Source organism: Paenibacillus sp. 32352, from assembly GCF_002042965.1.
GTDB lineage: Bacteria > Bacillota > Bacilli > Paenibacillales > NBRC-103111 > Paenibacillus_S > Paenibacillus_S vulneris.
In genome coordinates this window covers 115,343-230,685 of the sequence record NZ_MZNT01000008.1, presented here as the reverse complement: position 1 = coordinate 230,685, position 115,343 = coordinate 115,343, and the positions used below count along the sequence as shown (strand labels likewise).

The 115,343-nt window shown below is 50.6% G+C and carries 104 protein-coding genes and 1 pseudogene (2 of these 105 running past the window's edge); 23 read left to right on the top strand and 82 right to left on the bottom strand.

The genetic code is table 11. From position 1 onward, the window contains the following. The 3 genes from B1728_RS19835 to B1728_RS19825 form a co-directional block, all read left to right on the top strand. Positions 1 to 257: the 3' end of a futalosine hydrolase gene (locus B1728_RS19835; protein WP_079912129.1), read on the top strand. Its footprint begins 457 nt before the window's first position; 257 of the gene's 714 nt are visible here — the last part of the coding sequence; the start codon falls outside the window, past its left edge; its stop codon occupies positions 255 to 257. Then, positions 257 to 1,099: a 1,4-dihydroxy-6-naphtoate synthase gene (locus B1728_RS19830; RefSeq protein ID WP_079912128.1), complete on the top strand. Its 843-nt coding sequence runs from the start codon at positions 257 to 259 to the stop codon at positions 1,097 to 1,099. Before B1728_RS19835 ends, B1728_RS19830 begins: the two co-directional genes overlap by 1 nt. A 222-nt stretch (positions 1,100 to 1,321) precedes the next feature. Continuing rightward, positions 1,322 to 1,528, top strand: coding sequence for an anti-repressor SinI family protein (locus B1728_RS19825; RefSeq protein WP_079912127.1), 207 nt, complete (start codon positions 1,322 to 1,324; stop codon positions 1,526 to 1,528). Positions 1,529 to 2,010: 482 nt separating this feature from the next. Here the strand turns inward: B1728_RS19825 and B1728_RS19820 are convergent, their stop codons facing one another. Then, positions 2,011 to 2,361 (bottom strand): helix-turn-helix domain-containing protein, encoded by a 351-nt coding sequence (locus B1728_RS19820; protein WP_079912126.1) that lies wholly within the window; start codon positions 2,359 to 2,361, stop codon positions 2,011 to 2,013. Positions 2,362 to 2,795: 434 nt separating this feature from the next. Here B1728_RS19820 and B1728_RS36345 point away from each other — a divergent pair, with 434 nt between their 5' ends. Then, positions 2,796 to 2,966 carry a hypothetical protein gene (locus B1728_RS36345; protein ID WP_179136100.1) on the top strand — a complete coding sequence of 57 codons (171 nt, stop codon included), beginning with the start codon at positions 2,796 to 2,798 and terminating at the stop codon, positions 2,964 to 2,966. Here B1728_RS36345 and B1728_RS19815 read toward each other — a convergent pair. The 32 genes and pseudogenes from B1728_RS19815 to B1728_RS19670 all read right to left on the bottom strand — a co-directional run bounded on the left by B1728_RS19815 (position 2,963) and on the right by B1728_RS19670 (position 36,673). Continuing rightward, the gene (locus B1728_RS19815; protein ID WP_079912125.1) at positions 2,963 to 4,153 is read right to left on the bottom strand and encodes an aminotransferase class I/II-fold pyridoxal phosphate-dependent enzyme; all 1,191 of its coding nucleotides are present in this window, start codon (positions 4,151 to 4,153) and stop codon (positions 2,963 to 2,965) included. The genes B1728_RS36345 and B1728_RS19815 overlap by 4 nt on opposite strands. Next, the gene (locus B1728_RS19810; protein ID WP_079912124.1) at positions 4,146 to 4,823 is read right to left on the bottom strand and encodes an acetyltransferase; all 678 of its coding nucleotides are present in this window, start codon (positions 4,821 to 4,823) and stop codon (positions 4,146 to 4,148) included. Before B1728_RS19810 ends, B1728_RS19815 begins: the two co-directional genes overlap by 8 nt. A gap of 17 nt (positions 4,824 to 4,840) precedes the next feature. Further along, positions 4,841 to 5,437, bottom strand: a complete 597-nt coding sequence (locus B1728_RS19805; protein ID WP_079912123.1) for a sugar transferase — start codon at positions 5,435 to 5,437, stop codon at positions 4,841 to 4,843. 169 nt (positions 5,438 to 5,606) lie between these two features. After that, a complete protein-coding gene (locus B1728_RS36340; protein ID WP_179136099.1) occupies positions 5,607 to 5,753 on the bottom strand; it encodes a YwzD family small protein in 147 nt (48 codons plus the stop codon). Between the two features lie 100 nt (positions 5,754 to 5,853). After that, positions 5,854 to 6,870, bottom strand: a pseudogene (galE, locus tag B1728_RS19800) (UDP-glucose 4-epimerase GalE); the annotation flags it as partial. Positions 6,871 to 6,883: 13 nt separating this feature from the next. Next, positions 6,884 to 7,951: an EpsG family protein gene (locus tag B1728_RS19795; protein ID WP_079912121.1), complete on the bottom strand. Its 1,068-nt coding sequence runs from the start codon at positions 7,949 to 7,951 to the stop codon at positions 6,884 to 6,886. Between the two features lie 22 nt (positions 7,952 to 7,973). Beyond that, complete coding sequence (locus tag B1728_RS19790) at positions 7,974 to 8,858, bottom strand: glycosyltransferase family 2 protein (protein ID WP_079912277.1); 885 nt, start codon at positions 8,856 to 8,858, stop codon at positions 7,974 to 7,976. Positions 8,859 to 8,863: 5 nt separating this feature from the next. Next, complete coding sequence (locus tag B1728_RS19785) at positions 8,864 to 9,976, bottom strand: glycosyltransferase family 1 protein (protein ID WP_079912120.1); 1,113 nt, start codon at positions 9,974 to 9,976, stop codon at positions 8,864 to 8,866. Then, positions 9,961 to 11,115, bottom strand: a complete 1,155-nt coding sequence (locus B1728_RS19780) for a glycosyltransferase family 4 protein (protein ID WP_079912119.1) — start codon at positions 11,113 to 11,115, stop codon at positions 9,961 to 9,963. The genes B1728_RS19785 and B1728_RS19780 overlap by 16 nt, the downstream gene beginning before the upstream one ends. A 9-nt stretch (positions 11,116 to 11,124) precedes the next feature. Beyond that, complete coding sequence (gene galU, locus B1728_RS19775) at positions 11,125 to 12,000, bottom strand: UTP--glucose-1-phosphate uridylyltransferase GalU (RefSeq protein ID WP_079912118.1); 876 nt, start codon at positions 11,998 to 12,000, stop codon at positions 11,125 to 11,127. Positions 12,001 to 12,018: 18 nt separating this feature from the next. Next, complete coding sequence (locus tag B1728_RS19770; protein WP_079912117.1) at positions 12,019 to 13,851, bottom strand: polysaccharide biosynthesis protein; 1,833 nt, start codon at positions 13,849 to 13,851, stop codon at positions 12,019 to 12,021. 460 nt (positions 13,852 to 14,311) lie between these two features. Next, a complete protein-coding gene (locus tag B1728_RS19765; RefSeq protein ID WP_079912116.1) occupies positions 14,312 to 15,871 on the bottom strand; it encodes a lipopolysaccharide biosynthesis protein in 1,560 nt (519 codons plus the stop codon). A gap of 27 nt (positions 15,872 to 15,898) precedes the next feature. Further along, positions 15,899 to 16,420 carry an acyltransferase gene (locus B1728_RS19760; protein WP_225948355.1) on the bottom strand — a complete coding sequence of 174 codons (522 nt, stop codon included), beginning with the start codon at positions 16,418 to 16,420 and terminating at the stop codon, positions 15,899 to 15,901. A gap of 49 nt (positions 16,421 to 16,469) precedes the next feature. After that, positions 16,470 to 17,030 carry an acyltransferase gene (locus B1728_RS19755; protein WP_079912114.1) on the bottom strand — a complete coding sequence of 187 codons (561 nt, stop codon included), beginning with the start codon at positions 17,028 to 17,030 and terminating at the stop codon, positions 16,470 to 16,472. Between the two features lie 4 nt (positions 17,031 to 17,034). Then, positions 17,035 to 18,222: a glycoside hydrolase family 88 protein gene (locus B1728_RS19750; protein WP_079912113.1), complete on the bottom strand. Its 1,188-nt coding sequence runs from the start codon at positions 18,220 to 18,222 to the stop codon at positions 17,035 to 17,037. Between the two features lie 18 nt (positions 18,223 to 18,240). Further along, the gene (locus tag B1728_RS19745; protein ID WP_079912112.1) at positions 18,241 to 19,422 is read right to left on the bottom strand and encodes a glycosyltransferase; all 1,182 of its coding nucleotides are present in this window, start codon (positions 19,420 to 19,422) and stop codon (positions 18,241 to 18,243) included. Between the two features lie 17 nt (positions 19,423 to 19,439). Next, entirely contained in the window at positions 19,440 to 20,630 is a 1,191-nt protein-coding gene (locus B1728_RS19740; protein WP_079912111.1) for a glycosyltransferase, read from the bottom strand. A 16-nt stretch (positions 20,631 to 20,646) separates the two neighbouring features. After that, complete coding sequence (locus tag B1728_RS19735; RefSeq protein WP_079912110.1) at positions 20,647 to 21,807, bottom strand: polysaccharide pyruvyl transferase family protein; 1,161 nt, start codon at positions 21,805 to 21,807, stop codon at positions 20,647 to 20,649. A 38-nt stretch (positions 21,808 to 21,845) separates the two neighbouring features. Beyond that, positions 21,846 to 22,880: a glycosyltransferase gene (locus B1728_RS19730; protein ID WP_079912109.1), complete on the bottom strand. Its 1,035-nt coding sequence runs from the start codon at positions 22,878 to 22,880 to the stop codon at positions 21,846 to 21,848. Positions 22,881 to 22,927: 47 nt separating this feature from the next. Further along, the gene (locus tag B1728_RS19725; RefSeq protein ID WP_079912108.1) at positions 22,928 to 24,121 is read right to left on the bottom strand and encodes a glycosyltransferase; all 1,194 of its coding nucleotides are present in this window, start codon (positions 24,119 to 24,121) and stop codon (positions 22,928 to 22,930) included. A gap of 9 nt (positions 24,122 to 24,130) precedes the next feature. Then, positions 24,131 to 24,880 carry a glycosyltransferase family 32 protein gene (locus B1728_RS19720; RefSeq protein ID WP_483310988.1) on the bottom strand — a complete coding sequence of 250 codons (750 nt, stop codon included), beginning with the start codon at positions 24,878 to 24,880 and terminating at the stop codon, positions 24,131 to 24,133. Between the two features lie 154 nt (positions 24,881 to 25,034). Continuing rightward, complete coding sequence (locus B1728_RS19715) at positions 25,035 to 26,849, bottom strand: ABC transporter ATP-binding protein (RefSeq protein WP_079912107.1); 1,815 nt, start codon at positions 26,847 to 26,849, stop codon at positions 25,035 to 25,037. 11 nt (positions 26,850 to 26,860) lie between these two features. Beyond that, positions 26,861 to 28,051 carry a nucleotidyltransferase domain-containing protein gene (locus B1728_RS19710; RefSeq protein ID WP_079912106.1) on the bottom strand — a complete coding sequence of 397 codons (1,191 nt, stop codon included), beginning with the start codon at positions 28,049 to 28,051 and terminating at the stop codon, positions 26,861 to 26,863. 11 nt (positions 28,052 to 28,062) lie between these two features. Beyond that, entirely contained in the window at positions 28,063 to 28,527 is a 465-nt protein-coding gene (locus tag B1728_RS19705) for a lasso peptide biosynthesis B2 protein (protein WP_377739904.1), read from the bottom strand. Further along, a complete protein-coding gene (locus tag B1728_RS19700) occupies positions 28,518 to 28,814 on the bottom strand; it encodes a lasso peptide biosynthesis PqqD family chaperone (protein ID WP_079912105.1) in 297 nt (98 codons plus the stop codon). Before B1728_RS19700 ends, B1728_RS19705 begins: the two co-directional genes overlap by 10 nt. 5 nt (positions 28,815 to 28,819) lie before the next feature. After that, positions 28,820 to 29,752, bottom strand: coding sequence for a phosphoenolpyruvate carboxykinase (ATP) (locus B1728_RS19695; RefSeq protein ID WP_079912104.1), 933 nt, complete (start codon positions 29,750 to 29,752; stop codon positions 28,820 to 28,822). A gap of 112 nt (positions 29,753 to 29,864) precedes the next feature. After that, entirely contained in the window at positions 29,865 to 30,020 is a 156-nt protein-coding gene (locus tag B1728_RS35825; protein WP_144027929.1) for a paeninodin family lasso peptide, read from the bottom strand. A 15-nt stretch (positions 30,021 to 30,035) separates the two neighbouring features. Then, positions 30,036 to 31,976, bottom strand: coding sequence for a lasso peptide isopeptide bond-forming cyclase (locus tag B1728_RS19690; RefSeq protein ID WP_079912103.1), 1,941 nt, complete (start codon positions 31,974 to 31,976; stop codon positions 30,036 to 30,038). A 195-nt stretch (positions 31,977 to 32,171) separates the two neighbouring features. Next, positions 32,172 to 33,884: a hypothetical protein gene (locus tag B1728_RS19685; protein ID WP_144027928.1), complete on the bottom strand. Its 1,713-nt coding sequence runs from the start codon at positions 33,882 to 33,884 to the stop codon at positions 32,172 to 32,174. A gap of 26 nt (positions 33,885 to 33,910) precedes the next feature. Then, positions 33,911 to 35,191: an efflux RND transporter periplasmic adaptor subunit gene (locus B1728_RS19680; protein WP_179136098.1), complete on the bottom strand. Its 1,281-nt coding sequence runs from the start codon at positions 35,189 to 35,191 to the stop codon at positions 33,911 to 33,913. A gap of 65 nt (positions 35,192 to 35,256) precedes the next feature. Further along, a complete protein-coding gene (locus tag B1728_RS19675) occupies positions 35,257 to 35,931 on the bottom strand; it encodes a CpsD/CapB family tyrosine-protein kinase (RefSeq protein WP_079912100.1) in 675 nt (224 codons plus the stop codon). After that, positions 35,912 to 36,673: a YveK family protein gene (locus B1728_RS19670; RefSeq protein WP_179136097.1), complete on the bottom strand. Its 762-nt coding sequence runs from the start codon at positions 36,671 to 36,673 to the stop codon at positions 35,912 to 35,914. The genes B1728_RS19675 and B1728_RS19670 overlap by 20 nt, the downstream gene beginning before the upstream one ends. Positions 36,674 to 36,992: 319 nt before the next feature. Between B1728_RS19670 and B1728_RS19665 the strand changes: the two genes are divergently transcribed. Beyond that, complete coding sequence (locus B1728_RS19665) at positions 36,993 to 37,847, top strand: fibronectin type III domain-containing protein (RefSeq protein WP_079912098.1); 855 nt, start codon at positions 36,993 to 36,995, stop codon at positions 37,845 to 37,847. Between the two features lie 55 nt (positions 37,848 to 37,902). Next, complete coding sequence (locus tag B1728_RS19660) at positions 37,903 to 40,656, top strand: right-handed parallel beta-helix repeat-containing protein (protein ID WP_079912097.1); 2,754 nt, start codon at positions 37,903 to 37,905, stop codon at positions 40,654 to 40,656. Between the two features lie 68 nt (positions 40,657 to 40,724). Here the strand turns inward: B1728_RS19660 and B1728_RS19655 are convergent, their stop codons facing one another. Next, the gene (locus B1728_RS19655) at positions 40,725 to 41,087 is read right to left on the bottom strand and encodes a VOC family protein (protein ID WP_079912096.1); all 363 of its coding nucleotides are present in this window, start codon (positions 41,085 to 41,087) and stop codon (positions 40,725 to 40,727) included. A gap of 224 nt (positions 41,088 to 41,311) precedes the next feature. On the opposite strand from B1728_RS19655, the gene B1728_RS19650 reads away from it, so the two are divergent. After that, positions 41,312 to 41,614, top strand: coding sequence for a hypothetical protein (locus tag B1728_RS19650; protein ID WP_079912095.1), 303 nt, complete (start codon positions 41,312 to 41,314; stop codon positions 41,612 to 41,614). Positions 41,615 to 41,769: 155 nt separating this feature from the next. Here the strand turns inward: B1728_RS19650 and B1728_RS19645 are convergent, their stop codons facing one another. The 6 genes from B1728_RS19645 to adh all read right to left on the bottom strand — a co-directional run bounded on the left by B1728_RS19645 (position 41,770) and on the right by adh (position 54,723). Beyond that, positions 41,770 to 47,433, bottom strand: coding sequence for a bacterial Ig-like domain-containing protein (locus tag B1728_RS19645; protein WP_079912094.1), 5,664 nt, complete (start codon positions 47,431 to 47,433; stop codon positions 41,770 to 41,772). Positions 47,434 to 47,773: 340 nt separating this feature from the next. Then, the gene (locus tag B1728_RS19640; RefSeq protein WP_079912093.1) at positions 47,774 to 49,279 is read right to left on the bottom strand and encodes a DUF2357 domain-containing protein; all 1,506 of its coding nucleotides are present in this window, start codon (positions 49,277 to 49,279) and stop codon (positions 47,774 to 47,776) included. Continuing rightward, entirely contained in the window at positions 49,254 to 51,506 is a 2,253-nt protein-coding gene (locus B1728_RS19635) for an McrB family protein (protein WP_079912092.1), read from the bottom strand. The genes B1728_RS19640 and B1728_RS19635 overlap by 26 nt, the downstream gene beginning before the upstream one ends. 122 nt (positions 51,507 to 51,628) lie before the next feature. Continuing rightward, positions 51,629 to 52,585 carry a 3'-5' exoribonuclease YhaM family protein gene (locus B1728_RS19630; protein WP_079912091.1) on the bottom strand — a complete coding sequence of 319 codons (957 nt, stop codon included), beginning with the start codon at positions 52,583 to 52,585 and terminating at the stop codon, positions 51,629 to 51,631. 240 nt (positions 52,586 to 52,825) lie between these two features. Further along, positions 52,826 to 53,191, bottom strand: coding sequence for a DUF779 domain-containing protein (locus tag B1728_RS19625; RefSeq protein ID WP_079912090.1), 366 nt, complete (start codon positions 53,189 to 53,191; stop codon positions 52,826 to 52,828). An 11-nt stretch (positions 53,192 to 53,202) separates the two neighbouring features. Further along, entirely contained in the window at positions 53,203 to 54,723 is a 1,521-nt protein-coding gene (gene adh / locus B1728_RS19620) for an aldehyde dehydrogenase (protein ID WP_079912089.1), read from the bottom strand. A gap of 232 nt (positions 54,724 to 54,955) precedes the next feature. Between adh and B1728_RS19615 the strand changes: the two genes are divergently transcribed. Next, the gene (locus B1728_RS19615; protein WP_306293539.1) at positions 54,956 to 56,716 is read left to right on the top strand and encodes a sigma-54-dependent Fis family transcriptional regulator; all 1,761 of its coding nucleotides are present in this window, start codon (positions 54,956 to 54,958) and stop codon (positions 56,714 to 56,716) included. A gap of 126 nt (positions 56,717 to 56,842) precedes the next feature. On the opposite strand, the gene B1728_RS19610 is transcribed toward B1728_RS19615, so the two are convergent. From B1728_RS19610 to B1728_RS19585, 6 genes are all read right to left on the bottom strand, one after another. Next, positions 56,843 to 57,130: a hypothetical protein gene (locus B1728_RS19610; protein ID WP_079912088.1), complete on the bottom strand. Its 288-nt coding sequence runs from the start codon at positions 57,128 to 57,130 to the stop codon at positions 56,843 to 56,845. 200 nt (positions 57,131 to 57,330) lie between these two features. Continuing rightward, positions 57,331 to 57,537 (bottom strand): hypothetical protein, encoded by a 207-nt coding sequence (locus tag B1728_RS19605; RefSeq protein WP_079912087.1) that lies wholly within the window; start codon positions 57,535 to 57,537, stop codon positions 57,331 to 57,333. A 332-nt stretch (positions 57,538 to 57,869) separates the two neighbouring features. Further along, positions 57,870 to 58,844 (bottom strand): helix-turn-helix transcriptional regulator, encoded by a 975-nt coding sequence (locus tag B1728_RS19600; RefSeq protein WP_079912086.1) that lies wholly within the window; start codon positions 58,842 to 58,844, stop codon positions 57,870 to 57,872. Beyond that, positions 58,841 to 59,245, bottom strand: coding sequence for a DUF6508 domain-containing protein (locus B1728_RS19595; protein WP_079912085.1), 405 nt, complete (start codon positions 59,243 to 59,245; stop codon positions 58,841 to 58,843). The genes B1728_RS19600 and B1728_RS19595 overlap by 4 nt, the downstream gene beginning before the upstream one ends. 52 nt (positions 59,246 to 59,297) lie before the next feature. After that, positions 59,298 to 60,734 (bottom strand): stalk domain-containing protein, encoded by a 1,437-nt coding sequence (locus tag B1728_RS19590; RefSeq protein ID WP_079912084.1) that lies wholly within the window; start codon positions 60,732 to 60,734, stop codon positions 59,298 to 59,300. A 117-nt stretch (positions 60,735 to 60,851) separates the two neighbouring features. Then, entirely contained in the window at positions 60,852 to 61,229 is a 378-nt protein-coding gene (locus B1728_RS19585) for a winged helix-turn-helix transcriptional regulator (protein ID WP_079912083.1), read from the bottom strand. 248 nt (positions 61,230 to 61,477) lie between these two features. Here B1728_RS19585 and B1728_RS19580 point away from each other — a divergent pair, with 248 nt between their 5' ends. Both B1728_RS19580 and B1728_RS19575 read left to right on the top strand, forming a co-directional pair. Then, a complete protein-coding gene (locus tag B1728_RS19580) occupies positions 61,478 to 62,020 on the top strand; it encodes an NAD(P)H-dependent oxidoreductase (protein WP_079912082.1) in 543 nt (180 codons plus the stop codon). A 101-nt stretch (positions 62,021 to 62,121) separates the two neighbouring features. Further along, on the top strand, positions 62,122 to 62,427 hold the full coding sequence (locus B1728_RS19575; protein WP_079912081.1) for a hypothetical protein: 306 nt from the start codon (positions 62,122 to 62,124) through the stop codon (positions 62,425 to 62,427). Positions 62,428 to 62,491: 64 nt separating this feature from the next. On the opposite strand, the gene B1728_RS19570 is transcribed toward B1728_RS19575, so the two are convergent. The 17 genes from B1728_RS19570 to B1728_RS19490 form a co-directional block, all read right to left on the bottom strand. After that, positions 62,492 to 63,898, bottom strand: coding sequence for a PAS domain-containing sensor histidine kinase (locus B1728_RS19570; RefSeq protein ID WP_079912080.1), 1,407 nt, complete (start codon positions 63,896 to 63,898; stop codon positions 62,492 to 62,494). A 119-nt stretch (positions 63,899 to 64,017) separates the two neighbouring features. Further along, positions 64,018 to 64,716, bottom strand: coding sequence for a Na-translocating system protein MpsC family protein (locus B1728_RS19565; RefSeq protein WP_079912079.1), 699 nt, complete (start codon positions 64,714 to 64,716; stop codon positions 64,018 to 64,020). Between the two features lie 139 nt (positions 64,717 to 64,855). Further along, the gene (locus B1728_RS19560) at positions 64,856 to 65,560 is read right to left on the bottom strand and encodes a Na-translocating system protein MpsC family protein (protein WP_079912078.1); all 705 of its coding nucleotides are present in this window, start codon (positions 65,558 to 65,560) and stop codon (positions 64,856 to 64,858) included. A gap of 289 nt (positions 65,561 to 65,849) precedes the next feature. After that, positions 65,850 to 66,542: a CD3324 family protein gene (locus tag B1728_RS37250; RefSeq protein ID WP_306293538.1), complete on the bottom strand. Its 693-nt coding sequence runs from the start codon at positions 66,540 to 66,542 to the stop codon at positions 65,850 to 65,852. An 11-nt stretch (positions 66,543 to 66,553) separates the two neighbouring features. After that, positions 66,554 to 67,258: a hypothetical protein gene (locus B1728_RS19550; RefSeq protein ID WP_079912077.1), complete on the bottom strand. Its 705-nt coding sequence runs from the start codon at positions 67,256 to 67,258 to the stop codon at positions 66,554 to 66,556. A 183-nt stretch (positions 67,259 to 67,441) separates the two neighbouring features. Further along, positions 67,442 to 68,374 (bottom strand): C40 family peptidase, encoded by a 933-nt coding sequence (locus tag B1728_RS19545; protein ID WP_256865426.1) that lies wholly within the window; start codon positions 68,372 to 68,374, stop codon positions 67,442 to 67,444. Then, entirely contained in the window at positions 68,371 to 69,474 is a 1,104-nt protein-coding gene (locus B1728_RS19540) for a dipeptide epimerase (RefSeq protein WP_079912076.1), read from the bottom strand. Before B1728_RS19540 ends, B1728_RS19545 begins: the two co-directional genes overlap by 4 nt. Positions 69,475 to 69,487: 13 nt before the next feature. Further along, a complete protein-coding gene (locus B1728_RS19535) occupies positions 69,488 to 70,417 on the bottom strand; it encodes a S66 peptidase family protein (RefSeq protein ID WP_079912075.1) in 930 nt (309 codons plus the stop codon). Between the two features lie 197 nt (positions 70,418 to 70,614). Continuing rightward, the gene (locus B1728_RS19530; RefSeq protein ID WP_079912074.1) at positions 70,615 to 72,249 is read right to left on the bottom strand and encodes a peptide ABC transporter substrate-binding protein; all 1,635 of its coding nucleotides are present in this window, start codon (positions 72,247 to 72,249) and stop codon (positions 70,615 to 70,617) included. A 57-nt stretch (positions 72,250 to 72,306) separates the two neighbouring features. Beyond that, on the bottom strand, positions 72,307 to 73,344 hold the full coding sequence (locus B1728_RS19525) for an ABC transporter ATP-binding protein (protein WP_079912073.1): 1,038 nt from the start codon (positions 73,342 to 73,344) through the stop codon (positions 72,307 to 72,309). 5 nt (positions 73,345 to 73,349) lie between these two features. Further along, the gene (locus tag B1728_RS19520) at positions 73,350 to 74,267 is read right to left on the bottom strand and encodes an ABC transporter permease (protein ID WP_079912072.1); all 918 of its coding nucleotides are present in this window, start codon (positions 74,265 to 74,267) and stop codon (positions 73,350 to 73,352) included. Positions 74,268 to 74,269: 2 nt separating this feature from the next. Next, positions 74,270 to 75,202 (bottom strand): ABC transporter permease, encoded by a 933-nt coding sequence (locus B1728_RS19515; RefSeq protein WP_079912071.1) that lies wholly within the window; start codon positions 75,200 to 75,202, stop codon positions 74,270 to 74,272. Positions 75,203 to 75,217: 15 nt separating this feature from the next. Continuing rightward, positions 75,218 to 76,042: a M55 family metallopeptidase gene (locus B1728_RS19510; protein ID WP_079912070.1), complete on the bottom strand. Its 825-nt coding sequence runs from the start codon at positions 76,040 to 76,042 to the stop codon at positions 75,218 to 75,220. Between the two features lie 123 nt (positions 76,043 to 76,165). Then, a complete protein-coding gene (locus B1728_RS19505; protein ID WP_079912069.1) occupies positions 76,166 to 76,522 on the bottom strand; it encodes a DUF3870 domain-containing protein in 357 nt (118 codons plus the stop codon). Between the two features lie 172 nt (positions 76,523 to 76,694). Then, complete coding sequence (locus B1728_RS19500; RefSeq protein WP_079912068.1) at positions 76,695 to 77,849, bottom strand: serine hydrolase domain-containing protein; 1,155 nt, start codon at positions 77,847 to 77,849, stop codon at positions 76,695 to 76,697. Positions 77,850 to 78,318: 469 nt separating this feature from the next. Beyond that, positions 78,319 to 80,904 carry a metallophosphoesterase gene (locus B1728_RS19495; protein WP_079912067.1) on the bottom strand — a complete coding sequence of 862 codons (2,586 nt, stop codon included), beginning with the start codon at positions 80,902 to 80,904 and terminating at the stop codon, positions 78,319 to 78,321. A gap of 3 nt (positions 80,905 to 80,907) precedes the next feature. Then, a complete protein-coding gene (locus tag B1728_RS19490) occupies positions 80,908 to 82,173 on the bottom strand; it encodes a class I SAM-dependent methyltransferase (RefSeq protein ID WP_079912066.1) in 1,266 nt (421 codons plus the stop codon). A gap of 205 nt (positions 82,174 to 82,378) precedes the next feature. Between B1728_RS19490 and B1728_RS19485 the strand changes: the two genes are divergently transcribed. After that, positions 82,379 to 82,666 (top strand): hypothetical protein, encoded by a 288-nt coding sequence (locus B1728_RS19485; protein ID WP_079912065.1) that lies wholly within the window; start codon positions 82,379 to 82,381, stop codon positions 82,664 to 82,666. 84 nt (positions 82,667 to 82,750) lie between these two features. On the opposite strand, the gene B1728_RS19480 is transcribed toward B1728_RS19485, so the two are convergent. After that, positions 82,751 to 83,866, bottom strand: coding sequence for a slipin family protein (locus B1728_RS19480; protein ID WP_079912064.1), 1,116 nt, complete (start codon positions 83,864 to 83,866; stop codon positions 82,751 to 82,753). 618 nt (positions 83,867 to 84,484) lie between these two features. On the opposite strand from B1728_RS19480, the gene B1728_RS19475 reads away from it, so the two are divergent. From B1728_RS19475 to B1728_RS19455, 5 genes are read left to right on the top strand one after another with little or no spacing between them, the layout of a single operon-like run. Next, on the top strand, positions 84,485 to 86,008 hold the full coding sequence (locus B1728_RS19475; protein ID WP_079912063.1) for an AAA family ATPase: 1,524 nt from the start codon (positions 84,485 to 84,487) through the stop codon (positions 86,006 to 86,008). Between the two features lie 20 nt (positions 86,009 to 86,028). Then, positions 86,029 to 86,409, top strand: coding sequence for a DUF1257 domain-containing protein (locus B1728_RS19470; protein ID WP_179136095.1), 381 nt, complete (start codon positions 86,029 to 86,031; stop codon positions 86,407 to 86,409). A gap of 7 nt (positions 86,410 to 86,416) precedes the next feature. Continuing rightward, positions 86,417 to 86,608, top strand: coding sequence for a DUF2997 domain-containing protein (locus tag B1728_RS19465; RefSeq protein WP_079912061.1), 192 nt, complete (start codon positions 86,417 to 86,419; stop codon positions 86,606 to 86,608). A 3-nt stretch (positions 86,609 to 86,611) separates the two neighbouring features. After that, positions 86,612 to 87,196, top strand: coding sequence for a 4Fe-4S single cluster domain-containing protein (locus B1728_RS19460; protein WP_079912060.1), 585 nt, complete (start codon positions 86,612 to 86,614; stop codon positions 87,194 to 87,196). Then, a complete protein-coding gene (locus B1728_RS19455) occupies positions 87,193 to 88,524 on the top strand; it encodes an ankyrin repeat domain-containing protein (RefSeq protein ID WP_079912059.1) in 1,332 nt (443 codons plus the stop codon). The genes B1728_RS19460 and B1728_RS19455 overlap by 4 nt, the downstream gene beginning before the upstream one ends. Before the next feature lie 101 nt (positions 88,525 to 88,625). Here B1728_RS19455 and B1728_RS19450 read toward each other — a convergent pair whose 3' ends face one another. From B1728_RS19450 to B1728_RS19415, 8 genes are all read right to left on the bottom strand, one after another. Then, positions 88,626 to 89,801: a hypothetical protein gene (locus B1728_RS19450; protein ID WP_079912058.1), complete on the bottom strand. Its 1,176-nt coding sequence runs from the start codon at positions 89,799 to 89,801 to the stop codon at positions 88,626 to 88,628. A 34-nt stretch (positions 89,802 to 89,835) separates the two neighbouring features. Further along, a complete protein-coding gene (locus B1728_RS19445) occupies positions 89,836 to 90,699 on the bottom strand; it encodes a hypothetical protein (RefSeq protein WP_079912057.1) in 864 nt (287 codons plus the stop codon). Between the two features lie 65 nt (positions 90,700 to 90,764). Then, positions 90,765 to 91,631, bottom strand: coding sequence for an SDR family oxidoreductase (locus tag B1728_RS19440; protein ID WP_079912272.1), 867 nt, complete (start codon positions 91,629 to 91,631; stop codon positions 90,765 to 90,767). Next, positions 91,612 to 92,994, bottom strand: a complete 1,383-nt coding sequence (locus tag B1728_RS19435) for a F390 synthetase-related protein (protein ID WP_144027942.1) — start codon at positions 92,992 to 92,994, stop codon at positions 91,612 to 91,614. The genes B1728_RS19440 and B1728_RS19435 overlap by 20 nt, the downstream gene beginning before the upstream one ends. Next, positions 92,994 to 93,869: an MBL fold metallo-hydrolase gene (locus B1728_RS19430; protein ID WP_079912056.1), complete on the bottom strand. Its 876-nt coding sequence runs from the start codon at positions 93,867 to 93,869 to the stop codon at positions 92,994 to 92,996. Before B1728_RS19430 ends, B1728_RS19435 begins: the two co-directional genes overlap by 1 nt. Next, the gene (locus B1728_RS19425) at positions 93,838 to 94,830 is read right to left on the bottom strand and encodes an NAD-dependent epimerase/dehydratase family protein (RefSeq protein WP_079912055.1); all 993 of its coding nucleotides are present in this window, start codon (positions 94,828 to 94,830) and stop codon (positions 93,838 to 93,840) included. Before B1728_RS19425 ends, B1728_RS19430 begins: the two co-directional genes overlap by 32 nt. Next, positions 94,827 to 96,107 (bottom strand): ATP-grasp domain-containing protein, encoded by a 1,281-nt coding sequence (locus tag B1728_RS19420; RefSeq protein WP_079912054.1) that lies wholly within the window; start codon positions 96,105 to 96,107, stop codon positions 94,827 to 94,829. Before B1728_RS19420 ends, B1728_RS19425 begins: the two co-directional genes overlap by 4 nt. Beyond that, entirely contained in the window at positions 96,097 to 97,089 is a 993-nt protein-coding gene (locus tag B1728_RS19415; protein ID WP_079912053.1) for a beta-ketoacyl-ACP synthase III, read from the bottom strand. Before B1728_RS19415 ends, B1728_RS19420 begins: the two co-directional genes overlap by 11 nt. 380 nt (positions 97,090 to 97,469) lie before the next feature. Here B1728_RS19415 and B1728_RS19410 point away from each other — a divergent pair, with 380 nt between their 5' ends. From B1728_RS19410 to B1728_RS19400, 3 genes are all read left to right on the top strand, one after another. Next, the gene (locus B1728_RS19410) at positions 97,470 to 98,720 is read left to right on the top strand and encodes a stalk domain-containing protein (protein WP_179136094.1); all 1,251 of its coding nucleotides are present in this window, start codon (positions 97,470 to 97,472) and stop codon (positions 98,718 to 98,720) included. A 156-nt stretch (positions 98,721 to 98,876) separates the two neighbouring features. Next, the gene (locus tag B1728_RS19405) at positions 98,877 to 99,485 is read left to right on the top strand and encodes a hypothetical protein (RefSeq protein ID WP_144027926.1); all 609 of its coding nucleotides are present in this window, start codon (positions 98,877 to 98,879) and stop codon (positions 99,483 to 99,485) included. 24 nt (positions 99,486 to 99,509) lie between these two features. Continuing rightward, entirely contained in the window at positions 99,510 to 99,926 is a 417-nt protein-coding gene (locus tag B1728_RS19400; protein WP_079912050.1) for a hypothetical protein, read from the top strand. Positions 99,927 to 99,955: 29 nt separating this feature from the next. Here the strand turns inward: B1728_RS19400 and B1728_RS19395 are convergent, their stop codons facing one another. Genes B1728_RS19395 through B1728_RS19375 form a run of 5 tightly spaced genes read right to left on the bottom strand, consistent with a single transcriptional unit; the run spans position 99,956 to position 105,028 of the window. Then, entirely contained in the window at positions 99,956 to 100,198 is a 243-nt protein-coding gene (locus B1728_RS19395) for a hypothetical protein (RefSeq protein WP_079912049.1), read from the bottom strand. Continuing rightward, on the bottom strand, positions 100,174 to 101,997 hold the full coding sequence (locus tag B1728_RS19390) for a glycosyl hydrolase family 28-related protein (protein WP_079912048.1): 1,824 nt from the start codon (positions 101,995 to 101,997) through the stop codon (positions 100,174 to 100,176). Before B1728_RS19390 ends, B1728_RS19395 begins: the two co-directional genes overlap by 25 nt. Before the next feature lie 43 nt (positions 101,998 to 102,040). Further along, positions 102,041 to 102,850 (bottom strand): HAD family hydrolase, encoded by an 810-nt coding sequence (locus B1728_RS19385; RefSeq protein ID WP_079912047.1) that lies wholly within the window; start codon positions 102,848 to 102,850, stop codon positions 102,041 to 102,043. Beyond that, positions 102,847 to 103,728 carry a sugar phosphate isomerase/epimerase family protein gene (locus tag B1728_RS19380; protein ID WP_079912046.1) on the bottom strand — a complete coding sequence of 294 codons (882 nt, stop codon included), beginning with the start codon at positions 103,726 to 103,728 and terminating at the stop codon, positions 102,847 to 102,849. The genes B1728_RS19385 and B1728_RS19380 overlap by 4 nt, the downstream gene beginning before the upstream one ends. 19 nt (positions 103,729 to 103,747) lie before the next feature. Further along, on the bottom strand, positions 103,748 to 105,028 hold the full coding sequence (locus B1728_RS19375; protein ID WP_179136092.1) for an ABC transporter substrate-binding protein: 1,281 nt from the start codon (positions 105,026 to 105,028) through the stop codon (positions 103,748 to 103,750). A gap of 257 nt (positions 105,029 to 105,285) precedes the next feature. On the opposite strand from B1728_RS19375, the gene B1728_RS19370 reads away from it, so the two are divergent. Further along, complete coding sequence (locus B1728_RS19370) at positions 105,286 to 106,131, top strand: AraC family transcriptional regulator (RefSeq protein WP_079912044.1); 846 nt, start codon at positions 105,286 to 105,288, stop codon at positions 106,129 to 106,131. A gap of 15 nt (positions 106,132 to 106,146) precedes the next feature. Here B1728_RS19370 and B1728_RS19365 read toward each other — a convergent pair whose 3' ends face one another. Beyond that, on the bottom strand, positions 106,147 to 106,938 hold the full coding sequence (locus B1728_RS19365) for a putative protein N(5)-glutamine methyltransferase (protein WP_079912043.1): 792 nt from the start codon (positions 106,936 to 106,938) through the stop codon (positions 106,147 to 106,149). 158 nt (positions 106,939 to 107,096) lie between these two features. Next, on the bottom strand, positions 107,097 to 107,615 hold the full coding sequence (locus tag B1728_RS19360) for a hypothetical protein (RefSeq protein WP_079912042.1): 519 nt from the start codon (positions 107,613 to 107,615) through the stop codon (positions 107,097 to 107,099). 346 nt (positions 107,616 to 107,961) lie between these two features. Between B1728_RS19360 and B1728_RS19355 the strand changes: the two genes are divergently transcribed. Then, positions 107,962 to 109,086: a response regulator gene (locus tag B1728_RS19355; RefSeq protein ID WP_079912041.1), complete on the top strand. Its 1,125-nt coding sequence runs from the start codon at positions 107,962 to 107,964 to the stop codon at positions 109,084 to 109,086. 150 nt (positions 109,087 to 109,236) lie between these two features. Continuing rightward, entirely contained in the window at positions 109,237 to 111,855 is a 2,619-nt protein-coding gene (locus B1728_RS19350) for an S-layer homology domain-containing protein (protein WP_179136091.1), read from the top strand. Positions 111,856 to 111,910: 55 nt separating this feature from the next. Here the strand turns inward: B1728_RS19350 and B1728_RS19345 are convergent, their stop codons facing one another. Beyond that, positions 111,911 to 112,840, bottom strand: coding sequence for a LysR family transcriptional regulator (locus tag B1728_RS19345; RefSeq protein WP_144027925.1), 930 nt, complete (start codon positions 112,838 to 112,840; stop codon positions 111,911 to 111,913). 214 nt (positions 112,841 to 113,054) lie between these two features. Here B1728_RS19345 and B1728_RS19340 point away from each other — a divergent pair, with 214 nt between their 5' ends. Further along, positions 113,055 to 114,335: an MFS transporter gene (locus B1728_RS19340; protein ID WP_079912038.1), complete on the top strand. Its 1,281-nt coding sequence runs from the start codon at positions 113,055 to 113,057 to the stop codon at positions 114,333 to 114,335. 156 nt (positions 114,336 to 114,491) lie between these two features. On the opposite strand, the gene B1728_RS19335 is transcribed toward B1728_RS19340, so the two are convergent. Both B1728_RS19335 and B1728_RS19330 read right to left on the bottom strand, forming a co-directional pair. Continuing rightward, positions 114,492 to 114,734 carry a hypothetical protein gene (locus B1728_RS19335; RefSeq protein WP_079912037.1) on the bottom strand — a complete coding sequence of 81 codons (243 nt, stop codon included), beginning with the start codon at positions 114,732 to 114,734 and terminating at the stop codon, positions 114,492 to 114,494. Positions 114,735 to 114,788: 54 nt separating this feature from the next. Continuing rightward, on the bottom strand, positions 114,789 to 115,343 hold the 3' end of the coding sequence (locus B1728_RS19330) for a hypothetical protein (RefSeq protein WP_079912036.1). The gene runs 1,035 nt beyond the window's last position; 555 of the gene's 1,590 nt are visible here — the last part of the coding sequence; the start codon falls outside the window, past its right edge — the gene reads right to left on this strand; the stop codon is at positions 114,789 to 114,791.

Below are 115,343 nucleotides of genomic sequence, written 5' to 3'. Positions count from 1 at the left end.
CTCCTGTGCTTACCTTATCGACCGTTACAGGCACGGCGGAATCGGCTGAAGAGCTGGCTTCGCGTATACCCGGCGCTGCCGCAGAGGGCATGGAGGGCTTCGGCATAGCAGCGGCCGCGCACAAATTCGGAATTCCCGTCCTCGAAATCCGTTCCATTTCCAACGCCGTTGGCCCGCGGGATAAAGCCGCTTGGAGAATCGGAGACGCGCTCCAATCATTGGAAGCAGCAAGTACAGTCTTAATGGAGGTATTATGATGAAAATCGCATTTTCACCGTGTCCTAACGACACCTTTGTATTCCACGCCTGGGTTCACGGGCTGGTCCCCGGTGCGCCTAAGCTGGAGGTTACCTACGCCGACATCGATATTACGAATGGTCTGGCCGCAAGCGGCAGCGGACCGGAAGTACTGAAGGTATCTTACGCTGCCCTGCCCTGGGTCATGTCGGAATACGCTTTGCTCCCATGCGGGGGAGCTCTTGGAAGAGGCTGCGGCCCCTTGGTGCTGACCCGAAATAACGTATCGGCTGCCCAGGACCCGGCCGTATTGTCGGGCAAAAAAGTTGCCGTACCGAGCGAGCGGTCAACCGCTTATCTGCTGTTCCGGCTATGGGCCGCACAAAATGTACCCGGCGGCGTCGGGGAAATCATCGTGATGCCGTTCCACGAAATTATGCCGGCCGTACGTGACGGCCATATTGATGCTGGCCTTGTGATTCATGAAGCAAGATTCACCTACCCATCCTACGGGTTAAGCCTTCTGACCGATTTGGGCAGCTGGTGGGAATCGGACACCAAGCTTCCGATTCCGCTTGGGGCGATCATCGCCCGCCGTTCGCTGGACCTGGCGTCAATCGCTGCATGGACAAGGGCATCCGTCGAATACGCATGGGCGCATCCGGATGTTTCCAAGGAGTATATCTTAAGCCACGCACAGGAGATGGACCCGGACGTAGCTCAAGCCCACATCAATCTGTATGTCAATGAATTCACAGCCAATTTGGGTGAGGACGGTTATGGAGCGGTCTATGCCTTGTTAAGCCGCGCTGCTCAAGAAGGACTGGTTCCCGAGTTCGATCTCGCCTCCCTCCGTTTGTAATTTCGCGGGAGCCCTGATCGTATCGTTATGTTAAACCGCCTGCAGGCGTTGAAGCTGTTGGGATTTTCTTGGCGGCTTGAATGCCTACAGGCGGTTTCTCAATTCCTCTTTGATACGATGTGTATATTTTTTTATGTTTAAGGGATTGATTTCACTGGTAAAACGTGTAATAATACATCCATGGATACAGTTTGTACCAAACGAGCGATGGAGGGGTTACCTGTGAATGGGAGTATTGTAAACCTGATGAATATGGAAGAACTGGATCGAGAGTGGACCGACCTTATCAGGACGGCTCGCAAGCAGGGACTCAGTGCCGAGGCCATTCGGACTTTCTTGAGAAACCCGGGTCACTTCGAGCTATCCTTGCATCCGTCAATGAAAAGCTACGCTCCGGTCGAAGCGCACGAGTACCTCGAAGCCAAATAAGCATATAGCAAAAAAACGAATGTTCACTTCCGATGATCTCGGAATCCTATACATACGGTTGTGGTCATTAAGCCCCGCTTCGGGGCTTTTGCCGTTTTTCATCCCCTTGTCACGGCTGGCCTTGACCAACAGAGCTGCCGGAGCCGGCAATGCCTCCATAGATATCAGGGGATGCTCCCTGAAGCACAGGCGCCCTGCACGGTACCAAGGATAGGTGCTGCTCGTCGAGCGAAGCCGCAAGCACAGTGCCCGGCTATGTGCAGCCGATGCAAGGCCTGCTGATAGTCCGGAATAGCGCAAAACCCGGCATGCCAAAGACTATGCCTGGTGCAGGCGCATTCACTGCATAGGCATTGTACTCTGTCAGGCCGGTCATACGCTGGATAGGCACCCTGGCGTACCCGCCGGTAAACATTTATATGGTGGTGAACTAAAAGATGGCGGTCAATAAGGCAGCTAACCCGATCCACCTGAACCAACCCCTACTGGTTAAACTTGTTTTTTTCGTTGTGCCATTTCATAAATTCAATCACAATTTTGTACTCATGTATGCGTTCTTTTTCGATACCCGAATTTTTCAAGTCACTAATGAAATCAAGCCACTCTTTGTCAGGATGCTGTTTAATCTCCGCGTCCGTCGCTATTTTGAGCAGGGTCTTGAGATCGACCTTTAGTACGGAAGCTATTTTCTCCATGACATGTATAGAAGGATTTTGCTTCAGATTACGTTCAATATTGCTTAAATACGATTTGGAAATACCGGTCCGCTCCGAAAGCTCGGATAAAGTAAAACCCCTTTGTTTTCGTATGGAGGATATATTATTACCGATCATGGTCTCTATCACTCCATAACGCTGCACATAAGCTTTCCTGCTGTTCCCGCATCACACCCTCAATGCTTATCATCCAACATTAACCCCCCGTGTTATGACCTTCCGCTCCATACTCCACATAGTCCTTTTAAACCAGGTAAAATTCTTGCAAGAGCGATGACAGGAGTCCTTGGTTTTACTTCTCGGACGCTCCTCTACCTTCCCCGATGCAGAATCTTTCCTCCACAAACTATCCGTTTTCGGATTAAAGCGCTTACTATTCTTATCCTGATCTGTCTTCATACGTGCTGCCAACCGGCTTGTACCGTCGTTGACTATTCACCTCCCCCAATGACTTCCCTTCAATGAACCTGCAGCCCTCCAACCATTCCCGCCAGAAGCTGAATACATCGGCATGAACCTACATAAATTTTTATAAAAGGGGGTCGTGCGTTATGTATTCGCTGCTAACGGGAACATGGAAGAAGGCACAATATGTTTACCATCAAGTGATGCATGCTTACCATTGCACTCTCTATAAGGATTGTCTCGACATGCAATTGAAAGCGCATTATTACCGGATGGCGAGGCATCATGAACTCAAACTTAAGTCGTCCGGCTGTTAGCTGCTTGCCGCTTTCTCCAATACAGCAGTCCTGGCAGCCGACGCTATAGCCTTCTTGATACATTCGATCACTCTTTGCTGCTCTTCCGCGGTCATTCTGGAACCGGACGGAAGACATAAGCCTGAAGCGAACAGCTGCTCGGAGACACTCTCTTGCTCTCCGTGCCTATAGTACTTACATCCCTCAAACAACGGCTGCATATGGAGCGGCTTCCATACCGGCCGGGCTTCGATGTTCTCTTCCGTCAGCGCCGCCAGCAGCTGGCTGACGGTTACCCCAGCTTCGTCCGGGTCCAGCGTTAATACGGTTAGCCAGCGGTTCGAACGGGTTTGGTCCATCTCCGGCATGAACCGGATACCGGGCAAATGGGACAGCTCCAAATAATATCGCTCGAAGATCGCTCTTCTTGCTTCGACCCGATCGCTCAAAACCTCCAGCTGCGCTCTTCCGATGCCGGCCAGCACATTGCTCATGCGGTAGTTGTAGCCCATCTGGCTATGCTGGTAATGCGCTGCCTGATCTCTTGCTTGCGTAGCCAGGAAACGGGCGTGCTGCAGCGCCTCGATATCGTTAGAAACCAGCATTCCTCCGCCGGAGGTAGTAATAATCTTATTGCCGTTAAAAGAATAGACACCGTACTTACCGAAGGTTCCGCTGGCTCTGCCCTTGTATGTCGAACCGAGCGATTCCGCTGCATCCTCAATGACCGGGATGCTGTAGCGATTGCAGAGCGCGACGATTTCATCCATCTTGGCGCTTTGCCCGTACAAGTTGACGACAATGACTGCTTTGGGCAGGCTGCCTTCCTTCGCCGCATCCTCAAGAGCCCGTTCAAGCGCTTGAGGAGACATGTTCCACGTTTCCGGCTCGGAATCAATAAATACCGGAACGGCCCCCAGATACACAATCGGATTGGCGCTGGCTACGAAGGTGAGACTGGAGCAGAATACCGTGTCTCCTTCCTTGATGCCGATCAATCGCAAGGCCAAATGGATGGCCGCTGTTCCCGAAATGACAGCTGCGGCGTCTCTGACGCCGACATAGGCGGCAAGCTCCTTCTCGAACGCATCGACATGCGGTCCTAATGGAGCGATCCAATTTGTATCGAAAGCATCCTGAATATATTTAATTTCGTTCTCGCTCATATGGGGAGCGGACAAATAAATTCTTGGTTTATCCTTACTCATTGTGGAGGATCACGTCCTTTCTCGGGAATATGTCGCTTATTTCATTGCAGCGTGTTACTCTAGCAGGACTTCCCACCGCCGTACTGAACGCGGGAATGTCACTGATCACCGTCGAACCCGCACCTATAATGGACCATTCGCCTATCCATTTGCCCGGAATTATAGATGCCCCCGCTCCAATCAGTGTCCCTTCCCGTACGGTCACAGCCCCCGTCAACGTGGCACGCGGTGCGATATGCGCATAATCCGATACCCGGCTGTCATGCTCCACTATAGCCCCTGTATTGATAATCGAATGATTGCCGACGACGGCGTCCGCGTTAATTGTGCATTGAGCCATAACAACCGTACCGCGGCCTATCTTCACGCTGGGACTAACCACCGCGGAAGGGTGAATCAGTGAAGCGAAGCGATCCTCCGAAAAATCAAGCGAAGCGGCAATCGTTTTTCTGACCTGATTGCTCCCTATAGCGATAACAAATCTCAATTGGTCGTTTTGGCTCAGCAATTCAGTTGCCGAAGCTACAGGCCCTCTGTACATACCGTCTTCAAAGCATGCAAGCTGCTCGTATTTATCGTCCAGAATCGCCTTCACCTTACCATTATGACTTCGAATGATGTCCATAATGACTTTACTATGTCCACCCTCGCCGATGACGGCAAGCTCCATGCTTCAACACGCCCGTTTCATGAAAATTTGGAACCTGTGAACCGTTCCATCGTGACATGGCTTCCATGGCTGATGCCCTCGGGCTTCAGCACTTTTTTTATAGTCAGCAGCAATATTTTGAGATCGAGAAGGAAGCTTTGATGCTCCACATACCACAGGTCCAACTGAAACTTCTCTTCCCAGGAAATCGCATTGCGTCCATTCACCTGGGCCCATCCGGTTATTCCCGGTCTGACTTCATGTCTGCGGGCCTGTTCTTCCGTATACAATGGCAAATAGTCCATCAGCAGCGGGCGGGGGCCGACCAGACTTATGTCCCCTTTGACCACATTGACCAGCTGCAGCATCTCATCCAGACTGTACTTCCTTAAGAATTGACCGAATGGCGTCAATCTCACCGCATCGGACAACAACTTTCCCTCAGCATCCGTCGCATCCGTCATCGTCCGGAACTTATACAAGTAAAACGGCTTGCCGTGCAGCCCCGGACGCTGCTGCGCGAAGACAACGGGCGAACCCAATTTCCATCTCACCAGAACCGCTACGACTCCAATGACCGGGCTGAATACCAGCAGCAGCGAGATTGAAACCAGCAAGTCAAACGATCGTTTCATCAGTTATCATGCTCCTACCCTTTCAACTGAAATATATGGCTGGATTCGTTCCAGCCTCTATACGATATAATTCCGCTTAACAGCGATGCAGCCAATGCTTGACCATCTATGGCAACCAGCCATTGGCAGTCCTTCAACGGAGCTGATCCATGTGAGGCAATGCCGCAAATCATTTTCCCCTTACGGCGGATAAAATTTGCTCTTTGATTTCCTCGATGAATTCCTTCACACCCAAATGTTCCGCTTCATTGCCCCTATGATAAGCCCTAAGCATAATTTCCTTCATTTGCTGCTGAGTCAGTTCGGAAAGCTTCATATTACAAAACCTCTTTTACCAGATGTGCGGAAGCATCATTCCATGCGCCATGATGAAGCAGCTGCGGATCGCCGTTGGCACCGATCCCGGTCAGAACACCCTCATGTCCGGCGTAGCCGTTGGGATTGTTGATCTGCCAGCGCCATGCATCCCGGCACATGTCCTCCAGGCCCAGCTTGGCGACCCAGCCCAGCTCGCGCTCGGCCTTGCGCGGATCGGCATAGCAGAGTCCGATATCTCCGGGACGCCGTGCCGTAATCCGATAAGGAATGCTCCTGCCGGTCACCTTCTCGAAGGCGGCTACCATCTCCAACACACTGTAACCGCGGCCGGTTCCAAGATTATAGGCGTCTACACCAGTGGTCGCGTTTACTCTATCCAGCGCCTTCAAATGCCCTTGCGCCAGATCCACCGCGTGAATGTAATCTCTGACCCCTGTTCCGTCCGGCGTCGGGTAGTCGTTCCCGTAGACCTGCAGCTCTTTGAGCCTGCCTACCGCCACCTGGGTAATGTACGGCATCAGATTGTTCGGGACCCCGTTCGGGTCCTCCCCGATCCGGCCGCTTTTATGGGCTCCTACCGGATTGAAATAGCGAAGCAGCGCTATGCTCCACTTGGAATCGGAATGGTACAAGTCCCGTAAAATTTCCTCAATCATCAGCTTCGTCCGCCCGTACGGATTCGTGGCGCTAAGCGGCAGCTCCTCGGAGATCGGCACCCGCTCCTGCAATCCGTAGACGGTAGCGGAGGAGCTGAACACCAACCGCTTCACCCCGTAGCTTTCCATCACCTTGCACAGCGCCAGGGTCCCGGTGATGTTATTGTCGTAGTAACGAAGGGGCAGCCGAACCGATTCCCCGACGGCCTTAAGTCCGGCGAAGTGGATGACCGCTTCGATCTCATTTTGCGCAAATATCCGGTCCAGCCTTTCCTGATCCATCAAATCGATTTGATAAAATTTGAAATCCTTGCCGGTAATAGACCTCACCCGTTGGAGTGATTCCATATGGCTGTTCGCCAGGTTATCCACCACGATGATTTCATATCCGGCATTCAATAATTCCACACTAGTATGGCTACCGATGTAGCCGGAACCGCCTGTAATAAGTACAGCCAACTGCTCCGCCCTCCTAAAAACTGATATAATCGCTTCGATACAAAAGATTCAGGACTACGACATTTTCGTAGTAGAAATAAATGAAGTAACAGAGGATGATTGCGTAATAGATGATCCGTTGACTCTCTTTAGTAAACACCTTGACAATCCAGGACATCAGGATGACATTGTACAAGCCGAAATAGATGATAAAGCGGGCGAAGATCCAGTTCTGTGTAGCAATAATCATGAATACGAGGCCCAGCAGCGACATATTGACGACATAATCGCTTTCCGGAAATATTTGTCTCAGCTTCTCCCTTCCCATATAAGCAAGAAGAATAGGAACCCCTTGAACCGCAACCCTGAGAAGGTTGGCGCCTCCTTCATTGAAGTCCTTATAATTGCCGTATTGGGTCTCCTCAATGGCCGAGAAGATGGCATCGGATAATTGGTTGTAGCCAAGCACCATCAGGATGGCCACAGCCAGCATGGTAAAGGTCGTCGTCGTCCAAGCCTTTCTTCTAACGATGAAATAAATCGGTATCAGGATTAGCGCGCTTTGATGAATGGTGGAAGCGAATAAAATGACCAGCATATACTTCAGCCAGCTTCCGTTAAACAAATACTTGGTAGCGGCAAAGATGATCGCGCCGGCCAAAAATTGACGAATCCCATTCATCGATACGACGTACAAGCCCGAAGTGATATAAATATAGATGCTCAGTTCGAACAACCGGGAATACTTATACATCACCATGACAATAAGCGCGTTGGTTATTAAAGCCGTAATAAAAACAAGGGCCTGGGGATTCGACGTATACATTTTTAAAATCATCTGGAAAATCCCGAAGCCGATGTCCTTTTTGGAAATGACGTAATCCCATGTGTAGGGGTCGACGACATACGAATGCATGTAATAGAAGGTATCGCCAATGTTATTACGAAGACCCGAGATCATCACAAAAATGACAATGACGACAAAGGCCATCAGCTTATTCGGCTTTATGTACACCGGCCCTATAGGAGACGGCTTGGCTATTGCTCTCGAAAACAGGGAGACGGCGTAGACGGAAAATAAATTGATCCAAAGTATGGCCATGAGCTGCCTTCCCTTCGTACGGTTAGGAGGTTCTTGTTTTTCTCAATACGTAGCAATAAAGCAGGAAGCCGAACGGAATCGCCGCTAACGTCAGCAGCTTGCAGGGGGTCTCGCTAATAAACCTCCGGTTTCTGGAAAGAAAGCTGCTTGATACATAATGTATCGACTGTTTGAACTTAAAGAGCCTGCCGGCGAAAGGCAGCTTCATCAGCTCTTTGCGGTAAAAAGCGAAGCCCTGCGGGTTCCTGCGGTACTGTCTCAGCATGTTCCTCGAGGACCCGTCCGGCAAATATTCGATGCAGCAGAGCACCTCATTCATAAGCAGCATCTCATACTGCTGGTCCAGCATGTAATATTTGTAGGCAAGCCCTACGTAGTTCTCATTCTTGAACAAAGGGTACGGGTATTGCCTTGTTAATTCGGTCCGGTAGACCAGCTTCTTATCGCCGGTTACCCCGTGCTTGTTGTACAGCTCGAACAGGGAGGAGAGCCTCAGCTGCTCCGGTAACCGGGACCCGACAATCCGGCCGTCGGTATAAGCATCAAGCCCGATGATTCCGCTGACTTTATCGCTGCCGTAACGGTCCCAGAAGGTAATGATCTTCTCTACCGCATCGTCCGGCATATAATCATCCGAATCGATACACACGTTAAGCTCGGTATCAATCAGTTCATAGGCGGTGTTATGCGCCCCGTGCATGCCCTGATTTTCCTGCCAATGATACCGGATTTCGATTTCATTCTCATCTATCCAGCCCTGGACCAAATCCCGGGTCCCATCGCTGGATCCGTCGTCTATGATAAGCCATACAAAATCCTTCGACGTTTGCCGCTTCAAGCTCTCGTAGCAAACGGGAAGACAGTACGCACGGTTATAGGTGGGCGTAAACACCGTCAGTGCCTTCAATCCCATCACCTCGCTATCGAGAAGTAATATTGTTCCGCCCATCGGGCCGTCGTCCGGATATCATATCCGTGCTCCGTTAACGAATGCTGCGGGATCCGGCGGGATACAGGCTTCACCATACGGTCCCCGAGGGCTTGAACCCATGACTCCAACGGCTGGTTAAGGGACACATAGTCCACCAAGGACAACCCCATATCCACTTCCCGGGTAATCACGTCGGAGATGACGCAAGGCAGTCCAGCTCCCTGTGCCTCGACAAGCGTAACCGGCAGCCCTTCGTGCAAGGAGGGAAATACAAAGATATCGAAGCCCTGCAGCAGTCTGGCGATATCGCTCCTTACTCCAAGAAACTTTACTCTCTGCTCCAGCCCCAGCTCTTTTACTTTCTCCTCGATCCCGGTCCTTAACGGACCGTCGCCTGCCAGCACAAGAACCGAATTCGGACGCTCCTGATGGAATCGGGCGAAGATTTCAACCAGAAACGAATGATTCTTCGGTGCGGAGAAGCGGCCTACATGTCCGATAACAAAATCGTCCGCCTGGAGCCGAAGCTCCTCCCTTACTTCCGACCGAACCTCCGTAGAAAAGGCAAAGCGTTCGGACTCTATGCCGTTCTTCAGAATTGCAACCTGCCGGTCCTTATTCGGAAATAACCATGCGGCAGCCTTGCCCGAGCAGGCCAGCAGATGGGTCGCACAAGGGCGAATCAGCTGACCCGAAGCCCATTTATAGGCTCTGGCGGCAATCCCTCCCTCACTCCTTGTGCTATGGCTATGGGCGATGCGTGCCGGAATACCGGCCTTCTTCGCCGACCGGAGAACGAAGCCGCTCATCTTGTCCATGTGAGAATGGACGATTCGGTACTCGGGATGGGAGGCAAAGAATTGATCCAGCGCCTTGATGTACCCGGAGTGGCCTACCTCGGTCAAGTAAGGGATCCGATGCACCCTGCCGCCCAGAGCTTCTATTTCCGGGTCAAAGGCCCCTTCCCTGCAGGTTAGAAAATCGAACTGGACCTTCGTCCGGTCTATATTCCGGTACATATTCATGAGCAGCGTTTCGGCCCCGCCGCGATTCATATTGACGACTACGTGCAAAATTCTTAGGGGATCGCCCACAATATCTCCCCCTTTTCATTCATAAATGAAGTGTAAATCCTGCGTTTCTCATCGAGCACCCTATGGATGGAGTAGCTCGCCACAATCATTTCGCGGCCGGCTGTACCGAGCTTATGCTGCAGCGGCTTGCTCAAGGCCAAAGCCGTCATTCGTTCCGCCATGGCCCTGTAATCGTGCGGATCTACAATCCACCCGTTTACATCGTTATGTACCAGCTCTCTGTGGCCCCTATTATCCGTCGCAATGACGGGGAGTCCGCAGGCCATCGCCTCCATAATATTAACCGGCAGGCCTTCACGGGCACTTGATGCGACGGCAATATCACAGAGGGGGAGAAGCTTATCGATATCCGTCCGATATCCGAGAAAATGCACCTTGTCAGCAATCCCGAGACGAGTCGCCAGCTCCCGGCACGTTTCCTTCAAAGCGCCTTCGCCTGCCAGCAGCAGCCGTGTTCCGGGGGCTTGCTCCTGAATCAAGGCCAGCGCCTGAATAAGATACTGCTGATTCTTGTTCTTATTGAATTCAGCTGCGTAAAACATCAGCGTGTCTTCCGGTTCATACCCCATAGCCCTTCGAGCATCGTGCTTGACGGGTTCGGCCAAAGGCTGGAAACGCTCGGTATTGACCCCCACCCCATGGACGTGATCAATCCGGTTGGCCTTAAACCGATGACTCGTCGCCAATCGGTAATCCTCTTCATTAATGGTGATCAAGCAGTCCGTGTAATGGGATAACCATTTCTCAATCGGGTAATACAGCAGCCAATGAAGCAGCGGCCCCCCCTTGCAAAAGTGAAAGCCGTGTGCCGTATACAGCACCTTCGTTCCCTGCTTGCGCACCCTCCGGGCCGCCAGCCGGGCAAGAACGCCTCCCATTGGGGTGTGACAGTGGATGATATCGTATTGGTGCTCCTCAATAATCGTTCTCAATTGATGAAAGACCTTCCGGTTGCCCGCCTTAAAGGGGGAGCGTTCGAAAGGGATATCGAACTTTTCATCTACATATGGCAGCTCCAGCTGACCGTTGGCAGCGACATGGACCTCCCAGCCCTGTTCCTTGAACCAGCTCATATAAGGCAAATGAAAAGCCTTAAAGTGATAGTCCACCGTGGCGCAAAATAACACTTTTCGGGTCATGTCGGTCACCTATTTAATCAGCTCTTTCTCCAGCACGCGGGACAAATAGTTTAGCAGATCATAGCGCAAATCATCCCGCTGGAGCGCAAATTCAATGGTCGTTTGGATAAAGCCCATTTTTTCCCCTACATCATGCCTTGTTCCGTGGAACTCGTAAGCATAAACCGCTTCCTGCCGGTTCAGCTCCGCAATGCCGTCCGTAAGCTGAATCTCCGATCCGGCTCCCGGTTCCTGACTGCTTAAAATATCGAAGATGCGCGGGCTTAATATATACCGCCCCATAATGGCCAGGTTCGACGGTGCGAATTCCTTCTTCGGCTTCTCGACCAGATGCTTCACTTTATAAAAGCGTTCATCCATCTGATTGCCGTCAACAATGCCGTAACGGGATACCTCGTCATCGGATACATGCTTGACCCCTATGATTGAGGCCCGGTAATGATCGTAGAGCTCCATCATTTGCTTCAGGCAAGGCTTATCCGCACGGACAATATCGTCCCCGAGCAGAACTGCGAACGGTTCGTCGCCAACAAACTTGCGGGCGCACCATATCGCATGCCCCAAGCCTTTCGGCTCCTTCTGGCGAATATAGTGGATGTCGACGTTCGCCGACTTCTGCACTTCGTTCAGCAGGTCGAACTTTTGCTTCTCCAGCAGGTTCTGCTCCAGCTCAAAGGAGCTGTCGAAATGATCCTCAATCGCCCGTTTGCCTTTGCCGGTTACGATAATGATGTCCTCTATGCCGGACTCTATGGCTTCTTCCACAATGTATTGAATCGTCGGTTTATCTACTATCGGCAGCATTTCCTTGGGCATTGCCTTGGTTGCCGGGAGAAACCGGGTGCCGAGGCCAGCCGCCGGAATAATAGCTTTTCTTACCTTCATCCGTTTATCCGCTCCTTCTTAACCTATCGAAATTAATTTCTTGGCAGGTGCCGGCATCACTCTGCCGTTAGCCAGATTCAGCAGCTGCTCCCGGAGCGCAGTTCCCTCCAGCGTCGTATAGCTTGCAATGACCTTCCGTATTTCTTCTATGTACAAATCCGATGTTTTGCCGATATAAATTTTGGGGTAGACCTGCCGCTCCTCGACCTCGTTAGCCTGCAGCAGCTCCTCGAACAGCTTCTCGCCGGGTCTTATTCCTGTAAAGACGATTTCGATGTCGTCGGTGGAATGACCTGAGAGCTTGATCAAATTTCTCGCCAGATCGACGATCTTAACCGGCTCCCCCATATCGAGAACGAAGATTTCGCCTCCCTTGGCCAACGCCCCCGCTTGAATAACCAGACGGGAAGCCTCCGGTATGGTCATAAAGTATCGGATCATATCGGGATGGGTTACCGATACCGGCCCGCCCTTTTCAATCTGCTGCTTAAACCGCGGAATGACGCTGCCACGGCTGCCCAGCACATTGCCGAACCGAACGGCGACGAACTTGGTCTCGCTGCTCATATCCATGTGCTGGATGATCATTTCCGCCAGCCGCTTCGTAGCTCCCATGACGCTGGTAGGATTCACGGCCTTATCCGTTGAAATCATGACAAACGTACCGACACCGAATTTGCTGGCCGCTTTGGCTACGTTTAATGTCCCGATGACGTTGTTTTTGACCGCTTCCTCCGGATTCCGTTCCATTAACGGCACATGTTTATGGGCAGCGGCATGATAGACCACCTGGGGTCGGTATTTGTTCATAATGCTCATCATTTTGACGGCATCCTGAATATCCGCTATTTCCGTCACGAACTTAATGTCTGTGTTGCCGCACAGATCGCGAAGCTCCATCTCGATCGAGTAAATACTGTTCTCTCCATGGCCCAGAAGAATCAATTGGCTTGGATGAAAGCGGGTGATTTGACGGCAAATTTCCGATCCGATCGAACCGCCTGCCCCCGTGACCAGCACCCTCTTCTGGGTAACGTATCCCGAGATGCTGTCGATATCGAGCTCAATCGGTTCCCTGCCGAGCAGATCCTCGACCTGAACATCGCGGAACTGGCTTACCGATAATTTACCGGTTACGATATCCTCAAGCATCGGCAGGATTTGCGTCTTGGCCGACGTCTTCGCACATTCCCTGAAGATGTTGTTAAGCCCCTTTTTGCCAAGGGAAGGGATGGCGATGACAATGTTGTCGATATGAAGCTCTTCCACCGCTTTTTCGATTTGGTCGATGCCCCCGACAACGGGAATGCCCAGAATGTCCAAATGCTGAAGGTTCGGATTGTCGTCGATGAAGGCTACCGGCAAAAGCTCCACGTCGTGATTTTTAACCAGCTGTCTGGCAACCATCACGCCTGCCGATCCAGCCCCGATGATGAGCGTACGCTTCTTGTTCACATCGTTTTTAATATAAATGCCCCGGATCAGCCGCCAGCAAAAACGCGAGCCTCCGATTAATAAGATGTGAACCATCCACGTGACCGCAAGCAGCCGGACATAAATATCCTGCACGATCATCTCCTGGATGAAGGCTGTGGTAATAATTGATAATGTCACCGCCTTGACGATACATACCAATTCCCCGACGCTCGCATACTCCCAGGCTTTTTTATACATTTTATAAATCATGGAAAACACATGATGACTGAGCAGAAGTGTGATAGAACTGACGACCAGCGGAAGCGTAATGACATGAAGGTCGGCTTCCAGCAAAAAACGGCTGAAGAATATAGCCGTCAATACGATGGCCGAATCAACCATAATTAATAACGACAGCCTTTGATGGTATGACAACAACTTCACCCTCCCAATAAAGTACTTAAGTATAAGGTCCTTGAAGAAAGACCTTATATTTAAACCCTCTAATGTCGGATTGGAACGTGCGCCGCGTTCGATAACATCGAGGGATTCCGTCCCGCAAAGAGATTGTTCTTTATAAAGAACATCACTTCAAAAAAAAAGAATTTCTCATGAAATATGACACTGCTAAGTCTTCATGCTGTATATTTTGTCGAAATGATTATAGTTCTTATGAAGCAGGTAAAAAGGAGGAGAATTTTATGAATTGCAATCATTTCGTTCTTGAACAAGAATAATTTTGTTTTTAAATTCTTTATAAAGAACAAGTGAGGCAAAAAAAAGGAGCGAACTTTTTCCACTAAGTTAGTGCTCAGTACCTTCATTCTAGTTCTTTATAAAGAATTTGTCAATACAATTTGCGCCATTTTCCCCAATCTGTCACAGGCATCATTCGCTAGCTTTCGGAGGGCAGACTCGGGCTTGGAGTACGCTTGACCTTCCCTAGAACCTTGCCTAGCAGTTGCCGGACAATACCCAGTACGTATTTCATTTCCTCCGTTTTGTAAAAGAACGCAGCGTACACCATATTGGGCACGATCATGCAAATGATCATCTTGATGATCAGCATCCCTACCGTATCCGCAGCGAACCAATGGCATAACCAGCTCGTAAGCAGGCAGGTCCCCAGCGCTATGGCCGCATAATAAGCGTAAGTCGCGTAGTAGTGGGTTAAAGGCCTTTGAAACACCTTCTTATAAACAAGATACGGCGTCGTCCAGAATGGTACGAGCAGGGCGCTGATTAACGCTCCGATGAATACCCCGGACAATCCGATGGCTTGAACCAGCCATATGGAGATGCCCAAATTGATCGCTGCCTGGCATAGGGGAGCATAGCGGTCCTCGTGGAAAATCCCGGCTGTCGTTTTTACCGTGCTGATCGAGTTTCTCATGCCTCTTTCGTAAAAGGTCACCATGAGTACAATTAGGACCATTTTCTCCATAATAAACTGCTTGCCAATCCACAAGGTGATGAACGGCTCAATAATGACGTACATGAAGATGGCGCAAAATGAATACAGCCAGAAATTCATCAGCATGGTGACTTTATATACGCTGTAGATCTTTTCCTTGCTTTCCTTGGCCACCAGATTGCCGACACTATGGTAGATATTGTTGAATACCTGGTTAATGAACGTGCGGCATATTTCTATCAGCATATTATAGTTGGAGTACAGCCCTACGGCGGCAATGCTGACAAAGGTCGAGATCATAATATTGCTTGTTCCGAAAATGAAATAGGTCCCTACGTTTTGGAGTATGATGGCCTTCACATTCTTGATAATACCGCTCTTCGTGGCGGCATCCAGCTTGGCTGTCACCTTTTCCTTCAGGAAAGGATACATCCGGTTAACGATCACGAACAGGAGCAGTGAATTGATGAGTATGATCAGGCAATCAATAATAAGGTAATAAACGTAATTTTGCGTCCAATACAGAATTCCGATTTTGAGTAAGGTGGATGCGATGGACAGACCCGAGAATATGGCCGTTGTAATGTAGCTTTTTTGGTACACGTTCAATAAATTGGTTTTGTAGGAGAAGAAGTACGGTATGACAGTGTTGGCCAGGAACAAAAGGTAGATGATCTGTATATTTTGAAGGCTGTGGTCTTTGATGAAATAAGGCAGAAACGGCATGATGGCGAGACCAAGCAGCAGAACAACGAAGGCTATTATGGTATATGCCCTTTTGTATAATTTCATGAGCACATTAATTTTCTCATAATCGTTTTCCGCGACAGGCTTGTAAAGACTGTAAATGATGCTCGACCCTATCCCTGCCTCAGCCAGGGAAAGCATGGCCAGCACATTCGTAAACAAGCCGTTCAGCCCTAAATATTCGACGCCGAGAGTTTGGATAAATACGGTTCTTGAGAAGAAGCTCAAGAACGTAATGATGAGCTGATTTCCTATGCCGACCGATATATTAATGATAGAATTATTCACTCTCATAAGGATCTCCGCATTCCTGACTCTAATTTATTCATCATAGCCGAAGTCATGGTCAAGCTCTCTTTTGATTTGCTCAATCTGTTCCTGGGTCTTATACGGCCAATACGTATCATATACCGGCTTAACCTTCAGCAGCTCCCTGTGCTTTTCCAAATAATCGGAGGTTTTGCCGATAACCCTTGCCGGATTGCCCGCTACAATGCTGTTGTCCGGTATGGATTTGGTTACGATGGAGCCCGCCGCCACGATAACATCATTGCCGATGGTAACGTTGCACAGAATGACACTGTTATACCCGATAAAGACCCTGTCTCCGATCTTGACCTTGCCTATCTTGGATTTCCCGAAATAATATTTGGTACTGGCATCATGGGCCAGAATGGTGCTGTTGGTTATCGTTACATCGTCGCCGATCTCAACAAGCCAGCAATGGCCGTAATCGATAACGCTGTTAAAAAAATTAAAATTTTTCCCGTAGGTTAAACCTCTCTCCTTCAGCCGCTGCAGCTCTGTCTTGGGATTCAGCTTATTTTGTATCCTCGCTTTCAACGAAGATAGGATCCTTGCAATCATTGGGCCACCCGCTTACTCTAATAATTTATACGACAAACCCGATCTCCTGAATAAGCTCCTCGTACATCTTGAGCCTATCCTCCGGGGATATGTTCCCGCCTAGCGTGAAGCGTTCCCCATAGGTTTTCCTGCTCTTCATCAGCGCGTTTGTCTTCTCGATATATTCCTCCACGGTCAATAGGACCTTCGCCGGATTGCCCGCGACGACAACCCCCTCGGGCACCGACTTGGTCACGATGCTGCCAGCGGCTACGATGGAATTTTTGCCGACGGTCACACCGGGCATAATCAAGGCTCTGGCGCCTATGAACACATTGTCCTCAATGGTGACGCTGCCCACCTTCGTATATTGGCTGAGCTGCTTGGTGCTGGCGTCGTGGGCGAGCAAATAGGCTTGCGGCGCTATCGTGACATTGTTGCCGATCTTGATCAGCCAGCAGTGGGAATAATCGAAGACGACCCCGGGCTGAATGGAACAGTTATCGCCTATTCTTAAGCCCATCTTGATATAGTCCTCGAGCCACAGCTCCTCCAATATATATTTCCTCGCCCTGGCTCTAATGAAATGAATGCATTTTTTGATCATTGGCTCACCCAACCCTGGAATAAGAATGGGAATTCATCATTCGGATACAAAAGCCCTGCGTGAACGGAAGCACGTTAAACAGCATCGAGTACACTCCGATATCCTTGGTGTCCCCTTGAGAGAAATCGACCGCTCCGTTCCTGCGGGTAGCCTGCATTAAATAACGAACGGCCTTATCGGCGCTATCCTTGCACAGCTCGGAAATCTCTTCAATTTGCGAAGCCTGCAGCATAAACCAGCCCAACGTGGCTGTGGTGGATGAATCGGGCCTGCATTCCTTGCGGGTAACCGTCCAGCTCCAGTTGCCGGAAGACTGCTGAAACGAGCTGGCCGCTCTCGCAAACCGTTTCACGCTCTCCTCCAGCACGGACTTATAGGGGTGCCCCTCCGGAAGCTCCGTCCATGCATCAATAAGCCCGATGGCAAACCATCCTAAGCCTCTTCCCCAGCCATACAGCCCGAGCGGAACTTTATTCTCCACTTGATACGCATGACTCGGAATATAATGGGGATCCAGCATACCATTCTCTTCATAGGCCTGAATCTGCCTGACCGCCAAATCTACGCATTCCTGCTTTCCGTACCGGACCCCGTATGCGACGAGGAAGGGACAAATGAATCCGATCGTATCCACATACCGGTAATTTTGCATAAACTTCCGGTAAGCTACTGTTCCATCCTGCCCTATGTGATCCTGAATCATTTCCCAAACGGCATCGAACGCGGCTTTGTAACGGTCTGTATCCACACCGTCAAGCTTCATGACCGCATAGGCTAATATGGCGGCATCCACCTGCTTGGGCTGCTCCACCCATTGTCCCTGACTGTCAAACTTGGAATTCAGAAACTTCGTCATTTCCTGTCTGACCTGAAGGTCGTCGTTACGCTTCAAATACTCGGCCAAGCCCATAACCAGCGCAGCTTCCTGCCAATGCTGGATCGCGCTCTTCGTGTAATTTCCTCTCAGCATATCAATCGCAACGAATCTCGTATTATCCGTCACCTTGATTTTGGGGGTATGGTTCAGCCAGCGGGTTCCTATCGTTGTTATAGACTTGTTCCATAGCTGCTTATCCTGGTAACGCCCGATATGAATCCGGCTAAGCCAATCCCGGCATATAGGGATCACGTCTATCAAAATGACGATCGCTATGAGACCTAACAACAGTACGCCTATCGTTTGAAACAGCATGAAATCGGTCCTTTCCTGTTACGCGAATAATTCATATAATTTACGAATTTCTGCTTCGGTGCCGAGCTTCTCCTTCGACAGGTTCAGCGACAATCGGCTTCTTAGAACCTCATCGTCGATTAAGGTCCGGATGGCGGCAGCGATGGAGGAAGGGGTCATCTCGGCGATCAAGCCGTTTGCCTTGTGGCGAATCTGATCCTTGGCCGTGCTGAAGTTGGTAACCACGATAGGCTTATTCAATATTTTCGCTTCATCCACCGCAATGGACTTCCCTTCGAACCGGGACGGCTGCACATAAATATCCGCTTCTTTGATGAACGGATACGGGTTCTCCTGCAATCCCATCAGGATAAACACGTCCTGCAGGCCGTTCGCTGCAATCATCTGCTCCAATCTGCCCCGCTCCTCACCCTCGCCGATGATATACCATTTAACCGGGTAGCCTCCCTGCACCAGCTCTTTGCACGCCTCAATAGCCATCTCAAAGCCCTTCTGATGATTCAGCCTCCCTACAGAAACCAGCTTGATATGCTGCTCACTCCAGCCGGACGGCTTCAAGGAGAGCTTATGGATTGCGGATGGAGATACGATATTATGCATCACATGGATCTTGCGCTCATACAGCGGAAATCGCTGCTTCAACACCCTGCCGCACTCATCGGAGACCGTAACCAGATGATCCAGCTTCTCAAAGTACGCCGCATCCAGATCGGGATCCATCCCCAACTTGTCGTAATCGTTGTGGATGAATCCGATTTTTTTATGGGCCCTTACCTTGTCGATGCAAAAATAAATCGGATTTTTTTCCAGATACCCTACAGCAATATCATAGGTCTGATCTATACTCGTCAACGACTTCGATATAAATTTCCACACTCTCTGCTCACATCGAACCCTGTTCTTTTCACTTTTGAAAATCATGCCGGCGAGCCCTCTCCACAGGGCGATATGCCATTGCCCCTTCTGCATGCAATCCATGATCGCAGCTCTAACCGACATATCGAAATATTGAAATTGCGGCGGCTCCTCCAGCAGCCGGACGGCTTGCGGGATTTGGCTCATGAACAATCCGTCATGCTGAAACAAAAATAAATCGACTTCATAGGCTGAATAATCTATCGTTTCCAATAACGAGATCAATGCCTTTTCGGCCCCGCCGCACCGCATATTGTTCATGACAAACAAAACCTTTTTCTTCAAAGCAACGACCACCCGCGTTATAAAATTTCGTACAGCTTCCGAATTTCGCCTTCCGTGCCCAGCTTCTCGGAGGCCAGATTTCCGGCCAGCCTCTGCTGCAAAGCCTTATCCTCCAGCAATTGCTCGATCCCTGCGCCGATCGCCTCCGCCGACATATCTACGATAAAGCCGTTGACTCCATGCCGGATTTGATCCTTCGCGGTTTCAAAGCTTGTTACCACGATAGGCTTATGAAGAATTTTGGCCTCGTCGATCGCTATCGATTTGCCCTCATAGCGGGAGGGCTGAACATAGAGGTCCGCCTTATTCATATAGGGATACGGATTTTCCTTAACACCCAGCAGCTGGAGATGGGAGCCTAGCTGGTACTTCTCAATCAAAGCCTTCAAGCTTTCCCTGTCCTGCCCGTCCCCCAGCACGTACCACCGGATCGGGTGCCCTTTGTCTACCAACAGCCTGCAAGCCTCAATGGCCATATCGATTCCTTTTTCATGGCTCAGCCTCGCCAGCGTCACGATATTCGTATAGCCGGGGTCGAATACGGTGCCGTCCTCGATCTCCTTTTGGGCTAACTGATGGATCGTTCTGGGCGATACAATGTTATAGATTACCTTGATTTTTTGATCTAAGTGGCGGAAATAATCGTGCAGCGATCGGGCGCATTCCTCGGACACCGTAACCAGATGGTCCAATTGGTCGAAGTAGGGATGATCATAATGATGGCTCATGCCCGAATTCGCATAGTTCGTATGGATCCAGCCGATTTTTTTGACGGCCTTAACCTTGTCGACTACAAAGTAGATGGAGGACTTCTCCAGGTATCCTATGGCTGCATCGTATACCTTATCCAGGGTGTCGAGAGCTTTTCTGTGATACTTCCAGGTATACTGCTCGGAATAGGCGTTGTTTTTGATTGCCCGGTTCATCACGGTGAACATCAATCTGGAATAGGCCAAGGTCACCTGACCTTTAGCCAGAAATTCCCGGACTGATTTCTTCAAGCCCTTGGTATAGATGTTGTAGGTATACGGGAAGCTCACAATATTGACTTCTCTCGGCAATAAGTTCATGAATACTCCGGTCTGGCTGAACAGAAACAGGTCTACATTATAGGACTTGTAGTCAATTTGGGATAACAGATTCACCAGACTTTTCTCACCGCCGCCGGCTGTCAGGCTTGGCATCACAAAAAGCAAGTTTTTTTTCATCCTGCCGCCCTCTTTTTTATTGAACTAGCTTATCCAGATACTCGACGGCCTTATAGGACATGTCCTTAATGCGGGGGATCGAAGCCTGAAGCTGCCGCTTAATCGGCTCCTCCTCCTTAACCATCTCGTCGAACTTGGCCTTCAGCATAAAACTGTTCGAGATTTGATCAATGCTCAGCACCAGCTTCTCCTCCCCGAAGATATCCTTCGAAATGCCTTTGGACTTGACGCTGTACCCGAGCACCATCGTTGGAACGTAATTGGAGTAAGCCGCAATAGTGGCATGAGTTCTTGCCCCGATAAAAAATCTCATTCTGGCTATGTAGCCCTTATATTGGATTGCCGTCAGATTACTTGGCAGCAGGAGCACCCGTCCGGTGCTCTTGAATTCTTCTTCATACTGCTGAAGAACCTCGTAATCATTGTTTCCGCCTTCCATAACATGGGGAGTCAACGCAATCGTCATGTCGGTCGTATCCAGAATATGCTGGATAAGCTCCCTGACCGCCGTCCGGGACTCCTTATTTTTCTTCCATACCAGCGGACTGAAGTTCAGCCCTACCGTGTTGCCCTCCTGCCATCCGGCCGGCAGCTCCAGCTCTTCCTTCTCCATAGTAAATGCGGCATCGGCGCACAGCTTGACATTGGTCAGCCCTCGGGCTGCAAGCATGTCATAAGTCAAGGTTTCGCGGGCCAGAATCAGATCGAACAGCCGAAGATCCTGCAGCTTTCTATCGGACATATCCTCTTCGCCTATGGAGCAGCCCCATAGCACAAGCTTCTTGCCGTTGGCTTTGACCCTCCGGTTAATTTCGTACCACCCCGGCTGCTCGCCGTAGCAGTAGTTATCCCCGCCGATCGATAAGCAGACATCCATATATGGAATATGCTTCACAATATTCTGATGAATTTTACCCAGCGCATAGGTTTCATCCTTAAAGAGCTTCATCCTGGCTGCCGAGAGGAACCAATCGTAGGAATACCTTTTGATTCCGCGGGCGGACCCGTCGTAAATGCCGTCCAGCTTCGAAATGATCTTATCGGTCTCCGGTTTCCCGGATGCAAGATATACTTTGGCTCCCTGGATTTTTTCCTTAATGATCTGGGTGGACGAGCGTACGATCGCCTCACATCCTCTGTTTAGACTCCCGTCATGTGCAAACATCATAATTTTCATTGTCCTGGCTCCTCCTATAGTTCCTGGCGGTGTTCCCGCTAAGCTTTGTTCCTTAACCGGCTGTATGTGGCGGCGGCAAATAATCCGAGCGTGAACCTTTTGTTGATCATATCGGCAATAAATTTCTCATAGGTTCCCAACGACGGGTACATCTCGCTATAAAAATAGGGCAAGGCTTCCCTCACGTACGGGTCACTGATCATGTTCCTTACGTACTTGAACCGTTCCCCAAGGCTAATCCCTGTGGAGGATTTAAAGTACACGTAAATATAGGACATAACGCTGTTGATGAGCTTGACGGATCTCAGCTGCTGAATCCTCATCTTATCCATCGTTGTCAAATACATATCCGGAATGTCGAGGGTGTACACCTCCAGCGCCCGCTTGAAATAGTCTTTCTCCAAGATGTTCCGCGTAGCGCTGCCTATGACCTCGCGATAATGGTAGCCGGTGTAATCGATATAGCGAATGCGATCCGCATGCCTGAAAAATTGCATATTAAACAGTCCGTCTTCCCCAAGCGCCACCTTATCGGGAAATTTCACCTGATAGTCCCGGATCTGCTTATGCTTATACAATTTGCTGCAGACCGTGTTCAATTGATCCGATTTGAGAAAATAAGTTAAAACCTCTTGCTCGATATAATCCTTTTTCAAAACGGTACCGTGCGGAAACGGATAGGTTGTAATTACTTTATGGCCTTCAATCTCGCTTTCAAAATTGGAGATCACCACGTCATAATCGCCCTGCACGGCCGTGCTGTAGAGCACCTCGTACATATCCTTATCCACGTAATCGTCGGCATCGACAAAGCCTACGAAGGCTCCGGTCGCTGCCTGAAGCCCTGCATTCCTCGCTGCGCTTACCCCCTGATTCGACTGTTGGATCAGCTTGATTCTAGAGTCCTTCTCCCGGTATTCCTCAATGACCTGCCCGCTTTGGTCCTTGGAGCCGTCATTGACAAAGATGAATTCACATTCCCGAAGCGTCTGATTCAGCAAGGATTCGATGCAAGAAGCCACATACTTCTCCGCGTTATATACCGGCACAATCACACTTACCTTGATACTCATGTCCCCAATCACTCCGCCACTGAAAATCTCTCTACATCCTGCATTTCCTATACAATCAGCCTGTACAGCTTATTCAGCTCATCTGCATTGCCATAATCCCTGCTCCTGGTGTTGGCCGCTAGCCGCTCTCTCAGCTCCTGCTTCTTATACAGCCTCTCAATCCCCTCGGCTATGCCTTCCACATTCAAATCGCATATCATGCCGTCGATTCCGTCCTCAACCTGGCTCTTGGCCGTAGGATAGTTGGTGATCAAGATCGGCTTGCCCAGTATTTGGGCCTCCGTTACCGTGACGGCTTTCCCTTCATACCGGGACGGCTGCACATAGAGGTCAGCTGCCTGCATATACGGATAAGGATTCGTCTTCTTGCCTAACAAAACAAACCGGTTCTGGAGCCCAGATTCAGCAATCAGCTGACGGACCATAGCCTCATCGCCGCCGTAGCCGACAACATACCAGGCGATATCCTCATAGCCTCTGTCCTTAAGAAGCTTCAGGGCTCTAACGGCATTATCGATTCCTTTGGCATGAGACAAACGGGCTACGGAAATGATCGTAAATCGGCTGTCGTTCTTGATCGGATCCGCCGTGTCCTGATTAGCCATCGTTCTTATGAATTCCGGAGACGTAATGTTCTCGATAACAACGACCTTGGATTCTAACGAGGGATATTTCCCAAGAAATGACGTCCTGCAGGCATCCGATACGGCGATAATGCGGTCAAACCGGTTCCACATCCTTAGATCCAGCGATATGTCTGTATCGACATTGGAATAGTCGGTATGAATCCAGGCTATTTTGGTTCGGGCTTCGATTTTGTCCGCAACGAAATAATGAGGCCATAAGTAGCTGATAGCCACATCATAGGTTTTCTCCACCTTTGGTAAAAAAGGCAGTGCATACTTCCACATCAGCTGCATTTGATAATAGCCCGGTTCCGAGATTTTGCGCATTTTTCCCAGCAGCTCCGCATTGACCTTCGATGCGATTCTCGATAATCCGATCCGGTAATGCCGCTCCTTTAACGTTTCGGCGATCGACTTGCGGAACGTCGTGTACTCCGGAACCTCTTCCAGCAGCCGTGCCTTTGGGGACAACAAGCTCATAAAATCCCCCTTGTGGCGGTAGAGCATCAGATCCACGGCATACCGTTCGTAATCGAAATGCTCCAGCATACTGGCCAGGCTTCGCTCCACTCCCCCGACCTCCATGTCGTAGGAAGCAATTAATAGGCTTTTCATCTATACCTCCTAAGTTCTCGAAACCAGCTTTCTCAGTCTTGCGATATTGTCCCCGCCAATCCACTGAGCTGCTATCGTTTTCACTTTGCTCTTCAGCCTTGCTTTGGGAGAGAGCCAGCTTTTATGGAAATGGTGCATGGCGTAGGTATGCTCCGTCATGAACTTCCGGCAGTTGATATAATCGTAGGGAGAAAAATACGTCTGCGGATAGAAGACACCTATGCCCTCCAATTCCTGATATTGGCCGTTTTGCTGCAGCCCAAGCTCCACCAGCATTCGGGTCACGATGGCCACATTGGTCAGATCGTCGAAGGTTCCGTCCTCCCTAATGAAGCTCTTGCTCTCGTAAGATTCCAGAAACCGCTGAATCAGCTTATTGCCTTTGGCTGCGCCGATCGTGCTTGTCGCTATGTAATTCTCCTGCTCGAAGCCCCAGAAAGAGGCATGATGCAGCAGGTCATCAAAGGATTTGAAGACCTCGACGTCCGTATCCATATAGATGCCGCCATAGTGATACAAAGCATGGACCCGGACATAGTCGCTGACAAAAGCGAATTTTCCCGCTTCATAGGCTTGTCGAATATAGGTGTTGCTCTTAATGTCGAAGCTGTCTTCATTCCATTCAAAGATTTCGTATCCCTGCAGATGCAGCTCCCAGCTTTGAATACAGCGTTTTACGATATCGGGCTTCTCTTTGCCCCCAAACCAGCAGTAATGAATGACTCTGGGAATTTGGCGGACTTGGTGGTTCACATTCACTTCGTGTGCCTCCTTATGTCAGAAGAATAATTCTCTATAAAGAACGTCCAGACAAAAAAATGAAGGTGTCACCACCGGTTTAAATCCCGTACAGTACTGATACTGCTTCTTCTTTCATGGTAATTCTTTATAACGAACATGTCAATACAAAATTTTACTTTTGAGAGATCATTGTCGAATCCTGGAGCTGGTTTCCAAGCAAATGAGCGAATACTCTCCCTCTTTCCTTCGCCAGCTGTTGAAAGCCTCCCCGTTGAACGATGGCGCCTTCATCCAATACAAGGACCTGATCCGCATTGCGAATGGTCGACAACCGGTGGGCAATCACGATAATCGTCATCGTCCCCTTCAGACGCTCCAGGGCCTCCTGGATCTTGCCCTCATTCTCCGAATCCAGGGCGCTTGTCGCTTCATCCAATACAAGGATAGACGGCCGTCTCAGTATCGCTCTCGCCAATACGAGCCGCTGGCGTTCTCCGCCCGATAACCGGACTCCCCTGTCCCCGATAAGCGTATCCAAACCATGAGGCAGCCGGTTCACGAATTCTCCTGCGGCAAATTGAAGTGCCTCCCGCATCTCTTCCTCCGTCGAATCCGGATTCATCAGCAGCAGATTCTCCCTGATCGTTCCGTTAAACAAGAAAGGGTCCTGCGGGACATAGCTGATCGACTTTCTCAGGCTCAGCAGATTATCCTTCGTTAGCGGCACGCCGTCGACCAGCACTTCTCCCTGCTCCGGAATCAACAGCCCCATCACAATATCGATCAGGGTGCTCTTCCCGGCACCGGACCGGCCTATGATCGCCGTCATCTGGTTCGAGGCAATACGCAGATTAATATTGCGAAGCGCATAGCCCGTTCCATTCGGGTTATACCTGAAGTGGATATCACGGCATTCGATGCCTTCCTGAACGCGAAGCGGCTTCACCTGGGTATAATCCTGCGTGTCTATGCTGACTTCCCTGCTTTCTCTGCATTCCTTTTGCAGCTCCGTTAAAGAGGTGAACGCAGGAATGGCCGCAGCAATCTGCTCCAGGTTCGATTGAATGCCGGTGAACCTCGGCCATAATCTCGAGAAGATCATGATGATCAGCAGCAGCTGCTCCCCTTGGGTCTGAAACAAAATAGCAGCCCCATAAATAAAAGCGGCGATAATCAGCGTAGAAGCCACCTTGTAAAACAGCTGCGATTTGGAGCCGAGCCTGGCGTGCTCGTATCTCTCCCGGGTGACAGCCTCACTCCAGTTCTGAAGCCAGCGGTAACGCGAAGGCTCGAGCATGTTGCTCTTGATGTCCTTGATGCCGTTAAAATGATCGGTCATTCCTCCTATGTAATTCCGTGCTACGTCGGATGTCTGAGTCCCCAGCATTCGCGATCTCCGGATAAAGGAACGGGAGAACAGCGCCATCATACTGCCGCAGGCCAAAACGAACAGCGTCATTTTTACGGACAGCCACAGCGCAATGCCGATCTGAATCACAGTAAAGATGATGGATGCCATCAGCTGCAAAAAGACGTAAGTTCCATTCGTCACCCGGCCCAGCTCATTCGTCATCGCGTTGATCAGATCCGACTTTCTTTTTCTCATAAAAAAGCTCCAGTTGGCCTGCAGTAAAGCCTGGTACGTCTCCATTCTCAGATGGTTGACAAAGCCGGTATGGATTCGGGTATCCCGAAGACTGAGATTCCGCTGTATGACGGCCTGACCGATAACCAGCAGAAGGTAGGCTCCCAGGATCACTCCGAGAGCAACCGGTTGAGAAAGCTCCTTTAGAGCATCCAGATATCCCAATCCAGGAATGGCGCTGACCTGCAGATTCAGGATGCCGCTTACACTGAGCAAAGGAATCAACAGAAAAATGCCCAGACCGTCCAATAGGCTGATACAGGTCATTCCCAGCAGATTCAAATACAAAATGCTGCCGGCATAGGAATGTAATTTACGGGTGTAATACAGAACATGCTCCATTCCGTTCCTCCTCATGAAAAGGCTAGCCTTTTGGTTTTTCTCCATACCCATAAGAAGGGACGCAGAGGGAAATAAAGAAAATGCAGTGACTTAGGCAGCGTCAAGGTGTTGGCGTCCTCGGGATACGGATAAAAGAAGGTCAGGATAAAGAGCACCTTGCGCGTACTGGACATCAGGGAGAACAAATGCCTCCTGTGGTATTCCGATACCTCGAGGGGCAGCGGCTCCGAATGTAAATTGACCATCTGCCGGATATAGAACAGGGCATCCTGCGCCAACGCTTCGGCGCGCTTCGCCTGCGTCAATGCTCTCAATTCATCCGATAAAGGGGTGTTCAGCAGCTGAGACGTCAACAGCAAGGCTTGCGCACCGATATGCAGATGCCCGTATTGCTGCAGCAGCCGCCGAAGCTTCGGCACATCCAGGTTCTGTGCTGCCATGCGGTCGATATCCATCAGCCAGCGCAGCCGGGACCATCCGTGCCTCGCCCCGTGGGACACCAGAAATAAAAATAAATCCTCTCTCCCCAAATAATAGACAGGATGCCGGGTAACAGCGCTTATCCTTCTTCTCTCCCACAAAGCATCAAAGCCGGGCTCTTTGCCGGGACCCGGGCCCAGCCTCCAATGTACCTCCACCTTAATTCCTTTGTGGCGGTGAAAGAAGGTGACATGGTGATGTCTCCACTTCCAGTCATTCAGCACGGTTTGAATATATTCGTCCTTCACATAGCCGTGTCCGGCCAGCAGCTTCTCCGCCAGCTCCAGCTTGTCGATGGGGACGAGGATATCCAGGTCGCCCGAGGTCCGTAAAGAAATATCTCCATACAGATCCGCCGCAAGCACCGGCCCCTTCAGGACTAGGGTTCGTATTTGTGCATCGGAGAACAGCTTGCATACCGCATCCATTTCCGCGCTTAAATGAAGCATTTGAAACGTGTTCTGCTTATAATCGTTTTTTAAAGCCTGAAGCACCGAAGGAGGAACCGCTTCCTGTGAATCCTTGAGCTTCCTATATAATGCGGGGAATACCCGATGATGGACCGCAAGCTCTAAGAAAGCATCCCAATCGATAGGATCAAGCTCCCCGCTGCTGCCAGAGCGCCTGCTGCCGCATTTTCCTTCTTCCGACTGCAGCATAGAAAGCAAAAGCACCAGTTCCTTGGGAAATTGCGAAAGGTCCAAAGACAACCCAGCTTCCATTTTACTCACCTTCAATTTCCTTTATGACTAATCCGTTTGGCGAACATGCCGACGACCTGGAACCGGGCCATCTCCTCCGCTCCCGTAATATAGAACGGGCCGCTGCGCAGCCAGGCGTGCGCAATCATTTTGCGCTGCTCGTCTCTTGCCGTCCCCAGGTAAAGCGTGCTTTCGATCCCGCGTCTTTCGAGCATTTTTAACGCCGCAATGGCTCTGACCAGACATTTGCTTTCCCAGAACGTATGCCTGCTCATCACGCGAATGATACTGTTCACCTTGATCAGCTCATCAACATCGCTGTCTGTTTCAAGATGTGTCGTTTCCTCCATGGAGGCTCCCAGCGAAGGCGCCACCTTGGCGAAGGGCATCGCCACAAGCACCCGGGCCCAGCCCAAATAGAACAAGGCTTCGGTTGCCAGCAGCATCGTGGCCAAGTCCAGCCGGAGAAATTTTCTAACGTTACCTGCTAAGCCCACTGAATTAGCCCTTCCTCCAGCATGTGCTCCAAAAAGGCCACGACCTGCTGCTCGCACTCGCTTTGGTCAACCTCATACTGCGACATCAGCTCGGCGACAATTTGTTCCCCGGATGCGGCGGCAGCCGTGCCCAAGTAGTTCCAAATTTCACCTCCTACTTCCCCCAAGTTGTAATACTTGCTGTTCGTTATGCTGAGCATCACCTTCTCGCCGCCCATATCGCTAACAATGTTGCCTTTAACTTGGGTAAAGTAATCCTGTAAGCCTACTTTATGATTTTGGACCATCTCGCTTAATCCTCCCTGGACAAAGTATCTAATATCAGGTTTGCTAATTGCGGAGCCGTGAACCGGGTTTCCGGCCTTCTCAATTGGTACATGGAAAGGTGATTGGCTATCGCGGACGTCGTTTGGAAATGCCACTCCATCAGTCCCAAACGGGGGATGAGAAAAGGACGAAACGTATGGCAGAATAAGGTCTGCAGCTTATCCAGCTTCCCTATGGGGGCCAGGCGCAGCTCATTCTCCGTTTTGACCAGCTCAATCACTCCAGCAAGCGGCAGGGGTGACGTGACATAATGAGAAGCGACAGGAACGCAAAATTTGGTTTCCCGCCCATAGATGGATCTGTATTCTCCTGCTGCCATCCCTAAGTGATCCAAGCTATCCTGCCACAGCTTCTGCTGGGGGTAGGACGGGGTCACTACGGGCTGCTTGCCCCCCTCGGACAACGTGACGGCTATCAAATCATCACTGACCAGCGAATACCCTTGGCTTAGGAAGGTAGAGGCTAACGTCGACTTGCCTGCTCCCGATTCTCCGACAATGGCATATACCTTTCCGTTAATCGCTACGGCACTGCCATGGAGCGGAAGTATGCCTCTTTGCATCAACAAAGCACCCATACAGGTTCCAAGAACATACAGGCGGATTAAATCCTCGTCAGCTCCGATAACTGGAGAAACCGTGATAAGACGTCCATCCCGTATGGAATAATAAGCGGTATCCGGCACATAAAAGAATACTTCTCCCTCTTCAACCACATGCATGAAAGGAGACTCATGCAGCTTGTCGGCAAGCTTCCCTTTATCGCCCTTGCGAATCTCAATATCAACTTCCGAGCCATCCACCCTTCGAGTCTCACACGGTAATTCCGGTAGCGGAATTTCGCTTGCAATGCGGAACCCGAAAGCTTCATAGATGACCTCGTGTTTCGTCTGTAACATACCTTCCACTCCATTTGCTGCCGTTTTTGCATTAAAAGCCTTTATACGTGATCTGTATAAAGGCTTTTAACATATGTAATGCCGAAAATGTTAAAACATACTTGAATGCCTATTAGCTGTTGAAACGTTTCCAGGTGCTAGGATTGTTCGGATCAACAGGTTTTCCTGGTACATAAGCTTCGTCAGTGAAATCACCATAAACCGTGGAGGCCATAGTTTGGTTCACGTCAAGCACTTCAAGCACAGGTTTTTGCCATGTTTTTTTCATCTTTCTCACCTCCTCTCAAGTCCATTGTTTAAGAAACCGGTACACAATCAGCCCGCGCATCAAAAACTTCAGCTCGGCATTCGTGGCGTCTTCAGGACGCAAACCGGCTTTCACCTTGTCTATGCCCTTCCTGATCAAAGAGCCGTTCAGAAGCTCCGATATCGCGCTATCCCTGCTCATTTCGTCCAGCTCCCTAATGAGTGAGGAATGATGCGGAAGGATGCGATGAACCCAATCCGCTCCTTGGACTCCCCGCAGGGTCTGGTTCAGCCTTACGTTATCCGGCAGCAAGTTCTTCGTCGCTCTTCGGATCAGCGCCCTGTCCAGGCCGTTCTGCACGTACTGGCCTTCCGGGAGAGAGAGGCAGAACTGAATGACCCGAAGATCATTGGTAGGGTCCCTCTTCCATACCGAGTATTGCAGTGACAGCTTGGTTGCCAGCGTATTGCTTGCATTCCAGTGGAACAGCTCCTCGAAGTGGCTTTTCCTTTGTTCGAATATATTAGGGGAGGCAAACCATCCGGATTGGTCCATGCCATGCTGCTTCAGCTTGTTGAACACGTCGGTTTTGCGGGCAAAGTCCGGATTGATCAGCATGGGGTAGTTGTAAGACTCGGCCGTTGGAAATAAACGGTCCATGACAGGAAAAGCAGTCCGGGCCACGGCAGGCAGCCTGCGCAGGCGGGCCCCTCCCACATTTTTGCTGTAAAGGTGCAGCTCTTGAGCCAGCCGGATCCATTGCAGTCGTTTCAGCAAGACCCCGTAATAATCCATCGCCGATCCCCAGGATATGCTCAAATTGCCTCTGCCGCCGTTTAGCAGCACCCCCACATTCTGTTCCTGCGCCTTCTCGAACATCCCCTTCAACCAGAAGGAATTCTCAAAAAATTTGTACGGCATTTCCATCGAGCTCAGGAAGCTGTCGATTTCCGTATAAGGATCGCTTCCGTCAAAATCGTGGTACGCAGCGTTAATCCCTCCGACATGCTGCACGATGGATTGGATGAAGGGCCGTTCATCCGTCAAAATATAATCCGGCGTGAAATCCTCGAAACTCCCCGGAGGAATGTAGCTGAAGGTATGCAGCGGTTTGCCGCTCTTACGCAGTTCCTGAACGGCGAAGCCGGCAATGGACCCCGAATCCAGGCCCCCGCTTAACTGAGCCCCAACCTGCCGGTTCGTGCGCAGTCTGGATGCGACGGCCTCCCGGAAAACCTCTTGAAAGGCCTCTACATAGTCGTCATCGGACTTCAGCTTTAAGCGCTCTTTCACGGATAAAGTACAGTATCGCTTCAGCGTCACTTGATTCCCTTCGATGGAGATGCTGTGGGCAGGCGGCACTTGGGCGATATCCTTGTAAACCGTAGATGATGCATCTACCACATCGGTCATCCCTATGATGGCCAGGTATTCGGCTAACCACTGCTCATTGAGTGTCTTCCTGGTGTATGGCAAGGATAAGAGGGGTTGGATAAGCGTACAGAAAGCAAAGCGCAGATGATCCTGGTAGTAATACAATGTCCGCCCGCCGGAGAAGTCTCTCGCCCCGAACAGCCGCTGCTTTCCCGCATCCCAGATCATGAAGGCAAAATCACCCGCCAAATACTGCGGCGCCTCTTCTGCCCATTTGGCATAAGCAAGCAGGATCAATTCGCTGTCCGTTATCTCGGCTCTCCTGCCGTGATCAATCTGCAATGCGTTGAATAGCGCGAGACGGTTGTCGATGATGGCATCAGCAGTTATGACCAGCTGCCGCTCCGAATCATAATAGGGCAGCCGCTCCCGAAGGGATTCCGGCGTAATATGCTGCGCATGGCATCCGAGAAATATGTGCCCGCTTGACCAGGTATGGACAGCGTCCGAAGGAAAGTGCTGAAGTCCGGACATCAATGTCCGCCCATCTTCCGCAGGTACCGGTGCCTGCTCGAACTGATAAATTCCTGTTATGGCACTCATGCTTTCCTCTTTCCTCCGTAACGCTTTGTGATAATAATCTTTTTTATTCTTAATAACGAATCACATTTGCTGAAAAAAGTGGTTCCACAAGAAAATGCGGAATGTATGCTGCTTTTGTTATCTATAACGATCAGTTTTTGTTCTTTATTAAGAACAATCTCAGAATAGCATCTTGCGATTATTGTGTCAACAGTTTTATTGCAGCGTTGCAATTAATCGTTCCGCTTGGCCATACGGCGTATCGACGGTCTCATAAATACGAAGGGAATTGGAAAATTCGTAATGAACCGAATCCATGTTCATCGTTTGCGTTCCTGTCCCCACATGATTTTCCCCGTTAAATGAAAGCGTCTTGGAGCCAATCACCTTCCCTTTGTCATCGACAAGCTCAACCTTCATTTTCGGGAAGCTTTGATCGACCACAACCTGCTCCTGAAGATTGACCTCCATATCGATGCTCAGCTTATAGGAATACGGGAAGCTTTCCCGGGCAGCGCCATAGAACACCTCGGCCTTCCAGCTGTTAATCTTTATTTGGAACGGATAGAACGAGAGAGAGGCATCCTCCGACTTTTCCGGCTTCACCATGGTCTTGAAGGTTGCAATCGGAATGCTGTACGGGGCCACGGTTTCACTGTCCAAAATCTCCATGACAAGCTGATCGCCCTTCTCAGTGCTTGGCAGCACAAAAGAATAGTACATGACATAGCTGACATTCGGAGTCAGAGTCTCCACAACGGCATTCTGGCGGGTACCCGTATACTTCGTCCCATCGACTCCCATCAGCTGAGCCTGGAACTTAGGGACAGGCATAGGCCGGTCACTGCGATTGGTCAGCTTGAATTTGGCCACCGCCGCTTTAAAGCCCCCTCCGACGCTTTCATTCATTTGGAGGGATGTCATGGAAACCGAAATTTCAGGCTGAATGACACGATTCAGCGGATCAAACTCAATCGGACTGTTCCATACATAGATCTTGGGCTGATCTACGGCATTGGCTTCAGCTTCATTCTGCGGCAAAGAGAGATTGAACTGGCCTATGGCGTATTCGATTTTGGTTTTGTCATCGGTGGCAAAGCTTTCCGGCGTCAACACTGTCAATCCGGACAGCTCATCCTTCTTCCCGGCAGGAATAGCATAATGGATATACTGCTGCTCCCCTGGACCAAGCATGATCGGATCTTTCTCCAGCCTTACACCGGCGAACACCTTCTTATCGGATTTTCCGTTGATGCGAAAGTCCGGTATCGCTTTTTTCTTATCGCTATGGTTCGTCGCCAGCAGCCCGAGGATCGTTCTAGGCCCTTGAGGTGTATTTTCCTCGCTCAGGTTAACCGGCTTATACTCCAGCGAGGTAGATAGAACCGGGATCGTAAAACTTTCCCCCCAAGGCCGCTTGGCAAGCGAGTCGGAGAAGACGGCAGTGTCTCCTCTCCATTCTATAGAAGAGATAGGGATAGACACGATCGTTTGCTCCGATCTTGGGGACACGAACTCATCTACGTCAACCCAAGAAATCTCGGCCAGCGAGAATGCATCCTCACGGTCAATAACGATCATATAGCTGAGTTCTACCGTTTCCTTCGGCTGAATGGCAATCACATTATCGGCACTGGGACGCAGCGTATAGAGCACGCCGTCCTCCGTTTTGACTCTGACATCATAATCAGGCACCCGGGTTAATCGGCTCCCGTCATTCGTCAGGCGGACAACCGCCCCGATTCGGGTCCCTTCCGCTACCTGCTCATTAAGAATACTTTTCACAGCTGCCTTGACTGATGAATTAAGCGAATATTCCTTCGTTATCGGCAGCCCCTCTTCCGCTATGGCCAAATACGATGCGGAGGGAAGGAGCAAGGAGAATAGGGTAATGACCATTAGTAACGTCTGTTTCCATTTTGTTCTCAATACGGTTCACTCCAATTGTATTTTTGCTATTCTGCGACGGTGTACTGCACCCGTTCCTTATCCTTTAGTTGGCCAGGGTTAGTTACTACGACCAGCTCCCCTTCCTTCACGCCGGAGAGAATCTCCTGAGTCGTGTCGTTGAGCCGGCCCAGCTGAACCGGGCGCTTCTCGACAATATCACCGGATAGGACATAAACGTAAGAATCCTGCCCATCCTTAATTACGCTATACGTGGGAACACCCAGGACGATTTGATCCTTCTCATCCGTCAGCTGAAGCCATACCTTCATCCCCGGCTTTAGAGCCATGTCTTTATTAGGGACATCCAGATTGATCTCATAGGCCTTGGTCTCCGGACTTGCTACCTTGGACAGGAAGCTGATCTTGGCCTTGGATTTCGGCGCTTCTCCCTGCAAGTAGTAGGCCATCTCCGTCTTGCCGTCGGCATATTTCCACTCTGCTTCCGACAGCTGCGCCTTAAGCTTGATCGGGTCCAGCTTCTGAACCAGCCCCAGCTTGGTTCCGGCCGAAATACTCATGCCCACCTCAAAAGGAAGCTCGGTTAATATGCCGCTGACCGGGGATTTCACTTCCAGATAAGTCAGCGACTGCTCGACCTGCAGCTGCGCCATTTGCGCGTTTTTCAGCTGTGTCTCCAGCTCCGAGGTTGCATCGACAGGCTCCAACCGGGCGAGCTTTTCCTTAAGCATCTCCAGATCGGTCCGGCTGTTTCTCAGCTGAACCTCCATCTGATAAACCTGCGTTTTGTTCGCCAGCCCGACCTCGTAGTCATTTTTTGTCTTATTATAATTGCGGGTCAAATCATTCAGCGCCTGCTCCTGCTTCTTGATGGAGTCGTTAAGCTCCCGCTTCTGATTCTCCATCTCTTTTCTTGCTCTCTCCTTCGCCTTGGCGATAGCGTCCTGGATCGTCTGAACGGCGAAGGCCGCCTTCTCTTTCTCGAACTTGGCTTCGGTGGAGTTCAAGCGGACGATGACATCGCCCTCCTGAACGACATCGCCGCGGGCTTTTAAAATAGCCTCAATATCTCCTGCCGCTTTGGCGGTAATGTCGAATTGGACAGAGGACTGCACATCGGCGGCATGAACCATCGGCTCGCCGATTTTTTGCTTGGTGACCTTGGATACCTTGACGCTCTTCAGCCCCTGCGCCTGAACGGCAGCGGCATTTCCATCCGAGCTTATCGGTATCGTCTCCGAGCAGCCCGCAATAATGACAAAGCTCAACGCCAAAATGCAGATCGTTCTTACGTTTCGGCGATGCGGTCCTAACCTTTTTCTTCTCATCGTCGTTCTTACCCTCTCTTCTCGGAACAATGATCTATCTATCGGCACTTCTTTTTTGGATTCCATTAATATAGAAGCAGCTCAGAGTTCTTGGGATGAATTTTATTGAAAACAACCCCCAACAGCCGTGCCTTGGCTAGCTCAAGCTCCTCCTTCACCTTTTTGGCCGCTTGTTTTTTTAGCTTGCCGTGTTCAGCCACCAGCAGCACGCCGTCACACTGGGCAGCCACAATTTTGGCATCGGTTAACGACAATACGGAGGAGCTGTCGATGAAAATCATATCGAACCGGCACTTCATCTCTTCGAGAAGCTGCTTCATGGCTTGGGAGGCCAGCAGCTCCGCAGGATAATTGGGAATGGGCCCGGAAGGAATGACAGAGAGATTGCGGATGGAGGTTTCCATAATGTAATCATCTATGGCATGGATCTCCGGATTCATCAGATAGCCGCTCAAGCCTTTGCTGTTGTCTCCGCCGAATAGGCGGTGAAGCGAAGGATTGCGCAAATCCCCATCTATGAGCAGCACTTTTTTCTCAATCTTGGCGTAAGCGATGGCTGCATTGACGGCTGTCGTCGTCTTCCCTTCTCCTCTTCCTGCCGAGGTCAGTGATACTGTTTGTATCCCTTGGTCCATAACGAATGCTTCCATATTAAATCTTAGGGCGCGATAGGATTCCGAAGCCAGGGAAGCAGGGTTGTTCTCCATAATCAGTTCCGGTTTAGCGGATGGTATTGACATGCTGCATCTCTCCTACTTTCCTTCTTGTCTTTCTTCCCGAGCTGGTCTGAACGTCCGCTCCCTTCATTACGGGGACGAACGCCAAGGTGGATGCTGCAAGCAGTTGGCGTACATCTTCTTCTGTTTTGACCGTGTCGTCCATTGCATCCAGCAACAGCGCAATACCGATAGCCACAACGAGTGAAGCGGCAAAGCTCAGTACAATATATTGATTCGACTTTTTATTAACGGGAACCGGGTAGTCCTGCATCTTGGCTCTATTCAAAATCGTAATGTTATCGACCTTCATAATCTTGGGGATTTCCGATTGAAACACCTCGGAGACTGCGTTGACTATTTTGACGGCTTTCTCATAGGAGGCATTGGTTGTAACGATGGTCATGACCTGCGTATCGTGCAAGCCGGCCACATTGGTCATGGCAATGAGTTGTTCGGCAGTGAGGTTCAGATCGGGATAACGTTGAACGACCTTATCCATGATGGCGGGGGTTTTGATGATTTCCTTATACGTATTGATCAGTCCGATATTCACACCGATCGCCCCAAAGTCTATCTGCTCTCTTCCCATTTGATCCTTTTCGCTGGTCTTGTTAACTATCAGCTTGGTGGAAGCCGTATACATCGGCTGATAATTCAGGTTGCTATAGACGGCCGTGAGTGCGGTACACAGAAGTACAAATAGGGCAATCATCCAGATCCGCCTCTTTATGATCAGAAAATACTCTCTTAAATTGATTTCCATAATTCTCCCCCAGCGAAAAATAGTTGCTTGCCATGGCACCCTAAGTTCCAATGATACTCTTTGTATCATTGCCTATAGTCAATACTTTATGACACTTTTTGTATCGTGTCAACTGCGTATTTTCAGCCATTCGCTCCGTTTTGTATCAAATTTCACAGAATCTAAATAAAAATTTCTTTACATCTTTCGTCAGGCAGACAGGAACCCAGCTTGCACTACTTTTGTTCTCTTTAGAATACGCTCTGAGGCTCTATTCACAATTCACCATTCGAACTATGAAAACATAGTATAAATAAAAGATTATAAAGGGGTGAGTATAGTGGCAGATTCAGACAGCAATCTTAAGGATACGATTGTTTATTATGATGACTGGTCCAGTCTGGAACCCGTCCGTGTCATTAATACAGTACCTCCGGATAATGTATCGAACTTGACAGCCTCTGACGTACAAGCCATGCAAACGACACTATTGTGGACTGCAAGCTCCTCGGATCATATAACCGAATATAGAGTATACAACGGATCGGACTACGTGGGGAGTACAACGTCAACCACCTATACTGTGGCCGGATTAGAGCAGCAAACCTCTTACACTTTCACGGTGAAAGCGGTAGACCGGGAAGGGCTGATAAGCAGCGGCAGCAGCATAACCGTAGCGACCCCCGTTCTGACCTTCGCTCTGGCTATGAATGGGACAACGGATTATGTCCAGACCCCAACCCTTTCATTTGACACGGTCATTATGGATATTTGGGCAGAACCAAAAAGCATGGGGTTTAGCTCCTATCTCGACGCGACCCGGGGAATTCCGCAATCCGCCTTTGGAAGGAACAGCGCGGGGATCGATTACCTGCAAGCGGCCTGGAAATCGGTCTATGTCAATGGCGAGGATAAAACCGCTTCTGCCAACAAAGCCGCCATCGTTCCTTCCCAACAACGAATTACCGTGAAGCTCGTGCTTAAATCCCCCGGCAAGTCGATTTTGGTCATTTTCGCCAACCAGCTTGGGAGCATTCCTATGAAAGGAATCCTATACAGCGTTAAGATCATGTCCGGCAATATCGTAACCGCTTTATATGATTTTACGGAGCCTTTCGCAGGAACCGCAGTTCCTGACAAGAGCGGGAACAATCAGACGGCCCGATTGCAAGGGGGTACTTGGATCAACGGATAATGTCAGCTGTTGCTGCTGATGATAAGGAATCCAAATCCAACGAGGGGGTGCAGTTATGGATGGGAAGTTGAAGAAGTTGAAAAATGCCCAGAATGAATATATGTATCCAATAACCGTTTCAGAAGCCGTCTATGTCGATCCCGATACCAGCTTGAAAACATTGCTTGCGGAGATGGGCTCCAAAATCGGTTCACCCAATTCCTACGTCATAGAATTGGACCGATGGAATATTCACAATGACGGTACCGATGCCGCCGCTACGACACAAGGAATCAACGACGCTTTAATCTGGGCGAAGTCCAGCGGGTATAATCACGTGCTGCTGCCTGCGGGTACGTATAACCTTGTGATTGATACCAATGGGGTTGCCATAAATATGCTTAGCGGTATCCATTTCGAAATGAAAAGCGGCTGTGTACTGCAGCTGGAGGGGAACTCCTCCCCCAACTACCGCATCATTCAGATGCAGCAAATAAGCCATGCCAAGGTAACGGGCGGACAAATTGTCGGAGATAAAGCCATGCACCAATATGAGCTCTCTATCGGCTTTGTCAGAGGAGGGGTCAACGCCGACGGCTCATTGAACGACGATCCTAACTTTATCCGGAGCGAGGTTATCGACCGGTATGCCTATGCCGGGCTGCTCGCCAATTTCAGGCTGTGGTCCATAGCCGGAATCTCCGCCGGCAATTACAGCTTTTATCAATACAAGGATACCGTATCCAAGGACACACTGGTGAATTTCCGCATCAACGGGGAATTCGCTCCGGCCGCCCCTACAGGCAGAGGCTGGTTCGATACAATCGATAAAGTGAACAAAATGATCTTTGTCATCGACATTTCCTCGTCTCCGCTAACCGATGCCCAGATTGCGCAAATTCGCGCAAAGGTCGACAGCTCCTACTATACTCATGAAGGCGGATACGGGGTTGCCGTAGTGAGCTCGAATCATATTGAAATCGGCGGCATCGAGATATCCCATTGTACCGGAGACGGCGTATTTACCGGGATTGGCGTCCGCTACGAGGATCCTTCCCGATATACCCAGGAAGAGATAGGACAGCACATCTATATACACGATTGCCACATTCATCACTGCAGAAGGCAGGGCATATCGTTATGCGGTCCCAATGACGTGTTTGTCGTCAATAATACAATTCATCATATCGGTTATGCAGACGATGGAGTCACCACCGACTTTCGCAACGGGACTGCACCCATGTTCGGCATTGACGTGGAATCGATGGTCGGGGAAAGCAACATTCCCTTCAAAAGCATTTATTTAAACCAGGACGGGCTCGAGACCAATTATCGCATCTATATTTACAATAACTATATTCATCATAATGCCAAAGGACACTTCGTCAACGTCGACGGAACCCATATTACCCTGCAAAATAATACGTTCGAGGGCTACAACATCGGGGGAATCAGCTCCTATCCTACCCAATGGCACATCAAATACCTTAACAATACGTTCATTCAATGCACCTTGGTCGTAAAAGGAAATAACGTGGTCAACGGTGCCGTGTTCCAGAAAGCGAATTTGAATTTGCTGGATGTTCAAGGCGCGATGATTGACAATTGCCAAATCAAAGACGGATTGTTCTATGGCTCAAGCATTTACGGTTATTTGGGAACCCCATCCGCTATTGATACTGCAAATGGAACGTTTACCTACAAAGCTCCTCATGGGATGGGCAACGGGGCCCAGGTCTGCTTCGAGCAATGGTTCGGCAGGGTGCCGGCGGGGATTAGCGTGGATAAAGTATACTATACGGTCAATGTGACAGCGACAAGCTTTCAAGTATCCGAGACAAGGGGCGGAAGTCCGGTCGTACTAACGGACGGCGGTGTGACGGGCTTTAACCTTTCACGCTACAATTACGGCAGATGCTACATTTCCAATATAACGGTCGAAACCGATTGGAGCGATACGACAGGTAACATCGGGTTCATGCCGCTCATCGCCGGGGCTGTCCTTACCAATATTAAAGTAAAAAACGGTTCGGTATCGATTAAAGCACCGGACAACTATGTAGGCAGACCTAATATCGTGACAGGTCTTACCTTGCTGGAAAGCGGCGGTATACTGCAAGCGAGCGACATAAGCAATATGAAAGTGCTGAAGGTAAGATCGAAAGCCATGGGCGGCGACGTGACCTTAGGCTCCTTAACTCCTTATTCCAGAGTCAATATCGACAGCGCGCTGTTTCAAGGGGTTCAAGTCAATCTGGAGGAAGCCTATCTTACCAACGGCACGTTCATTAACAGTATTCTTTATAAGCAGGACCGCACTAACAAATCCGTTATCATGAGCAGTTACATGGAAAATACGTCTCTCTCCTTACACTGGATAACGAATGAAAATTCGATCACCATAACCAAGTGCTTGTTCAATAATGTGTCTATCGATGCGAGTGCCTCCGTAAAATTTATTGACAATTACAATATCAATACCGGCTTGCCTGATAACCGCATGAGCGCACCCCCTTCCGGAGGCAGGTACTTCCTCGGGCAAATCATCTATAACTCCGCGCCTAAGCCCGGCGGATATGTAGGCTGGATTTGCACGACAGAAGGCTATGCGGCCAATCAAGCATGGGCGGCATCGAAAGCCTTTGCACAAGGGGCCCGAATTCAAGCCGGCGGTCACGTATACGAGGCTGTGACGGCAGGCACTTCCGGAACCGTTCCTCCGGTATTCCCGACAGCAACTGGCGGTACTGTCACCGATAATACGCTGATATGGAAGGAAATCGGCCTGCAGGCCGTATTTAACACTTTTGGTCCGATAAGCGCCAATTAACCCTTAGGCTGCCGTTAGTACGGCGCCTTTTTTATTATTTAGTGCAACCAATTAGTTGGTCTATATATTCAAATCGAGCAAGCCATTAGTATATTGCCATCAAGGTCTTTAAAATTAATAACATCTTGATTCTTACTAACTATTTCAACTCCAAGCTCGGTTAGGAATTGTATCGTTGCTTCATTATCAGGTGAAGTTAAACTAAAAATAGGCTCAGATGATGGGTTTACATCATCTATTTTTTTCAAAAAAATATTTGAACAATGGCTGTCACTTAAATCGAAAATATGAATATCTTCTCTAGTTTTTTCAGGCATGGGTAAACCCAGCACTTTACAGTACCATTCAACTGATTTCTTTACATCTGTTACATAAACGAATACAGCAGGAACAATTGGCTTAATAGGTGTTGCTTGAAGATATTCTCCCATAAAGCGCCCCCGTAGATTTGGAATATATTACCTATCCAATAGTAACTCATTACATCCCGGATGTATACATTAACAATCGCTCATTCCTGCCAGTTAGTTCTAGGAAATCAACAACAAGAACTACATCTTAAAAACGGATAGTTCTCAAATCAATCCATTTGATGTATGATTCTTAATAACGAACATTTCTTTACATTTTATTTACAAGAGGAGGGTTGGCAATTATGCGGCATATCCAGAGGCTCCTTTGTATCACACTGCTCACCATCGCCTTCGTACTGCCTACAACCGCTTTCGCTTCAACCGGATCGGAAAATCAGAGCGGCATAACGAATCAGAAGCTTTCCAGCCATTCAAGCTGGGAGCAATTCTTCTCGTCCCTGTTCTCCCACAAAAAAGATAAAGACGATGATTGGAAGCATGCAACGGATAAGGACAAAGACTTCAAGGACTGGTATGACAAGCACAAGGACGATTGTCCTGAAGGCGAATCCGACGATATTTGGAGAAAATGGTTTTGTTATTAGCAGCTGCCCTCCTTCTTGTATGGATGAAATAACCCCACAAAGCAGGGCTTAGTCTTCGAGGCAGGCCCATTCAATTATTGTGCGGGGAGCAAAAAAGGGTTATCCAGTACAAGTCGTCAGACTTGGCAGGATAACCCTTTCCTGTTTGATAAAATTTATTTGTTCATAAATTCCACATATTGAAGAAGACGTTTGAGCATAACGGCCGCTTCCGCGCGCGTTGCTTTATTGCCAGGAGCAAAGGCTTTGTCGGTTACACCGTTGACAATACCCGCATGTACCGCCCCGGCTACGGCCTCCTTAGCCCAGTTGGAAATATCCTTGCTATCGGCGAATGCTGAGAGGTTGCCGATATTCGAATCGCTTGTTTTGCCCATGAGCTTGATCGCGCGTACGATCATGGCCGCCATCTGCTCACGGGTAATGGTAGCGTTCGGCTGGAAGGTGCCGTCTTCAAACCCTTCGACAAGTCCTGCTTTCGATGCCGCTCCCACATACCCTGCATACCATTCCGATTGGACATCGGAGAATTGGGCAGTCGACTCTGTTGGAAGAGCCGCAGCGCGTACGAGCAGCGCCGCGAATTCAGCGCGTGTAATCGAAGCGTCAGGTGCAAAAGACGTATCCGAGATCCCGTTTACGACCCCTTTGGAAGCGAGCAGCTCCGTATCGCTCTTCGCCCAGTGTCCCTGTAAATCTGCAAAGGTTTTGGATGCCTTCACAATAGCATACATGCTGTTGCCGGAGCGTTTTACAGCCGCTTCCGTCGTTCCGTTAACCGTAGTGAATACAGCTGGAACGAAGCTTAATTCGTTGCTGTCCGGACTGTACAATACCGCTGTCAATCCGGAGAATGGAGCCGTTTGGGCAATAGTCATTGTTCTTGTCACATAAGTGCCGCCGAAGTCGGTGACCGTAACGGACTTACCGTTCCCCTCCGCTTTAAGGACGAAATCGATAGGACCGGCCAAGACCGTCATTCCCGATTCTTTTGCTTTAGCTGACATTAGGGCAGCCGTCGTACCCGATACTTTCTCGATCGTCAGGCTGATGGTAACCTGGTCGGACGTAGTGCCAAGCGACTTAGCCAATTCCGCGATGCGGAGCACTTTGACCGGCAGATCATAAACTGCTAGACCGGTTTTGATCGACAGCACCGCATTAGGAGCCGCTTGTGCCCCGGCTGCCAGTACGCTTGCAGGCAATTCCACTTTGACGATGGACTCCGAGCTGGTTACTTCCATCGTAATTCTCTGATCGGCCTTGCCCTTCAACGCCTCAAATGCTTTAGCCAATGCATCTGCTGCAACAGCCCATTTGGCTGTTTTCTTGCCATTCTCGGTCACCACAGCAGCTTCGCCTGTCAATCTGGTGCCGTCCTGTGTCGTGCCGGTGCTGCTGCCGCTGCCGCCCGTTGACGAAGATCCGCTTGAGCCGCTGCTGCCTTTTCCCGGGCTGCTGCTGCCGTACGTTCTCGCACTCGCTTGAGCGGAATAGGAGCTTTCCCCTGCGGCATTTGATGCTGTGACGACGTAGAAGTATTCCGTGAAAGGAAGCAGTCCGTCAATGGAATAAGTTGCGCCGGTTACATTGGAAGCCACTTTCGTATAAGGCCCGTTGTTGATCGTACTTTGGTAGATCGTATAGCTCGATGCTCCCGCTGCCTGCGTCCATTTCAGTGCCACCGCACGATACCCGCCCTCAGCCGTCAAGCCGACGGGTGCTGCCGGTACTTGAGATTGTACCACGGCTGCTGTCGGAGTAGCGCTAGCTACATTCGAATAACCGCTCTCTCCGTTCGCATTGCCGGCCGTTACTTTATAGTAATACGTTGTGCCGTTGACCAGGCCCGTGTTAGTATACACGGCGTCGGTCACATTTGCTGCGATTTTTGCATAAGTTCCGTTTTCTGAGGCGCTACGATAGACATTGTAGTAGGTTGCGCCTGTAACAGTTGCCCACGACAGTGTTACTTGGGTGTCTCCTGCTGCTGCCGCCAAGTCGGCTGGTGCTGCCGGAGCGGTTCCTGGTGTCGGAGCAATAAATGTAAGGAAATCTCCCCAAATAATGCTTCCGTCCGCATTTCTTTGATAAGGCAAGATCGGCTGCAAGCTTACGAAATTCGCATCTGTCAGCTTGACCCCAGACTTGTTCATGGAAACGGACCCGTCGAACATGTAGTTCGTATCCGAGATCAAATTCTGCGGATAGTTATCTTTTGCCCCGCTGTTCACATAGTCCTTTTGATAAGAGATAAACCCGTCAATTTTGAAATCTGTAGGAATGCCTGCGTACGAAGTGAAGTTCAAGTTCGCTCTTGCATTGTTAAACCCGATGTTATTTTCTGCTCTTACGCCCGGGTTGCTGTTGCTTGTAAAACCATAAGCTCCATTTCCAAAAGCGATGCTGTTTCGGATGACATGAGGTACGTAGATTCCTTCGCCTCCGAGCTTAAAGCCGTTTTTATCCCCTTTGCCTACATCGCCATTCGTCAATGTGCCGTTGTTGTAGGCAATACTATCCTCTATGATAACAGCGCCGATGGCTCCGGAGCCGGCTTTCGTATACAGGTCCCATCCGTCATCAATATTGTTATGGGATATGCAGCCTCTGAAAATATTGCCTTCGCCCACCGTTAATTTGGCGGCAAAACCGTCGGCATTGTTCTCGGACGGGTCACGGTTATCGAACGACTCGCTGTTCAAAATCAGGTTGTAGGACGGCCATTGCGCTTTGTCCTCGGAGTCATCCGTACGGCTGATTTGAAGCCCTGTATCCCCGTTCTCATAGAATCGGCTGGCCTCTACTATGTTATGGTTTCCGCCTACCGTGAATCCTTTCGTGTTATCTGCGGACCGGACAAAATCGATGCCTTTTACATGCCAGTAATTCCCGCTCAGCACAACGCCTTCAGACTTCTTGTTAAAGTCGATTACCGGCTTTGCTCCAGGCGCCGCAACAAGGTACTTCATCGCTTGCTCTGTGCCGTCATTATATTTTTTAATTTCAAGCTTCGAGCTGCGCACATAATTGCCGTCGAGCAGGATGATTTTTTGCCCCGCTCTTACATAGGCCACGGCAGTGTCCAAATCCAAAGGATTTTTTTCCAAGCCAGAGCCGATCGGTGATCCGGTTGGAGAAACGTAAATATCTCCGTTAGGCACATAAGATTTTTGAATTACGGTGAAGTTGCTGATGATTTTATCGTAAGATGTCAACACCTGCGTATCATCCGGCAAGAAGGTCAAGCTGAAGTTCGTGCTGCTGTTGGCAGCAAGCGAAGCGCGAATGGCTGTATTTTTACCTGCTTCCACCGGCTGGTCTTGAGCAATCATCGTTTGCCCTTGCTTGACCGTTACCGTGCCGTTTACATTGGATTTCACCAGCAGGTCGTAATTGGTTTCGGCGGTTTTATCCAGCGAAAGCACTTGGAAGCTCGGGGTAATTGGCTTCTTGGGAGCCTCAACCTTAGGAGCATCCGTTGCCGCTTCCGATACGGTTAGTTGAATATTGCGCACTTCAATCGTCGCCAGACGGGCTGTAAAGAAGCCTACATACATTTTGGAATCCTGAACATTCAGAATATCCGGTTCAAAAATAATCGATTCCTGTCCATTATTGATTTTCCCAGTAAAACCGCTATTTGTTTTAGCCAGTGTCAATCGGTAAGGCGTATTGGATGCAGAAGGCTTCACGCTGTTTAGCATGATATTCTGAATCCCCTTGCTGCCTAACCCTTCCTTGGTTTGAACACCCGTTCTTACAAACAGCTGAGTTCCATTTGGCTTGGTCGTTCCTCCGCTGTAGCCTCCGATAGCTGCTATGTTCGAAGCAAACACCCCGGAATCATTGGCCGTACCGATAGCATCCCTCGCCATGATCCCGAACGATTCTTGGCCATCATACGGTTCCTTGGCATATTCCAGAACGGTAATATCCGCGGACAGAACAAAATTATCCTTGGTTGCGTCCAGCTCGGTGTAATAGAACGAGATGCCGTCGTGGTCTCCGGTGACCTTGCCGCTTCCTTGAGGAGCCTCAAGCTTTACGCTGTTATCCGGATTTACGGTTACTTTGTTGGAGGCCGACGTCGATTGACCGAAACGAATCGATTTCCACTGGTATTCGGCTGGTTCCCTTACCGTAACAGGAAACACGATCGGAGCAAGAGCTGCGTCCGCAGGCGTAATGATCACATCGTATGTGCCGACTTGCGTAGTATCTACGGCGGAGCTGTCTACCGTGTAATCGCTTCCGGCCAGAACATCCTTATCCGAGTTATCATACAGCTTGGATACTTCCAATCCGGTAGTATCGAATGACTCATTTAGAACATACGTCGTTTTTGGATATTTGGTAATTCCAATGCCAATTACCTGTTTTTGTTTGACCGTAACCGTGATATTCGCAGACTTTCCCTTATGGGTTATCGTCACCTGCTTAGTGCCCGGTGTGCTCGTATCCAAAGCGCTTACAGAATATTCGCTGCCTAGCAGACGAATGGACGAGTTATCGCTATATTTGGCATAGACCACCAGCCCGTCCAAATCCAGAGCATCGCCTAAATAATAGACTGTTTTTTGAGGCGGCTGCTTCATCTCAAGGCCGGTGAGATCCGCGTCCTTGACGATCACGTCAAACGCGGCAGAGGTCGTCAGCGTTTGCTTCGATGCCACGGAAACCGTTTTGGTACCCGCCGTATCGAACACATAGGTTGCACCGGAGACGGTCGCACCAGGTATCGAAATAACGTATTGATCGCTGCCGATATCCGCTATTTTCCCTGTGTTAAACGTTGCCGTAACCACAAGACCTGCCGGGTCAAAAGCATCCCCCTTGTAGTAGGTCGTTTTGGCAGGAAAATACTTGATATCCAAAGCATCCACAACTAAAGGGGCGATATTGAGGTTCATCGTATACTTTTGCCCGTTAAAATGAACCGTAACCGGATTTACTCCCGCTTTGCTGCTGTCGAAGCCGGAAACGATGTAATCGTTAGCCGTGAGAGCTTCCTCGCTGCTTCCGTACAGCGCTTTCACTTTTAAGCCGGTTAAGTCGAGGCTGTCGCCAACGTAGTAATTCTTTTTCACGGAAGAGTCGTCAACCTTGATTCCGGTTGGGACTCGGGGATCCATTTTTAATTGAATATTGCTAAAAGTAGCAGTAGCGTTTCTTGATGTATAAAAACCAGCATAAGCTATGCTGCCAGTGAACTTGTCTATAATCTGGGTTTGATCTCCACATGTTAGAACGTAGACATTTCCGGATTTTCTAATACTTAGATTATAGGTCTTGCCAGCTGCTGGAGCACTAGCCTTATTAAACTCAAAGCCCGTTTTTACTTGAGAGGTGCCTTGTTTATAAAATCCTTTCATGACTTGGTCGTATGCACCAAGAGCAACGTATTCCCCAGTAAAAGTACTATTGTTAGTATTCGTCTCCATGATATTACTTCTAAGCATAATACCGAATGACACTTGGTTGTCGGCCTTCCACTCGTCGACTTTCACTTGGGCAGACAGCTCATAATTGTCCCCAGCAGAGACATCTTGAAAGTAATAAGCAAGGCCTTCAGATTTAGATTCAATTTTACCGCTGGAAGCCTTTATCGTTACTGCTGTTCCATCTTGGCTTTCAGCAATTTGAAAGTTGTCCGCCGTAGGGGTTCCACCCAGATTCCCAAAGATCCTCCCCTGCCACTGGCTTTCACTTCCAATACTAATCATATCCCCCGCTGCCCCCAAAGCAGGCACAGGCATCAGAGAAAACAATAAAAGCAGTGACATCACCAACGCAAACCATCGTTGTTGTTTTCGCAAAACCGCATTTCCCCCTCATGTTGTATTTGTATGCTTATGCAACGCAGCATCAGCAGTATAAGTAGTGTATGGCAGCCGGTAGGAACACTCAATATGCTTGTTTTAACTTCCTGCGATTTTGAAAATAGTGGAAATCCCTTTGTCCATAAGGATAAAAAAACAACCTCCGGGATAAGAAAGTTGTTTTGGGCTGATGACATGTAAAATATTGTCGAAGTACATAAGAGGTATTTTTCGGGTATCGCCCAGTATCCCCACAGCAGTTTCTCCATTTCAAGAAAAACAAGATGCAGCCGCTGGCTGGTTTCATTTAATTATACAGCGCAAAAAAGCCACCCCTTTATACAAGAGTTGGCATCCATGCATCGTGTAGGATCCGGTCCAAGCAGGCATGGATTTCTCCCTTGGACCCGCCCGGATTCATGGAGTAGGCGCCCATCTTATGCTTCATCCGATACTCGTCCCCAAAGAACCGAACGTTGTCCGTCCCCGACGCCGGAGTGATAATGTACACCTCTTCAACGGCGGGAGCGCCGTCGCATTGTCTCACGATTCCGTCCCGGTATTTGTGCATCTCTCCGAGCGCCATAGACAGATTATGATCCAGCCGGTATTTGGGATCAAAAATATACAAGGATTCATTCAGCTCCAGCACGATATCCGGCTTCATCCCGTGCGTGTAGGTACCGAACTTCTCCGTTTTGCGTGTGAACCACCGCTGATAAGCGATAGACCCGCCCTGGATCAGCTTCACGCGATGCTCCTTTTTCTCCGACAAGGTCAGAACCAGGCCCTCCCGATCCATTGCAAAAAGAGATGATGCATCCATAACGAGCCCTTGTTCCCTCAGTCTGCCGACCAGCTGCATAAATACCCAGATTTCATACAAATGATACGTGTCCTTCAGCGGGATGGAGCTCTTTAAACCAAGCTTGATGTCATCGAAGTGGTTCAGCTCCTGAAACCATTGAAACCAGCCCCGATAGATCGGATGCTTCCGAAACCCTTGGGAGATCGTTATCGTTCCCTTATAAGCGGCAACCTGCTTTAGGAAGCCGGACTGCAGCCAACGGGTTACGATGTCGCGATAACGGTTCGCCTTGGCCGCAATCTTATCCAGGCCAGAATCCGCATATCGCCCTAGCAGGAACAGCAGCTCCCGAAGCTGCCGGCTGACGACGCGATTCTCATACACGTCGCAGGATTCTTCCCTCATTCCTGCCAATATCATAGAGGGCACAGGAAGCTCTGGCGTGGCCCCATGGCCGGGATGCCGCTCCGCCCAAGCGATCATGGCAGGCGTCACATGCTTGACCTTGTCCCGCTGCATCCATTGATCCCTAACCTTCAATACCCTCATCGGGCTAGCCTGAATTTCACGGAATAAGTAAGTCAGCCGATGAAAGGAGCGCTCCACATAATCCCATTGGGGAATGGAGACCGAACGGTCCACTCCACTATATTGGAACGACAGCGCAGCGCCATCATGCTGAAAGCATACCTTGGCCTCCTGCAAAATGTCGGTGATCATCCGCTGGTACTCCGCCTCCGTCAATTTGCGGGAATCGGAGTACAGGTATGAGGAGATCTCACGGACGCCATCCCGGTGGATATGAAACGTTATTTGCCCGGATTGGAAGGGCATGGCGAGTTCCCCCTCCCATCCGTCCTCCGATCTCATCATCGGCTGCGGAATCCCGTTCAAGAGCAAACGAAACGGAGCCGGATTCGCCGTACGCCAGCGGTAGGTCTTGGCTTCTTCAAGCCGTATATCGCCGATTTCGACCCATTCAAGCTGATCGGGGCACCACAAGAACAGGTCATCTCCAGAATTGGGCTGATCCATACCGATCCAGCTCCCCCTTCATCCGCTTGACATGACGAAGCGATTCCGAAGCCTCACCCAGCTTGGCTGTCATCCAATCGATCAGCTGCTGAAGAAGGGGCGCGATCCGCTCATCCCCGCGAATTTTGGGCAGTACCTTCTCGGAAGCCGCACGATCTACGGCCTCCACCGGCTCCATGCGGATTCCCGCTTCCAATTGCGCGTTCACGTACAGCTTGCGGAGCATCTCATTCATCGTCCGGTAGCCAAAATGAAGCTCATAGGGGCGAAGCATGCCGTGAAGCTCCTGCAATAGCTCCCACTCCTGGGAGAGAGCCGCTTTGTATTTGGGATTCGCCTCTTTCCAGAAGCTGTCCAAATCCACATCCGACAGCGTCATGACAAAGGCACGGTCCAGCACCTTGTCCGAAATGCTGTGCGTGGTTTCGTCCACGTTGATCGTCCCGATCAAATACAGATGGTTGGGAATATGCAGCGTCTGCGGAACGTCGGTAATATGCTCCTCCGTATGCAGCTGAATCGGCTGCTTCGATTCGACGGCGCTTAAATAGTCGCTCAAATAATATTCCACACGGGCCAGATTCATCTCGTCAAGAGCGATGAACATCGGCTTGCCCTCATGAATCGCCTGAAGCAGGGCATTCAGGAACGGCGTCCGCACGTACCGCTTCTCCAGTGCACTGTAATAACCGAATAAAGCAGTCGAGTCGGTCCAATCCGGCCTTACAGGGATAACCTTCACATATGGATTAAGATGGTCCCGCGGCTGGCCGTATACCGCATTGGCATAGAGCAAGCAGAGCTGGGTTTTTCCTGTCCCGGAAATGCCGTTCAAGATAACGAAGTGTTTATCTTCGAGGCTGACCAGGTTCAAGTGGAAATCCCGGATGATTGACGGGGCATAGGTCAATTCGCTCTCCCCGATATTCGCCATGATGACGGACAGATCGAAGTTATGCTCGTAGCCGTCCTCTATCTCCTCCGCAAGATTCTCCGCGGCCGGTTCCTCTGCCGGCTGCATTCCCGCCGAATCGGCCCTTGGCAAAGTTATCATTTGAGAGCTGTCGGCGAATAGAAGCGCAGCGGCTACAAGCGTCTTTTTCAATTGCTCGACAGGCTCCTTAAACTGCTCCAAATGACTGTCGTATGTCCCTACATAAAAGGCATTGTCCCTGACCTGAAAGCCATGGGCCGCCAATGCTTCAAAGGCTTTGAGCTGGTACTCCCGGTTAATATCCTTACCGTCCTGCTTATGGTACCTGAAGCTTTTTGTGATATACCATTCGTACACCGTCTCCGTCGATAGCTGACGCAGATTGGTATAAATATGGCCGTAGCTGTTGATGAAAATACCGAGAACCTCATAGGGCTCCCTAAGATATTGATCCAGCATGCCGTCCGCCACAAGCTGCCCCTTCTCATAAACGCCGAACTTTTGACGGCGGTTGTTCGACTTGTAATCGTAAGCCTCCTCGAACTTGATGTCGTACGTTTTCCCGTACAAGGTTAACGGAATATCCTCGTGATGGGCGTTCAGCCGACTCAATACTTTCATGGAGCGTGCATGCTGCTCCGCTTCAGTCCGGATATATTCCCGGAGGGGCTGGAGCTTAGTCCAAGCCGACCATATCGACTCCAGCAGCCCGGCTTCCGTCGTGATATCAGGAAAAGGAATAAAGATGCCGACATGGAACCAAGGCCGTTTCTTATCTTCAGCCGCCTTTTGCAGGTAGGGGATCCATTCGTCTTTAGCAAGAAACGGACCATCCGCCGCCTGAATGCGAATATCGGAATCCAGCTTGTCGAGCAGATCGCGGAAGCTCTTCTCATTGGATTGACTGCGTACCGCTACCCAAAAAGGATAAAAGCTGCTCGGCATAATGATCTTACATTGCTTTTCCAGGCCGTTAAATTCCAGCCGGAGCACGCCGAACTCCGTTTGAAACAAGCTTTTGTCGATCAGCTCGATAAACGCCCTTTTCCCTATATCGCTGTCCTGCTTCTTCGGGGCATATTTCGGATTGCGTGCATCGTGCATGGTCGTCCGCAGCGTCATTTCATAGGTATGTACTTGGTAATCGTGCAGCTCTGGGGCAACTCCCCCATATTCCGCTTTAAAGGCATTCATCAGCTGCAGCAATACGGGCTGCACTTCGTCATGCACACGCTCGCAGCGCTCGGAGGTTTCGGGAATCGCGAGCAGCTCCTCGATTTTTTGGATATTCATGTTGGCCACCACCGTTGTAACATTGTAGTCTGATCGCTTCAATCATCTCATCAGCTGCTTCTATTAAAGCAAAGCCGTCCGTCAGCAGGATGTCATGGAATATATGTTCGCATCCAATTTTTTTACAGCTTCGTCCGGTAAATCGGCTTGTTCTCCAGACCGCGGATCATCGGAGTCCATTCCTCGGTCTCCGGGGTCGCGTCGAGCGCATCCTCCACCATCTGCAGCTTCGCATCCAGCGCGTCGATATGATGCAGCGCTACCGCTTCCGCCGTTTGCGGCTGTACCGGGCTTCCCCACTCGCCAAGATTATGATGCGACAAAACCAGATGCTGCAAGGCCAGCACCCGCTCGGACTGCAGATCGATGCCGCTTAGGATGGCCGCCTCCGTAATCCAGCTTGAGGCCATTGAGATATGGCCGATTAGCTTGCCCGGAATACTGTAATCCGATACGATGCCCAGCTGGGCGATCATTTCCTCCGGCTTGGCGATATCATGCAGAATGATGCCTGCCTTAATGAGATCCGAATTCAAGAAAGGTCTTTGCTTGCATAAGAAATCGCCGATCTCGAGCATGCGCACCATATGATAAGCCAATCCGGCGCAGTAAGCATGGTGATGGGACTTGGCCGCCGGGTAATGCATCAATTTCTCTTCCACCTTGGCAACGCAAAATGCGGTAATCGTCCGAATCTCCTCATCCTCGATCGTGCCGAGAACCTGCTTGACCGTATAAACGAGATCGACAGGACGAATCGGCGCAGAGCGGATAAAGTCGGTTAACGACACCCCGTCACTCTCCGTCGCTTTTCGGATACGAATGATTTTGGCTTGCAGCTTCTCGCGGTAGGTCTGGACGACGCCCTGTACCTTTACAAGCCCCATAGGGAAAAAGGTTTCCTTATCCGTCGGGGTCACATCCCAAAATTTGGCGGGAAGCTGGCCGCTTGCATCACTTAGAACAATATCGAAATAATCTTTGGCAGGCGTCCCGTTGGTCTGCTTGACCTCCAGCTCCTTAAGCAGGTAAAAGCCGACGAATTCATCCTGATTGGTTAATTGTTTTATTAATGTCATTTCAGTTCCTCCACAAATCTATGTCCAGCTGTTCATTGAACGCTCCTGTTGAACACCAAGCGACGGAATTCCGGCAGCTTTCTGCCGGTCCGTCTATGGATATTGGATTTGGCTGCAGAGCGGCCTTCCATATTCTCTATATAATTCGACACGCGCGGACAATTCCCTACACGGCGGCGGCATTCCATGAAAAAAGCCCTCTTTCAACGGTACAAGACCGGAAAAAGGGCTTCGTATTTCCTATAGATTCAAACTGCGGCGCTCGTCTTCCGTAAACACGCGGGATCGGGTCAAAAAACGCCTTCCCTCCGGATTTTCCAAAGAGAACATGCCTCCCCTGCCGGGAACGACATCAATAATAAGCTGGGTGTATCTCCAATATTCATATTGCGCCTTGCTCATGTAGAACGGGGCTCCTCCGATCTCTCCCAGCCATACGTCCTGTTCTCCGATGATGAAATCTCCCTGCGGGTAGCACATAGGCGAGCTGCCGTCACAGCAGCCTCCCGATTGGTGGAACATGACGGGTCCGTGCTTGGCTTTCAGGAGCTCGATCAATTCCAGCGCGGCTTCGGTGGCAAGAACCTTCCTGACGTCCTCCGTCATCACCGCACCTCTTAGAAGAAGCCCAATGCATCCGGGCTGTAGCTGACGAGCAGGTTTTTCGTTTGCTGATAATGCGAGAGCATCATCTTGTGGTTTTCACGGCCGATCCCCGAGGTCTTGTAACCGCCGAAGGCCGCATGCGCAGGATAGGCATGGTAGCAGTTCGTCCATACGCGTCCTGCCTCAATCTGGCGCCCCATCCGATAAGCTACGTTCATATCGCGTGTCCATAGCCCCGCTCCCAAGCCATACAGTGTATCGTTGGCAATGGTCAGCGCTTCCTCCTGATCCTTGAAGGTGGTTACGGAGACGACCGGTCCGAAAATTTCCTCCTGGAAGATCCTCATCTTGTTATGGCCTTTGAGGACGGTCGGCTGGATATAGTAGCCCTCTGCAAGCTCACCCTCCAATGCTGCACGGCCTCCCCCGATCAGACACTCTGCACCTTCCTGCTTGCCGATGCTGATGTAGCTCATAATTTTCTCGACCTGCTCCGTGGAGGCCTGAGCTCCGATCATGGTTTCCGTGTCGAGCGGATTGCCCTGCTTGATGGCGGCAACGCGTTTCAGCGCCCTCTCCATGAAAGCGTCATAGATCGATTCTTGAATTAAAGCGCGGGACGGGCACGTACACACTTCCCCTTGGTTCAAGGCGAACAGTACGAAGCCTTCGATCGCTTTATTGAAGAATGCGTCGTCCTTGGCCATAATGTCTTCGAAGAACAGGTTCGGCGATTTGCCTCCCAGCTCCAATGTAATCGGAATAAGGTTCTGGGAAGCATACTGCATAATGAGACGGCCAGTGGTCGTTTCCCCGGTAAAAGCGATCTTGGCAATGCGGCTGCTGGACGCGAGCGGCTTGCCGGCTTCAAGACCGAAGCCATTGACGATATTGACCACGCCCGGAGGCAGCAAATCCTGAATCAGCTCGGTCAGCACCAGAATGGAGGCAGGAGTCTGCTCAGCCGGCTTCAGCACCACGCAGTTCCCTGCAGCCAATGCAGGAGCCAGCTTCCAGGTCGCCATCAGCAGCGGGAAGTTCCACGGGATAATTTGCCCGACGACCCCCAGCGGCTCATGGAAATGGTATGCCACCATATCGTTGTCGATTTGGCTCAAGGCCCCTTCTTGGGCGCGAATGCACCCGGCAAAATAGCGGAAGTGGTCGACGGCAAGAGGCAGGTCGGCAGCCAATGTCTCGCGAACCGGCTTCCCGTTATCCCAAGTCTCGGCTACCGCCAGCAGTTCCAAATTCGCTTCTATACGATCAGCAATTTTATTAAGGATAAGTGCCCGTTCGGCTGCCGAGGTGCGTCCCCAGCTTTCCTTGGCCGCATGAGCGGCATCCAGCGCCAGTTCGATATCTTCCGCCGTCGAGCGGGGAATTTCGCAGAAGGGACGGTTGTTCACCGGTGAAACGTTTTCAAAATATTGCCCTTGCACAGGCGCAACCCACTCGCCGCCTATAAAGTTTTCGTAACGCTTCTTGAATGTCACCTTCGAATCGTTGTGTCCCGGTTGTGCATAGATCATTGTGAACATCCTCCTTCAATTTGGTTTCACTAATTATATAAGCAAGAATCGTGCCAAACCGTTCAGGCCTGCTGCAGAGGCCTTTCGGAAGAATGCCCGGCCGCTTGTTGTTCTATGCTGGTACAGTCGGGCTGTTTCATTTTGATACAACCTTTTTTCGCAAATAGAAACCGCTGAATCTTTTATGGTATCATGAAGATAGAAGCCCGTACGAACGATGGAGGTGTTCACTTTGTCATCTCTGGAAGTAACCGACCTGTCTCAAATGATGGAGAATTCTTGGAAGCGCTGTCAGAGTTATGGATTGAAGCCGTCCGATCCTGTGTATGACGACATTATAACCGGGAACCGAATAAGGGAGCTCACACGGCAGCATGAGCAGCTAATCCGGCATACGGAGCAGATTTTTGCCAAAATGAATCGTCTTATCAAGCAGTCGGGACAAATGGCACTTCTGATCGACGCCCAAGGGACTATTCTTCACTCTGTCGGCGACCCTGATTTCTCGAACCGCGCAGAGCGGGTACAGCTTCAGGTAGGGGCCAACTGGGAGGAGCGCCGCAAAGGGACGAATGCCATCGGGCTGGCTCTGACGGAGCATAAGGCCGTCCGCGTCCATGCCGGGGAGCACTATTATACGTCCAACCGTTTCCTGACCTGCGCATCGTCCCCCGTCTTCAATTCCTCCGGACAGCTCATCGGAGTCATTAACATCAGCGGTAAAAAAGAAAGCTACCACGACTATACATTGACTTTGGCTTGTATGGCGGCTGATTCCTTGCAAAACAAGCTGATTTGGGAGGAAACCCGCGACGAGCATCTTATTACGCTAAAAGAGCTTGACTACACGGCACAAAACGTACCGATGCCGCTATTGTCCCTCGACCGGGACAACCGGATCGTCCGCGCTAATCAAGCCGCGCTGCGCATTGTCGGCCGCGACGCCTTGGGCAAGGAATTCAAAGGAGCCGCGGGCTTCGCTATTGAAACGATCCACGGGGACCGCCACAAGATATGGCGTTCTGTCGCCATTCAGCGGAAAGCTCCTGGCGAGCCACGATGGTATGAATTCCAGGACATTATCGGGACTTGTCCGAAGCTGCTCCAGACGAAGGAGATCGCCAGGAAGGCCGCCCTTACCGACTATCCGGTGCTCCTGCTGGGTGAAAGCGGGACCGGCAAGGAATTGTTCGCTCAATCCATTCACACGGCCAGCCCTCGCAGCGCCCAGCCCTTCATCGCCGTTAATTGCAGCGCCATCCCGGACAGCCTTATCGAGAGCGAGCTGTTTGGCTACGAGCGCGGAGCCTTTACCGGGGCTAATAGAGAAGGCAGCATAGGAAAGTTCGAAGCCGCCCATAAAGGAACGATTTTTCTGGATGAAATCGGAGATATGTCTCTTCGGGCGCAGGCTGCACTGCTGCGGGTGCTGCAGGAAAGCACCATCACACCGGTCGGCGGCACGAAGAGCAGGCGCGTCGATATCCGGATCGTGGCGGCCACCCACCGCAGCTTGGCTGAAGAAGTGAAGGCGGGACGCTTTCGGGCGGATTTGTATTATCGCCTTAAGGGCATTCAAATCACCCTGCCTTCTCTGCGGGAGCGAAGCGATATCGTGCCACTTGCCGCCCATTTGCTGCACAACCTCGGTCACCCCGCTTCAAGCCTTACCGAGCAGGCTCAGCTTAAGCTTCGGCATTATTCTTGGCCGGGCAATATTCGCGAGCTTAACAGCGCTTTGCTCCAGGCCAGCTTTCTTGCGGAAGGAGCCCCTATCGATGCCTGGCATCTCCAGCTCGGTGAGGATGCAGCCCGCCCGGATGCATCGGGCCGTTCAGATGAAGTCCCGTCCCTGAAGGAAGCGGAGATGGAAGCCATCAAGAGAGCGCTTCGGCAAACGGGCGGCAACTTGAGCAAAGCAGCCTCTCTATTGCAGATCGGACGGACGACCTTGTACAGGAAAATACAGGAGTACGATTTGACTCCCTTTTAAATAAGCATGCCAAACAGCCCGCAGGGCAGGCTTCGTAACGAAGTCGCTTTTGCGGGCTGTTTTATCGTATTTCCGGGAAAGGCTTTCCCTTATGGGCTTGTTTCCCTTTTATCCTGTGCATAAGGTCTACTCGACGATTAGCGCAGCCCACAGGAAGAAAAACGTTAACCCCAACGGACATACAATGCCAATGGCAACGGCTATCCAAAATCCGCGTTCTTTCAGCAAGCCCAGTGCTTTGCTTAGTAGATTCGGTCTGGGGCTCTCCTCGGCATTGTACGCCAAATCCTCCAAACAGGCTTTGAGAAAGCTCTCCGCGAACTCCTCATCCTTCTCCTGCAGCCTGCTCCATAATTCCGAATGCAGCTGCTTGATATCATGCTGCTTGCCGCTTTCTTTTAAAGGAGTTGTCATACCGAACCCATCCCTGTTTGCGAAGCCGCCAGGCCTGACACTGCCCCATCCGCTGAATCATAACGTCGCATTCTCATCCAACCTCCGCCCTTATTTTGGCTATTATGTCATCTAATTGATAGACGCAAGAATGGAAACTATAGTTTCAACGTTTGGGAATTTAATCCAGTTGCAACAAAGCGTAGACCCTCAGGCCGGCTTTATTCATCCTCTTCTTTCTTTCGACCCTCTTTCTCCTTGTGATCCGCCGGCTCCTTTTTCTTCGAATCCTTACTATCCTTCGTATCCTTATTATCCTGCCTGGCAAGCCCAGCCTGCCTCCTATTCTCTTTTTCAAACGGCTCCAGAATTCCCAGCTGTTCTGCAATCCGGCGCACATCTACCGTTATAACCTTACAGATTGTCATTCTGCTCCCCCCTGATAACTCCTTATTTATCTTTTCCACCCTTATACCTTACCTGAGCAGGCGGACAACAGCTTGTCAGAGAATGGATGTTCGTGACTCCGTCTCGCTGATCCGGAATCGCCCTCTGGTTGGACTGCATGGAGCATGACCCAAAGCTTGTGCAGGGTTAAGCGCCATTTGTTGATAATGCATCCAAAAAATCCATCTCCTTCTATGTCATGTGTTTTCCTGAAGGATTTATTACAACAGATGGCGGTTACAACCATATAACCGGCTGAAGCTACAGCAGCTTCTCCGGCGAATCTGCCGAAATCCCCGCATAAAAAAAGGAGTCACGCATGTGACTCCCTACACTCATACAGCTTCTGCCATGCAGCGAGCTGCTCCTTCATCATTTCGCGGTACGATACAGGCTCCAGGATTTCGGCCGCCGGTCCGTATTGATAAATCCAATTGAGGAACTCCCGGTCATCGTTGATCGTCACCTCGAACAGCAGGCTTCCGTCCGGAAGGTCCGTCATTTTAGGCCGGACAAACAGCTCCTCCTCCTTTATGTAACGGGCAATACTGGGGTAGAACTTGGCCTTGAAACGAATTTGCTTGTCTCCGCGCTCGATGGACCATGTATTTTTCAGATACGATTTGACATTAAAGCTGCCCTTGTCAAAAGAGTCGGATAAAACCGACACCTCCTTGAAGCGGCTGATTCGGAACGTACGGATCGCTCCCGCAAGGTGGCAATACCCGATCAAGTAGAAGCGATGGTCCCTCGGAACCAGGTAATACGGATCGATCTTTCTTTCCGATTGAGCATTCCGGCTTTGCGTATGATAGACCGCATGAATCGTTTTTTGGTCCAGCGATGCCTGAAGAATTTTAAATAGAAAGTTGGAGCTGTCCTCCCGGTAAGCCGGGGTCCCCATCTGAATCACTTCGGTAATCTGCTGAATGATCTCGGCATGGTTTGATTTTTGCTTGTTATAGGTCGCCATTACCTTCTCATAAGCGGAATCAAAGCCCGGAGGCAGCAACGGCTTGACTTGATCGATCACCGTAGGAAGCATCGAGAACACCAACGCCTCCTGCTCGGTCCAGTTCATCGGATAGATTGCGAAATTGCCCATGAAGGTATACCCTTTGCCGTAGCCCTCCTGGGTCAGCGGAGTGATCAGATTCAACAGCTGCAGATCTCTGTAGATGGTGCGCTCCGTCGTTTCACATTTGAACGCAAGCTCCTTGGCGGTGATCCCCGGCTTGCCCTGAATGGCTATAATGATGCGAATTAATCGAATTAATCGTTCGGTCATGGCTGTTCTGCTGTAAAGCTCCTTTCATCCTTGTCCAACAAGCTTGATAGTTGCTCCAACAATGCAATAATTACGCCGCGATCTATCATAGAGGCATAGAATCCTCCATTATAACGGTCTGCCCTAACTATTGTGGTAAAGAGCTTTCTGATGACTAACATATCGGCGGTTCGGATCCGTTCTATGTGATCGAAGTAAGAGTTAGCCTCGGCCTGCCAGCTCATCCAATCAAATTGCAGCAGCATTTGGGTTTCACTAATGGTTTTTACGAAATCAAGGACCGTCTGATCGTACAGGAACGGGTCCCATGATCCATTGTCCGATAGGGCGTACTTGCTGCTATTCGACTTAAAGTAGGGCAGGAAATGAAGCAATGCCTTGTATGGTTGATGATCCTGCATCTCGACCTCCGTATCACTCATTTGATTAATCAAGCCGGGGTTCCTGACCTGTCTACTTACCCTCATCGAACGTCACATTTGCTCTGTAAAGCGAAGCATCCCACTGCACCTGCGCACCCAAAGCCTCAGCTACAAAACGAAGCGGCACATACATCCGGCCGTTCACAATCTGCGGTACCGTTTCCAGGGTGACGGCCTGCCCGTTCACCTCTGCCCAGTCATTACCTAGCTTGAGATCGACCTTCACCTTCCCCCGTTCTATATGCAGGCTGGAATCGTCAGAGTTCCACGTATATTCCGCATTCATCCGATTCAGCAGCACGCGAAAAGGTACCATCGTGATGCCGTTCTCGATATAACCGGTCTTATTCTGGGCCAAATGGCCATTCATGCTAAGTTGCACGAGCGGCTTGTCCGCCTGCTGCACAAGCAGTACATTACTGAGCAGCCGTCCCGGCTTGCGCAGTACCTTGCCTTGATAGTAAAGAGCCGAGCTCGCTCCACCGTCCAAATTGATGGCATCCGTCATGCCGGCTTGAACCAAGACGTTCGCCATCTGCTCGATCGTGCTGTACGAGACGGTTCCGAACACCAATTGGCCGTCTTCATCGACCCCTGCAAAGCTCCGAACATTCGCTTGCGACGTTACCAGCGGGTCGTTAAACCGGTCCCGTTCAAAATCAATATCGATTTGGCCGCCCGTCAGCAGCTTCGGCCCGGCTCCTATCGCCATCTGGTATTGCTCCAAAGGCAGCGTTTGCTTCGTGTCTAGATTGGTCACCGTCTGGCTCATGCTGAACTTGTCTCCGGGCTTCACCTGCTTGGAAACCTGCTCCAGGCTGTAGTCCGTGGATAGCAGCAGCACTTTGCCGCCTGATGGGATTCGTACCGCTTCCTCCGAAATGGACGCTATCTTCTGATCCTGTCCGATAACGATTTTAATGCCCGGCTCATCCGCCACATCCCCGTAATCTTTGGTAAACACCCACGCGCTTCGAGCCTGATCTCCATGATACATGTCGACTCCGTTAAGACGGGCTCCCAGTCGGCCTGCCTGGACATTGCTGCCAATAGCCAATCTTTGCACAGAAGCCTCTTTATTCGTCGATACTGTAATGGAGGTTTCCTTATCCCCGCCGTAGAACAGATCGTTGTTGTTCATCACAATGCCATATGGCGTCCGGTACTCTATATCCTCCGTAAAAGCATCAAAAAAAGTTCCGTTAATGCCCGCTACCGCGTCATTGTCCGACATGATGTCCGCAAAATCCTGTACAGTCCCGACCTCATGATTGGCGGCCGCCGCCTTTACCTGTATTGTGGGATCCTTAAGGTCGATCCGGATTAGATCCAAGGTATAGCTGCTGCCGTTGTAGCTGATTTTTCTCTGCTCATGATGTATGCCCTGCTCTTCTGCATGAACTATCCCTGCCCCGCTAGCGAATAAGAGCGCAAAGCCTAACGTCATTTGGGCTAACCCTTTTTTCATGTCTGTTCCTCCACCGAAGCTTTGTACACTTTATCTTGTTTATCCACTTTTTAGTACATTCGCTATCGGTCGTGAAAATCCTGTAGAAATTTGTAAAATTGTGCAATTCCTTCGTTCTTAATCCGTATAACGTTTAGTCTCTTCTTGGGTGTCATTGGCAGCGTTCATAAATTCGATATGATGAAACCCCCATCCGCACATGTCGGTCAAAATAGAACTTAGTGTTCTTCCATGGTCGGACAGCGAATACTCGACCTTCGGGGGGATCGTCTGAAACACTTGCCGAACGATGAGCCCGTCTTTCTCCAATTCACGGAGCTGATTGGTAAGCATCCCTTGTGTAACCTCGGGGAGTAAACGTCTCAATTCACCGAATCGTCTAGTTCCTTCCTTCATCAAAATAAATAAGATCAGCGGCTTCCATTTTCCACCTATAGCATGCAAAGTGGTCACTATTCCCTGTGTTCGATACGATTGATATGTATCCGCGTCCATGAGCTCAACTCCTTGTTGCACTAATTCCGAATCTCTTCCCCTGACTTTACCAGAGTATCCCGAATTCTATAAGTACTATTTTTTTGCGTACGTAGTACGGTGAACCGTACTATCCCCTAGCGATCAACACGTTATCGTACGTTTTTCCAGACTAAGTATGAATAAAAAGCGTACTTTTCAAAAATTTCATTCGACTCAATAATGAGGGTGTAACCAAACTAACTAGTACAGCCCAGGAGGTTTATGAAATGAACATTATGGTCATCGTCGCCCACCCCAATTTGGAGACATCACGTGCAAACCGGGCATTCCTGCTTGAAATTAGTAAACATACAAACGTTGAGGTTCGAAACCTCTATCAGGAGTATCCGAATTGGAATATTGACGCAGAGAAGGAACAGCAGCTGCTCTTAGCCTATGACCGGATTGTTTTACAATTTCCATTTTACTGGTACAGCTGCCCGCCTCTATTAAAAAAATGGTTTGATGATGTATTAACGTTTGGCTGGGCCTATGGACCGGGAGGTGATTATTTAAAGGGCAAAGAATTTATGATTGCCACAACAACGGGGGGGACGGAAAATTGCTACCGGGCGGGTGGAGATAATTGGTTCACGATCAGTGAATTTTTAAGGCCAATCCAGAGGACGATTACCAAATGCAATGGGAGTTACCTTCCTGCTTTTGTAACCTATGCTGCCGCCTCCCAGGATAACGATACCTATCTCTCTCAAGAAGCTAAAAGATATGCCGAATATATCCAAGCTCCTTCCCGCTTGCTTGTTCATTAATCCGGTTTATTAACGAGCCTTATTTATCGCATAGGTCGTTAGTACAAGCATTATTCTTCATTGGTTCATAAGATATCCTAAACGATTTAGGGAGGAATCTTATGGCCGCCACAGTCGAACAAGTTTTGCTTCAAATTGCCAGATTATCCGCGAAGTTAGCAAACTCCGTGCAATTCAGAAAGAAATTTGAAGATATCATTGGCGACACACAAACAAGCACTAGTAAAAGAGTCCTGCAAATGAGGGCGTTGTTAAGATCGGCGGGTTTCAGATCACCAACCCGGGTACGAATTTTTAATGATTTGGGAGAAACACCGAGGGTAATCATCTCTTATGATGCAATAGACGTTAAATTACAAACAAGCGTAACCCTTTCCTTTACTTTCCAGTTAAATCCGGGACCATAATGAAGATAACCAAGGACACCAATAAGGTGTCCTTGGTTTGTTGAGAAGCCCACTTTTGCAGGAACTATGCGTTATATTGGGATGGGTATGCCTCAGAGTATATAGGCAAACCTATATGAATGGTCGTTCCTTGGCCTTCGCTGCTTGATATTTTCAAAGTTCCGTTATGGGAATGAATGATCTGCTGTGTGGCCATCATGCCGAGACCTGTCCCGTTTTCTTTGGTTGAATAAAAGGGGGAGCCGATTTGGGAAATATGCTCCTCTGGAATCCCCTTGCCTTGGTCTTTGATTTGTATCATAATCAAATCCGGGTTTGGCCTGGATGCCATAATATCGATCTTCCCGCCGTCGGGCATGGCTTCCATTGCGTTTTTAATAACATTAATAAAAACCTGTTTCAGTTGGGCCGCCACACATTGGACGGCAGGCAGCTCCTCCAGGTGGAACGTTCTTATTTCCACATTGTGAATTAAAGCCTGCGAGCCCATGAGCAGAATGACATCCTGAATGATTTGGCTGATCTGCTCGCTTTTGAACTCCTGGGCCTGCGGCTTGGCCAAATAAAGCAATTCGCTGGTAATCAGCTCTATTCTTTTCAGCTCATCCTTCATAATCCTAAAATAATGTTCGCTAACTCCAGGCAAGGTTTGTTCGATGAGTTGGACAAAGCCTTTCAGCGAGGTCAGCGGATTCCTGATTTCATGCGCAATCGATGCCGCGAGCTGTCCGACTGCCGTCAGTTTTTCAGCTTGCAGCAGCATCGTCTTGTTGTTATTTTCCTGGGTTATATCCTTGGCGACCCCATATACTCCCACGGTTTCATTGTTGACTATGATCGGCATGTTGGTTACTTTCATATCGATAATAGCTCCGTTTTTGTGGTACGCTCTAGTTTCATAATATTGTGTGATGCCTTTGGCTGCTTTCAAAAAATACATCTTGGTTTTATCCAGCTCTTCCGCCGGGATCAATGGAACAAACGACATGCCCAAAAGCTCATCCGCGCTGTATCCTAACATTCGCTCCATGGCCGGGTTCACACGAAGATAGTTTCCTTCCAAATCAAATGCAAAAACAGCATCAGGGTTATATGTAAAAAGCGACTCAAAATGCTGCTCCTTTTGTAAGGAAATCCCCTTCCTCCGTGTAATGTCTTGAAAGTAAACCGAAAGACCGCTGGAGGATGGATAGGCCCTTACATCGAGCCAGGCTGCTAAAGGAGGATAGTACGCTTCAAATTCCACCCTTCGCTGTTCATACATGGCTTTCTGGTATTGTGCAAAGAACGTTAAATGAAACGCATCCGGGAATTCATTCCATATAGTTTTACCAATAAGATCATCCGCCTTGCGAAACAACATTCTTGCCGCCTCTTCGTTGATGTAAGTAAATTCCCAGGCGTTATTGACTGCAAAGAAGGCATCCGTGATTCGATCTAGAATCTCATTCTGTTCGTGAGAATCGACCATATTATCTCCTCATTTCGCGAAAAGTGCCAGAGCAATCAAAAAAAGCCTAAATAAGAGCTGCAATCGCAACTTTTATCTAGGCTGATGTCCAGCGTTCTCTCTGGTTCATTACCGCCAAATTATTGACCCGGATTTAAGATGAACACAATGACGCTTTTATCCAGATGAAAATCCCAGTCAACAAATACATCCATAACCTTCGCATTTAAAAATCCCTGGAAACGGCCATCGTTATGCAGATGCCTTTTTTCCAGATTTCGCTTAGCCAGCTTTAAGCTTTCCTCATGTCCAATTCGAATCATTTCTTTTTCAATACTAATCAGGATCCCATTGCGAATCACCAGAAGGGTTCTTTCATTGATCATGCACGAATACAATTCGTCCGGCTGCTTCTGCACCTCATGACTGATTGTATTAATTTCCCGATGAAGCTCCTCTTTCCCTGTATACCCTGCTTCTAAAGAGGCTTGTCCGTGATCATCCCAGGCTTCGATACCGACCATCACGCCCGATTGGTTATGAAGCCCCCAGTCATAATAAAATTCCCGAATATTCATGCCACCCAGCAGCAGCAGATAGGCCTTGATTTCAGGAATGATGGATTTCATTAGTAAGGCTCTCGTCGTTTGAATCGATTGGATCTGATCCTGCTGAAGAAGGATCATCTCTGTCGGTGATAAGAAGTTTCTTAAATACAGAACAACAAAAGGGCGATTGATGCTGACAAATATCGATTGAGGGCCTTTCCCGAAAGCCTCTCTTAGCAATCTGCCGACGTAACTCGCTATTTCGGTTAAAGCCTGTTTATCCAAGATCATTCATCCTCTATTTAGGCAAAAGCATTATTTCTTTCACCCCAGATTCATTGTAATTACTTATTTGGAATAAAACAACAGAAACTTCATTTATTATTCACTTCTGGCTGCATTCTATCCATGATTAGAGCGAATTGGATTGTTATTCCTGAAATGGTCTTAAGATAAACACGATAACGCTCTTATCCAGATGAAAGTCCCAGTCAGCAAATACATCCACAATCCGGCAATTTAAAATTTTTTGAAACTGATTGTTATTGAACAAATGACTTTTTTCAAGATTTCGCTCTGCCAACTTTAAGCTTTCTTCAAAGCCAAGCCGAATCAGCTCTTTGCCAATGCTAATCAGAATCCCCGTTCTGATAACCAGAAGTGTCCTTTCATTAATCAAATATGACTGGGTTTCATCCGGTTTTTTTTGGATCTGATGGCTGATTCTATCGATTTCCTGATGCAGCTCCTCTTTCCCTGCATACCATTCCTGCGGACTGAAATCCTGCTGGCTGTCTTCGGATTCTATTCCGACAAGTATGCCCGAATGGTTATGCAATCCCCAGTCATAGTAAAATTCCCGAATGTTCATTCCAGTCAGCAGCAGCAAATAGGCTTTAATCTCCGGGATCAACGACCTCATCACTAAGTCTCTAGTATGCTGAACGGAATAAACCTCATCTTGCTGAAGAAGAATCTTCTCCGTTGGCGATAAAAATTTCCTTAAATATATGATAATAAACGGACGACTGATACTGACAAAAATCGACTGCGGCCCTTTTCCAAAGGCTTCTCGCAGCAATCTTCCGATGTGGCTCGCAATTTCGTTTTGAGTTTGCTTTTCATTTTTATCCAAAAAACCCATCCTCAGTTTAGGTAAAGCTAGTCTTTTACCCTCAATTATTTAATAGGAACTAGAAGCAAAAAAGCCTAAATAAAAGTTGTCATGAACAACTCTTATTTAGGCTTATGTCCAGCGCTATCTCTGGTTCATTAATGCCGAATTAGTGGTTAGGTGTAGTAAATCTGGTAAAGGCGAAAGCTTTATTTCTTTTGCCCTAGGGATTATTTTAATAATTTTTTATCATTTAAACAAGACCCATTTATTATTGTTAATAAAAGCAGGCTGACTTGGACCCGGTCTGTTAGCCTTTATCAACAAAAAATAATACGGTTCCATAGTATTTCATAAACCGTTTATAATCGGCGTTCCCTTTCAATACAATGATCGTCGGATAAGCGTTGACTTTGTGTTGTTTTAACGTGCCCAGCAACTCTTGCTGTACGATACAATAAAACTTGCCTGCCTCATATTGAATAAGAAGCGGCGGGAGGGCGGCTGTATCCTCTTCAATGCCATGTTCTTCCTCCAGCTCTGCTCCATCATACTGAACGAGACGAAGCGGGAGCTTCACGACGCCAAAATACAAATGATCTTCCTTGATGAAATCATGTAGAAGGGGAGCAGCTTTGTGGGTAAGCAGCAGATAGCATTGAATCCATTCCTCGATCATCCCGATACTGGCATATTGTACCGCTGATCCAATAGTCGGACAATAGGTTAAGTTTCTATCATTTTTCTTCGAATAGATGATTTTCTTGATAGAATCCAAGGATAAAAAGTACTCATCCGCAAGCTCCGAAACCGTCATTCCATTAGCATATTTATTGCGAATCATCAGGTTGCGCCGCTGCAGCTTCTCCCGGTAACCGGACGTTTCGCCCCAGGCTCTTTTTTCCTCTCCGGAAGGAATATATAGAAGCTTACCTGCCGCGTATTTCTGAACTTCTCTCAACAGCTCCTCTGGTAATACATCGCAGGCATTCTCGTATTTCATAGCATCACCATCTATAAGGCGTATAGCCGATCTTTCAGTTCACGGATGGATTTCATTATGGACCCGCACGATTCTGTGTCATCGATCGAAGCATGCCAGCGCAAGGTGTCGATCCCTTTATAGTAGGCCATACATAAGAATCTTTCTTTGAAATCGGGTATGTTGATGCCCATGTTCTCGCAATACTGGACCAACAATTCCGGTATTCGCAAGTAAGGCTTATTTAAGTCCATTATGGCAAAATCCAGGAGGAAATCACAAATACCGGATCGGCTCCAGTCAGGGAAACCGACCATCGTCCTGCCATCTGTAATCATATTCACGAAAAACGTATTGTTGTAAACCAAATAACGCTTCCCTTCACAATAATCAATTCTATCTTCCATTTCCTTGAAGTATTGCTCGAAGAATTCTCGCTCCAGAACCGTCGTTTCGAACATTTCTCTCCAGTTATACCAGTAGCCTTCTCTATCCTCTGCGAAGGTATCGATCAGGAATTCTCTGCAGGTCCCATATTCTGTTGTGCATTCATCGTTAAACTCACCATAGCCCTCTACACCCGTTATATCCGATGCACTAATGTCTAAAATCTTGTCAAAAAACAATTCGTGGCACTCTGCAAACTGCTTGGGATTTAATTGGTTTGCCTCAAACCCATTCGGTGTCATACTCACCTTTTCAGACAGCATCGCTCTAATGATATGATCCTTCCCCATTCTTGAAGCCCCTTTCCTTATCACATCGTCCCGCTGCGCAGCAGGTATAAGAGCATCATATCATTGGGGATGTCTGGAATATAGGTCATGAATGGTTTAAAACAATATTACATAAATCGAAATTTAGGCGAGATGCCTAAAAAGAACCCGAAGCTTCGCTTCAGGCTCTTCTCATAGTCCGTACTATTCCCAATAACGCCTGGACATGCAGTGCTCTTTGATCAGCTTATAGCTGCTCAGCTCGACCACTTCTATACTTTTTATCGTCTCGGGAGAATGAATCATTCGTCCGCCGCCTGCATAGATTCCGACATGATGAACGGCTCCCTTGCCTTCCTCGTAAGCGAAAAACAGCAAGTCTCCCGGCTCCAACCGGTCCTTCTCAATAGAGGTACCGTAATGAACCTGATCGGAGGCGTCCCTCGGAATCGATATTCCCGCATAGCGGTGCATCGAGTGAGCGAACCCGGAGCAGTCATAGCCAAAGGCTGACATGCCGCCCCATAAATAAGGCAAATCCAAGAACTGCATCGCCCTATCCAAAATGAACTGCCCGACATGGCCCGAGCCTGGTTTAGGGCTTAGGAATCCGTTGATCAAGCGTACTTCTTCCGCTTTTACATACCCGATGCCTTCCGCCCCCGGAATATGTACCTTAATCCAAGGATCGGCAGCTTCAAGTACAGGGAGCGACGACAAGAAGCTTAATTCAATGAGCGGCTCAGCCGGAGTCAGGTAGAGCCAGGCGGTATTGGTGATAACCTCCGCTCTCTTGCTGCTCGCCAGCTCAGTAGATTCGGACACTAATTGGCAGCGGGGAATCCATCCAGGATACCCCCCCGCCTCCTTGCGGGTCCCCTGCTGGGGAATAAGCACTTTCACCCAGTCCCCTTGCTCCTCGACAGCTAATACGGACGTGCCGTATACAGCTTGGGTTTGGATCCGGTTGCTGCTGTATAAATCCAGACGGTCCTCCAACGCCATATTCTCTAACCATGATCTTATAGCTGCAGGCTGCTGTAAGGCAGGCGCATCCAGTGAACGCGAGGATTGAGGATTCGTCCACACCGTGGCAACGGAGACCGCGACAACCATCCGCTCCATGCTCATGCTCATGATCCCACCCCTACGCTTTGCGTATAGGCTACATTACGTATGCCAAGACCCGCTTCGTTAGGGAATGTCATCCTTCTGCCGTCATACTGAACGCCGCCATCTACAATATCGTTCTGCATCATAAGCGGGGAGTCGAAATCGAATCGGGTAATATTTTTTTTGCTTGCCGCCAAATGCGCCGCAGCGGTAACGGCCACGCGGGATTCAATCATGCTGCCGACCATGCACTCTACGCCGAATTCCTCGGCGATTTGGTTAATGAGCTGAGCTTTATAGATGCCGCCGGATTTCATCAGCTTAATATTGATCATATCGGCAGCACGGCGCTTCAGCACTTCAAATGCCTGCGCAGGGGAAAACACGCTCTCATCCGCCATCACCGGCGTTTCCACCGCATCGGTAACCGCCTTGAGCCCTTCGATATCATGCGCCTTGACAGGCTGCTCCACCAGCTCAATATCCAGCCCCATGTCCTCCATACGGCGGATGGAACGGACGGCATCCTTCACCTGCCAGCCCTGATTCGCGTCAATACGGATGCGGATACCGCTGCCGACGCAGCTGCGGATTTCCTTGATCCGCTCGATATCCTGCTGAATATCATCCTTGCCTACTTTAATCTTCAGCACATTGAAGCCTTCCTTCACATAGCGGACGGCATCCTCCCCCATCTCCTTGGGCGAGTTGACGCTAACGGTGAAATCCGTCTCCAGCTGATCCTTATAGCCTCCAAGAAACTGGTACAAAGGAAGGCCGCAGTACTGCGCGACCAAATCATATACGGCCATATCGACGGCCGCTTTGGCGCTGCTGCTGCCGACCATGGACTGATGGATCGTCTGCAATATTTGCTCGTACGCAAGCAAGCTGCGGCCAATCAAAAGCGGAGTAAACGTATGGGCGATAGCGGAATGGATGCTGTCCAAGCTGTCTCCCGTAATGACGATAGTCGCGGGTGCCTCTCCCCATCCGGTTCTGCCGTCATCGGTCTGAATCCGCACAAGAATCGATTCTGCGTTATATACCGTGCGCAGGGCGGTCTTGAATGGCTTTTTCAGCGGAGTTGACTGCCTCATCACTTCAATGCTTTTTATGTTCATAAACGCTGCCTCCTTATGTCTCAACACCGGGTTCTATACATTCCAGCACCTTCTGCTGCGTGCTCATTCTAGCTTCTATACCATGAGGCACGGCTATATTCGGGGAACAATGACCGATCTTGAAGCCAGCCATCGTAGGCTTGCCGGCAGATACGACATGATCCTCAATCACCTGCTCCAAAGAAAGCGATTGCTTACGCTTGTTCGGAACACAATTGTTAAAATCACAGATTAAAATGCCGGCAGCATCGGCGAATTTACCCGCCAGCCTTAGCTGATTCAGCATCCGGTCCACGCGGTACGGCTCCTCATCAATATCCTCGATAAAGAGGAGCCGCCCTTTCGTATCCAGCTCATAAGGCGTCCCCAGCGTGCTCGTCAGAAGCGTCAGGTTGCCGCCGACCAACTGCCCGCCTGCTTCTCCATCCACCAGCACCTGCAGCGAGGATATGTCTTCGGTATACCGCAGGACGGATGGACGCAGCATCGTTTCGTAGTTCTGAACCGTAAGCGGGTCGCTGTCCTTTTCCAAATCAATCATCATCGGGCCATGGAACGTAACCAGTCCAGCCTTCTTCAAGATCGCCGTATGCAAAAAAGTAATATCGCTGTAGCCCCAAAATATTTTCGGATTGGCCCGGATGAGATCGTAGTCCAGCTGATCGGCGATTCTGCCTGTACCATAGCCCCCTCGGGCGCAAATAATTGCCTTGATCTCCGGGTCGGCAAACATCCCGTTCAATTCTCGAGCTCGCTCATCATCCGTTCCTGCAAGGTAGCCATGCTGTCCGGACAGCGTATCACCCAATCTGACTTGAAGCCCCAGCCGCTCCAGACAGGCGGATGCCGCGCGAATCTGTTCCCTGTCTCCCCAGCTTGCCGGAGCCGTAATGCCTACGGTATCGCCCGGAAGGAGATGGGGCGGTTTGACTAGCCTCATCATGTGCTTTCCTCCTGCCTTGGAAGGCGCTAATGTCTGTCAACTAACCCGAAAACCTTGAACTATTGATAATATATTCCGGTGGGATATGCCCCTCCTCCGAGGCATACCCCACCTCCATATTTAGCATAGTTCCTGCAAAACTAGGATTCCCGGATGCTCTAGCACCTTCATGCCGTTATTCCGAATGAATCCGGCGGTTATTTAATATCCGCCCACTTAAAGTCGATGAAGCCGAAGGCGTGTCTGACGACACCGTCCACCTTGTCGCTTTGCAGATAAGCATTGTTGTAGAAATAGAGCGGCAAGATTGGGGCCTCATCCATCAAAATTTTCTCAGCATCATGCATCATTTTGAAGCGTTTAGCTTCATCCGGTTCATTATATGCGTCCTTGATCAATTTATCATAAGAAGCGTTAACCCATCCGGTCCGGCTGAAGGCGTTCGTCGATTGGAAACCGTCCAGGAAGTTGATCGGGTCGGCAAAATCCGGAAGGAACGAGGAACGGGAGAATTGAAGCTGCAGCTTCTTCTGTTCATCCGTTAATACTTTGCCTTCTTTATTAGCCAGCTTGATATCGACGCCCAGATTGTCTTTGAACATCGCCTGGAGCGCCTGCGCGATTCTTTGGCTGACATCGTTCGTGTTGTAAGTCAGCGTCACTTCCGGCAGCGTCTTATAGCCCGCTTCCTGCATGCCTTTTTCCAGCAGCTTCTTTGCTTCTGCAGCATCGAACTTGATCAGGCTGCCGCCGACCTTGCGGAAATCCCCGCCGGCAGGGTCCTTCAGTCCCGGTGATACGTAACCATCGGCCGGCTTCTGCTTTTGCTTGAGCACAAGATCCACCAGCTTCTGTCTATCTACAGCCGCTACGAACGCTTTGCGGATGTTCACGTTGTTAAACGGCGCCATCTTCGTATTGAAACGATAGAACGCCTGTCCCGCGCCATCCTCGACCTTCACCTTATTCTCTGCGAACAATTTGTCGCTTAGATCCGCCGGAATCGCTCCCGTCGTATTGGAGACAAGGATCTCACCCGTCGTGAAAAGCTGGTAGGCCGTGTTGGAATCGTTAATCATTTTATAGGTTACGCCGTCCAGCTTGACGTTGGCTGCGTCCCAATATTGATCGTTTCTGACGAGCTTCAGCTCGCTGTCATGCTTCCATTCGGCAATCTTGAACGGCCCATTGCTTACAATAGTCGATGCTTCGCCCGCCCATTTCGCGCTCTTATCCACCGCTCCCTTATTCACAGGGAAAAATGCCGGGCTCGCCACCATGCCGAGCAGCCACGAAGCAGGATAGGCGAGATTCACCTCGAGGGTTTTATCATCAACGGCCTTCACCTTAACGCCGTCAGCAGTACCCTTACCGGAGTTGTAAGCCTCTGCCCCCTCGATGGGGTAAGCGAGAAACGCTGCGTCCGAGGCTGTCTTAGGATCCAGCAGCCGCTTCCACGCATATTCGAAGTCTGCGGCCTTCACCGGCTCCCCATTCGTCCATTTGATGCCGTCTCTCAGGGTAAACGTATATTTCTTGCCGTCCGGAGCGATCTTCCATTCCTTGGCCATAGCCGGCTCCGGCGAATGGTTCTTGCCAAGACGCGTCAAGCCTTCGAACGCATTGTTGACGATGTCATAGGACGCTTGGTCGAAGCCGATCGGCGGATCCAGGGATGTCGGTTCCTTCAGGTTGTTATAAGTCAAAATTTTGGCCTTGGCTTCCTTGCCGCTTTCCGTTTTGACCCCGGAGCCTTCATCCTTGGTACAGCCGGCGAGGGCCGTGCCGAATAACAGGGCGCAGCTGACGAGCAATGCGGATACTTTTTTCATAAGCACTTCTCCCCTTCTTCTACATCGTTTATTTATCTAAAAGCCGGCGCAGCCGGCCTATAGAGCCTTTTTGACATTGCCCGTCGGTGGAAAAAGCTTCCGGGCCCGCGGATCCTGCAGCCAGCAGGCCGCTGTATGGCCATGAGAGATGTTCGTCTGCGCTGGCGGATGCAGCTCACATACCTCCATCGCATAGGGGCAGCGGGCGGTGAACGCACAGCCCCGAGGAGGAGCGAACAAATCTGGAGGCGTACCCGGAATCGGCGTCAGCGGCTGCGTACGGTCCGTATCCAGGCGCGGCATGGAAGCGAGCAGCCCCTTCGTATACGGATGCTGCGGGTTATGGAACAGCTCATGCACCGTGCCGCTCTCCACGATTTGCCCTGCATACATGACGGCTACCCGGTCGGCGATTTTGGCGACGACCCCGAGGTCATGCGTGATGATGATGATCGACACCCCGGTTTTCTTCTGAAGCATTTGAAACAGCTCGATAATTTGCGCCTGAATCGTGACATCGAGCGCTGTCGTCGGCTCATCGGCGATCAGGATCGACGGATTGCATACCGCCGCTATAGCAATCATCATCCGCTGTCTCATTCCGCCGCTGAATTCGTGCAGATATTGCTTCATCCGCATCTCGGGATGTGAGATGCCGACAAGGCCGAGCATCTCCACCGCCAGATTGCGCGCCTCTGCACGCGGGAGCTTCCGATGGCGGATCACCCCTTCCATGATCTGCTCTCCGATCGAGATCGTCGGATTCAGTGCGGTCATCGCGTCTTGAAAAATCATCGCGATTTCGGCGCCTCTCAGCTCGCGCAGCTGCTTCTCCGTGAGCTTCGTCAGCTCCTTGCCCTCGAAGCGGATGCTGCCCCGGGTAATCCTCGAGGTCTGCTCGGGAAGCAGACGCATCACGCTGCGGGCCGTAACGCTCTTGCCGCAGCCGGATTCCCCTACGATGGCCAGGGTCTCTCCCTGCCCGAGCTTGAAGCTGACGCCGCGTACCGCCTTCACCTCGCCTCCATGGGTCGTGAAGGAGACATGCAAATTATCCACTTCCAATCGCATCATTGAACTGTCCTTTGCGGGCATCTGCCTTACCTCCTCTGCTTCGGATTCATTGCGTCCTGCAGGCCGTCGCCTACCAGGTTAAAGGCTAGCATCGTGATCGAAATAAAGAACGCCGGATAAAACAACCGCCACCAGTGACCGGATAAAATCGTCGGCAGCGCGTCATTCGCCATCACGCCCCAGCTTGCCAGCGGCGGCTGAATGCCTAGCCCCAGGAAGCTCAAGAAGGCTTCCGCGAAGATGGCCGACGGGACCGAGAAGGTCACCTGCACGATAATGACGCCAATCGCGTTGGGCAGCAGATGCTTGCGGATAATGTACCCGGCGCTGCCGCCGAGCGTTCTGGCTGCCAATACATACTCCGAGGTTTTCAGCGTAAGCACCTGTCCGCGCACGATTCGCGCCATGCTGGTCCAGCCGGTAGCGCTCAAGGCCACGATGATCGTCAAGAGACCCGGTCCCATGACGACCATCAGCAGAATCACGATCAGCAGGTACGGAACTCCATACAGCAGGTCGACAAAGCGCATCATGATGTTGTCGGCCCGGCCGCCCAAATAACCGGCAATGCCTCCGTAGACCATGCCGATGATCAGGTCGATCAGAGCGGCCATCAGCCCGATAAAGAGGGAGATTCGGGCGCCATACAGGATTCTGGCGTATACGTCCCGCCCGAGCTCATCGGTACCGAACCAATGCTCGGCCGAGGGCTTCTGGTTCGCATCCAGCAGCGACTGCTTGGAGTAGCTATGCTCTGTCAGCAGCGGACCGAACACCGCAAGCAAAGCAACCGCCGCAATGATGATGAGTCCCAGCATCGCCAGCTTATTGCGGAGCAGCCGGAGCCAAGCCTCCTGCCAGAACGACAATCTTGGCCTTACGATGGCTTCCGACGCCCCCAACGTCTGGTTCTTAGGGACAAATAATGAATCGGGAACACTCATCGTTATCCCTCCTTCCTGTGCAGCTTGATGCGGGGATCGATCAGTCCGTAGGCGACATCCACCAGGAACATCATGAACACGAGCAGAGCGCTGTAGAAAACCGTCGTGCCCATGATCAGCGAATAGTCACGGTTATTGATGCCGTCGACGAAATATTTGCCCATTCCGGGAATCGCGAATATTTTCTCGATGACAAAGCTTCCGGTCAGCACATTAGCGACCAAAGCGCCTAACAGCGTAACAACCGGCAAAATCGCATTGCGCAGCGCATGCTTGAGAACGATTGTCACAGTGGAAAGTCCCTTCGCCCTTGCCGTTTCGATATAATCGGCCGTGAGCACCTCCAGCATGTTGGCCCGCGTCAGCCTTGCAATAATCGCCAGCGGACCGGTTGAAAGCGCAAGCGCAGGAAGGATAACATGCTTCCAGCTTCCCCATGTGGCTACCGGCAGCAGCTTCCATTCCACTGCCACGTACTTGATCAGCAGCGTCGCTACAATAAAGTTAGGCACCGCAATCCCGATGACAGCGAACACCATCGCCATATAATCAATCATCCGGTTATGCCGCAGCGCGGCCACCGTCCCCAGAGCAACGCCGCATAGAATGGCAAAGAGAATGGATACAAGACCGAGCTGTAAGGAAACCGGAAAGCCTCGCTCGATCATCGAGTTGACCGTATCGGGAAAATGCCCGATCGATGGCCCAAGATCCAGTGTCAGCAGCGATTTCAAATACATGAGGTACTGAACCGACACCGGCTTGTCTAGGTTGTAAAATTCCATCAGATTTTGCACGGCAGTCGGATTCGAGTTTCTCCCGTCCTTTTCAAAAGGAGAACCGGGAACGGCATGCATCAGAAAAAACGTAACCGTTATGATGAGCCACAGTGTGACCATCATGGATATAAATCGGCGAACCACGTATTGCGCCATGCTATCACCCGCTTTTTAACAAAATGTCGTTTTCATGGCCAGCTCGGTCATGACAATCATGGCCTGATAAGCCTCCAGCATGTGCTTCGCTTGAAACGTCACAACAGGACTATTCGAATCTATGGTCGTACCCGGCATCAGGTGGGCCCATTCCGCCTGGCCGTAATTAGCGAACTCTATCGAAAGCACGGGCTGCTCCGGCGGTTGAAGCGGTTGGACCTTATCCCGGTTGGCCAGCGCTTCCTTCGTCTTTTCCATCAGCAGCTGCCCGCTCTTTTCCGGTGTCAGGCAGACGGCCGCCGTCCGTGAGACCCGCTTCTTGACGACCGCGGTTGTTACCCCGGGAATGAGCTCCTCCGCTTCTAGAGCCGTCTCATCATCCCCGGCTACCAGCAGTACCGGTACCCCGTAATAACCGGCCACGAAGGCATTCAAGCCCAGCTCTCCGACTTCCCGCCCGTTAAGGAACATATTACGCACGCCGAAAATCATCGTATGGCTGAGCACCCCCGGTCTGCCGGCCCTCGAATGGTAGCCCAGGAACGCTGCACCCGCATAGGAGGAGTCCAGACCCTGCACCATAGAAAAAGGCTTCACATCGCCCATAATCAGCTGTGCTTCCGGATGCAGCTTCTCAATAAGCAAATTGTTCATTTTGGAATGGCTGTCGTTAACGACGACTTCCTTGCATCCCTGCTCGAAGGCGGCGCTGATGACATGATTGGCCTCTTCCGTCATCCTATGCTGACCGCGGGTGTAGTTATACTGCCTGGAATCTACGAAGGTAGCATCCACCAGTCCCGTTATGCCTTCCATATCGATGGAAATATACAGTTTCATCCGATTGCCCTCCATTGGTTTTATAGTTGAAAAAACCCAGCAAACAGCATCAGGAACACATCCTGATATCCGTCTGCTGGGTTTTATTTACGGGTATGTTGCCATACGGATAAATAAAGCAGCCTACACTGTGCCGGAAGGCAGATATCCTGACTCTTCCCGGCCGTTAAGTGCTAATTTATATTTTTTTTGCGCGTCTTTATAGGCGACAATCAATGCCTTCTGGGAAGAGCCGTGATAGCGTCGTCGTATTTCTTCGGCTACCGGATCCAAATCCAGCATATGATGACCGATGAAGATGGACCTTACGAAGTCCGAGGTTAACGGGATCGTGGAGGAGCATCCGGCATCGATAATTTTATGGTTCGTCGTATCGACGACCAGCCCTATGAAGAAGGCGCTGAACTGCTGAGTAATCGGGTTATTCAGCGGCACCTGGGCGTCACCGACAATATAGATCGTATCTTTATCGTACTGCAATCAAGACCATCTCCTTATTAGCCCTCCGCCCATTTTCCGTACGGGATGTCAGGAAGGGGCTCTTCCTGCGACCGCCGGACGCTGCAAAAGCTAATGATGTAATATAGTCTAACATCACATTAACATGTTGTAAATAACCAACCTTTGGCTGCGGAGACGCCCCCTTTGATTGCTATTTCAGGAAAGCTTCGACCAGCAGCCCTGCCAGCTCTTCCTCTGCCCGGAAATAAGCTGCGCCTTTGTCGCGGCGCGCTCCATTCAAGATCATGACGAAGCCCCACCGCTCCTGCTCGTGGAAGTACATGTCGCTGAGCAGCCCGTAAGCATCGCCGGCATGGCCTACAAGCCATTGTCCCGGTACCAGCTCGTTCGTTCTATGAAACTGAAGCCCGCTGTGCCTGAAAAAGCCTTCTTGACGATGCCCTGTCCATTGCGCCGTATGCATGAGCTTCGCCGTCTCCGGCTGCACCACCCTTGTCCCCTGCAAGCTGCCGTCATTGGCATGAGCCAGCAAAAACAGGGTAAGGTCGTCCACCGTCGTGCGAAGTCCGCCTTGCGGACTGAACAAAGCTCCATTCGTTCCGGGCACATAGCTGCTGTAATCAACAGGAACCGGTTGTTTGCCGCCAAAATCATCGGCACCGACAAGGTGCTTGTCGTCTTCCCCGCCATATTCATAGAGGACGGCAATGTTGTCCATCTTCTGTGCAAAATCGCTTATGTTAAAGCTCGTATCCTTCATCTGCAAGGGCTCGAATAGATGCTTGCGGCAGTACAGATCAAATCGTTCGTTCGACAGCTTCTCCACCGCCGCCGCCAACAGGACCGCTCCCAGATTGGAATACTCGAAGCTGTCCGGATCACCGGGCCTTCCTGTACCCCACAGCCGATCTGTGTAATAAGCCCCGCCTTCCAGAACAAGATCCGCTAGCGTTAGCGTCGGAGGATTTTCATTACGGGAATCCGTGACGAACCGGGCGTATTCGTCCTGCAAGCCGGAGGTATGGGTCATCAGATGGCGGAACGTCACTGCCAGCCCCGGATAGCGCGGATTCCGCAGCGGAATGCCTAGAACGGCTCCGACATCCTGATCGATATCGGACAAGCCCCGCTCCACAAGCTGCATAAAGGCCGTCGCCACAACCGACTTGGTGATGGAGGCGATGCGGAATATCGTTCGGCTCGTCACCGGAATTTTATGCTCCAGATTCGCCCATCCGTATCCGCCGCTCCAAAGCATCCGGCCTTCACGGACGACCGAAGCCGCCAAGCCTGCGATCCGGTGCTTCTCCATCAGCTGCCCAATAGCCATGTCCCATTCCTTCAAAGGCAGCCCACCTTCTCCCGAGTTTGTTAAAAACTCACTCTGCCATTGTAAACCCTTTCAAATGACTCTATTTCATAATACCGAATATTGCACCATCGGTAAATATTTTATGTGAAATAAGCCAAATCCATGATTTGGGGAGTCTGTTGAAAAACCTATAACGATTGAAAATTAGCATCGGTACCCCGGTGGGGTATCCCCTTCCGGCCGCTGTTGTTCCCGGAAAAATTTTGATTATATATCGCTTTACAGTGGATATTTTCCGAGAACAAAGGCGGACGCTATCGCTCCTACAAGGGATACCCCACCTACCACCTTTCGCATTTTTCTATATGAATGGGTTTTTCAACAACCCGGCCAAATCCATGATTTGGGTCGTGTAAATTTCCCATTATTTTGGAAGACAATTCGTTCAGGACTATTTGAAAAAAGCCGATCAGGATTCCTTTCCTGACCGGCTCTATATGCTTTACAGCCTGGGGTCCATCTCTTTTTCCTTCGCTACCTCGAACAGCAGGCTCGCCGCAATTTCCTTGTACGTCTCATGATCTGGGGAAATCTCATCGAATTTAACCGCCAGCAGCGCCTGGCCCAGCCGGTATTCATTCATTGAAGTACGCAGCTTAGGAGCAATGCTCTTTTGCTTCATCAGCTTGCTGTATTTATGAGGGAAACGGTAATCATACCCGTAAATGATGGACAAATATTCAGGATTGCGCACCTTCATATATGGAGCGGCTTTACCGTCCTGCACTTCCGGCTTGATGACGACACCCTCCATATGGTTATCGACAGTTAGCTTGGCAAAGAACCCTTCCGCTATTTCATAGCTTTGCGGATCGGACAGATCAAGCAGCACGAGCTCATCATCTGACAAGAACCGGTACATCTCCGATGTATTCCAATCGGGAAGCTGCTCTTCCCCGTTGTCATAAACGATTTTTAACAAAGCAAACGGTTTATACTCCGCCTCTCCGTCCTCGGCATAAAGCTCCAGCTGCCTTTTGTACGTTTCATAGGCCTTCCAATGCTCCTCGACCGGAACATGAGTGTCTATGATTTGACGGAGGTCTTTGTAATTTTGATAAATATGGCTGCCATATTTATCGCTTAATTCGGTCTTGGGCATGCGGAATTGGTCCTGCTCGAACCCGCTGCCGCGGTACTGCTCAACCAGCTTGTCAAAAGCCTCATCAAATCCGTTCTGCTTCAAAAATTCAAGCTCGCCTTCCAGCGCCTTCTCGATAGGCTTGAACTGCTTTTGAATCAAGCCTTCGCCTATCGCCGACCAAGGCATAAGCTCGCCGTCCAGCAAAAGCATGGAGATTTGGTGCTGCTCCATATACGAACCGAACTTGTTCAGCAGCTTGGCGTATATCCCGGTCAAGTCGATTCGATTGATTTTATAGCCGTTGCGGCTTACCGCGAAGCATTGATCGATGTCCTTATGCAAATAAATATTGCATCGGGAGCCCATATATTTAGGCTGGAGCACCACCTGCTGAACGCCCCGTCCTTGGAAATAGTTCAAGCCGCTTTTTAACGATTCCAGCTCATTGACGGCCTCATCCTTGTCTGCAGGAGACATCGTACCGGAGATAAAGTTCACCTTATGACGGGTGCTGTAATGCAGGCGGCGCACTTCATCCTCTTCCAGATCTTGAATCGAAATTTTGCGCTCTTCACGAAACAGAACCTTCAGCTCCTCCTGAATGACGGCTTGCGCTGCCTTGTGTGCTTTCAGGAATGGCTTGAACGATATGCTCACCGACGTCAGGGCGTTGCCGTGAACGGCCCCGGTATCCAAGTGCAGCTTATTTTTGATACGGAAGGACTGCTTGGCGGCAATATGCCCAAAAATATGATACGGATGGTTTCTTACCGCCTCTTCCTGCAAGAAGGAAAGCTGCTCCTCTGCCGGAGTGCTGCGATCCAGCCTGAAATTACGTTGATGACGCATCGAATTCGGGTCCAGCTTCCCGATATACTTGTTGCGGCAAGGCGCATGGGTTACATAGAAGGACGGGCCGCTCACCCCCACCATCCGGTAGAAAGGCTTCGATAAGCCTACGAGATGATTGAACTTTTCGAGCAGTGCCGCATCGCTCTGCAGGGCTTGAACCGACGTGAAGTAGCTGTGCAGCAGCTCCTGATCCGCCCCGCTGATTTCTCCCTGCAAGTACTTGTAGACGAAATTCTCATGGTTGCCCATGACAAAAAGAAAATGCTCCCGGTTCTCATACAGAAACTGTACCGTTTCTCTGGTTTGATTGCCTTTATCGATCCAGTCGCCGAGCAGAATCACCTTCGTATTCCGCACTTTTTCTGCAGCAACGAGCTTGTTGCCGTCGATTCGAAAACCGTGGTCCAGCAGCAGGCCCTTCAGGTCCTGAATGCATTCATGGACGTCGCCCACGATAATATATTTCTGATCCTGCGGAAGCGCCGTCGAGGCATATTCGCCCCAATCCTCTACGATCACTTGGTAATCCGGATTTGCGTTGCCCTCTTCCGGCAAGTAGAAGTCTTTGCTGCGCACCTTGTGAATTTTGGAATAGCCTTCTCTAGCCAAGGAGCCGAGCACTTCTTTACGCAGCCGGTTAATATGATTCGTAATAAGCCTCTTCGACCGTTCCGAAGCGTAATAATCCTCTCTTTTCCGATAATCGAATAAGATGACTTCCAGATTGTAGTTTTGCTCATGTGCAATCTTGCGTACCTTCTCTCGAAAGTCTTCTGCCAAGCCGGTCGTGTCCAGGATAATGAACTCGGCATGAATGGGGAAGCTGGCTGCCATTTTTACTTTTTCGAATAACAGATGGAAAGCCTGCTCGCTGGCCTCCAGCATCACCTGATCATATTTATCGTACTCATAGCCGAGCACTTCCTGCCGGATGCTGTCCGAGGAAATGTATTGGACGTTGGTCTTTAACCCGCTTCCTTCGTCCTCCAAACGGAGACCGGGAATCAGCACCTCCTTGGCGAAGGTCGTTTTGCCGCATTCTGTTGAGCCTATCATCATAAAAATCGTATGAACTTTAGTCCGGATTTCCAACCGTTACGCCCCCTTTTTTCTAAGAATAACGCCTTGCGTCGTCCTGATCTCATTAACCCCGTCGCCAATCGATACAAATTCGTAGTCCAGATGGGTTGGAGATACCGCACTTTCGAACCATTGTCTGAATTGCTCCTGCCCCATTTCCCAGCGATGGTCATCATGTCTGAATCCGTCAATCTCGTAATACCGGTTAAAGTCGGAGTTCGGGGTGGTAATAATGAAATGGTCGAAATCGACGTGCTCGCATATTTTGACGATTAGCGCCGCTGCTTCCTCTTTATCCATGTGCTCAATAACTTCCGTTAAAATGACGTCGACCTGTTCCCCGTTATATTCCTCCAGAAATCGGTCGATTGACTCCAGCATGACGATGTTATCAAGCTCCTTGGATTTGGCTTTACGGTTCACGACCTCCAGCACTTCTTCGTTAATATCGATCGCATAATAGCTGTCCTCAATTTTCCCCGCAAAAGGAATCGCATAGAACCCTTCACCGCATCCAATATCCAGTATCGCTTTGTTAAATGGCAGCGCGCTGCCGATGTAATTCCTTCTTTGGTAAGCCGTCCCGCCAAAATCAAACTGAATGGCGTACCGGGCTGTGCTTTCCAGCTGAGCTTTATATTTTCTAAACCGGTCTCTCGTCGATAAAAAGTTCCTTACAAACAGGCTTCGGATATAGAACGGAGCATCGATGATGTTCATGCTTTTCACATATTTATCAATGATACTCTCCGAAATATCAATGTGCTCCTTGCCGAACATGGACAGAAACAAGCATAGAACACTGGCCACATGCAAAAGCTCGTAGAGGCTCTTGTTCGTTGTAATCGTAAGAGAATAGCTCTGATGAGCCAGATGCTTGCTTTCAAACGTAAACTCCTTCATATGCTTCTCAAAAAACTCAACATATCGAATCATCTCCACATGAATCATATGGATGAAAAATGCGTTCTCGTATCCGTCTGCATCTCGTTCATCCCGTGTCTTTAATGGCGCTGAGAAAAACTCATTGATCGCATTCAGAGGAAATAACGGCGTGTTATACCTCGATACGTTCAAGTATTCAAAGGTCTCCTGTTCGTGCTGCTTATACGAAATATCGTTATCCGCATCTTTAAAATAGACGTTGTAGGTGGAATCGTCCGTATACCAGCCGTAAGCCGTCCCTTTGCGAATCGATCGCAGCAGCATGCCGGACTCGGGATTTTTCTTGAGGATAAAGGAAAGCTTAGGGTTGGTGGACCGTATTTGAACAATAGCCATGCGTACCGCTCCTTAAAATAAAAGTAATTCTGTTATTTATTATCGATCCTGCAGACTTCTGACAACAGGGTGAAAGTATTACGACCATGCAACTTTTTCCAGCCAGGCACGTTTAAATGGATAGAATTCACCCCATCCCGAAAAGGAGGATGCACATGAAGAAGCTGGACGGTCTCTAACTTCCCAGAAGGAGGTTAGAGCCAAGATGAGCCGAAGCAGAAAGCATGCCCCCGTATGGACCGATCATCACACACCGGGTACCCGTTGGGCCAAGTGTCAAGCCAATAAAGCAGTTCGTCGTTATACCTATGATTTGCCTAATGGAAAAGGGTACCGGAAGGTTTATAACCCATGGAATATTTGTGATTATCGTTTTTTCAAGACCAAGCAGCAGGCGATTTATGAGTGGGTAATCTCTCCTTGCCTGTGCAATAGACGAATGTCAGAGGAAGAAGCCATTCGAAGCTGGTTGAAGTGGTATGTGAGGAAGTAAAAGGAAGTGTCGGTTCGGGAAGTACCGGCACTTCTTCTTTTTTCGATCGGAGATCAGGGGACATACATGGTTCCCTTCGGCAGCTTACACTTTCCCGGCACTTTTATCCCCCAGCAGCGAATTCAGCTGCTCCAGCAGATTGCCTCCGCCAGTCAACGAAATCGTGCCGATCTTCTCACAAATCTTCTCCAGGAACTCCAGCTCCTTCAACCGGTACAGCGTCATGTTCTCATCCATCAGCTTGGCGGTATTCAGCAGGCTTCTCGTCGATGCCGTCTCCTCACGCCGGGTGATGATGTTGGCTTGAGCCTTTTTCTCGGCAAGCAGCACGGTGTTCATGATCTCCTTAATATCCCCCGGCAAAATGATGTCCTTCACCCCTGCGGACAAAAACCGGACGCCGTACTCTTCGCTCTTCTCATTCAATCTCGACAGAACGAAGGCCGCGATTTCCTGCTTCATTTTCAGCAGATCATCTAACTTCAAGGTTCCTACATACTCCCGCAAAATAAGCTGCAATTGAATGTACAATTGCTCTTCAAAGGAACGGATCTCCAGCACCCGCAGCGGTTGAACGATTCTGTACTGGCATACGAAGTTCAAGCGCAGAGTGACTTTGTCCTCCGTCATCATCTCCTGGCCGGTCATATCCATCTGCTGCTGGCGCAAATCGACGGTTTTGACCGCTACCGAGACAGGCCCTCTCCAGAAGTAATACTTTCCGGGTGCCAGCTCCCTCTGCATCACATGGTTATAGTACAGCGCACCGGATTCATGATTAGCCACCTCGAACGCCTGAAGATAGCTGGCCAGCCTGGGCAATACCGCCAGATCAACCTCGGCCGGCAGCTCGGGGTTCCGGATATCGATCCGGATATAAGTATGCTTCTTCAGTACATTCCAGAACGCATAGCTCCCGGCGGTTAGAAGAGAGACGAATTGGCCGTTCTCGTAATGCAGGACATACTCATGGTCTTGCACCTGAACGACATCCAGCTCCTGCAAGAGCCGCTCATCCTGCATGAACAGCTGCAAATCCTTCCCCTGGACATGAAAAGGCTTTGTTATAGTAAGAACCTCTACCGTATCCTCCGAAAATGGAGAGAATCGGTACGTGCCTGGCTGCAGCAGCTTGACATAGCTTCCTTTGCGGAACAGCAGCCCGCGTTCGTCGGTTTTAATATTGATCTTTTTAAACATCATGTTTCCTCCTTAAGCAGACCTTCAGTCTGCCTTTGATTGATGACTCTGGAAAAGGGAGGTCCTCCTGCGCGTAAGACGGAATCCCGCTTAAGACTTGTGCTGTGCGAGCCATTGCGCTTCTGTCTTGACGCGATGCAGCCAGGTCCGGATGCAACCTGTCTCATCATGCCTTGGCGTCAGCCTCTGATCCTGAACGGCACAAGCCGGTATCCGCGGATTGCTAAGCCCCGCCGCAGTGTGCATAGACAGCCACTGAGGAATCCCTTTCCGGCCCTCCCGTAATGGTTAGCATGTTCTCCTCGAGTGAAAGTCGAGTGCCCTACCTCGGGCAATATCGTCCCATACGATATGGGGAATCGAACCCCTGTGAGGAATTGAGCCGAATAGGTCAAACAGCATACAAGTGTATAGGATACGCCTGCACTGCCGGACTGCGATGTCCGAGCCTGGGTAAGCCATCCGTGCGTCAACCCGATACCTATTGTCTCTTATTTGAATCCATCCGAACATGGCGAAAGTATTACGACGCGGAAGAAAAAAGGATTGTCAAAATATACAAAAATGAGGAGAATAAAAGCATAGTCGAAATTTTCTACATCTGAGGAGCTGCTGACTTTGCAAACCATTAAACAATACATCGCTGCCGGATTTCCGCTTATCTGGGTCACGGGATACGAAGAGAACATCATACTGGAGGACATATTCAAGATCAGTAAGGACATCCAAATGGGAGCCAAAATATGGTCCTGTACGAAGGGCTGGTTTGATCCGCAAACGGGACAATCGCTGGAAATGCATCCGTCAGATCAAATCAGCTGTTTTGACGTATACAGGCAAGAGCAGGACAACATGATTCATGTATTCACTAACTTCCACTTCTTCCTGGATAATTATATGGTACTGCAGAAGATACGGGATATGGTGCCGTTCGCCAAGCACGGAAGCAAGCCCTGCATCTTCCTCTCTCCGTATGTGCAGCTTCCTGCGGAAATTGAAAAGGAAGTGGCCCTGGTCGAGTATCGGCTTCCGGATGTACAGGAGCTAGGAAAGGTGCTCGACATCGTGATGTCCTCCGTAGATTCGAGAATTGAGATCACTGATAGAACCAGACTGCTCGAAGCAGCGCTCGGTATGACATGCGCAGAAGCGGAGAATGCGTTTGCCGTTACTCTTGTAAGGCACGGCTCGTTTCATGGACAGGCCATAACGGAGATTCAGAGGGAGAAAACAAAGATCATAAGACGTTCAGGACTGCTTGAATATATTGAGCCCTCACTCACGCTAGACGATATCGGAGGAAACCAGGAGATTAAAGACTGGCTGCTGGAACGGGAACAAGCCTTTACCCCTATGGCAAGGGATTACGGAATTAAGGAACCTGCCGGCCTTCTTTATGTGGGGGTGCCCGGATGCGGCAAATCTCTTGCCGCCAAGGCCGCTTCTGCCGCATGGCAGCTTCCCCTGCTGCGGTTTCCGCTGGATCGCGTATTTGGCTCGCTTGTCGGTCAGTCTGAGAAGCAGATGCGTGCAGCGATTGAGCTGGCCGAAACTTTGAGCCCCTGTATTCTGTGGATCGATGAACTGGATAAAGCCTTCAGCGGCTTAGGGAACGGCAATGACGGGGGCGTAACCAACCGGATCTTCGGCCAGCTGTTAACATGGATGCAGGAGAAATCGAAGCCTGTGTTCCTTTTTGCAACTGCCAACGATGTGACTTCACTTCCTCCCGAGCTTCTTCGGAGGTTTGATGAAATCTTCTGGGCCGACCTCCCTCAAAAGGAGGAGCGTCAAGAAATCTGGCACATTCACATCGCCAGAAAGAGGCGCAATCCCCAGCTGTTCGATCTGAATGCCTTGGCCGAAGCATCAGAAGGATATAGCGGCGCCGAGATCGAAAAGGTGCTGGAAGCGGCTATGTTTTACGCTTTTAGCCAGAAACGCGACTTTACGACCGATGATATGCTGCGGGCGATTCAAAGCAAAATCCCGCTTTCTATAACGATGAAGGAAAAAATTGAAGCCATTAGGGCTTGGGGAAAGCTGCGGGCCAAGAGTGCCTCGCGATGCACAGGGGAAATCGATCTATCCGAAATCGAGGAAAGATCCGCTCTCCCAAAAAGAAGAATTACTCTATCTTAATCTACAACGGAGCCAAACTCATGAGCCATTTTACCAAAATGAAAACAGAAATTCGCGATATTCAAGCGCTGGAGCTTGCCTGTCGCGAGTTAGGCCTGGATCTGCTTCGAGATCAGTCCGCACGGGGATACAACGGGAGGCTACTTCCCGCAGATTATGTAGTGAAGCTAAAGGGCCCTTATGATCTAGCATTCACTTTGGGCAGAACGGGTGCCTACACCATGACTACGGACTGGTACAACGGGCATGTAGAAAAGGAAGTCGGCAAACGCGCCGAGCATCTGCTTCAGCATTATGCGGTTCATGCCGCTACACTTGCAGCACGCAAGCAAGGCTATGCTGTGGAGCGACGTCAGATGGAGGACGGCTCGATCAAATTGATCTGCCGAACGGGAGGCTAATACAATCATGAAATCAATAGAAATTATCGTCAAAAAGGACGGCACGCTGTCTATTGAAGCCATCGGTTTTCAAGGGAAATCTTGTGAAGCAGCCACCCAAGCCTTGGAGAAGGCGCTAGGCATGACCGAGCAGCGTAAGAAAAAGCCCGAGTATTACCAAAGAACCTCCTTGCAGCAAAACCGGAATGTGGAGTTATAAGCCATGGCTTCGATCTTGTTAAATATCCACGGCATTCACCGCTATTCCTATGTAAACGGCCCGGGGAAGCGCTGCGTCATTCATTTTCAAGGCTGTACGCTGGATTGTCCGGGATGCTTTAACCCGGATTCCCACCCCTTAGACGGTGGAACCCGGATGACGCTGGAAACCGTACTCGAATGCATACCGCAGGATATAGAGGGAGTAACCATCTCCGGGGGAGAGCCTTTTTTGCAGCAAGAGGGCCTTCTCGAGCTGGTAAAATATATAAGGTCGCGGCATCTCTCCGTAGTCTTGTTTACGGGCTTTACAATGAAAGAACTCCGACAGATGCCTTTGGCAACGGATATCCTTCAGCACGTCGATGTTCTCATCGATGGACGATTCGACGAATCCGTTCCTTCGTCTGAACTGACGGCAGGCTCATATAACCAGACCATTCATCTGTTAAGCGAACGATACATATTGGAGGATTTTAAAGCAAGACAAGTCGAGATTACATTGAATTCGGACGGTACCATACAGATGACCGGCTTTCCCTCCGATTCTCTACTTAAATCCATTACAACAAAGGGTGAGTCCATATGAACAATTTCGCCGAGCTTCAGCAAGCTATGGCCCGTGATTTGAACAGCCTGTATCAAGCAAGCGGCCTGTTTCAAACCTTATTCCGGCTTCAGGGAGTTACATTGAATCAAAACAACTACAATCAAATTATTCAAGGATTTTCCTCGGCCCGCCATCTCTCCAAGGACCGTACTGAAGTTCTGGTACAAACGATATTTCATTATTTAAATATCAAGGTAGATCAGCCTGAGCCGATAGCGGCGGGAACGGCTGCCCAGAAGAAGAAACAGCCCGAGCAGGAGGCGGCCGCACCGGAGGAACCCATTCAACCCATTACGATCAATAAGGAATCCTATAAAGCGCTGCAAGAAGCTATCATGAATGGAGATTTGCATACGGTCAAGACGCATATGGTCTCAGGAGCCAAAATCGAGCATAAATACCGCGGAGGTTTTACTCCCCTGCTGGCCGCAGCCAAGCATCATTCGTGGGATATCGTGGAGTATCTTATCGCCCGGGGCGCTGATGTGAATGCTGTTAATAACGATAATTTCACCCTGCTGGCCGAGGTCATCCGAGAGAAGCAGTCGCACATTTTTGAAACGCTAATGACCAAAACCTTGTATTCTAACACCATGGAATTAGGGATGTCCTCCTGCGTTCTTAATCAGGCGGATTCCTTCTACGTCGAACAGCTGCTGGCCAAGGGTGCTACCCTTAGACAAGCGCTGATTGACTTTCTCTTGAAAGGCAGCAACACCAAGCTTGTCGAATACATGTTCAAATACCAGCTGCTGGACCGTTCGGGCTTAAATCAAAGTCTGGCGGAGGCTTGCTCCAAGTATGGCAAGGATTTGGCGCTTGTCAAAAAGCTTGTTCAGCAAGGCGCCGATGTGCGCTGCAAAACCAAAAATGAACGAAATCTGATCATCGCAACCGTATACAGCACAGGTTATGACGTATTTGAGTACGACGATGAAAGCCTGGAAACCGATATCGATGATCAACAAATTGCCATCATCCATTATTTAACCGAGCAGGGCGTTGATATTAATGAACCCGATGTTGTGGGGAGAACAGCCCTTCATTATGCAGCCGGGATGAATCATCTCGCGTTAGCTTCTTTCCTATTAAGAAAGGGAGCCGACCCTCAGGTAGCCGATCTTCTTGGCAAAACTGCCTTAGACTATGCAGATGAAAAGGGGTATCAAGAAGTAGCCAACGTGTTAACGGGAGCTGCCGGACAGCGATCATCGCAATCCGTCGCCCGTGAGCAAGAGCCCTCCAGCTTTCCTCCTGATATTGCTGGAAGAAGGAAGCTGAAGCTTAATCTGGATGGGCAGGATTAACACCATAAATTCAACGACACTTCAGCCGTGGCTGCCAGGAACGGATTTCCGCTCCTGGTAACAGCTGAGTACATTACACACTCCCCCCCGATTCAGCAGCTTCAAGTCTGCCCCAGTTCTTCTAGCTTCTCCTGTAAATAAAGAATGTGCCTGGAAAAGGCAGCGTTCAGCTGCCTATAATGATCGATCGTCAATCCGCCCAGCAGCGATGCTTCCCATTGCTCGATCGTCTTATGGATGATGGTTTCCCCGGCATTTACGATGTGCTGCCTTAACGATTTGTCGCCTAACTCCTTCAGCTTAATGACGTCGAGATAGGTCAGAAAATAATGATAGTATTGATTGACCGAATCATCGATCTGCTTTTTCCGCTGCTTCAATGCACTCTCTTTGGTCAAAAATCCCGTGACAACGGTCAAGGCGGCAACGAACAGCGCCATCGGAGGAAAGACGTTCAAAATCGCCCATGTCAGCGTGTGCCACCCCGCCGCCAAAGCGAGGACGCTCGCAACCGTAGTGCCAATGGAGACAAGGAATATCTGCTCCGTTGCTCCTACCTGAAACTGCAGCTCGACATTCTCCCTTGCTTTATGGACCAGCATATGCGGGATAATCCGCTGCAAGTCAGGCTGCTGTGCAGCGATTTCCTTTTTCCACGCCTCTTCATAGACCTTATTGCAGTGGTCCAGTATGAGTCCTATATCCACTGACACCTGCTTGGGATGAAGGTGCTGCTCCATCAGTGTCTCTACAATCGATTTGTCGTCGATCACCTTCTCGTTGGCGGTCAGCTTTTGACCGCCGAGCTTTTCGGACAATTGATTAGCGCCTTTGACGGCATAATTGACCAATGACCCCATTTTCTTGGCCGAATCCTTGATTCCGCTGTACCAGGAGCTGTCCAGTTCTAATTTGTGGTGCATTACCGTTTTTTTCTGCTGAAAATAGGCGGCAAGCCGATCATAGGCGGTCTGGAAAAAGAGCTCGGGAGCCTGGGAGTTAAATTTCCACAAATTTTTATGACGCTCTGTAAACTCGTCGGTGATGCTCAAATATTGGCTCGCCTGCGCCTGAACAATTAACTGCTCTTGAATGAGGGCAACGCGTATTTGGTCGTTGTTCCTTGCCTTCGCCAAAGCCTCTCTCACAGGTGCAAGGGCTTTCGTAAAGGAATCGATAATATTATCCGCCGTCTCCGGGCTCACAGCCCGCATATCTCTATGTACCTTGCCGAATGCTTCCAGGTTAATAATCTTATCCATCCATTTCTCTGTCATCCTGTATCTCCTTGTCGTCGTTGGCTATAGCTGGCTATATTTGTAGCGAAATTTTGCGGTACAGCACAGCTGCAGGCCGCATAAGAGCCTTGAGTCTCCGGAAGGCATCCTCCGGATTCGTTACCGCATAGGAGACCAGCAGCGCTACCGCCGCACCCGTGAGGCAGCCAATCCAGACAGGTCCACCGACTAACGACGAGACGAGCAAGGCGCTGCCTGAGACTAAAGCTCCTTTGCCGCATTGCTTCATCGCTGCAACCGGATCGCCGCTTCGGATTGCACTGTATACCATTCCGCCGGCCGCTATCGGGAACAGAATAGGGTTCGCTGTCACAAGCGATGAGATAAGAAGCCCCCCGGAAAGCCTGGATAATCGTGAAGGATCCGGTTGATTCCCAAGCAGCAGTGACGCTGCAAGTCCCCCAAGGCCTCCAAGCAGCTCCGAACCGTTAAAAGTAAGGGCGTCTGCCAAAAAGGTTTTGGAAATGCCCAGTTCACCTACCATATTCCCCAAGTGGTTGAACTGCTCCTGCGTCAAAGAAAATAACGGGTTGATTCCCGACTTGGAGGCGGCGTCCCTCAATAGATGCTCACACGCTTGAAGAAGCTCGGTGACGAAGGAATCATCCGTCTTGACATCTCTCACCGCTTCGAATGCCCCCCAAATCGTATGCTGGCCGTCCAGCAAATGGTGTAGGCCCGAGCCGCCTATATGCGTCTCGTTGTAGATAGAATCGATAGCCTTGTCATAGGCATCGAAGTTATGATTGAATTCGTTCGCCAATAAACCTGACAAGGGGTCTCCCAGCGGCGTTACCCCCGCTCCGAGAATAAGCGATTTGTCAGCTACGCTTATCGTGCCAAAGCTTAAATCACGAAGTCTTCTGTTTTTATCCATCCAGGCACATCCCTATCATAAAAATTTCATTCGGGTTGCTGGAGAAGGGATTTCCGCCTCCTGCTTCACTTCTCCAGCTCCCTGAGCAGGATCCGCTCGAACCATTTCCAGGGCAGCAGCGCTTTCCCTAGAATGGCCGCTCGTGCCCCTTTCCCTAAGGTGTAACGCAACCGGGGGTAACGGGAACGGGCGATCCCGGCAACGGCGCGGGCGACCTCTTGAGGGTCATCCGCATGCTCTGCCGTGCGCTTCGAATAGTTCATAATGGCGTTGAGATATCGGCTGTAAGGGGAATCCTTGGAAGCTCGTGCCCCCATATGCTCAAAGCCTTTATTCCATATGCTCGTCTTGTAAGCCCCCGGTTCGGCCAAGACCACATGGACGCCGAAGGGGAGCATTTCGAGCCGCAGCGCTTCGCTAAAGCCCTCTACCGCAAACTTGGAGGCTGCATAAGGTCCATAGCCCGGAAAGCCTACTCTGCCGCTTACGCTGCTGATCTGGATCACCTTGCCTTGTCGGCGTTCGCGCATAAAGGGAAGCACGGCCTGGGTCATAGCGACCAGACCGAAGAAATTCACGTCCATTTGCTTCTCCCAATCCTCCATGGGGATCTCCTCAATGCATCCTCCGATGGCCAGCCCCGCATTATTGACAAGAACATCGATTGATCCGTGCCTATCGATCACTCGGGCAACGGCAGCGGAAATTGCGCCGTGATCCGTCACATCCAGCGGCATGCATTCAATGAACGAGGCCAGCCCGGCCTCGTCGGCCTGCTGCATCAGCATGTGATTGTTGGCTGTATCGCGCATCGTGGCCATGACCCGATAGCCCTGCCTGGCAAGCTCCAATGCGGTAAGCAGGCCGAAGCCGCTGGACGCGCCAGTGACGACCGCAATCGGCCTATCGCTTTTATTTAGCTGAACCGGCATATATGGTTGCTGATTCAATCCTTATCTCCCCTTTCCCAGTCATAGGACTGAACCTGCGCTCGACACGTCTAAGCTTCTGAACGCCCGGTGTCCAGTTCAGCAGGCTGAATTGGACGGACGGCGCAGAACAGCCTATTCTAGCCCATAAGCGGTCCAGCGAATCCAGGATGCTCTGTTGAACCGGGTCCATACTGCCTTCCTTCCCCTGCTTGAGCCTTATGGAGATCTCCAAGGCATCCGGGGCATGCTGTACGGCCTTGTATTCTTCGACATCCTCCGATGCGGAAATAATAGCACGGCTGATAAAATCAGGAAATACCGGAACAAGCCCCCCATCCGCCAAGCCGTACAAATAAAAGAGATCGTCACAGCGTCCCTCTACCCGCTCTAAAGCCAGATGAGGGGACCCGCAAGGACAAGGCTCCGCCCTCTCGGTTAATATATCATTCAACCGATAACGGATGATCGGCTGTGTCGTCCGTGAGAAATCCGTAATGATCGGTACGAACTTACGCAGGCTTGCGTCCAGATAGTCCTTCTCCACCGCGACGATATCCTCGTTGAGATGAAGCGTTCCGTGTGGGCAGGTAACGGCCAGGAAGCCCTCGGTACACTGATAAATTTGGTGCACCTTCTGCTTGAATGCCGCCTCTATCCGTTCGCAGTCCAACGGATCCAGCACCTCGGCCACCGACAAAATGCGGTGCGGCTGAATGTCCAGCCTGCCGCTCTCCGCAGCCTCGGCCAGCACGCGCAGCAGCGACGGGGGCGCCGCCAGGATCGTAGGCTGCTGCCGGTTCAGACTATCCACATGCTCGGCCAACGGGTCGAGCAGATCGTAGAACCGGAACTGCAGCCTGCGGCTGCCGACGCTGCCGTACAGATTGCTGTCGGCGCGCAGGAAGAATGCGATCCGCTCGCGGTGAAGCAGCGAGCGGGGCAGCACCTTGGCGAGCACCGTGCCGGCCCAGGCCATCCGTTCCCGGGTGCTGACCAGGAACAGCCCTCTGCTGCCGGAGGTGCCCGAGGACATGCCGATCGTAATCGAGCCGATCGTAGGGGTGAAGTCCCGGCTCGCCTCAGCCTTCAGCGCCAGAGCAAAGGCTTCGTCCCTGTCGATCCCCGCCGTGTTCAACCGGTTGAAATGCTCCATCATCTCCGGTTTCCCGATGATCGGGAACCGTCCCCATTCACTGTCGGGGAGCTCTCCCCATAGCTCCCTGTAAAATGCAGAGCGGCTCCTTACGAACCGGAGATGCCTCCGTATGCGTTTCTCCTGCCACTGCTCTAACCGTTCGCGGGAGGAAAATCTCATGCGGTATTTCGTCAGCAAGTAATACCATACAATCAACAGCCTGCCGATCACCCTTCAGCACCGCCTTTCACGAGTGAATCCCATACCTCACCGCAATGCGACGGGATAATCCGCAGCTCCGGGCATTGCTTATAGACTTGATGAACTTTGTGAAAGCTGTCCCTATATTGAATACGGTTTGCCATGATGAAGTCCGCCATCCAATGGGGAGGCAGCAGCTCGCGGTAAGCCCGGCTGCTCCATACGGCATCCGCGCACAAGAAGTAAGCTTGACTCTCCGAGGACACGATAATTCCGATCTGGCCTGCCGCATGACCGGGCACGTCGACGGCTATGACGCTGCCGTCCCCGAACACGTCCATCCCCCGCCGGAACGGCAGCTCCGGCGGCAGCTCGATGAGACGCCTCTCATCGATGGGGAGCGAGCGCGCCTCGAAGTCATCGGGCAATAGTCCCGGTAAATACCCCGCCACCACTGCGCTCCAGCCCTTGCGATAACGTACGGCATCGTACGCCTCATGCAGATATATGAATCTTGCATTCGGAAAATCCCGCAAGCCCGCGATATGATCCGCATGAAAGTGAGAGATAATAATGTACCGAATACCGGCCGGGTCAATCCCACGCAGGCGCAGCTGATGGGCTGCACTGTCCTCCGGTGTGAAATAAACCGGCGTCATCCGCCCATACAACGAATAAGGCCATCGGGCCGTTTCTTCGAAGAAACGGTCCGTATAGCCGGTATCGAACAGAACCGGCCCCCGCTCCGGATGCTCGATAAGTGCAAATAAAGCCGGAAAACGTACGGTCCGGCCGCTTCCTCCACGGATGGTTATCCGCTCCTTATGCGTGCAATAGCCCGCCGCCATCAGGGTCACTTCTGTGTATACTTTAACCATGCTGTTCCTTATACCAAGCGGCATAGGCGTCAATCCCTTCCTTCACCGTCACCCGGGGACGGTACCCGAGCAGCTCCTTCGCCGCCGAAATGTCGAGCGTCTGGCCTCTGCCGAGCAGGCCGACCGCATACCGGGTCAATAGCGGCTCCTTGCCGCTCCCGAACAAACGGGCCAGCCCTTCCATGCATCCCGCCGCCAAGTAGGCTGCGGGATAAGGAATGCGTCTCGCCTGCATCGGCTCCCCGAGCCGCTCGAACAAATAGTACAGCGCATCGATGAACCGGACCGGCTCATCGTTCGTTATATTAAATTTACGCCCCAGGGCGGCGGCAGGAGCCGACATGCACAGCAGCAGCGCATCGACGGCATTATCGATATAGGTCATGTCGATTACAGCCTGTCCGCCTCGAATGAGCGGCAGTCTCCCCTGGCGATTCGCTTGAATCAGTCTCGGAATAATCGCCGGGTCTCCCGGGCCGAATAGGGCACGGGGCCGAATCGTTATGACCGGAAGGCCGGATTCATAGGCCTGGTCGACCTCCTGCTCCGCCAGAAGCTTTGTCTCCGCATATCCATTGGCCGCTCTGCGTGGTAAAGGGGCCGTCTCCACGATCCCATACCGATCGGTGTAGTCGAAATAAATGCTTGGCGTCGATACATGGATAAGCCGCTGCACGCCGTTGGCGGCGCACCCTTTAATCACATTACGGGTCCCCGTAACGTTGCTCTCATAGAAATCGTTATAGCTGCCCCATAACGAAGACAAGGCTGCGCAGTGGAACACGATCTCCTGCCCCTCACAAAGCCGGGCCATCTGAACCGTGTCCTCCAGCCGGGACGGGACGAAGGTGATCCCCTGTTCGGTCAGCTCGGCTCCGATTCGTTCCTTCCTTCCGGTCGCCGTCACCTCATGACCGAGCTTATATAGAGCTATCGATAAGCTCCTGCCCAGAAATCCGGTCCCCCCCGTGACCAATACTCTCAATACATCTCACCGCCGTTCCATTCAATGTCCCGCGTGGACGCTTCCATCACGGAAATCCGATGCTCCCTGCCCTTGCGCCAATTCCAATATACGAGCCGGAATTGCTGCCAGAACGGCTGCGGATCACGAAGCCGGAGCACGACATCCTGCGCCCCTGCAAGGAATCGCAGCCAACAGGAGAAGCGGCTCCGTCCTGCGGGAGATAATGCAGCCGCCAGACCGTAGCTTATCATAGCCACGGTAATCATGGCTCTGCGGCCCGTCTGCGGCGTGATCCGCTTCTGCTCCGATTGCAGCTGCCGTTCGCCCCCAAACAACGCCTGATCCAGCCGGTCCTCCGGCCGAAACAGATGAACCCCGCTGGTCGCTCTAGGATTGCATTCCAGCGGATAGGCCGTTCCATCCTCTGCTTCTATGAAATCAAAGGCGATCTGTCCTGTAAAGCCCTCTTCCTGTACGAAGTGCTCGACCCAGCGGTCGATCCCCGAATGCCGTACCGGTTCGAAGCTGATGCAGGCGCCGAGCCCTGCCGTAAATCGGACCGGGTACACCGCATGCGCGGTTATCCTTCCCTGATGGGCGATGCTGTAGCTGCAATAGGCGGCTCCCTCCATATACTGCTGCGCGACCCAAGGTGCAGCCGCCGAAACCGGCAGTTCCCTTATAGTCAGCGTATAGGATCGCCAGCCATCTGCAGCAGCCTCCGCTAGGAATACCTTGCTGGAAAACCGGGAAAACACCGGCTTAAACACCCATTTCGTAGCAGCAGGGCCTCCAGCCTCATGCCGGAGCCTGGCCTCTTCCGCGGCCCGCTCCATGAAGGCAAGGCAGTCCTGCTGCGACGTTAACAGCCGCGTCTCCGGTACGGCGAGCCCCAGCTGCGCGGCCCGCTGTATGAACTCCCATTTGCTGTGCAGGCGCCGTAATTTATCGAGCGGCTCCACGAAGACACGGCATAGGGGGCTAAGCTCGGCCAGGCCTCCGGCCACGTAGAACAGCTCCTCGCACATCGGCAGCAGCCATTCGATCCGTTCCTTCTCAATAAGTTGCTTTAAAGCCTCCACATAGGCTTTCGGATGGATAGCAGGCTCCGGTACGATGTAGCTGCGCCGTACCGCTCTGGACCGCCAGCACAAGTGCTGCGGACAGCTCTCGGCCATGAAGACGAGGTGCCCGTTCGCCGCCAGCTGGCGGGCCAGATCCAGAGCAGCCGGCGCCCGTCCCCCCGTCAGCAGTACCCGCTTCCCCGTCTCCGATCGCTGACCGCTAGTAGTCAAGGATCATCCCTCCGACCGACAGGCCGGCTGACGTCCCGAGCAGCATCACCCTCGAGCCGCGGGTTATGCGCCCTTCACGGATCGCTTCATGCAGCCCCATCGGGATGGAAGCCGCAATCGTATTGCCGTGCGTCGGGGTAATAAACATCAGCTGCTCCTGCGAAATGTTCAGCTTGCGGCTGATCAGCCTCATCGCCATCGCGCTTCCCTGATGCGGCACGACCACCTGAATATCCTTCATCGAGCACCCGGCCTCCTGCAATAGCGATGCTGCAAAGCCGGGCAGAATCCGCGATGCCATCTTGTAGATCCCCGGTCCGTCCATCTCGAACAGGAAGGCTTCCTCCTCCTGCCCGGACAACGCATGCGCTCCCGTGCCGCCTCCGCGAATTTGCGAGAGATGTGCGCCGGAGCTGTACGTCTTCATGGCGGAGCACAGGATGCGGGAGCCTTCCCTCTCCTCTGCCGCCTCGATAAGGACAGCCGCCGCTCCGTCTCCGAACAGGGCTGCGCTCTCCTTATGCGACCAGTTGAGACCGAGGGAGGCAATCTCCGTCGAAACGAGCAGCACGCGCCGGTATCTGCCTGCTGTCACCATGTAAGACATCACATCGAGTCCGGTCAGGAAGCTTAGACACGTTGAATTGATATCGAAGGCGGGAACTCCGGACCATTCCTGCCCCAGCGCCCTTTGGATGAGTGAGGCTGTGCTTGGAATCGGCTGCTCCATCGTGCCGCTCGCGCATACCAGACAATCGATGTCGGTGAATTGCATACCCGCCTGCCTTAAGGCTTCCCGGGCAGCAATGGCTCCCATCTGGGATGCCGTCTCATCCTCGACGAAATGCCTTCGCTTGACGTCTGACTTTTTCTGTACCCATCCCGCCGGAACTCCCAGCATCTCATCCATCTCTTCCGCCGTTACAACCCGTTTGGGCAAATATTTGCCTGTACCCGTTATTTTAATGTTTCTGCTCTGCATAGTTAACCCTCCTCATGCATGCACGTTGTCAAATCCACTATGAGATGTAATCGAGGACCGTGATACATGATTGCTTGTCGAAACTTGTATACCCTATTGTAAACTATTCCGCTGAAGCTAAAAGTACTATTTTTTTCTAATACCTGGTCAAAGCAAACAAGCCGCCCCGGAGAGCAGCTGTGATTTCACTTGTTTCACGAAATGAAACTTTTTTTCTTAGGACGATCATTCCAAAAATCAGGGGGGCCGTTTTTACCAAGGAATGGGTAAATCCGTGACAACCTGCCTACTGGATTCACCTCCCATTTTCCTATTTTTATTTCCATTTTTTATAGTATCATTATACATAATTGTCAATTCAACATTTGTGGAGGATGAGAATGAGAAGATCAAGCATTTCATGCAAGCTCCTGACAGGTTCCATTGCTTTGGCTTTATTATGGGGAGGGGGAGCCCATCCCGCCTTGGCGGCCGATACGGCCTTCATCAACCAAATATCGGAGCAATACCAGACCTTTGAGAAAAAACACCGGGACCTGTATGATCAGTATCTTCAGAATGAAAGGCATTTGTATGACACCTATCACAGTCAAATGATGGCGGTCTATAATGAGCTTATGCGGCGGTCCCATGCCGATTTGGATACAATGACAAGCCTGATAGACAGCGACATTCAACAATTGAAGCAAAAGTATAAAGAAAACAGCTCCGAGTTTAAGGATTATGTCCGGAAAGCGGATAAGAATCGTGCCGGAGGTCCTATGAATCTATACAAAAGTATCATGGATCCGAATAGGGCCGGCAGCCCAATGGATCAATTTGAGGATAGCTTGGATGCCAACTCGGCAGGCAGCGCAACCGATCAGTATGATGATACTCTTGACCCGAATCATGCAGGCAGCGCGATGGATACCTACGACGACGAAGCGAATCAGCACTCCGCTGGAAGTGTCATGGACGGTTTTGAGAAGGATTCGTCCATTCATAGTGCAGGCAGCATTATGGACAGGTATGAGAAAGGAAAGCTGACGAAGTCCGAGGCGGAACAATTGATGGCGGATGCCCTGGCCAAGGCTGAAGCCGGTATGAACAAGCGGATCAGTGAAACCGAGCACAGCGTGCAAGCCCAAAAAAACGAATCGCTGCGCGACATCCGCGACGCCTGGCTGAACGTGAAGAACTCTCTCCTTAAGCAGCGCGAGCAGACGATCCAGGAGATTTCGGAGGCACGCAAGAAATTGACCGGCACTGGGATCGATTTTGAGCCGTTAGTTCTGGACGACTGGATTACCGTTATCGTAGACGGAGATTACTTAATCTTCGAGCAGCCTCCGGTTATCGTGGATGGGAGCACCCTTGTGCCTATGCGGACTATTTTTGAGAAGCTGGGGGCAGAGGTGCTATGGAACTCAAACGACCAATCCGTCACAGCCAACAGAGGAGCTGCATCCGTCTGGCTTCAAATCAATAACAGCAGTGCCCGAATCAATAATCAGAGCCAGACACTGGAGCTCGCGCCGAGGATGATTAACGGGAACACCATGGTGCCTCTAAGATTTGTCAGCGAAGCGCTCGGCTGTAATGTGCAGTGGGACGACAGCAAGAAGACGATCACCATCACCTCCGCGTAAGGCATCTAGTCAGTGAAATATCAAGAGGGCTTGCCTCCATTTGTGGAGGTGAGCTCTTGTTTTTTTGCAACTTTTTCCATTAAGGGGGAGTCTATATAAATGGAATTTTTTACTATCGAGGATCAGGAGTTTGAAATAGCAAAGGAGAGTCGTTGCATGAAGACGCATATCCCCTCAATGAGATTCAGGCTGATCCTGCTTGCCGTATCGGTTGGCATCCTGGCGCTGCTCATGGGTATCGGGACCTTCATTCATAAGGGAGCGGATCCCCCCGCTACAGACCCGATGGTGACAGCGCCATCTCAAGCACCGTTCGATCGGTTTCTCTCCAAGATAACGACGAAGTCCGATGTGAAGAGAGAGCTGACGACCGCACATGCTCATCTCAATGAAATCACCGGCTGGAAGCATTATGAGGAAATGAATCTCGGCCAATGGGCCAATTACACGGAGTACCATTTCATGCAGCACGCCCTTTACGACAAAATGGCTGAGATCGTTACCGACCGTGACATTCAAACGGACTTAAGAAATGTTTCCAAGCTTATCCGGTATGCTAAAGAGAATGATCGGTTGGATCAAAGTCTGGATGCCGTCCTGCGGGCTCACCGCATTGTTCACGATCTGGATTTCTATGTGCTGGCTAACGGACAAGAAAATCTGAAGGGAAAAGACCGATTCGGCGCATCATTCGCCATGAAGGAGCATCAGGAAGCGGAGGAAATTCAAGCTTGGATTAACCATCATATCGATCATACACTATAAAAGTGTCTCTGGAGGAAAGCGATCATGTCTGCTGTAAAGAAGCTCATCCTATCCGTTATGGCTTTCGCTTTACTATCGGCACTGCTGTATTACTTCGTGTACGCCAGCCCTAATGCCAAGTGGAACAGCCCGCAAAGATATATCCTCGACCAGTTTTATCAAGCGTTTCAAACCAAGGATTACTCCATGATCTCACCGCTGATCTTTGACCGAAATCCCCAGATGGTCATTAACATCAGGCACTGGTATGGGGACGTGAAAAGCTACCACATACAGACCATTCGCAGCGTTTCCAGCTCCGAGAAGCAAGCTGTCATTACGGTAACCAGCCTTAGAGAAGGTAAGGAGCACCGCAACACCGATACGATTCTATTGGCTAAGCAGGATGGCGGATGGGCCATTACATCCTATAACTCTGATTTGGAGTACAAGCTCCCGTAAGGCCTAGAAATAAAAAAGCCGAAACGAATCTATCGTCTGCCGAATATAAACCCGAGAGCTCCGACGATTTCATCCGTATCCTCGTCAAAGCAGAAGATGGCATCCGTATTCATAAGCACCAGAAACCTATTTCCAGCGCGATTATAGACATCCGATATGGCAAAAAAAGCACCTGCCCTTGCGGCAAGTGCTTCGATTCGTTCTTCATTCAAATAATCCGGATAAGACGGCTTAGCCCAGCATGTGCCTACCCGATATACTCCACAATACATTCCGCCTCCGGGTTCGCCTGGGTCACATTGGAGCCGGCCACCAGCTGAAGGCTGCATTTCTCGGCCGTATCGCAGCGGAAATACAAATCCTGCTTCAGCAGGAACCCCTGCGAATGGTTCGGTGCCGTCAACGTAGCCAATACCGTCGGCGTCGCTTCCGTCGTCTGTACCGTAAAGGTCGCCGCCCCTGTAGAGGTGACCGCACCGGCAGGCGATTGCAGGAAAATGTTCACGATGCGTGCGTTCATCGGCACATAGAACCCGACGGTCGTAGAGGCCGAATAAGGGAATTTGCCGTCGGCCCGTTTGACCGAAATGGCGGTTCTTTTGGTGATGCCGAACGAGCTCTTCTGGAATCCGTAGTCGCATTCCCAGGATTTGCGGGAAGGATCTCCCTGGCCCCTCGTATTCGTAAAATGAATCGTCGGCGTCCCGCCCTGATTCGCGTTGCCGCCTTCCGCCGTAAACACGATAAAATCCGACGGGCTCGTATGCTGATTAATCTCACAGTTGGCATAGACAATATTGTGCGGATATTGGAAGCTGTTCACCCTGTACATATATTCGTGCTTGCCGAGCAGGCGGCAGTTATCGAATTTGATGACAGGCATTTTGGTGTTATTGCTGTAGAACGTGGCGACCAGCTCTGTCGCTGCGCGTAACGGCACAGAGCTCGACGTATCGACATTGATGAAGGACACGATTCCCGCGCTCCACTCGCAGTAAATCAGCTTGCTGTTGGCGTTACGGTGCTCCATTCTGGAGCCGATGCACAGAAAGCGTTCCACTCCATAGGAATGCGTAGCCCCGAGCAGCTTGAAGAACGTGCCCGCATTAGCCCCGATATGGATGTAGCTTCCGCCCCAGACGGTAATATTGCCGCCTTTCTCAAACTGGAGGAAATCCCCCTCCTGTACCTCGAAATTGCAGGAGTAGAAGTTATAGTTCAGGAACTGGTCCGACCCTCCGGACGAAGGGACATAGACGCCTTTCAAGCAGCTCCCCGCCCAATCCACTTCACGCCAGTTCATCTCGCTGTTCGTGTCCGTCCCCTCCAGGTGGAACGTATATCCCCAGCTTCCGCGGAAGCGGATCCGTTCGAACGACCAGCTCTGAGGCTGCCCGGTCGAGTAGGAGCGCATAAAATGATTGCTTGTGCTGGTCGAATAAAACTCTATATCGGAGATCGAGCAGAACTGCCAGGCGTTATTGTTGTGGGCCAAATACGTCCCGGCCGCCGCAGGGCTGTAGATGACCTGGGTAGTGCCTGCTCCGGCGCCCTGGATGTGCAAGCCGACCGTACTCGTCGTATAGCTGCTTCGCAGCAGCGATTCCGGTTGGGTTATGAGGTAGGAGCCCGGTGGTAGGAACAGGCTGACCCGGCCTAGCTTGCTTCCCGAAGCCCCGGGGGCCGGGTTCGTGACGGCCTGGCTCTCGGCGTAAGCAATCGCGGCCTGGAAGGCAGCCGAATCGTCGGTGGTGCCGTTGCCCACGGCCCCAAAATCCTTGACGCTGACCCACTCGCGCAGCTTGTCCCCGGCCGTTCGCGTGCTCATGCCCGCCGCCTGTAGGAAGGCTACATCATCCGCATCGACAGTACTGAGGAGCTGAGCTCCGGTGCCGGTTTTGTATACCGCATCCGTAACGGAAGTCTGGCCGCCGCTCAGAGCGTTAGCTACGCCATTGTTTAAGAGTACTCCGGTCATGGCGGCAGCGCCCGTCATTCCGATAGCCGTCAGTATCTCCCTGCGGCTTAATCTTTTGTCCTTGTCTTCCGACTCTTTGTTCTTGTCCATCATGATCCCTCCTGTGATTGGTTAATGGAATCGTCAAAAAGCAGGGTTACTTTGGCGGCCCGCCAAGGACACGGCAGACCGCTTCCGCCACGCCGTCTCCATAGCTGCCTGCAGCCAAATAACCGTGTGCCGCTTGAAGGCGGGCCTTCACCTCCTCCTCGGCATTGCCGGGAGCAGCAGCGATGAATCCGAAGCCGCCGTCAAGCATGGACAGATCATTGCAGCTGTCCCCTATGACAAGCGCCTGCTCCGGAGGAACTCCAAGCGTGCGGCACGCTTGCGCCAATACAGGACCTTTGCCTACTGTCGAATGCCGGACGCACACTCCTGCAACATTACGCACCGCGTAGTAAGGCAGGCCGCTTCGCTGCAGCCAGTCGGCCATAACCGCCTCCCCCGCCCTGGCTGTATCGGCGCTGCTGAACAGCACCTCTACGAAGCCTCTTCCTGCTTCCTTCTCCTCCTCGCACCGTTTTGAGGCAGCATCAATCTGCAACAGCTTGCCCTCGAGCAAAGCGGAGATACCGGAAATCACATCGACGAAATGCGAGCGTTCGACCCGCTCCACCTCATCGTTCCACTCCGTCTCCGCCGCATACTTGCCTTGGCTGTCAAGGAAATGGATCAGGCGCTCCTCAGAGATGATCACATGAGGCCAGCCCTCCTGTTCCGGTTCAATGCCTTCTCGCTCAAGCAGCTTCAGAATGAACGTCATGTCCCTGCCCGTTACAATCGCGATGCGTATTTGCCGGGCTGCCGCCCGACGTAAAGCCTCCACACCGGATGGCTTGAAGCCATACCTACCGGAAGTCCCTCCAAGCAGCGTCCCGTCCAGATCTACGGCAATCAGCTTCATGCTTCCTTGGATTCCCCTTTCAATCCGACCAGATAGTGCCCCAGCGCAACGGCGTAGCGCAAGCCCTCTTCCCGCAAGGCATTCGGCAGCACGCGAATCGACTGGTGGGTCTCATAAGTGAAATCCCCCCTATAATTAATGGCATCGAGGGCCGACATGACCGCCGTCCAATCGATGGAGCCTTGGTAAGGAAGCAGATGCTGATCCTGTACGCCATCGTTATCGTTAATATGAGTCGCCTTGAGCCTGTGGCCGAATTTGCGGATTTCGTTCGGATGGATTCCCTGCTCATGCGCGTGTCCCGTATCGAGACATCCCCCGACCAGCGGATGATCCAGCGCATCGATCAGCTCTATAAGCTCATCGAATAAAGCGCAATACGTTCTTCGAACGGTATGAGGGCGCGCCGGACGATCATAGAAATTTTCCAGGGCGATACCGACACCCGTCTGCTCCATCACCGGAAAGAGCCTTCGGAAGAACCTCACATTAAACTCCTTGGCCTCATGATGAGGCTCCCCTTGGACGGAGACCCCGCTGGAATGGAGTACAACCCAGGGCACTCCGAGAATAGACGCCGTCTTTATCGAACGGACAGCAAGCTCCAGGAACGATTCAATATCCAAACCCGGCACCATTTGCTGGAACAACCGCCCGTGCACCGGCCCGTGCATTTGGGTAAACCGTATGCCGTTCTCATCCGCTATTTCGCGAATATGATGCGCCCAGGCCTCCTCCTCCTCCCGCGTCTTGGTCAGCACATCCTTCTGATGATCCCAATAGTTGAAATCCAGCGCCTCGAAGCCCGCCGCCTTGCATACGGGAATCGCCCGCTCATAGTCGGTCCCGAATACATTTAATGATGTAGAAATCTTCATGCTCTCGTTGGCCTCCCCATCATTTGGTGCCCTGCGACTGGATATACCGGGTAAGCTCTTCTTCCGCTTCCCGCAGGGCCGTGTTCACGTCCTTTTTATCTCCAATGTAGTCGAGGAATGTCTTTTTCAATATTTCATTGCCTTTGGAATGGTAGATGGAGAACGGCGGGGCGTAAGCCGGGCTGCTCTTGAATATGCCCTGCAAATTTTTCCCCTTCAGCATCGGCAGGCCGCTTCCGAACGCCTTGCGGAGCTCCGGATTGGACAATGCGGACAGCTTGCCCATGCTGGAGCTCAAGCTCTGCACCTCATCGGACAAGAACACCTCGATCACCTTCATCGCATCGTCCTTATGCTTACTCGTGCTGGTCATCATGACCACATTCAGGTCATACATCCCGTACGTATTCGGCAGCTCCTTGTAGCTCGGGAATTGAACCATATCCCAATTCAAATCGGGGGTTTTCTCCAGCTGGTCGAACATATTGACCGTCCCCACCATCGCGAGCGTCTTCTCTTTCGTAAAACGGCCGGTGCTGAGTTTGCCCGGATTATCCGGAATCGAATACAGCTGCTTGCCCAAGTCGAAGGCTTTCTTGTAAGCATCGCTGTTCACCAGCACCTTGTTGGTCTTGCCGTCCACGGGGACCAGAGATAACGGGTACGTCAACCTGGAGAGCGTATCCATGTCAAAGCCGCTGTACTGAACGCCATCCTGCGTCCGGGACATTTTGCGCGCAAGCTCCACCGTATCCTCCCATGTCATGCCGTCTTTGGGGTAGGGTACCCCGAATTTGTCGAACAAATCTTTGTTGTAATAGAGCGCATAGAACTGGATCTGGTAAGGAACCCCGTAAATTTCACCCTTGTCGGACAGCTCCTTGATCGTTTCCATAGCCTTGGGGTCGAACCGGCCGAAGTCGAAGCCGGCCTTGCGGGCATAAGGCGTCATATCCTCAAAGATGCCGTACTGCTTGTTCCCGTTAATATTGCCGTTCCACATAAGAATCAGATCCATATCCTCTTTGGCCGCTATCGTGCTTTCGAACTGCGTCGCATTTTTGGCCAACATTTCGACCGTGATGTAAGGATATTTCTTCTTCACAGGCTCGGCGATCAGCTTGTTAAAATCGGACTCCGACATCGGATTGTACGGAAACAGCTTTAAAGTCACCGGGTCGGGATCCTTGGGCTTTGTTAAGCCGTTGCCCTCCTTCGCGCCTGGTTCCGGTGCTCCGCAAGCCGCCAAGGCCAACAGGGTGAATGCGGTTCCACAAACGAATGCGAGCTTTATCTTCATGGACCGGTCTCCTCTTTCCAGAAGTGAATTGCTGTCCTCATTATCTGTCATGAATAGACCGGTTAGGAATAACAAACGGTAGGATATTTTTTGGCAATTTGTAGGGGTAATGTTGACCGATTGTTAAGGCAGGACTCCTTCGTTAGGGGAATATGAAGTTTTGGATAAGGGGCTTTCGGAAAAAATGAAAGTAAGCTATTATAAGAATATGAAGCGCTTACAATATGGAATGATTCTCGAAACGGCAGGTGGTATCCATGCAAGAATACGCCCACGAATACGCCGAAAGATGGATTCATGAGACCGACTCCTTCGATATGGGCAGCGGCCTGTTCCTCCTTCATATGGGACATAACATCGCCAAGCCGGACTACAGTAACGGCCCGCGCCAGAAGGCACATTATACTATACATTTTGTAAGGGAAGGACGACTTCAATTTCTTTATGGCGGCAGCGAAGTTGAGCTGGGTAAGGGCGATATGTTCTGCATGTTCCCCCATACGTCCTATACGTATCGGGTGGCGCCGTCCGACGACCGCTTGAAAATGATCTGGTTCGCTATTAACGGCAGCCAAGTGCCGGATTTAATGATGATGGCGGGGTTCACCCCCGAGCAGCCCTGCCAGCGCAAGGTCGTCGATCCCGACCTGGAATCGATCCTCCACCAAATGATCCGCCTGCCCAAAAGCCTCAGCAAGAAGCATTTGGTTCTCTGGAGCAGCCTTATGTACCGTATTTTCTCCAAGCTCATTCCCGATCAGGAGCCGGCCCCGGCCCCGCGTACACCGGATGTTTGGCTGAGAAAAAGCCTGGACTTCATCCATACGTGCTACGCCGAGCCAATCACCGTCAACGATATCGCCGCCTACGTCAACATCCATCGCACGCATTTCTCCAAAACATTCACCGAACACGTCGGTATCCCGCCTGTGAAATACCTGCAAAATATCCGGCTCGGCAAAGCGGCACAGCTGCTCAAGCAGACATCGCTATCGGTTACGGAGATTGCATTGACTGTGGGGTATCCGGATTTGTTTTCGTTTACGAGAGCCTTCACGAGACAGTACGGGGTTTCGCCCAGCCGGGTCAGGTACGGCGGTTGAGCTGAGCTGGATAGATTAGGATCGCCTGCCAATAATCACATTAGCGTCGAGCTCTTCGGAATGAACCCATTGCGGCTCCAAGCCATGTTGAGCAAAAAGCCCGGCTGTCAACGGCGCCTGCCTCTCGCTAGTTTCGACTAATAGTACTCCCCCGCTGGCGAGCCAGACAAGGGCTTCCGCTATGATCCTTCGCTGGATATCGAGCCCATCCGCTCCTCCATCGAGCGCCATCCTTGCCTCGTGGACGCGGGCTTCCGCCGGCATGAAGGAAATGGCCGCAGAAGGCACGTAGGGTGCATTCGCTATGATCATATCGACGCGGCGATGCAGTCGTGCAGGCAACGGACCGTAGAGGTCACCCTCATACACAGCTCCCTTGTCCAACGGAACATTCCTTCGGGCACATTGTACGGCGGCAGGGTCCAGATCAACCGCGTGCAATTCGATGCGCCCCATCCCGGCGGCCAGGACCGCACCTACAGCTCCGGAACCGCAGCACAGATCGACTATTATGTCTCCCGGTTGAGTCAGAGCTTCAGCCTGCTGTACGAGAAACCCGGTTCGCTGCCGGGGCACGAAAACTCCGGGATCCAGCTCAATACGCAACCCGCAGAATTCCGCCCATCCGATAATATGCTCAAGAGGGAACCCGGCGACTCTGAGCTCTATCCGCTCGGCCAGCTCGGCTGAATTCCTAGAAGAAGACATAAGCAGTCTAGCCTCGTCCTCGGCAAACACACACCCGGCAGCACGAAGCCTTTCGGCAATCCTACTCCAAATTGCTGTTTCATCCTCGCGATAATCCACGTATCATCCTACTTTACATAGATTTTGATCAATTTCATTCTACATGCTAATCACAGTCCCTTCCTATAGATAATTTTTTTCTATTAAAAAAATCCGCCAGCCTAGTGAAAAAAAAACAACGGGGAGACCTTCTGTCTCCACCGTCGCATGAGTTCATCTTACTGAAAAGTAATATTATGTATACTTGCACTAACGGAACGGGTTGCTGGATATTTGGCGACATCAACTGAAATATAGAAGGAAACTTTCCCCGTGTAACCTGGCGGCAGCTGGATGGTATGCGACCCGTCACCACTGAAATCATCATTCCCACTGTTAGTGTCCTCATAGAGGTAGAAATCTGTGCTGTATGGGGAATCTGTATAAGCTTGAATTTCAACATTGCAATAAGGATCATCAACGAAAAAGGACCAATTAAAGGTTACCTGGCTGATATTCTCAACATAAGTTTCCCCCCACACCTGTCCGTAGCAATAGGAATTCCCATTAGAATCTATCCTCGCATATGCGCTATCTGAAGTAAATTCTGTAGTTAAAATGCTCCTGCAATCACGGTCCCCGGTTGCATCGTCATAGTAAGTCCATTCGATAGGTCCAGCTTGAGCGAATGCGGGTTGTACTGAAACCAATACGGAAAAAACAACGAGAAAAATACTTACGATTTTTTTTAGCCTCATACACGGCCTCCTATAAGATCATGTTATAGCTGGCCAGCTATCAAAAACAGTATTACATTTATTGCCAATCAGGAAAATAGGTGGATTGTGCTTTGTTGGATAGGGTTGGATTACGGAAAATTGAAAGGCTGTCAAGCGTCTTACCGTTGGGTGCTACACAGCTGTTATAAAGAGGTGTCTTTTGTCCTAACAAGAGCTTTTTTTTGTAAATAGAAGATGAAGCTTAAAGGGAGTTTGTTGAACGTTGTCGAATAATGTATCTACAGAAATAACATGTTCGGAGCTTGGGGTGCGTGGGTGTGCAGACGATCTATTTTCTTAAGGGGATGATAGTATAATTACGTGTTTGCTGATAGATGATGAAGAGCCTGCGCTTTCTTTGCTGGAGAGGCTGATTTCGGACAACGGCGGTTTTCGGATTGAAGGTAAATATACGTCGGCTCGGGCGGGACTCGAGCATCTAGCCAAATCCAAGGTGGATGTCGTGTTTATGGATATGGATATGCCGGAGGTGAACGGGCTTAAGGCCGGTGAACATATACAGCAGATGGATCCCGGCATCCTTATCATCTATGTCACTGCTTATTCGGAATATGCGCTGGAGGCTTTCGGCATTCCTGCCCTGGATTATTTGTTAAAGCCCATCGATCCGAAGCGGCTCACCAAAACATTGGGGCGTATCGCGCAGCATGTGCCGCCAACAAACCATTCCACCTCTCATCCATGGATTCGGTGCTTCGGCCAGCTCTCCTTTGAGGGTGCGGATGGTGAGGAAAAGCAGCTCAAGTGGAAGACGGGGAAGGCACAGGAGCTGTTCGTTTATTTACTGCATGAGCAGGAGCGCTGGGTTAATAAAGAAAAGCTGCTTGAAGCTTTATGGCCCGATTACTTAAAGGATAAGGCGCTTACTTATCTTCATACGACAGTATCGCAAATAAGGAAGCTGCTGCGGGAACAGTCCCTTCCGGTTACCGTTGAGTACTCGCTAGATAATTACCGGCTATTGCTCAAGGGAGTGCATTACGACGTTAAGGAGTTTGAAGCGGCAGTCACTAAGGAAGTTCGTATCACTTCAGTTACTGTCCCTATGTACGAAGCGGCTGCTTCTCTCTACCGTGGGGATTTTTTGCAGGAATATGACTATGTATGGGCGGAGTTGAAAAAAAATCAACTATTGGAGCACTATGTTGACCTGGTACTAAATCTGGCGGATTACGAGGCTGCAAACGGTATGGAGAGACAGGCATTGAGGCGCCTTCGCGAGCTTCAACCCAAGTGCCCTTATTCGGAGGAGCTGTGCCGCCGCCAGCTTGCCGTCTGTGCAAGATTGAACGACCGTGCTTTGCTAGATAACTATTTTGCCAAGTTTGCCGAGCTGCTCCGGTATGACTTAGGCGTCGAGCCAAGCCCTCAATTGGTACGATTTTATCAACAACTCCACAACAATAAGCCCTCGGACCTGAATGCATAAAGGTCGGGGGGTATTTTTTTTAGAATCGGTTTAGAGGCGATTGTTATAATCCGGTAGACGAACAATTTGTCATTTCAAGTCGGATCGTGTTAGCGGATCGGTTATAACCAACGATACGAAGCGCATCCCATGAACAAGGAGGACAAACAAGTGAACAAAAAGCAATGGATAAGCGCTGTAATGGCTGCCGCATTATTATCCGGCCCTATCCTGCCGGCCAAAGGCTCGGCTGCCGCTTCATTCAGTGATATTGATGGCTCCTATGCAAAGAATGCCATTATGGAGTTAGCCAACCAAGGGATAGTAACTGGTGTGGAAGATCATAAGTTTTATCCTGCATTGACGATTACTCGACAGGATTTCGCTATTATATTGGCCAAAGCCTTGCAGCTGGATGTTTCGAACCCTCCTGCCACACCGACCTTTAAGGACGTTCCCCCAAGCAGCTACGCCTACAGCTATGTCGAGGCGGCTGTCAAAGCCGGATTGATCCAAGGAACAGGCAATAACCTGTTTGGTACGGGTCAAAATTTATCCCGTCAGGATATGGCCGTTATGTTCGTAAGAGCATTGGGGGCTAATCCCAACGGTAAAGCAGGAGCATTGAAGTTCGCTGACAGCAACCAAATTGCTGATTATGCCAAAGAATCTATAGCAGCTGCTGTGGAGTATGGACTGATTACCGGGGAAGACAACAATGTGTTTAATCCTGATGCCAAAGCGGATCGTCAGGCTGTAGCTCTAGTCGCCTCCAAGCTTTTGAAGCTAAAGACGAGCGGGAATGCTCAGAAGCCCGACTCAGAGAAGCCCGAAACAGGAGAGAAACCTGACTCGAAACCGGATACCCCTAAAGATAACGGCACAGTAACAGACCCTACTCCTGTTGTTGGCGGGTCCTCCTCCTCGGGTTCAACTCGTCGCAGCAGCAGCTATCGGGATCTCATGCCACCTACATTGGACGGCACCAAGTTCGAGGCGGTCGATAACTACAACGGAACGGAAGATCAGATTCACGGATTGGCGGGGGCTGTTGGTGAGCAAGGAGCACTGGTACAAGCCTACCCGTGGACGGATGCGAATGGGAATAACACGGTTGAACCTGAAGAACTGGGAACGGCGATACCCCTCGGCACCAGTGAAGCGGACGGCTCCGTGAGTGCGGTCAATATCGGTGATTTACGCGCTGGAACTTACCGCTTTGTGATTACAGCCAAGGATTCGTGGAACAATGAATCTTTGAAGGATGCCGCGCATGCAGTCACTGTGACTTTGACCAAGAATGAAGTTCCTGATACGACCGCACCGGCAGTCAATGCTTCGAAGTTCGAGATAATCGACAACTACAACGGAACGGAAGATCAGATTCGCGGATTGGCGGGGGCTGTTGGAGAGCAAGGTACTCTGGTACAAGCCTACCCGTGGACGGATCTGAATGAGAACGCTGTAGTCGATGCAGGGGAATTGGGAACACCTATACCTCTCGGTACCAGCGAAGCGGACGGCTCCCTAAATGCGGCCAATATCGGGGATTTGCGTGCGGGAACTTATCGTTTCGTAATTACAACTAAGGATACGTCGGGCAATGAATCAGCAAAGGATGCCGCACACGCAGTCACAGTGACCTTGACCAAGAACGAAGTGCCTGATACGACCGCACCGGTCATCGATGCTTCGAAGTTCGAGGCGATCGATAACTACAACGGAACGGAAGATCAGATTCGTGGATTAGCAGGAGCCGTTGGTGAGCAAGGGGCTCTGGTACAAGCCTACCCGTGGACGGATGCGAATGAGAATGATGCAGTCGATGCAGGGGAATTAGGAACAGCCATAGGATTAGGCTCCAGTAAGGCTGACGGCTCCGTGAACGCGGCCAATATCGGGGATTTGTACGCGGGTACTTACCGCTTTGTGATTACAGCCAAGGATACGTCGAGCAATGAATCTTTGAAGGACGCCGCGCACGCAATCCGTGTGACCTTGACCAAGAATGAAGTTCCTGATACGACCGCACCTGACGTCGATGCTTCGAAGTTCGAGGCGATCGATAACTATACCGGAACGGAAGATCAGCTTCACGGACTGGCGGGGGCTATTGGAGAGCAAGACGCTCTGGTACAAGCTTACCCATGGACGGATCTGAATGAGAACGATGCAGTCGATGCAGGTGAATTAGGGACGGCGATAGAATTAGGTATCAGTGAAGCGGACGGTTCTGTAGCGGCTGCCAATATTGGTAACCTGCAGCCGGGCACGTATAGATTTGTCATTACGGCCAAAGATGCGTCAAACAATGAATCGGTGAAGGATGCTTCGCATGCTGTTACCGTTGAACTGGTGAAAGGGATGTTGACTACACCTACGGTGACTTCTACCATTTATGGATTCGACGGAGGCATTTCACGTACCAAACAGCTGGTAACCGGCTCTACGCAATCGCGCGTTCGGTTTGACTTTTTTTCCGGAGAATCCTATAGAAATGGTGAAATTCAGGTAACGATGGATGCCCTGACTTTTACCACGGATGATTACTATAACATTAGCGGATGGGTCCATCCGACGAACGATCAAATTAGTAATAATGGCCATACACTGACCTTCACGGGAAGCAACTCAGGTATTTCGGATATCGCTTTTGAGCTTCACGATAAAGTGATGCCGGCGCCCGGGACCTATCAGATTAGGTTTAAAGCGGATGCGGATGGTCCTGGGACAGCTAAGTCTTATTCCGAGGAACAAATCATAACTTTAGTTATTATCCCTCCGGCCTAATACAGCTGGAAAATGGAAACGCCGTTCTTGTATAAGAGCGGCGTTTGTTTTTTGATCATCTATCTAACTCGCTCGGATCGTCCAGCTCATCCGATTGATAGCTCCCCATATACTGCTCAAGATGCTGCATAAACAAACGGTCCAGGCTGTTCAAATTCTCATCCCTGTACATAAGAAAGATCTGATTCATCGGGAACGGATTATGCTCGATCGGAATCGCGACCATCTCTCCCGAGTCGATCTCCGGCTGCATATACAGCGGACAAGACAGAAAAATGCCCATCGTGCTTTTAATCCAGAATTTGATCAGCTGCAAGTTGTTCGTTTCATAATGCGGATCGTACAGCATATTCAAGTCCTTGAAGGTCATGTCGATTTTTTTGCGATGGAGGCTTTCCGCCTCGTATAGAATGAGCCTCTCTTTGAGAACCTCCTCTAGACTGAGCTCATCGCGTTCCGCATAAGGGTGCTCTCTCGAAATCACAGCATAGGCCGGATGAGCATACAGCAGCTTGAAGGTGATGCCCGGATCATTGGCCGTATAACGGGTGATCCCGATTTGAATATGCTTACTCTTGAGCATTTTGATCTGCTCTTCTGTGGAGTAGCAGTGTACCTTGAGCGCGATGCCCGGATGCATAGCCAAGAAGCTCTCCAGAACAGGAGGAAGCATCGTTCCGGCAAAGGAGTTGTTGCACCCTAAAGACAGCGTACCGGTCAAGCCATGCTCCAGCTGCTCGATAGCCTCGCGGCCTTGATCAAGTGCAGTCAGCGCACTTAATGCAAAGGGAAGGAACGTATGGCCCTCGTGGGATAAGCGAACGGTTCCGTTCACGCGGATAAACAGCGGCTTGCCGAGCTCTCTCTCCAGCTGCTTAATCCGGTGTGAGACCGTCGGCTGAGGCAGATACAGCTTCTCCGCTGCCTTGGATATGCTCCCGGTACGATAGATGGTGACGAAGGTTAGAATTTGATCGAAGGTCAAGTGGCACCGCCTTTCCCGGAATCGTCCGACCTGTTTACACAGCCCAAGCCGCGACAAGAATATTCAAAAAATGAATAAGGTCATTCATTTTCGATTATTTACTTGATTCCCCATCCTTCATACTATGAACTTACAGGTATTTTACCTTTGTAGGATATACCTTGAAGCTCACCAACACAAGAGATAAATACAAGATAAAGAAAGGTGACCTGCTATGAGGATGGAAAAAGCGGTGCGGGCTGTCGGAATATATGGCGGCGGTATTTTTTTCGGAGTGATGTCGGTGGCGCAGCCGTTTTTTACCCTGTACGCTGAAGCACTCGGTGCATCCACGGCCATGATTGGCCTCATTGTTACTCTTAGAGCGCTCGTCCCTATGTTCATCGCCATGCCGATAGGCCAAATGATTGATACGCTCGGCGCGATGAAAATGACCAAGATCGGCTGTCTGCTGCTTATCGTTTCCTTGGGACTTACATCCTTCAGCACGACCTTGCCTATTCTTGCAGTCTCCCAAGTGCTTCTCGGGACAAGCATGATTATTATGGCTTCTTCTCTTCAAGTCTTGGCATCGGATGGAGAGCAGAACAAGGAGCTGCGCAATAAAAATATTAACCGGTTCTCGATGTGGAACTCAGCAGGCAATATGGCAGGTCCTCTGCTTGGCGGAGCGGTGGTAAGCTATATGGGCTCCTCCTTGTGGAGCTACCGGTCCGCTTTCCTGGCATCGCTCGTAGTATGCTTCATTTGCTATATTCTGATCCTGCTCGTCCGCAATCCCGATGATGCCGGTGTGCGCGGCAAAACCAAAGAGCTGTTCCAGCCCAAAGAGATGCTGAACAGCTATGTGAGCGGCATTCATCTGACCCGGCACCGCGCGGTTCAGTTCGGCCTCGTCGGGACGTTCCTGATCATGTTCATTCAAGCGTTATACGCAAGCTTCATTCCGCTTTACTTAAACAATCAAGGCTACTCCGCCTTCGTCATCTCGTTCGTCATTTCGTTGATGGGCTTATCCGGGTTTGTATCGCGGTTTCTGCTAGGGCGGCTGATGAAGCTGGCGACGCTGGAGCGGATTCTTATCATCGCGGGCTGTATGGCTTCCGTCTGCCTGATCTTTATTCCTGTCGCTTCCCTGCACTTTATCGGAATCGCTGTCCTTACCTTCCTGCTTGGCAGCTCTATCGGCATGAATTTGCCGGTCACCATTATGATTATGGTGGAGGAAACAAAAGAAACCGAGCGCGGCAAGGTGCTGGGCCTGCGGCTCTTGACGAACCGGCTGTCACAAATGGCGGCCCCGGCCCTGTTCGGCCTGCTGGGCCAGGCATTCGGCTTGACCGCTGCCTTTTATACCGGGGGAGGCATTCTGCTCGCTACGATGGTCGGCTTTGCGGTGTACAGCTCGCATCGGGGACCTGTGACGGGCAGGGAGGAAGCAGCCGCGGCGGCTGTTGAAACAGTCCCTAACGGATCATGTTCGAAGAATGGGTAATACTGAGCCAAAAAGCTGGGGGTTCCAATCCTTCGAATTGGAAACCCCAGCTTTTTCAACATTTCATCAACCTGCTCTCGCAAAGCTCACTCTCCGGCCTGCTGGAAGTCAGCATTTTCCCCTTGTGTTCAAAAAGGCAAATGCAAAACAGAGGGATTAATCGTCATTTTCTTCCTCGTCTTCAAACTCAATTATTAATCCTCTCTCGACTAAATAATCTCTTATCTCTCGCGTACTAACCGGGACAGGAACCCCGTCTCCACGTAACCTTTGCTCTGACCAAAATAGAACAATGCTTTTGATTTCAGTAAGCAGTTCGTCTTCTGGAGCCATTTTAAGACAATCTTTTAATATAGCCTTCGGACTGACTTCAAGCTCGGTTTGGAACTTGATTCGCAACGTAATCACATCCCATGCTTAATCTGGTGTAACTTAATAAGATGCACGATGGTTCTATGGCTTCCAATATAATATTTTCACCATTTCGGCGATCTTTTTTTGATGTGCTGTCATTTGTTCCGCTGTATTGTCAGACTCCCTTTTTAATAATTCCAGTGAGGGGGTAATTTCCGTTCTGACATCATGACGCAAGACCTCAACCTCATTAACTAATTGCCTAAGTACCTGAATATCTTTGCGAAGCTCTGCCATTTCTTCAAGCAGCTGAGTGTTTGTTTGATAAATATAATGGAATAAAGGAGGCGTTTCATCTATGGCTTCATTGCGCAGTGGATCATCCGGTTCTTCAATAGGAAGGGATGAAGGACTCGCTCCTACTTCCTCTGCAGTTGGTTGGATGTCTGGTTCTTCGATAGTAAGTGATGAAGCATCTGCTTCTACTTCCTCTACACTTAGCTGTGCTTCTGGTCCCTCAACAAGAAGCGATGTAGCAGTTGCTTCTACTTCCTCTGCACTTATCTGTGATTCCGGTTCCTCAACAGGAAGCAATGAAGCGGTTGCTTCTACTTCCTCTACACTTAGCAGAGCTTCTGGTTCCTCAACAAGAAG

Coding starts and splice junctions, on each gene's coding strand:
- B1728_RS19625 (WP_079912090.1), bottom strand. CDS start 53,191: ATGACGGAGGACGTCAGGAAGGTTCTTGCCACCGAAGCCGCGCTGGAA.
- B1728_RS19515 (WP_079912071.1), bottom strand. CDS start 75,202: ATGGCGCAATACGTGGTTCGCCGATTTATATCCATGATGGTCACACTG.
- B1728_RS19725 (WP_079912108.1), bottom strand. CDS start 24,121: ATGAAAAGCCTATTAATTGCTTCCTACGACATGGAGGTCGGGGGAGTG.
- B1728_RS19815 (WP_079912125.1), bottom strand. CDS start 4,153: ATGAGTAAGGATAAACCAAGAATTTATTTGTCCGCTCCCCATATGAGC.
- B1728_RS19635 (WP_079912092.1), bottom strand. CDS start 51,506: ATGAATATCCAAAAAATCGAGGAGCTGCTCGCGATTCCCGAAACCTCC.
- B1728_RS19650 (WP_079912095.1), top strand. CDS start 41,312: ATGCGGCATATCCAGAGGCTCCTTTGTATCACACTGCTCACCATCGCC.
- B1728_RS36340 (WP_179136099.1), bottom strand. CDS start 5,753: ATGAAGCTTTCCGAACTGACTCAGCAGCAAATGAAGGAAATTATGCTT.
- B1728_RS19410 (WP_179136094.1), top strand. CDS start 97,470: ATGAGAAGATCAAGCATTTCATGCAAGCTCCTGACAGGTTCCATTGCT.
- B1728_RS19395 (WP_079912049.1), bottom strand. CDS start 100,198: ATGTATTGTGGAGTATATCGGGTAGGCACATGCTGGGCTAAGCCGTCT.
- B1728_RS19830 (WP_079912128.1), top strand. CDS start 257: ATGAAAATCGCATTTTCACCGTGTCCTAACGACACCTTTGTATTCCAC.
- B1728_RS19385 (WP_079912047.1), bottom strand. CDS start 102,850: ATGAAGCTGATTGCCGTAGATCTGGACGGGACGCTGCTTGGAGGGACT.
- B1728_RS19630 (WP_079912091.1), bottom strand. CDS start 52,585: ATGACATTAATAAAACAATTAACCAATCAGGATGAATTCGTCGGCTTT.
- B1728_RS19400 (WP_079912050.1), top strand. CDS start 99,510: ATGTCTGCTGTAAAGAAGCTCATCCTATCCGTTATGGCTTTCGCTTTA.
- B1728_RS19695 (WP_079912104.1), bottom strand. CDS start 29,752: ATGTTACAGACGAAACACGAGGTCATCTATGAAGCTTTCGGGTTCCGC.
- B1728_RS36345 (WP_179136100.1), top strand. CDS start 2,796: ATGTATTCGCTGCTAACGGGAACATGGAAGAAGGCACAATATGTTTAC.
- B1728_RS37250 (WP_306293538.1), bottom strand. CDS start 66,542: ATGAAATACGAGAATGCCTGCGATGTATTACCAGAGGAGCTGTTGAGA.
- B1728_RS19600 (WP_079912086.1), bottom strand. CDS start 58,844: ATGACCGAACGATTAATTCGATTAATTCGCATCATTATAGCCATTCAG.
- B1728_RS19700 (WP_079912105.1), bottom strand. CDS start 28,814: ATGGTCCAAAATCATAAAGTAGGCTTACAGGATTACTTTACCCAAGTT.
- B1728_RS19360 (WP_079912042.1), bottom strand. CDS start 107,615: ATGAGGCTAAAAAAAATCGTAAGTATTTTTCTCGTTGTTTTTTCCGTA.
- B1728_RS19750 (WP_079912113.1), bottom strand. CDS start 18,222: ATGCTGTTTCAAACGATAGGCGTACTGTTGTTAGGTCTCATAGCGATC.
- B1728_RS19595 (WP_079912085.1), bottom strand. CDS start 59,245: ATGCAGGATCATCAACCATACAAGGCATTGCTTCATTTCCTGCCCTAC.
- B1728_RS19465 (WP_079912061.1), top strand. CDS start 86,417: ATGAAATCAATAGAAATTATCGTCAAAAAGGACGGCACGCTGTCTATT.
- B1728_RS19605 (WP_079912087.1), bottom strand. CDS start 57,537: ATGACAATCTGTAAGGTTATAACGGTAGATGTGCGCCGGATTGCAGAA.
- B1728_RS19735 (WP_079912110.1), bottom strand. CDS start 21,807: ATGAAAATTATGATGTTTGCACATGACGGGAGTCTAAACAGAGGATGT.
- B1728_RS19430 (WP_079912056.1), bottom strand. CDS start 93,869: ATGCCGCTTGGTATAAGGAACAGCATGGTTAAAGTATACACAGAAGTG.
- B1728_RS19670 (WP_179136097.1), bottom strand. CDS start 36,673: ATGGAAATCAATTTAAGAGAGTATTTTCTGATCATAAAGAGGCGGATC.
- B1728_RS19340 (WP_079912038.1), top strand. CDS start 113,055: ATGAGGATGGAAAAAGCGGTGCGGGCTGTCGGAATATATGGCGGCGGT.
- B1728_RS19730 (WP_079912109.1), bottom strand. CDS start 22,880: ATGAGTATCAAGGTAAGTGTGATTGTGCCGGTATATAACGCGGAGAAG.
- B1728_RS19795 (WP_079912121.1), bottom strand. CDS start 7,951: ATGGCCATACTTTGGATCAATTTATTTTCCGTCTACGCCGTCTCCCTG.
- B1728_RS19660 (WP_079912097.1), top strand. CDS start 37,903: ATGGATGGGAAGTTGAAGAAGTTGAAAAATGCCCAGAATGAATATATG.
- adh (WP_079912089.1), bottom strand. CDS start 54,723: ATGATCTATGCACAACCGGGACACAACGATTCGAAGGTGACATTCAAG.
- B1728_RS19740 (WP_079912111.1), bottom strand. CDS start 20,630: ATGAAAAAAAACTTGCTTTTTGTGATGCCAAGCCTGACAGCCGGCGGC.
- B1728_RS19380 (WP_079912046.1), bottom strand. CDS start 103,728: ATGAAGATTTCTACATCATTAAATGTATTCGGGACCGACTATGAGCGG.
- B1728_RS19820 (WP_079912126.1), bottom strand. CDS start 2,361: ATGATCGGTAATAATATATCCTCCATACGAAAACAAAGGGGTTTTACT.
- B1728_RS19415 (WP_079912053.1), bottom strand. CDS start 97,089: ATGCAGAGCAGAAACATTAAAATAACGGGTACAGGCAAATATTTGCCC.
- B1728_RS19440 (WP_079912272.1), bottom strand. CDS start 91,631: ATGCCGGTTCAGCTAAATAAAAGCGATAGGCCGATTGCGGTCGTCACT.
- B1728_RS19805 (WP_079912123.1), bottom strand. CDS start 5,437: ATGAAACGATCGTTTGACTTGCTGGTTTCAATCTCGCTGCTGCTGGTA.
- B1728_RS19610 (WP_079912088.1), bottom strand. CDS start 57,130: ATGACAACTCCTTTAAAAGAAAGCGGCAAGCAGCATGATATCAAGCAG.
- B1728_RS19640 (WP_079912093.1), bottom strand. CDS start 49,279: ATGGATCAGCCCAATTCTGGAGATGACCTGTTCTTGTGGTGCCCCGAT.
- B1728_RS19675 (WP_079912100.1), bottom strand. CDS start 35,931: ATGTCAATACCATCCGCTAAACCGGAACTGATTATGGAGAACAACCCT.
- galU (WP_079912118.1), bottom strand. CDS start 12,000: ATGAAGGTAAGAAAAGCTATTATTCCGGCGGCTGGCCTCGGCACCCGG.
- B1728_RS19755 (WP_079912114.1), bottom strand. CDS start 17,030: ATGATCAAAAAATGCATTCATTTCATTAGAGCCAGGGCGAGGAAATAT.
- B1728_RS19580 (WP_079912082.1), top strand. CDS start 61,478: ATGAACATTATGGTCATCGTCGCCCACCCCAATTTGGAGACATCACGT.
- B1728_RS19470 (WP_179136095.1), top strand. CDS start 86,029: ATGAGCCATTTTACCAAAATGAAAACAGAAATTCGCGATATTCAAGCG.
- B1728_RS19375 (WP_179136092.1), bottom strand. CDS start 105,028: ATGAAGATAAAGCTCGCATTCGTTTGTGGAACCGCATTCACCCTGTTG.
- B1728_RS19680 (WP_179136098.1), bottom strand. CDS start 35,191: ATGAGAAGAAAAAGGTTAGGACCGCATCGCCGAAACGTAAGAACGATC.
- B1728_RS19545 (WP_256865426.1), bottom strand. CDS start 68,374: ATGAGCATGAGCATGGAGCGGATGGTTGTCGCGGTCTCCGTTGCCACG.
- B1728_RS19485 (WP_079912065.1), top strand. CDS start 82,379: ATGAGCCGAAGCAGAAAGCATGCCCCCGTATGGACCGATCATCACACA.
- B1728_RS19690 (WP_079912103.1), bottom strand. CDS start 31,976: ATGAGTGCCATAACAGGAATTTATCAGTTCGAGCAGGCACCGGTACCT.
- B1728_RS19575 (WP_079912081.1), top strand. CDS start 62,122: ATGGCCGCCACAGTCGAACAAGTTTTGCTTCAAATTGCCAGATTATCC.
- B1728_RS19535 (WP_079912075.1), bottom strand. CDS start 70,417: ATGATGAGGCTAGTCAAACCGCCCCATCTCCTTCCGGGCGATACCGTA.
- B1728_RS19390 (WP_079912048.1), bottom strand. CDS start 101,997: ATGATGGACAAGAACAAAGAGTCGGAAGACAAGGACAAAAGATTAAGC.
- B1728_RS19565 (WP_079912079.1), bottom strand. CDS start 64,716: ATGATCTTGGATAAACAGGCTTTAACCGAAATAGCGAGTTACGTCGGC.
- B1728_RS19550 (WP_079912077.1), bottom strand. CDS start 67,258: ATGGGGAAGGATCATATCATTAGAGCGATGCTGTCTGAAAAGGTGAGT.
- B1728_RS19570 (WP_079912080.1), bottom strand. CDS start 63,898: ATGGTCGATTCTCACGAACAGAATGAGATTCTAGATCGAATCACGGAT.
- B1728_RS19765 (WP_079912116.1), bottom strand. CDS start 15,871: ATGAGAGTGAATAATTCTATCATTAATATATCGGTCGGCATAGGAAAT.
- B1728_RS19655 (WP_079912096.1), bottom strand. CDS start 41,087: ATGGGAGAATATCTTCAAGCAACACCTATTAAGCCAATTGTTCCTGCT.
- B1728_RS19405 (WP_144027926.1), top strand. CDS start 98,877: ATGAAGACGCATATCCCCTCAATGAGATTCAGGCTGATCCTGCTTGCC.
- B1728_RS19540 (WP_079912076.1), bottom strand. CDS start 69,474: ATGAACATAAAAAGCATTGAAGTGATGAGGCAGTCAACTCCGCTGAAA.
- B1728_RS35825 (WP_144027929.1), bottom strand. CDS start 30,020: ATGAAAAAAACATGGCAAAAACCTGTGCTTGAAGTGCTTGACGTGAAC.
- B1728_RS19455 (WP_079912059.1), top strand. CDS start 87,193: ATGAACAATTTCGCCGAGCTTCAGCAAGCTATGGCCCGTGATTTGAAC.
- B1728_RS19490 (WP_079912066.1), bottom strand. CDS start 82,173: ATGGCTATTGTTCAAATACGGTCCACCAACCCTAAGCTTTCCTTTATC.
- B1728_RS19445 (WP_079912057.1), bottom strand. CDS start 90,699: ATGGATAAAAACAGAAGACTTCGTGATTTAAGCTTTGGCACGATAAGC.
- B1728_RS19450 (WP_079912058.1), bottom strand. CDS start 89,801: ATGACAGAGAAATGGATGGATAAGATTATTAACCTGGAAGCATTCGGC.
- B1728_RS19525 (WP_079912073.1), bottom strand. CDS start 73,344: ATGCCCGCAAAGGACAGTTCAATGATGCGATTGGAAGTGGATAATTTG.
- B1728_RS19585 (WP_079912083.1), bottom strand. CDS start 61,229: ATGGACGCGGATACATATCAATCGTATCGAACACAGGGAATAGTGACC.
- B1728_RS19370 (WP_079912044.1), top strand. CDS start 105,286: ATGCAAGAATACGCCCACGAATACGCCGAAAGATGGATTCATGAGACC.
- B1728_RS19710 (WP_079912106.1), bottom strand. CDS start 28,051: ATGGAAGCTGGGTTGTCTTTGGACCTTTCGCAATTTCCCAAGGAACTG.
- B1728_RS19810 (WP_079912124.1), bottom strand. CDS start 4,823: ATGGAGCTTGCCGTCATCGGCGAGGGTGGACATAGTAAAGTCATTATG.
- B1728_RS19780 (WP_079912119.1), bottom strand. CDS start 11,115: ATGACCCGAAAAGTGTTATTTTGCGCCACGGTGGACTATCACTTTAAG.
- B1728_RS19460 (WP_079912060.1), top strand. CDS start 86,612: ATGGCTTCGATCTTGTTAAATATCCACGGCATTCACCGCTATTCCTAT.
- B1728_RS19510 (WP_079912070.1), bottom strand. CDS start 76,042: ATGAAACTGTATATTTCCATCGATATGGAAGGCATAACGGGACTGGTG.
- B1728_RS19520 (WP_079912072.1), bottom strand. CDS start 74,267: ATGAGTGTTCCCGATTCATTATTTGTCCCTAAGAACCAGACGTTGGGG.
- B1728_RS19590 (WP_079912084.1), bottom strand. CDS start 60,734: ATGAAAAAAGGGTTAGCCCAAATGACGTTAGGCTTTGCGCTCTTATTC.
- B1728_RS19480 (WP_079912064.1), bottom strand. CDS start 83,866: ATGTTTAAAAAGATCAATATTAAAACCGACGAACGCGGGCTGCTGTTC.
- B1728_RS19530 (WP_079912074.1), bottom strand. CDS start 72,249: ATGAAAAAAGTATCCGCATTGCTCGTCAGCTGCGCCCTGTTATTCGGC.
- B1728_RS19715 (WP_079912107.1), bottom strand. CDS start 26,849: ATGGAGCATGTTCTGTATTACACCCGTAAATTACATTCCTATGCCGGC.